The organism is Enterobacter sp. Ap-867, assembly GCF_011752855.1.
Classification (GTDB): domain Bacteria; phylum Pseudomonadota; class Gammaproteobacteria; order Enterobacterales; family Enterobacteriaceae; genus Cedecea.
Map to the genome: position 1 here is coordinate 170,618 of NZ_VWWS01000007.1, position 112,092 is coordinate 282,709.

Annotated in this window: 115 protein-coding genes, 1 tRNA gene and 1 riboswitch (2 of these 117 only partly in view); of the genes, 72 read left to right on the top strand and 44 right to left on the bottom strand. The window is 53.4% G+C overall.

Translation table 11 applies throughout. From position 1 onward, the window contains the following. On the top strand, positions 1-762 hold the 3' portion of the coding sequence (locus F3J26_RS17540; protein WP_166995120.1) for a hypothetical protein. 24 nt of this gene lie to the left of the window's left edge; only the last 762 of its 786 coding nucleotides appear in the window; its start codon lies off the left edge, out of view; its stop codon occupies positions 760-762. A 218-nt stretch (positions 763-980) separates the two neighbouring features. Here F3J26_RS17540 and F3J26_RS17545 read toward each other — a convergent pair whose 3' ends face one another. After that, positions 981-1,199: a helix-turn-helix transcriptional regulator gene (locus F3J26_RS17545; RefSeq protein WP_160623722.1), complete on the bottom strand. Its 219-nt coding sequence runs from the start codon at positions 1,197-1,199 to the stop codon at positions 981-983. Positions 1,200-1,323: 124 nt separating this feature from the next. Next, on the bottom strand, positions 1,324-1,938 hold the full coding sequence (locus F3J26_RS17550; RefSeq protein ID WP_166995122.1) for an inovirus Gp2 family protein: 615 nt from the start codon (positions 1,936-1,938) through the stop codon (positions 1,324-1,326). A 606-nt stretch (positions 1,939-2,544) separates the two neighbouring features. Here F3J26_RS17550 and F3J26_RS17555 point away from each other — a divergent pair. The 6 genes from F3J26_RS17555 (at position 2,545) to F3J26_RS17580 (ending at position 6,744) form a co-directional block, all read left to right on the top strand. After that, positions 2,545-3,492, top strand: coding sequence for a hypothetical protein (locus tag F3J26_RS17555; protein ID WP_166995124.1), 948 nt, complete (start codon positions 2,545-2,547; stop codon positions 3,490-3,492). A 248-nt stretch (positions 3,493-3,740) separates the two neighbouring features. Then, positions 3,741-4,559, top strand: coding sequence for a DUF932 domain-containing protein (locus tag F3J26_RS17560; RefSeq protein ID WP_205246552.1), 819 nt, complete (start codon positions 3,741-3,743; stop codon positions 4,557-4,559). 70 nt (positions 4,560-4,629) lie between these two features. Next, a complete protein-coding gene (radC, locus tag F3J26_RS17565; RefSeq protein ID WP_029989648.1) occupies positions 4,630-5,100 on the top strand; it encodes a RadC family protein in 471 nt (156 codons plus the stop codon). Between the two features lie 54 nt (positions 5,101-5,154). Then, on the top strand, positions 5,155-5,436 hold the full coding sequence (locus tag F3J26_RS17570) for a type IV toxin-antitoxin system YeeU family antitoxin (protein ID WP_353621176.1): 282 nt from the start codon (positions 5,155-5,157) through the stop codon (positions 5,434-5,436). Between the two features lie 36 nt (positions 5,437-5,472). After that, a complete protein-coding gene (locus F3J26_RS17575; protein ID WP_166995126.1) occupies positions 5,473-5,793 on the top strand; it encodes a TA system toxin CbtA family protein in 321 nt (106 codons plus the stop codon). A gap of 114 nt (positions 5,794-5,907) precedes the next feature. Then, positions 5,908-6,744: a DUF4942 domain-containing protein gene (locus F3J26_RS17580; protein ID WP_166995128.1), complete on the top strand. Its 837-nt coding sequence runs from the start codon at positions 5,908-5,910 to the stop codon at positions 6,742-6,744. A gap of 240 nt (positions 6,745-6,984) precedes the next feature. Here F3J26_RS17580 and F3J26_RS17585 read toward each other — a convergent pair whose 3' ends face one another. Continuing rightward, positions 6,985-7,260 (bottom strand): helix-turn-helix domain-containing protein, encoded by a 276-nt coding sequence (locus F3J26_RS17585; protein WP_166995130.1) that lies wholly within the window; start codon positions 7,258-7,260, stop codon positions 6,985-6,987. 584 nt (positions 7,261-7,844) lie between these two features. On the opposite strand from F3J26_RS17585, the gene F3J26_RS17590 reads away from it, so the two are divergent. Together F3J26_RS17590 and F3J26_RS22705 are read left to right on the top strand one after the other, a co-directional pair. Next, entirely contained in the window at positions 7,845-8,192 is a 348-nt protein-coding gene (locus F3J26_RS17590) for a putative T6SS immunity periplasmic lipoprotein (RefSeq protein ID WP_166995132.1), read from the top strand. A 167-nt stretch (positions 8,193-8,359) separates the two neighbouring features. Beyond that, positions 8,360-8,554: a hypothetical protein gene (locus F3J26_RS22705; protein WP_286180323.1), complete on the top strand. Its 195-nt coding sequence runs from the start codon at positions 8,360-8,362 to the stop codon at positions 8,552-8,554. Between the two features lie 233 nt (positions 8,555-8,787). Here F3J26_RS22705 and F3J26_RS17600 read toward each other — a convergent pair whose 3' ends face one another. Next, positions 8,788-9,240, bottom strand: coding sequence for an acyltransferase (locus F3J26_RS17600; RefSeq protein WP_166995134.1), 453 nt, complete (start codon positions 9,238-9,240; stop codon positions 8,788-8,790). 244 nt (positions 9,241-9,484) lie between these two features. On the opposite strand from F3J26_RS17600, the gene F3J26_RS17605 reads away from it, so the two are divergent. From F3J26_RS17605 to F3J26_RS17615, 3 genes are read left to right on the top strand one after another with little or no spacing between them, the layout of a single operon-like run. Then, positions 9,485-10,342, top strand: coding sequence for a YPO3983 family protein (locus F3J26_RS17605; protein WP_166995136.1), 858 nt, complete (start codon positions 9,485-9,487; stop codon positions 10,340-10,342). After that, on the top strand, positions 10,326-10,784 hold the full coding sequence (locus F3J26_RS17610) for a DUF943 family protein (protein ID WP_166995138.1): 459 nt from the start codon (positions 10,326-10,328) through the stop codon (positions 10,782-10,784). The genes F3J26_RS17605 and F3J26_RS17610 overlap by 17 nt, the downstream gene beginning before the upstream one ends. A 59-nt stretch (positions 10,785-10,843) precedes the next feature. Next, a complete protein-coding gene (locus tag F3J26_RS17615) occupies positions 10,844-11,311 on the top strand; it encodes a DUF943 family protein (RefSeq protein WP_166995140.1) in 468 nt (155 codons plus the stop codon). Positions 11,312-11,381: 70 nt separating this feature from the next. Here F3J26_RS17615 and F3J26_RS17620 read toward each other — a convergent pair whose 3' ends face one another. Together F3J26_RS17620 and F3J26_RS22710 are read right to left on the bottom strand one after the other, a co-directional pair. Then, positions 11,382-11,615 (bottom strand): DUF3455 domain-containing protein, encoded by a 234-nt coding sequence (locus F3J26_RS17620; RefSeq protein WP_336710368.1) that lies wholly within the window; start codon positions 11,613-11,615, stop codon positions 11,382-11,384. Between the two features lie 18 nt (positions 11,616-11,633). Continuing rightward, positions 11,634-11,765: a hypothetical protein gene (locus tag F3J26_RS22710; protein ID WP_286180324.1), complete on the bottom strand. Its 132-nt coding sequence runs from the start codon at positions 11,763-11,765 to the stop codon at positions 11,634-11,636. Between the two features lie 210 nt (positions 11,766-11,975). On the opposite strand from F3J26_RS22710, the gene F3J26_RS17630 reads away from it, so the two are divergent. Together F3J26_RS17630 and F3J26_RS17635 are read left to right on the top strand one after the other, a co-directional pair. Continuing rightward, entirely contained in the window at positions 11,976-12,527 is a 552-nt protein-coding gene (locus F3J26_RS17630; protein ID WP_166995142.1) for a type IV secretion protein Rhs, read from the top strand. Continuing rightward, positions 12,524-12,913: a putative T6SS immunity periplasmic lipoprotein gene (locus F3J26_RS17635; RefSeq protein ID WP_166995144.1), complete on the top strand. Its 390-nt coding sequence runs from the start codon at positions 12,524-12,526 to the stop codon at positions 12,911-12,913. Before F3J26_RS17630 ends, F3J26_RS17635 begins: the two co-directional genes overlap by 4 nt. 65 nt (positions 12,914-12,978) lie before the next feature. Here the strand turns inward: F3J26_RS17635 and F3J26_RS17640 are convergent, their stop codons facing one another. Continuing rightward, the gene (locus F3J26_RS17640) at positions 12,979-13,227 is read right to left on the bottom strand and encodes a DUF3455 domain-containing protein (protein ID WP_286180325.1); all 249 of its coding nucleotides are present in this window, start codon (positions 13,225-13,227) and stop codon (positions 12,979-12,981) included. A 209-nt stretch (positions 13,228-13,436) separates the two neighbouring features. Between F3J26_RS17640 and F3J26_RS17645 the strand changes: the two genes are divergently transcribed. From F3J26_RS17645 to F3J26_RS17655, 3 genes are all read left to right on the top strand, one after another. Beyond that, a complete protein-coding gene (locus F3J26_RS17645) occupies positions 13,437-14,288 on the top strand; it encodes a YPO3983 family protein (RefSeq protein ID WP_166995146.1) in 852 nt (283 codons plus the stop codon). Beyond that, positions 14,272-14,733 carry a DUF943 family protein gene (locus F3J26_RS17650; RefSeq protein ID WP_166995148.1) on the top strand — a complete coding sequence of 154 codons (462 nt, stop codon included), beginning with the start codon at positions 14,272-14,274 and terminating at the stop codon, positions 14,731-14,733. The genes F3J26_RS17645 and F3J26_RS17650 overlap by 17 nt, the downstream gene beginning before the upstream one ends. 65 nt (positions 14,734-14,798) lie before the next feature. Then, entirely contained in the window at positions 14,799-15,257 is a 459-nt protein-coding gene (locus F3J26_RS17655) for a DUF943 family protein (RefSeq protein WP_166995297.1), read from the top strand. 70 nt (positions 15,258-15,327) lie between these two features. Here the strand turns inward: F3J26_RS17655 and F3J26_RS17660 are convergent, their stop codons facing one another. The 5 genes from F3J26_RS17660 to F3J26_RS17680 form a co-directional block, all read right to left on the bottom strand. Beyond that, on the bottom strand, positions 15,328-15,852 hold the full coding sequence (locus tag F3J26_RS17660) for a DUF3455 domain-containing protein (RefSeq protein ID WP_166995150.1): 525 nt from the start codon (positions 15,850-15,852) through the stop codon (positions 15,328-15,330). Continuing rightward, positions 15,849-16,376, bottom strand: coding sequence for a superoxide dismutase family protein (sodC, locus tag F3J26_RS17665; RefSeq protein ID WP_008460845.1), 528 nt, complete (start codon positions 16,374-16,376; stop codon positions 15,849-15,851). The genes F3J26_RS17660 and sodC overlap by 4 nt, the downstream gene beginning before the upstream one ends. A gap of 471 nt (positions 16,377-16,847) precedes the next feature. Further along, a complete protein-coding gene (pnuC, locus tag F3J26_RS17670) occupies positions 16,848-17,564 on the bottom strand; it encodes a nicotinamide riboside transporter PnuC (RefSeq protein WP_166995152.1) in 717 nt (238 codons plus the stop codon). A 2-nt stretch (positions 17,565-17,566) separates the two neighbouring features. Next, the gene (locus F3J26_RS17675) at positions 17,567-18,313 is read right to left on the bottom strand and encodes a nucleoside phosphorylase (RefSeq protein ID WP_039287910.1); all 747 of its coding nucleotides are present in this window, start codon (positions 18,311-18,313) and stop codon (positions 17,567-17,569) included. A 58-nt stretch (positions 18,314-18,371) separates the two neighbouring features. Beyond that, the gene (locus F3J26_RS17680) at positions 18,372-19,070 is read right to left on the bottom strand and encodes a Crp/Fnr family transcriptional regulator (protein WP_502706587.1); all 699 of its coding nucleotides are present in this window, start codon (positions 19,068-19,070) and stop codon (positions 18,372-18,374) included. A gap of 217 nt (positions 19,071-19,287) precedes the next feature. On the opposite strand from F3J26_RS17680, the gene F3J26_RS17685 reads away from it, so the two are divergent. The 3 genes from F3J26_RS17685 (at position 19,288) to F3J26_RS17695 (ending at position 21,276) form a co-directional block, all read left to right on the top strand. Then, complete coding sequence (locus tag F3J26_RS17685) at positions 19,288-19,620, top strand: YegP family protein (protein ID WP_008460852.1); 333 nt, start codon at positions 19,288-19,290, stop codon at positions 19,618-19,620. A gap of 133 nt (positions 19,621-19,753) precedes the next feature. Beyond that, a complete protein-coding gene (locus F3J26_RS17690; RefSeq protein WP_286180326.1) occupies positions 19,754-20,947 on the top strand; it encodes an anthrax toxin-like adenylyl cyclase domain-containing protein in 1,194 nt (397 codons plus the stop codon). A gap of 128 nt (positions 20,948-21,075) precedes the next feature. Further along, the gene (locus F3J26_RS17695; RefSeq protein WP_071530516.1) at positions 21,076-21,276 is read left to right on the top strand and encodes a glycogen synthesis protein GlgS; all 201 of its coding nucleotides are present in this window, start codon (positions 21,076-21,078) and stop codon (positions 21,274-21,276) included. Between the two features lie 231 nt (positions 21,277-21,507). On the opposite strand, the gene F3J26_RS17700 is transcribed toward F3J26_RS17695, so the two are convergent. Further along, complete coding sequence (locus tag F3J26_RS17700) at positions 21,508-21,765, bottom strand: YjhX family toxin (RefSeq protein WP_085542047.1); 258 nt, start codon at positions 21,763-21,765, stop codon at positions 21,508-21,510. A gap of 207 nt (positions 21,766-21,972) precedes the next feature. Beyond that, positions 21,973-22,896 carry a LysR family transcriptional regulator gene (locus tag F3J26_RS17705; protein ID WP_008460859.1) on the bottom strand — a complete coding sequence of 308 codons (924 nt, stop codon included), beginning with the start codon at positions 22,894-22,896 and terminating at the stop codon, positions 21,973-21,975. A 225-nt stretch (positions 22,897-23,121) separates the two neighbouring features. Between F3J26_RS17705 and F3J26_RS17710 the strand changes: the two genes are divergently transcribed. The 10 genes from F3J26_RS17710 to F3J26_RS17755 all read left to right on the top strand — a co-directional run bounded on the left by F3J26_RS17710 (position 23,122) and on the right by F3J26_RS17755 (position 32,428). After that, a complete protein-coding gene (locus F3J26_RS17710) occupies positions 23,122-24,366 on the top strand; it encodes a cation:dicarboxylate symporter family transporter (RefSeq protein WP_166995153.1) in 1,245 nt (414 codons plus the stop codon). A 42-nt stretch (positions 24,367-24,408) separates the two neighbouring features. Continuing rightward, entirely contained in the window at positions 24,409-25,599 is a 1,191-nt protein-coding gene (metC, locus tag F3J26_RS17715) for a cystathionine beta-lyase (protein WP_166995154.1), read from the top strand. Positions 25,600-25,752: 153 nt separating this feature from the next. After that, entirely contained in the window at positions 25,753-26,661 is a 909-nt protein-coding gene (murQ, locus tag F3J26_RS17720) for an N-acetylmuramic acid 6-phosphate etherase (protein WP_166995156.1), read from the top strand. A gap of 2 nt (positions 26,662-26,663) precedes the next feature. Beyond that, entirely contained in the window at positions 26,664-28,115 is a 1,452-nt protein-coding gene (gene murP, locus F3J26_RS17725) for a PTS N-acetylmuramic acid transporter subunit IIBC (RefSeq protein WP_166995157.1), read from the top strand. A 174-nt stretch (positions 28,116-28,289) separates the two neighbouring features. Further along, entirely contained in the window at positions 28,290-29,264 is a 975-nt protein-coding gene (tauA, locus tag F3J26_RS17730) for a taurine ABC transporter substrate-binding protein (protein WP_166995159.1), read from the top strand. Positions 29,265-29,279: 15 nt separating this feature from the next. After that, positions 29,280-30,047, top strand: coding sequence for a taurine ABC transporter ATP-binding subunit (gene tauB, locus F3J26_RS17735; protein WP_166995161.1), 768 nt, complete (start codon positions 29,280-29,282; stop codon positions 30,045-30,047). Beyond that, positions 30,044-30,871, top strand: coding sequence for a taurine ABC transporter permease TauC (tauC, locus tag F3J26_RS17740; RefSeq protein WP_166995162.1), 828 nt, complete (start codon positions 30,044-30,046; stop codon positions 30,869-30,871). Before tauB ends, tauC begins: the two co-directional genes overlap by 4 nt. Further along, positions 30,868-31,716: a taurine dioxygenase gene (tauD, locus tag F3J26_RS17745; protein WP_166995164.1), complete on the top strand. Its 849-nt coding sequence runs from the start codon at positions 30,868-30,870 to the stop codon at positions 31,714-31,716. Before tauC ends, tauD begins: the two co-directional genes overlap by 4 nt. Before the next feature lie 76 nt (positions 31,717-31,792). Beyond that, on the top strand, positions 31,793-31,975 hold the full coding sequence (locus F3J26_RS17750) for a type II toxin-antitoxin system HicA family toxin (protein WP_034810082.1): 183 nt from the start codon (positions 31,793-31,795) through the stop codon (positions 31,973-31,975). A 45-nt stretch (positions 31,976-32,020) separates the two neighbouring features. Then, entirely contained in the window at positions 32,021-32,428 is a 408-nt protein-coding gene (locus tag F3J26_RS17755; RefSeq protein ID WP_008460879.1) for a type II toxin-antitoxin system HicB family antitoxin, read from the top strand. A gap of 52 nt (positions 32,429-32,480) precedes the next feature. Here F3J26_RS17755 and nepI read toward each other — a convergent pair whose 3' ends face one another. Then, a complete protein-coding gene (nepI, locus tag F3J26_RS17760) occupies positions 32,481-33,662 on the bottom strand; it encodes a purine ribonucleoside efflux pump NepI (RefSeq protein ID WP_166995166.1) in 1,182 nt (393 codons plus the stop codon). A gap of 588 nt (positions 33,663-34,250) precedes the next feature. Here nepI and fimA point away from each other — a divergent pair. From fimA to sfmF, 6 genes are all read left to right on the top strand, one after another. Beyond that, the gene (gene fimA / locus F3J26_RS17765) at positions 34,251-34,805 is read left to right on the top strand and encodes a type 1 fimbrial major subunit FimA (protein WP_008460883.1); all 555 of its coding nucleotides are present in this window, start codon (positions 34,251-34,253) and stop codon (positions 34,803-34,805) included. A 78-nt stretch (positions 34,806-34,883) separates the two neighbouring features. Then, positions 34,884-35,429: a type 1 fimbrial protein subunit FimI gene (gene fimI, locus F3J26_RS17770; protein WP_008460884.1), complete on the top strand. Its 546-nt coding sequence runs from the start codon at positions 34,884-34,886 to the stop codon at positions 35,427-35,429. A 44-nt stretch (positions 35,430-35,473) separates the two neighbouring features. Next, entirely contained in the window at positions 35,474-36,169 is a 696-nt protein-coding gene (fimC, locus tag F3J26_RS17775; RefSeq protein WP_008460886.1) for a type 1 fimbria chaperone FimC, read from the top strand. A 31-nt stretch (positions 36,170-36,200) separates the two neighbouring features. After that, positions 36,201-38,795, top strand: coding sequence for a fimbrial biogenesis usher protein (locus F3J26_RS17780; protein ID WP_166995168.1), 2,595 nt, complete (start codon positions 36,201-36,203; stop codon positions 38,793-38,795). A 27-nt stretch (positions 38,796-38,822) separates the two neighbouring features. Further along, positions 38,823-39,827, top strand: coding sequence for a type 1 fimbria D-mannose specific adhesin FimH (fimH, locus tag F3J26_RS17785; RefSeq protein ID WP_166995169.1), 1,005 nt, complete (start codon positions 38,823-38,825; stop codon positions 39,825-39,827). 9 nt (positions 39,828-39,836) lie between these two features. Beyond that, on the top strand, positions 39,837-40,358 hold the full coding sequence (sfmF, locus tag F3J26_RS17790) for a fimbria assembly protein (protein ID WP_008460892.1): 522 nt from the start codon (positions 39,837-39,839) through the stop codon (positions 40,356-40,358). 75 nt (positions 40,359-40,433) lie between these two features. On the opposite strand, the gene fimZ is transcribed toward sfmF, so the two are convergent. The 4 genes from fimZ to fimW all read right to left on the bottom strand — a co-directional run bounded on the left by fimZ (position 40,434) and on the right by fimW (position 43,945). After that, the gene (fimZ, locus tag F3J26_RS17795) at positions 40,434-41,066 is read right to left on the bottom strand and encodes a fimbria biosynthesis transcriptional regulator FimZ (RefSeq protein WP_008460895.1); all 633 of its coding nucleotides are present in this window, start codon (positions 41,064-41,066) and stop codon (positions 40,434-40,436) included. A gap of 564 nt (positions 41,067-41,630) precedes the next feature. Continuing rightward, complete coding sequence (locus F3J26_RS17800; RefSeq protein WP_166995171.1) at positions 41,631-42,371, bottom strand: response regulator transcription factor; 741 nt, start codon at positions 42,369-42,371, stop codon at positions 41,631-41,633. A gap of 8 nt (positions 42,372-42,379) precedes the next feature. After that, positions 42,380-43,090, bottom strand: a complete 711-nt coding sequence (locus F3J26_RS17805; RefSeq protein WP_166878006.1) for an EAL domain-containing protein — start codon at positions 43,088-43,090, stop codon at positions 42,380-42,382. A 252-nt stretch (positions 43,091-43,342) separates the two neighbouring features. Continuing rightward, positions 43,343-43,945, bottom strand: a complete 603-nt coding sequence (fimW, locus tag F3J26_RS17810; protein ID WP_008460898.1) for a fimbria biosynthesis transcriptional regulator FimW — start codon at positions 43,943-43,945, stop codon at positions 43,343-43,345. Positions 43,946-44,158: 213 nt separating this feature from the next. On the opposite strand from fimW, the gene tsr reads away from it, so the two are divergent. After that, entirely contained in the window at positions 44,159-45,823 is a 1,665-nt protein-coding gene (gene tsr / locus F3J26_RS17815) for a methyl-accepting chemotaxis protein (RefSeq protein WP_166995173.1), read from the top strand. Positions 45,824-45,875: 52 nt separating this feature from the next. Here the strand turns inward: tsr and F3J26_RS17820 are convergent, their stop codons facing one another. Beyond that, entirely contained in the window at positions 45,876-46,811 is a 936-nt protein-coding gene (locus tag F3J26_RS17820) for a LysR family transcriptional regulator (RefSeq protein ID WP_166995174.1), read from the bottom strand. Positions 46,812-46,989: 178 nt separating this feature from the next. On the opposite strand from F3J26_RS17820, the gene F3J26_RS17825 reads away from it, so the two are divergent. Beyond that, the gene (locus F3J26_RS17825) at positions 46,990-48,324 is read left to right on the top strand and encodes an MFS transporter (protein ID WP_166995176.1); all 1,335 of its coding nucleotides are present in this window, start codon (positions 46,990-46,992) and stop codon (positions 48,322-48,324) included. Between the two features lie 15 nt (positions 48,325-48,339). Then, on the top strand, positions 48,340-49,506 hold the full coding sequence (locus F3J26_RS17830; protein WP_166995178.1) for an amidohydrolase: 1,167 nt from the start codon (positions 48,340-48,342) through the stop codon (positions 49,504-49,506). 49 nt (positions 49,507-49,555) lie between these two features. On the opposite strand, the gene ubiK is transcribed toward F3J26_RS17830, so the two are convergent. Beyond that, complete coding sequence (gene ubiK / locus F3J26_RS17835) at positions 49,556-49,816, bottom strand: ubiquinone biosynthesis accessory factor UbiK (protein WP_008460905.1); 261 nt, start codon at positions 49,814-49,816, stop codon at positions 49,556-49,558. 122 nt (positions 49,817-49,938) lie between these two features. Beyond that, positions 49,939-50,087, top strand: a riboswitch (FMN riboswitch). 94 nt (positions 50,088-50,181) lie between these two features. On the opposite strand from ubiK, the gene ribB reads away from it, so the two are divergent. After that, a complete protein-coding gene (gene ribB, locus F3J26_RS17840) occupies positions 50,182-50,835 on the top strand; it encodes a 3,4-dihydroxy-2-butanone-4-phosphate synthase (protein WP_008460907.1) in 654 nt (217 codons plus the stop codon). Between the two features lie 178 nt (positions 50,836-51,013). Then, positions 51,014-51,802, top strand: a complete 789-nt coding sequence (ygiD, locus tag F3J26_RS17845) for a 4,5-DOPA-extradiol-dioxygenase (protein ID WP_166995180.1) — start codon at positions 51,014-51,016, stop codon at positions 51,800-51,802. A 34-nt stretch (positions 51,803-51,836) separates the two neighbouring features. On the opposite strand, the gene F3J26_RS17850 is transcribed toward ygiD, so the two are convergent. The 3 genes from F3J26_RS17850 to tolC form a co-directional block, all read right to left on the bottom strand. Beyond that, complete coding sequence (locus F3J26_RS17850) at positions 51,837-52,997, bottom strand: glutathionylspermidine synthase family protein (protein WP_008460911.1); 1,161 nt, start codon at positions 52,995-52,997, stop codon at positions 51,837-51,839. A gap of 6 nt (positions 52,998-53,003) precedes the next feature. After that, positions 53,004-53,681 (bottom strand): DUF1190 family protein, encoded by a 678-nt coding sequence (locus tag F3J26_RS17855; protein ID WP_008460913.1) that lies wholly within the window; start codon positions 53,679-53,681, stop codon positions 53,004-53,006. Between the two features lie 169 nt (positions 53,682-53,850). Then, positions 53,851-55,335: an outer membrane channel protein TolC gene (gene tolC, locus F3J26_RS17860; protein ID WP_166995182.1), complete on the bottom strand. Its 1,485-nt coding sequence runs from the start codon at positions 55,333-55,335 to the stop codon at positions 53,851-53,853. 212 nt (positions 55,336-55,547) lie between these two features. Here tolC and nudF point away from each other — a divergent pair, with 212 nt between their 5' ends. The 5 genes from nudF to parE all read left to right on the top strand — a co-directional run bounded on the left by nudF (position 55,548) and on the right by parE (position 60,092). Further along, complete coding sequence (gene nudF, locus F3J26_RS17865; protein WP_166995184.1) at positions 55,548-56,180, top strand: ADP-ribose diphosphatase; 633 nt, start codon at positions 55,548-55,550, stop codon at positions 56,178-56,180. Positions 56,181-56,182: 2 nt separating this feature from the next. Beyond that, positions 56,183-56,608, top strand: coding sequence for a DUF1249 family protein (locus F3J26_RS17870; protein ID WP_008460921.1), 426 nt, complete (start codon positions 56,183-56,185; stop codon positions 56,606-56,608). Positions 56,609-56,751: 143 nt separating this feature from the next. Further along, positions 56,752-57,579 carry a 3',5'-cyclic-AMP phosphodiesterase gene (gene cpdA, locus F3J26_RS17875; RefSeq protein ID WP_166878031.1) on the top strand — a complete coding sequence of 276 codons (828 nt, stop codon included), beginning with the start codon at positions 56,752-56,754 and terminating at the stop codon, positions 57,577-57,579. Continuing rightward, positions 57,579-58,154 carry an esterase YqiA gene (yqiA, locus tag F3J26_RS17880; protein WP_008460923.1) on the top strand — a complete coding sequence of 192 codons (576 nt, stop codon included), beginning with the start codon at positions 57,579-57,581 and terminating at the stop codon, positions 58,152-58,154. The genes cpdA and yqiA overlap by 1 nt, the downstream gene beginning before the upstream one ends. A 45-nt stretch (positions 58,155-58,199) precedes the next feature. Continuing rightward, positions 58,200-60,092, top strand: coding sequence for a DNA topoisomerase IV subunit B (parE, locus tag F3J26_RS17885; protein WP_008460924.1), 1,893 nt, complete (start codon positions 58,200-58,202; stop codon positions 60,090-60,092). Between the two features lie 65 nt (positions 60,093-60,157). On the opposite strand, the gene F3J26_RS17890 is transcribed toward parE, so the two are convergent. The 4 genes from F3J26_RS17890 to qseB all read right to left on the bottom strand — a co-directional run bounded on the left by F3J26_RS17890 (position 60,158) and on the right by qseB (position 63,221). Beyond that, complete coding sequence (locus tag F3J26_RS17890) at positions 60,158-60,475, bottom strand: putative quinol monooxygenase (RefSeq protein ID WP_008460925.1); 318 nt, start codon at positions 60,473-60,475, stop codon at positions 60,158-60,160. Positions 60,476-60,505: 30 nt separating this feature from the next. Then, positions 60,506-61,087, bottom strand: coding sequence for an NAD(P)H-dependent oxidoreductase (locus F3J26_RS17895; protein WP_039297985.1), 582 nt, complete (start codon positions 61,085-61,087; stop codon positions 60,506-60,508). Positions 61,088-61,203: 116 nt separating this feature from the next. Continuing rightward, positions 61,204-62,565 carry a quorum sensing histidine kinase QseC gene (gene qseC / locus F3J26_RS17900; protein ID WP_166995186.1) on the bottom strand — a complete coding sequence of 454 codons (1,362 nt, stop codon included), beginning with the start codon at positions 62,563-62,565 and terminating at the stop codon, positions 61,204-61,206. Then, positions 62,559-63,221 carry a quorum sensing response regulator transcription factor QseB gene (gene qseB / locus F3J26_RS17905; protein ID WP_166995188.1) on the bottom strand — a complete coding sequence of 221 codons (663 nt, stop codon included), beginning with the start codon at positions 63,219-63,221 and terminating at the stop codon, positions 62,559-62,561. Before qseB ends, qseC begins: the two co-directional genes overlap by 7 nt. Before the next feature lie 191 nt (positions 63,222-63,412). On the opposite strand from qseB, the gene F3J26_RS17910 reads away from it, so the two are divergent. From F3J26_RS17910 to F3J26_RS17935, 6 genes are all read left to right on the top strand, one after another. Next, the gene (locus F3J26_RS17910) at positions 63,413-63,814 is read left to right on the top strand and encodes a YgiW/YdeI family stress tolerance OB fold protein (RefSeq protein ID WP_166995190.1); all 402 of its coding nucleotides are present in this window, start codon (positions 63,413-63,415) and stop codon (positions 63,812-63,814) included. A 147-nt stretch (positions 63,815-63,961) separates the two neighbouring features. Further along, entirely contained in the window at positions 63,962-66,232 is a 2,271-nt protein-coding gene (gene parC, locus F3J26_RS17915; RefSeq protein ID WP_166995192.1) for a DNA topoisomerase IV subunit A, read from the top strand. A gap of 90 nt (positions 66,233-66,322) precedes the next feature. Continuing rightward, a complete protein-coding gene (locus F3J26_RS17920; protein ID WP_008460931.1) occupies positions 66,323-67,078 on the top strand; it encodes a 1-acylglycerol-3-phosphate O-acyltransferase in 756 nt (251 codons plus the stop codon). A gap of 62 nt (positions 67,079-67,140) precedes the next feature. Further along, positions 67,141-68,553 carry a cell division protein FtsP gene (ftsP, locus tag F3J26_RS17925; RefSeq protein WP_166995194.1) on the top strand — a complete coding sequence of 471 codons (1,413 nt, stop codon included), beginning with the start codon at positions 67,141-67,143 and terminating at the stop codon, positions 68,551-68,553. A 202-nt stretch (positions 68,554-68,755) separates the two neighbouring features. Then, positions 68,756-70,924 (top strand): YgiQ family radical SAM protein, encoded by a 2,169-nt coding sequence (locus F3J26_RS17930; RefSeq protein ID WP_166995196.1) that lies wholly within the window; start codon positions 68,756-68,758, stop codon positions 70,922-70,924. Positions 70,925-71,040: 116 nt separating this feature from the next. Further along, on the top strand, positions 71,041-71,703 hold the full coding sequence (locus tag F3J26_RS17935) for an HAD family hydrolase (protein WP_166878055.1): 663 nt from the start codon (positions 71,041-71,043) through the stop codon (positions 71,701-71,703). A gap of 40 nt (positions 71,704-71,743) precedes the next feature. Here F3J26_RS17935 and phnE (F3J26_RS17940) read toward each other — a convergent pair whose 3' ends face one another. The 6 genes from phnE (F3J26_RS17940) to yqhD form a co-directional block, all read right to left on the bottom strand. Beyond that, positions 71,744-72,625 carry a phosphonate ABC transporter, permease protein PhnE gene (gene phnE / locus F3J26_RS17940; RefSeq protein ID WP_166995198.1) on the bottom strand — a complete coding sequence of 294 codons (882 nt, stop codon included), beginning with the start codon at positions 72,623-72,625 and terminating at the stop codon, positions 71,744-71,746. Continuing rightward, the gene (gene phnE / locus F3J26_RS17945; RefSeq protein WP_034810028.1) at positions 72,622-73,491 is read right to left on the bottom strand and encodes a phosphonate ABC transporter, permease protein PhnE; all 870 of its coding nucleotides are present in this window, start codon (positions 73,489-73,491) and stop codon (positions 72,622-72,624) included. The genes phnE (F3J26_RS17940) and phnE (F3J26_RS17945) overlap by 4 nt, the downstream gene beginning before the upstream one ends. Positions 73,492-73,592: 101 nt before the next feature. Next, the gene (phnD, locus tag F3J26_RS17950; RefSeq protein ID WP_008460942.1) at positions 73,593-74,534 is read right to left on the bottom strand and encodes a phosphonate ABC transporter substrate-binding protein; all 942 of its coding nucleotides are present in this window, start codon (positions 74,532-74,534) and stop codon (positions 73,593-73,595) included. Positions 74,535-74,569: 35 nt separating this feature from the next. After that, positions 74,570-75,412, bottom strand: a complete 843-nt coding sequence (gene phnC, locus F3J26_RS17955) for a phosphonate ABC transporter ATP-binding protein (RefSeq protein ID WP_039287781.1) — start codon at positions 75,410-75,412, stop codon at positions 74,570-74,572. Between the two features lie 225 nt (positions 75,413-75,637). After that, the gene (gene dkgA, locus F3J26_RS17960) at positions 75,638-76,465 is read right to left on the bottom strand and encodes a 2,5-didehydrogluconate reductase DkgA (protein WP_008460946.1); all 828 of its coding nucleotides are present in this window, start codon (positions 76,463-76,465) and stop codon (positions 75,638-75,640) included. Between the two features lie 103 nt (positions 76,466-76,568). Further along, positions 76,569-77,732, bottom strand: a complete 1,164-nt coding sequence (yqhD, locus tag F3J26_RS17965) for an alcohol dehydrogenase (RefSeq protein ID WP_166995200.1) — start codon at positions 77,730-77,732, stop codon at positions 76,569-76,571. 187 nt (positions 77,733-77,919) lie between these two features. On the opposite strand from yqhD, the gene F3J26_RS17970 reads away from it, so the two are divergent. Then, entirely contained in the window at positions 77,920-78,807 is an 888-nt protein-coding gene (locus F3J26_RS17970) for an AraC family transcriptional regulator (RefSeq protein ID WP_008460951.1), read from the top strand. Between the two features lie 60 nt (positions 78,808-78,867). Here the strand turns inward: F3J26_RS17970 and yghB are convergent, their stop codons facing one another. Next, the gene (gene yghB, locus F3J26_RS17975; protein WP_008460953.1) at positions 78,868-79,527 is read right to left on the bottom strand and encodes a DedA family general envelope maintenance protein YghB; all 660 of its coding nucleotides are present in this window, start codon (positions 79,525-79,527) and stop codon (positions 78,868-78,870) included. A 176-nt stretch (positions 79,528-79,703) separates the two neighbouring features. Beyond that, a complete protein-coding gene (gene metC / locus F3J26_RS17980) occupies positions 79,704-80,891 on the bottom strand; it encodes a cystathionine beta-lyase (protein ID WP_166995202.1) in 1,188 nt (395 codons plus the stop codon). A gap of 256 nt (positions 80,892-81,147) precedes the next feature. Between metC (F3J26_RS17980) and exbB the strand changes: the two genes are divergently transcribed. Together exbB and exbD are read left to right on the top strand one after the other, a co-directional pair. Continuing rightward, positions 81,148-81,882, top strand: coding sequence for a tol-pal system-associated acyl-CoA thioesterase (exbB, locus tag F3J26_RS17985; protein ID WP_166995204.1), 735 nt, complete (start codon positions 81,148-81,150; stop codon positions 81,880-81,882). Positions 81,883-81,888: 6 nt separating this feature from the next. Beyond that, on the top strand, positions 81,889-82,314 hold the full coding sequence (exbD, locus tag F3J26_RS17990; protein ID WP_008460960.1) for a TonB system transport protein ExbD: 426 nt from the start codon (positions 81,889-81,891) through the stop codon (positions 82,312-82,314). A 780-nt stretch (positions 82,315-83,094) separates the two neighbouring features. On the opposite strand, the gene F3J26_RS17995 is transcribed toward exbD, so the two are convergent. Both F3J26_RS17995 and F3J26_RS18000 read right to left on the bottom strand, forming a co-directional pair. Further along, positions 83,095-83,478: a hypothetical protein gene (locus F3J26_RS17995; protein WP_008457003.1), complete on the bottom strand. Its 384-nt coding sequence runs from the start codon at positions 83,476-83,478 to the stop codon at positions 83,095-83,097. 4 nt (positions 83,479-83,482) lie between these two features. Continuing rightward, positions 83,483-83,884, bottom strand: a complete 402-nt coding sequence (locus F3J26_RS18000; protein ID WP_166995206.1) for a hypothetical protein — start codon at positions 83,882-83,884, stop codon at positions 83,483-83,485. 93 nt (positions 83,885-83,977) lie between these two features. Here F3J26_RS18000 and F3J26_RS18005 point away from each other — a divergent pair, with 93 nt between their 5' ends. Further along, positions 83,978-84,481, top strand: coding sequence for an ESA_00282 family adhesion-associated protein (locus F3J26_RS18005; RefSeq protein WP_008457007.1), 504 nt, complete (start codon positions 83,978-83,980; stop codon positions 84,479-84,481). Between the two features lie 86 nt (positions 84,482-84,567). Beyond that, positions 84,568-85,065: a TIGR00645 family protein gene (locus tag F3J26_RS18010; RefSeq protein WP_008457009.1), complete on the top strand. Its 498-nt coding sequence runs from the start codon at positions 84,568-84,570 to the stop codon at positions 85,063-85,065. A 33-nt stretch (positions 85,066-85,098) separates the two neighbouring features. On the opposite strand, the gene mgrA is transcribed toward F3J26_RS18010, so the two are convergent. Both mgrA and F3J26_RS18020 read right to left on the bottom strand, forming a co-directional pair. Further along, positions 85,099-86,139 (bottom strand): L-glyceraldehyde 3-phosphate reductase, encoded by a 1,041-nt coding sequence (gene mgrA / locus F3J26_RS18015; RefSeq protein ID WP_166995208.1) that lies wholly within the window; start codon positions 86,137-86,139, stop codon positions 85,099-85,101. A 79-nt stretch (positions 86,140-86,218) separates the two neighbouring features. Beyond that, positions 86,219-87,070, bottom strand: a complete 852-nt coding sequence (locus F3J26_RS18020; RefSeq protein ID WP_166995210.1) for a MurR/RpiR family transcriptional regulator — start codon at positions 87,068-87,070, stop codon at positions 86,219-86,221. A gap of 249 nt (positions 87,071-87,319) precedes the next feature. Here F3J26_RS18020 and F3J26_RS18025 point away from each other — a divergent pair, with 249 nt between their 5' ends. The 14 genes from F3J26_RS18025 (at position 87,320) to F3J26_RS18090 (ending at position 106,155) form a co-directional block, all read left to right on the top strand. After that, positions 87,320-88,825 (top strand): CoA-acylating methylmalonate-semialdehyde dehydrogenase, encoded by a 1,506-nt coding sequence (locus F3J26_RS18025; protein WP_166995212.1) that lies wholly within the window; start codon positions 87,320-87,322, stop codon positions 88,823-88,825. An 11-nt stretch (positions 88,826-88,836) separates the two neighbouring features. Next, the gene (gene iolD / locus F3J26_RS18030) at positions 88,837-90,765 is read left to right on the top strand and encodes a 3D-(3,5/4)-trihydroxycyclohexane-1,2-dione acylhydrolase (decyclizing) (RefSeq protein WP_166995214.1); all 1,929 of its coding nucleotides are present in this window, start codon (positions 88,837-88,839) and stop codon (positions 90,763-90,765) included. 318 nt (positions 90,766-91,083) lie between these two features. Beyond that, on the top strand, positions 91,084-92,070 hold the full coding sequence (iolG, locus tag F3J26_RS18035; protein ID WP_166995216.1) for an inositol 2-dehydrogenase: 987 nt from the start codon (positions 91,084-91,086) through the stop codon (positions 92,068-92,070). A 35-nt stretch (positions 92,071-92,105) separates the two neighbouring features. Beyond that, positions 92,106-93,035, top strand: coding sequence for a substrate-binding domain-containing protein (locus F3J26_RS18040; protein ID WP_166995218.1), 930 nt, complete (start codon positions 92,106-92,108; stop codon positions 93,033-93,035). A gap of 51 nt (positions 93,036-93,086) precedes the next feature. After that, complete coding sequence (locus F3J26_RS18045) at positions 93,087-94,634, top strand: sugar ABC transporter ATP-binding protein (protein ID WP_166995220.1); 1,548 nt, start codon at positions 93,087-93,089, stop codon at positions 94,632-94,634. Between the two features lie 11 nt (positions 94,635-94,645). Next, positions 94,646-95,674: an ABC transporter permease subunit gene (locus F3J26_RS18050; protein WP_166878096.1), complete on the top strand. Its 1,029-nt coding sequence runs from the start codon at positions 94,646-94,648 to the stop codon at positions 95,672-95,674. A gap of 87 nt (positions 95,675-95,761) precedes the next feature. Then, a complete protein-coding gene (locus tag F3J26_RS18055; RefSeq protein ID WP_166995222.1) occupies positions 95,762-96,895 on the top strand; it encodes a Gfo/Idh/MocA family protein in 1,134 nt (377 codons plus the stop codon). A gap of 9 nt (positions 96,896-96,904) precedes the next feature. Further along, entirely contained in the window at positions 96,905-98,818 is a 1,914-nt protein-coding gene (locus tag F3J26_RS18060) for a bifunctional 5-dehydro-2-deoxygluconokinase/5-dehydro-2-deoxyphosphogluconate aldolase (protein ID WP_166995224.1), read from the top strand. A gap of 10 nt (positions 98,819-98,828) precedes the next feature. After that, positions 98,829-99,719, top strand: a complete 891-nt coding sequence (gene iolE / locus F3J26_RS18065; protein ID WP_008457033.1) for a myo-inosose-2 dehydratase — start codon at positions 98,829-98,831, stop codon at positions 99,717-99,719. 9 nt (positions 99,720-99,728) lie between these two features. Beyond that, positions 99,729-100,547, top strand: a complete 819-nt coding sequence (gene iolB / locus F3J26_RS18070; protein ID WP_166995226.1) for a 5-deoxy-glucuronate isomerase — start codon at positions 99,729-99,731, stop codon at positions 100,545-100,547. 211 nt (positions 100,548-100,758) lie between these two features. Beyond that, positions 100,759-102,621: a bifunctional glutathionylspermidine amidase/synthase gene (gss, locus tag F3J26_RS18075; protein WP_166995228.1), complete on the top strand. Its 1,863-nt coding sequence runs from the start codon at positions 100,759-100,761 to the stop codon at positions 102,619-102,621. Positions 102,622-103,106: 485 nt separating this feature from the next. Then, positions 103,107-104,357, top strand: coding sequence for a phosphoadenosine phosphosulfate reductase (locus F3J26_RS18080; RefSeq protein ID WP_166995229.1), 1,251 nt, complete (start codon positions 103,107-103,109; stop codon positions 104,355-104,357). After that, entirely contained in the window at positions 104,357-104,983 is a 627-nt protein-coding gene (locus tag F3J26_RS18085; protein WP_166995230.1) for a ParB N-terminal domain-containing protein, read from the top strand. The genes F3J26_RS18080 and F3J26_RS18085 overlap by 1 nt, the downstream gene beginning before the upstream one ends. 227 nt (positions 104,984-105,210) lie before the next feature. Continuing rightward, positions 105,211-106,155 (top strand): hypothetical protein, encoded by a 945-nt coding sequence (locus F3J26_RS18090; protein ID WP_166995231.1) that lies wholly within the window; start codon positions 105,211-105,213, stop codon positions 106,153-106,155. A gap of 717 nt (positions 106,156-106,872) precedes the next feature. Here F3J26_RS18090 and F3J26_RS18095 read toward each other — a convergent pair. Further along, a tRNA-Phe gene (locus F3J26_RS18095) sits at positions 106,873-106,948 on the bottom strand. A gap of 432 nt (positions 106,949-107,380) precedes the next feature. Here F3J26_RS18095 and F3J26_RS18100 point away from each other — a divergent pair. Continuing rightward, a complete protein-coding gene (locus tag F3J26_RS18100) occupies positions 107,381-109,516 on the top strand; it encodes an ornithine decarboxylase (RefSeq protein ID WP_166995233.1) in 2,136 nt (711 codons plus the stop codon). Between the two features lie 122 nt (positions 109,517-109,638). Here the strand turns inward: F3J26_RS18100 and mltC are convergent, their stop codons facing one another. The 3 genes in view from mltC to mutY are tightly spaced (at most 43 nt apart) and all read right to left on the bottom strand, a layout consistent with a single transcriptional unit that may run on beyond the window. Then, positions 109,639-110,718: a membrane-bound lytic murein transglycosylase MltC gene (mltC, locus tag F3J26_RS18105; RefSeq protein ID WP_008461527.1), complete on the bottom strand. Its 1,080-nt coding sequence runs from the start codon at positions 110,716-110,718 to the stop codon at positions 109,639-109,641. 43 nt (positions 110,719-110,761) lie between these two features. Next, positions 110,762-111,037, bottom strand: a complete 276-nt coding sequence (locus F3J26_RS18110; protein ID WP_008461529.1) for an oxidative damage protection protein — start codon at positions 111,035-111,037, stop codon at positions 110,762-110,764. A 2-nt stretch (positions 111,038-111,039) separates the two neighbouring features. After that, a protein-coding gene (mutY, locus tag F3J26_RS18115; RefSeq protein ID WP_205246554.1) for an A/G-specific adenine glycosylase crosses the window boundary here: on the bottom strand, positions 111,040-112,092 show its 3' portion. 30 nt of this gene lie beyond the right edge of the window; only the last 1,053 of its 1,083 coding nucleotides appear in the window; the start codon falls outside the window, past its right edge — the gene reads right to left on this strand; it ends in the stop codon at positions 111,040-111,042.

The window sequence follows — 112,092 nt, forward strand, 5'->3', positions numbered from 1 at the left end:
TTGTTAATATCGTTATTTGCTGCCCAGTCTGCTCATGCAGATGGAGGCTACGACTTGCAATGCATGCTTGAAAACGGCGAGCAAATGACGCTCAGTCATGCCAGTCATACTGTATATATCAGTGTTGAAAAGCCCGGTGGTGATTCCGAAGAGGGAGGTTCAGTTATTAAACTGGACATTCCTTCCGGTGAGGCGAAGCAAAAAGTAATCCCTAAATCAGATGCGGGACTCGCTTCTTTCACGTTGCGCGGAGAAAGTGACGATATTGAAGGCGCTATCGCACTTAATTATTCGGAATATGACGGTGCAGGTGATGCTTATTACACGGTCATGAATTCAATGGGTCAGGAAACCAGCACCGTATCCTGCAAGCCGGGTATCATTAAAGTTTCCAGGAGCCTCCTCCAGAATGGTATTAATGGCGTTGGTAGTCAGCAGACTAATAAACCAACCCCCTCTCAACAACAGCAGGTACAGCAATCGACTACACCACCATTTAAAGTACAGTTTGGCAGCTCAGTTAGCAATGAAGGCTGGAATACTAAATATGGCGTTATTCAGCTCACAATCACTGATGACAACGTGGTACTGAAATCCATTAGAGTTAACAGAGGGAACTGTAAAATGGAGAGCGCCGGTAACAGAACCCTGCCTACCAAATATCAATTCGGTGATGTGGCCACGTTCAAATATATGAAATGTGACCGTATTATCGAAGCCAGTATTGTGACCGATTCCGGTAGCTGGACCTTCAATAATTAAATTTAACTATGGTGAGTCCGGGGAGTAAGTGTCAGTCAATTATCCGACACTTCCCCCTTTTAATTATGTTTAACCCCGCTGGGATGTCATTCATTTCATCCCTACAGCGTCCCTTGACAAATAACGCGCAGCAACAGCCCTGCCAGACGTTTACTGACATAGCGCTTGTGTCGGGTTGCTGTTTACGGATAAGGCGTGTGGAAGTGGCCTCAAGGGCATTATTTGCGGGATTCTTCTATGCGTTCCATCAGCCAGCGCCTGACATCACTTTCCCGCCAGCGGGAACTGCGGCCAAACTTGATGGGTCTCGGGAACAGACCGTCCTTAATCAGCTTGTAGAACCACTTATCGGTTAGACCCGTGAAGGTGGTGATGAAGACCATATCCACCAGCTTATCGTTCATCAGGTCGGTATCGGGAGTCGGAAGATTGTTCATGACGATTGTCCTTCTGTCTTTGAGTGGGTAAAAGACAGGAGCCGCAGAACTAACCTGTTGATTTAAGGTCATGTTGCGTGCTCCGTCATTACAATCACTTCTCCGGTAATAAATTACTTTTTACCTATCCCTGACTACAACCAAAGTTACGTTCGCCGTCATCGTGGTTTTTGGTGTACTCCTTAGCCAGATAGCTGATGTGATAAATGTAGCTACGGTAAAAGTCTGTATTCGTGCCATTCCTGCGATTCAGCTCATAAGACACGCCCGGTAAATGGAATGGCACTTTATCTGCCATATCTCCGGTACGCTTAAGAGCTACAGCCCATGCGCGCGCAACCATCCCCACCAACAGTCCCCGATATTGTGCTGACCTATCCATAGTGAGCGCGGTATTTCTGAATATCTCACGATTTACCAGAAGGAGCATATGATAGTGCTTGTTGCCTTTCTCTTCGCCAAATTCCCTTACCCAGACATATCTCAGTTTACAGGGATAAATACGCTTACCCTCTCTCCTGCGCTTATTTAGATACGCTGCTATCTGTGCTTTAAGTGATGCAATAAAACGGGTAATGACCGTTGAATCATATCCCTTATGCTGATTATCAGATGGCAGCCGTAAATCCACCCGAAATGCCAGAACTCTTGCGTAGTCCTCCATTGCATAGTGGGTAATCTCTTCCAGACGTTTCATATAGTGTGCATTGGTCTTGCCATAGCGTTCATTCAGTTTCATGGTTCAGCTCCTTGTGGTTGATTACATAGCCATAAGTGCTGTAGTGACTTTTTACTGAACTATATCGATCTCAGAAAAGTGGTATCACTTATCTTAATAACTGCTTTTATGCCTTATACATGCAGAATTTAATGATTGGAAGATAAATATAATATTAATACCGGCAGTATTTAATAATAGAAAGAGGGGAGTGGCAGAGTGCAAAACCATTATTCACAGGTGAAAGAAGTTAAGTAACCCTGTCCAGTAATAAATATTTAAACTCTTAAGTTATGACTGGTTATATTCATTTCTGTATGAACAACTACGGTGAAAAGTTCTTCAAGGTGGCACACCTTTGTCTTTGTTTTGAAGGCTTCAGTCTGTGAAGCTACTTTGGCTACAGAGGGGCCAAATTTAACACTAACCAGCCTTTTTCTTGGAGAAAATTGAGGGTTTTAACTTTAATTTAAAAACTACGTGAACCATACAAAATTACTATGAAAAAACGCGTAATTACTACATTTTTTTCTACTTTTTTGATTTATTGCTACGTTTTTTCTTCCAAAAAACTTCATAATAGCACTAATGATTTTGACTGGTTTTACATAGTTTAAAGGTGGAAAAATGGCCGTTAATGTACGCTCATCAATAGTAGTGAAGGACATACGAACCAGCAGATTCCTCTTCTGGTACATCAGAAACAACATTCAGGGAATGAAACAGTTTGCTTTTGACGGGAACAATCCAGATACAGCCCTCTCAGAGCGAATTATTAATACTGCACTTGAAGTTGGATGTCCCGATCCAATTCAGAGGAGCAACTTCATTTCCACGCTTGAGCTTGCAATTAATACAACGCTACTCCCAGAGAAGTATTTTAGCTGGCTAAAAGAAAATGAAAGGGCAACCTTTTGGCTATGGGGCTTGATGTGTCTTGATTCCCGCTGCATGGAATCAATCAATAAAAAATTGGGAACAAACTCAAACTGGTACCAGAAAGCTGGATTAACAGATTCTCCCGTGAGCCATAGCGAAAGATACTCAATCATTGTTGCACTACTGGACTTTATCAATATTGAAACTAATCAGGCACCGTTGATGAGGCAATGGTTATATGACCGCCTTGTATTCTGGAGAGCAAATGATCACCAGCAGGTAAAATTACGCTGGCTTACTCAGGATCATACCGATATATGTACATGGGCTTATAATTACATCAAAAAATTCCAGAAAGAACACGCTAGTGGTGAAGGCAACAAATTAGACCCAGTGCATATCCCGGAACCACTTAATAGTGTAGAAACTTTCCACTCCATTTTTGCCATGTTAGATTTATGGGTGGCTAGTGATGAAATACAACAGAAAGCTATAAGAAAAATAAACAAAGCATTCTATCAAAAAAACTTCAGACGGAAGCAGTCGGAAAAACGGGAGCGAGAATCTATCAGCGATGCCCATGAAGAACGTTTGAATTTCTTGGCTGAATTTTACAAGTCAGATAAAATGTCAGTTATCGAAAGACTAATTGACGAAAGGGTTCAAGGTATAGAGGTAAGATTATCACACGGCTGATATATTATTATTGCGCTTAATTCATACCTCCCTTTGTTATTATAACAGGGGGAGTTCAGATATGTTTTATTTCAGAGCTATATTATTTATATATATGCAATGAAGGTATACGACTCAATACCGACACACCATCAATCATTGTTACCCTCCCCAAACAACCTCCACCATTTTTAATTACTAATTTCCCAGCCCACAATCTTTTCAGTCTATCTGGACTGTTTTTTATACTTATTATTAAGGAAGTTATTATGAAATTAGCAAGCCGCTTTGGTAGCGTAAATCAAATCCGACGCGACCGCCCATTAACACATGATGAACTGATGCACTACGTCCCAAGCGTATTTGGAGAAAATAAACACGAATCCCGCAGCGATCGCTACACATACATTCCGACTATAACCCTGCTTGATAACCTGCAACGTGAAGGCTTTCAGCCATTCTTTGCGTGCCAGACTAGAGTCCGAGACCAGAGCAAACGCGAACATACTAAGCACATGCTACGTCTGCGTCGCGAAGGCCAGATCACTGGCAAGCAGGTGCCTGAAATCATACTGCTTAATAGCCACGACGGCTCCAGCTCATACCAGATGCTGCCGGGGTTATTCAGATCGGTTTGCCAGAATGGACTAATTTGCGGTGAGAGTTTTGGAGAGGTACGTGTGCCACATAAAGGCAACGTGGTGGAGAAAGTCATTGAAGGAGCTTACGAAGTGCTGGGGATTTTTGATCGCGTAGAAGAGAAACGCGATGCCATGCAGTCGCTGATGTTACCGCCACCTGCTCAGCAGGCGATGGCAAAAGCGGCATTAACTTATCGCTTTGGTGAAGAGCATCAACCGGTGACGGAATCGCAAATCCTATCCCCGCGCCGCTGGCAGGATGAGAGTAACGACCTGTGGACCACTTATCAGCGCATTCAGGAAAATCTGATTAAAGGCGGTCTGTCTGGACGAACCACCAAAGGTAAACGCGCCCATACACGCGCTGTTAAAGGTATCGACGGTGATGTAAAGCTCAACCGTGCTCTGTGGGTGATGGCTGAGAATATGCTGCAGCTTGCCTCATGAACCTTTTTATTATCCCTTCCCTCAGGCCTTGCCAATAAACCGGCGAGGCTTTTTGTTTTAAGGAACAAATATGTCTGTATTTAATTTATCCCCGGTATTTCCTGCAAACGAGCAACGCGTCATTCGTCGGGCATTACGCCTGCTGGAGAAATATCAGCGTCAACCGAGTGAGCCATTTACCTCCACCAGCTTCACTAAGACCTGGCTGCAATTACAGATGGCTCATCAGGAGCGTGAAGTTTTTATCGTGATGTATCTCGACAATCAGCACTGCCTACTGGGATGCGAAACGCTATTTACCGGCACACTCAGCCATACCGAAGTTCATCCCCGTGAAGTGGTTAAATTGGCTCTGAAACACAATGCCGCTGCGGTAATTCTGGCGCATAACCATCCGTCAGGTACGACAGAAATCAGTCAGCAGGACAAACACATCACTCAGCGGATAGTAAAAGCGCTAGCACTGGTAGAAGTGCGAGTGCTGGATCATTTGGTTGTTGGGAATGAAGTGGTTTCTTTTGCTGAGCAGGGTTTGCTTTAAACGGAGGTTTTCATGTCAATCACACCACCTCATGAATGGGGTCTATAAAGCGATATCACCCCTCGATTTGGCGCAAGATTAGTTCAGGAAGGCAACCGGCTGTATTACCTGGCTGACAGGGCTGGATTGACGGGGAGTTTTAGCCCAATTCACCTGCAGAAATTAGATCTGGCTTTCCCGCTGATTGTAGAACAACTGGAAGATATGCTGCGTGCTGGCGAACTAAATCCACATCAGCAACATCAGGTGAACATTCATCTTACGGGTTTAATCTGCATAGCTGACACCCGTGGTAGCTGCGGTTACGTTTACATCTCTATTTATCCAACCCCGTAACACCTTCTCTCTTCTTCTTTTCTCAGGATTCTACCCATGCACATTTCATCTGTACCGGCCACGGTGCCGGTTTCGTCACGTCTGTCGCCCGTGCAGGTCTGGCAACAACTTTTAACGTATCTGTTGGAGCACCATTACGGCCTCACGCTTAACGACACACCATTTCATGACGACGCAGCCATTGAGGAGCATATCGACGCAGGAATCACGCTCGCCGATGCTGTTAATTTTCTGGTGGAACGTTATGAACTGGTACGCATCGACCGCAAAGGATTTACATGGCAGGAGCAGACGCCATTCTTGACCGCCACCGATATTCTCAGAGCCAGGCGAGCTGCAGGATTAATAAATACCTGAATTCTTCGAGCCTCATTCCTGGTTTTTTACCTCTGAACTTCCAACCTTTTTTATTCATCGCATAATGCGCCTGCCACTCCTGGCAGGCGTGTTTGCTTTTATGGACGATTAACTATGCAAACAGAACCCGACGTGTTAACAGATCACAACGAACTTATCCTTTCGACCAATATCGAACGTGTGGTCACTGGCCGCGATGCCGCACTGAAACAGATAGAACAACTTATTCAGCAGCTTGATGCCATTTCACGACTAACCTCAGAAATTGGCGGTGGCACAGCTCAAGATTGGGCAATGAAGTCCGGGCACCGCTTCGATAGCTGGCTGACTGAGAAGGCTGATAAAGCGATACCTGCCGTCACCCGCAATATTGACCGTAGTATCTGGCGTGATTTGATGTTGAAGTCTGGCATGATGGCATTGATGGATGCTCAGGCGCGCGACCAGTGGCATAAGAACCTGGAGGAGGGCGATCTGCCTGCCATCAGCGAGGCGAATATACTCAGTACTTTTGAGCAGTTACATCTGAATAAAATGGATGTCTTTGAACGTGGGATCATCAATGTGTTCAAAGGTCTGTCATGGGATTATAAGATCAATAGTCCTTGTAGCTTTGGTAAGAAGATCATCATTAACAATCTGGTGACGCATAACCGCTGGGGATTCAGTCTTAACTGGGGCTGGCGGCGGGATCAGTTGGCTGATCTGGAGCGGATGCTGTTTTTACTTGATGGCAAACCCATACCCGACAACCGTGGTGATATCTCTACCCGATTGATGGAACATATTCGGGATAGCCCGGCTAAGGATGTTTACGAGGATGAGTTCTTCAGTATTCGTTACTTTCAAAAGGGAACAGCCCATCTGACGTTCAAGCGCTTGGAGTTGATAGAAAGGATGAATGACATTATTGCGAAACACTATCCGGGGATGTTAGCTAAGCCTCGTTGAAGCGGAGAGTTTCAGTTGCTTCCTGCTGGTAAAAATGGCTCAAAACTGAGATTATACGCATTGATCTAACTCATTGATTTATAATGATGGCAAACTAAAATCAATTGAGTATACAAGTGAGTATATAACGAAGGTTTAAATGATTTAATATTTATGTAATTCAGATTGTTATATTGATTTGGCGAGTCCGGCCTTCGCCACATATAAGCGGTTTGTCCCAAAACTTTTACGACCAGGCAATCACTGAGACGAAGGCATTAACTCCCGATTCCCGCGAAGAGATCTCTCACGATCAACAATCTCCCCATCAGCCCCAACATACCGTTCAGGCCATATCTCAGAAGGATGAAGCCCAAGCGCCTTAGCTATCAAAAACTCACCTTTCGGCCATGGGCGCGTTAACGCATTTGCCAGCGTTGAAGAAGCCAGGCCACATTCTCGTGAAAGTGCTGCCAACGATATTCCTTTCTTGCATAAACCGGCGATGATGTCCGCCGGATTCCAACCTTTAGCCATGATTTCCTCCAACTATTGATTTAACGGTTATTTCTTAGTTTGATAGCTAACTTAAAAGAAAAAGAAATCGCTGGATACTACGCAAAACGTAGTTTTATCCTCATGAGTAGTAGTATGAGATAACGTTATCTTTCGATATTGATTTAATAATTCACATGCATGACTTGTTAATTGGTGAAGATATTTGATGGGTTTTGTTTAAATAATAAAGTACGTTCTATTAGAAATTATTTTAATATTTCATTTCCTTCTTTAGCGAAGGCTAACTTGTGACCACTATCTAATTTTTCACGATTTAAGAATAATCTCCCAACTGGTTATTATCTTTAATTATCACAGGGTAGTACGATGGACAGTTAATCATAATACGAAAAGGGATTTTTAATTGTAGTTGGTGAAAGGACAAAACCTACATCGGACACACTTATAACTCCCGGGGGAGTCAGGCAGTTAACATTAGGTGAGGTGACACTGCTAGAACCCTTTACAGTTACAGCAGCGTTTGGATTCCTTAATAAAGTTTCCTTCATTTCAACCGGCAGTTAAATATACAAATGCAGTACCTATTTCAAGAAGCATCTATTATGAAGAAAATAGCGTCTATATTTACGGTTGTCATTATGCTTACAGGTTGCCCAGGGGGTAAACCTGCGCCACAGGCAAGATATACGTACATCAATGACGAAAAGCTCTGTTTCAGCGTTGATAAAAATGATGTGTTGAATTATTACCGAATAGAATCAATTCAGGAAACAGGATACACCGTAATAAAAAATGATGAAGGGTTATATCTAAAATATCCTGATAATTGCATTGATGTGAAATGGAAGGACGGTTATAGCTATGTCATTTCTTATGGCCTAAATGATAAGCGCTATATACACCGATTTTTTATTGACAACAATGGGCAGCTCACCAATACGGATTATTAATAATGTCTTTGCCTGCTTATTTCTTTATGGCAAAAATGAAATGTAAATTGTAGGTGATTATATACTGCCTGCCGGGGGCTACAAAGCTATAAGCAGAATCTAAAAGTCAGTGAATTTTCTTGGGTATGAACCACACGATCGGTGCTGGATTAAACAGGGAATGGATTATGCCAAACAACTCGGTTATTAATAGCCTGCATTGTACGTTAACGGCTGTGCTGTTATTACTTGTGGGCGGCTATGCGGTATATCAGTATTACTTCAATGGCTCGCCGAATGAGGTGTTTTTCGCCCGCCAAAAAGTCACCGATGCTACGTTCTTATATATTACCCGCTACAACGGCGGAGGCGCTACGGTTTAGGATGTCTATCGCTATTATCTGGACGGCAATCTATCTGGCGATCCAGTGGAGCATCTGAAGAATCGTGCCCCGTTTTTGATATCAGCAGTAAGCAATGCGCAGGTTACGGGTTATGGCAGCCACGTTAACGTCACGCTCACCGGTCGTGTGTATTCGTTTACCAACTCTGACTTGTTCTATTCCGATGGCGTCGCGATTATGCCGGTTATCAGCTTTACGGCTAACGGCAGTCGTTATAATTCCCGCACCAATCGCGCCGGGCTCCCAACATAAACCCCAGCCACCAGAATATCTTTCGTCACCACGCTGCCTGCGCCAATCACCGCGCCGCTGCAAATATGCTCCGTCAGGATAGTGCTGCCGCTGCCTATGGTAACGTTATCGCCGAGGGTAATGGCTATCCAGTTCTCCGGGTTGGGGTCTGGCCTGCCGCTGCGAAACAGGTCGTTGGCGAAGGTGACGCCGTGGCCGATAAAGCAGTTTTTGCCGGTGGTGACATTTTCGCACAGGAACGAGTGGGACTGGACGCGGGTACCAGAGCCGATCATGCAGTGGCGCTGGATCTCAACAAAAGGCCCGACGAATACGCCGCTCTGCAGCGTGCATTCGTAGAGGTTGACCGGCTCCACAATGGTGACGTCGTCGCTGCCAATTACGTCGCGGATACCGCTTTTTAGTATTTTCATAGTGGTCTGCCCCGGTGAATAGAATGAATTTTATTGAGCATAACTCATGGGCTTTTATGATCCCAATTTATCGTAGAGCCATTGGTGGCGATATAAATCAACATTTCTGATATGAACAAAATCGCAATTAAGAAATCTGAATTCAGACTCTTAATAATGTACAACATTTACACAGTGGCAAGCGACTGTTTATCATGCCTGGCTACCGGGATGGAAGAGACAACAATATACAAGGACGTGATTTATGTCGGCCTTACAATTTCCCTGCAAGATATTTGAAACCCAGAAAAAGATGGATGATAAAAACGCCAAAGATATGAAGTCCGGCGATCTGTCCGAAATCGATCTGAAGGCAAAATTCCACCTGACAGATATTTCTACAAGTGTAAATCCTTACACGTTGACGGAGATCCCTTCATATGAGCATCCGATGGTGCAGTTCTTTCGCCCTAAGAAGGAGGTAAAAAAACTGACAAAATGGGAGTGTGCTCGCATCCTCTTTGATGAGTTCCGGTATTTATCACGTCCTTTTTCGAGGGACGGTCCTTACACCTCTTTGATCGAACTAATGATCACGCACATGCAAAAGTGTGGCGGGAAGTCTTTCTGTCATCCATTACTGAACAGTGCGCTGAAGGAGCAAATATTGAGCGATCGCTCGGAGGAAAACAGTACGCGGCTCCGCCTAAAGGAAGTTTTTGATACTAATATTGACTGGGATAGAAAATGCTATCCAGCAGAACAAAAAAAGGATCTGAGTGATGCTATTATGAACGGCAGGCTGCCAAAATTCGATCGTCTTCGAGATCGGGTGAATGGCATGGGGATTACCGTGCATGATACCTGGGCAACGCATATCACAATTAAGTCCCTAGCGATTGATAACGAAAAATATCACGCTGAAATTCACTATAAAGTTCAGGATCATTTTGGATTGGATGATGATGATGATGATATTTTAAAAATAAAATTTAAAAGTATTCGATTATTTCGTATATGGTTTGTCCTGCAACGCTACAGCGAGTTTGCCTTCAAACCATTTATTACCAATATGGAAGCCATCATTGAAATTATTGGGCGGTGTAATGGAATTAAAAAATAAAATAATAATTAGCCTGTTATTATCTGGTGGTGTTTTTTTAGTGTGTTATTTATGGTTGTTATTTCGTCCGGTAGAAATTATTGCCGTACACCAGAGAAATAGCTATAGCGATGTCTTAGTAAGTAATTTTCCTTTTGCTAACAAAGGTAAAATAGACTGGTGGTTGAAAAATAAAGAAATGCTAAGGACGAAGTATGATATTCCTAAGCCTTCATCCTACGGTAGTTCTAGTGTTGTTTTTTGGCTGTTTAATGATGGTTATAAAGAAGAGGGGAAATATGATCGGCTTTGTTTCAATGATATGGCAACAAAAGTAAACTGCATTGATAAAAACACAGTGCTTACTGTCGGTAATAGCAAGAGGTATGGAACCAGATTTACTCTCTCCGATGGGATTTATCGAATTGATGAAAATGGCAGGGTTATAAAAATCAATAAATAATGGTTGGTTGTACGGCAGAGATATTGATAAGAAATTTTAATTATAAAGGTTGAATAAGCATGACAGTACCCGAATTGTTGAGACGTAGTATAAAGGGACTAAAATTTCTAGCTGGCGGTCTATTGGCTGGATACTGCTTATGGTTAGCATTTCGACCGGTAGAAATTGTTGCTGTTCATCAGAGAAATAGTTACAGCGATGTATTAGTGGAAGGTTTTCCTTTTACAAAAAAAGGGAAAGTACACTGGTGGTTGAAAAACAAAGCCATGCTCAAAGAAAAATATGGTGCTCCAGGGCCAGAGAAGGATGGTTTTTATGTAATTACATTTTGGTATTTTGGGGACGGTTATGTAGAAACGGATGGTTACGATCGGCTATGTTTTGACGATCTGGATCCACCGTTAAATTGCATCGATAAAGATAAAGCTTTTACGGTGTGGCAGGATAGATATAAAAATACAGTAGTTATTTTTCGTGATGGTCAATATCGATTAAGCGAAAAAGGGGATCTGATAAAATATCAGTGAACGCCCGTTCCCCTGAAGACAACTCCGTCAGCACAAAGCCCCGGCCTTTCAGACAGGACTTTGCATGCCGCTACTTCGTATAAAACTTATAAGTCGCCGTATAAGGCACTTTCAGCGTCGCGCCAAAGGTCGCCGGGTCGCAAACCGTGGGGCCGGTTACGCCGCCACGAGTTTCCACGCGCTGGATGTTGCTCACGTTGGCAAACAGGCCTGGCTGCGTTTCGGAAGCGCCGGTCAGCAGCAGCCATGGAATCGAGCCTTTATCTTTCGACGGGCGAGTGGCGCTTAGCGCTCCGGCCACCACGCTGCCGTCCGTCCCCTGTCAGTGTGGGCCGTCGAAGTGTTTGCCGACGAGGTGCTTCAGGCCTTTGTCGCTGAACATAACCGGCTCAACCACGGTAACGTCTTCGCTGGCAATCACGTCGCGGATGCCGCTTTTCAGGATTTTCATCATGGTTTTTCCTGGCGAATAAAGTGGTCTCCATTAGACAGAGGTCACTGCCCAACGGCCACAACTTTTTGGAACCATCTGCTACATAACATTTTTTTTATCCCATAAATTTCTAAGCGCCAAATTCTGACTATCGAAAAATAAGAAATCGGGACATAGATTATATTGAGCGTTGGTTTTATGCTGTGGAAAAGCAAACCTTAAGGAAAAGGAATGAGCGCACAGGCGGAAGAGGGCAGCCTCAGAAGAATGACATTGGGCGAAATTGCAATGGCTCGCCGGGTTTTCGGCGATTCAATTTCTTACAGCCGAGTATGGATTCATTGCGACAGCTATCTCCCGTTCGGCCTGCAGAAACAAAACTACGCGATGACGCCAAACGGAGAATTGTGGTACCGCAAGAGGATGTATAAAGATGATTTCTCATCTGGCAGCGTCTTTCTTGAAGATAAATATGTTTTTATCCATGAGCTGGGCCATGTGTGGCAACATCAACACGGGCAATGGGTAAGGCTAAGGGGGGCTTTTAGCTGGGCGGCTGAATATACCTATAAATTAGATAAAGAGGCGCTAACAGATTATTCCCTGGAGCAGCAGGCCTCCATTTTAGCGGATTACTGGCTGTTATTGGTTTATGGTATAGACGTGTGGTCCTACTACCAAAGGCCCGGGCGAATGGGGAAATACAGAGGTACAGACAGTAGCCGTGAAGTTCCGGTGCTGTATCGCAAAATAGTCACAGGGAAGGTGAGAACAACTCTATGAGAAAATGTTTGTTAGCCGCTGCCGTGCTCTTGCTGGCCGGGTGTCCTGGTCCGGGCGACAGAATGGTGCCGCGTCAGCCTGCAGAAGTCGTGGCCAAAGGTAATATTGTTTGCGTGGTGTCTCCGCTTGGCAGCGACGAGCGCATAACGGCCGTGCAAATTAACGAAGGGCATGGGAACGTGCAGTACAAGACTTTCGATGATGCTCCAGTTTATGTCGCGAAGGGAGACTGTCTGCCAGCCTTTGGTTTTACCTTCTCTCCCGGCAAAAAATACTCAGTCGCTTACGATGTAAAATCTGATAATTCTTCCTCTCATCTGGTCACCGCAGAGTTTTCTGTCACGGAGAACGCTTCCGGCGGAATAAGTATTCAGCACCCGAATTAGTGCTGACTCTCTGAATTTATCCCAGCAGCATAAATCCCTGGCAGTAAGGCCAGGGCTTTATGCTGCTACTTCGTATAGAACTTGTAGGTTGCCGTGTAAGGCACTTTCAGCGTCGCGCCAAAGGTTGCCGGGTCGCAAACCGTGGGGCCGGTTACGCCGCCGTGGATGTCCACGCGCTGGATGCTGCTCACGTTGGCGAACAGGCCCGGCTGTGCGTCTGAAGTGCCGATCAGCAGCAGCCACGGAATCGAGCCTTTATCTTTCGACGGGCGAGTGGCGCTTAGCGCGCCGGCCACCATTTTGCCGTCCTGCATGCCTGGCCCGCAGTTCGGACTAGTGTGTACGTGGAAGCCGTGGCGCCGGGGAACGACGTAAATCAACATCTCTGATATGAATAAAATCCCAATTAAGAAATCTGAATTCAGACTCTTAATAAGGTACAACACTTACACAGTGGCTAAAGGCTGCTTATCATGCCTGGCTACCGGGATGATAGAGACAACAATATACAAGGACGTGATTTATGCCGGCATTGCAATTTCCCTGCAAGATATTTGAAACCCAGAAAAAGATGAATGACAAAAACGCCAAAGATATGAAGTCCGGCGATCTGTCCGAAATCGATCTGAAGGCAAAATTCCACCTGACAGATATTTCTACAAGTGTAAATCCTTACACGTTGACGGAGATCCCTTCATATGAGCATCCGATGGTGCAGTTCTTTCGCCCTAAGAAGGAGGTAAAAAAACTGACAGAATGGGAGTGCGCTCGCATCCTCTTTGATGAGTTCCGGTATTTATCACGTCCTTTTTCGTGGGACGGTCCTTACACATCTTTGATCGAACTAATGATCACGCACATGCAAAAGTGTGGCGGGAAGCCTTTCAGTCATCCATTACTGAATAGTGCGCTGGAGGAGCAAATATTGAGCGATCGCTCGGAGGAAAACAGTACGCGGCTCCGTCTGAAGAAAGTTTTTGATATCCAAATTGATTGGGAGCGTAGATGTTATCCTGCAAAATATAAAAATGAGCTAACAGAAACAATTATGAACGGAATACTACCAAAATTCGATCGTCTTCGGGATCGGGTGAATGGTATGGGAATTACCGTGCATGATACCTGGGCAACGCATATCACAATTAAGTCCCTAACGATTGATAACGAACAATATCACGCTAAGGTTCACTATAAAGTTCAGGATCATTTTGGATTGGATGATGATGATATTTTAAAAATAAAATTTAAAAGTATTCGATTATTTCGTATATGGTTTGTCCTGCAACGCTACAGCGAGTTTGCCTTCAAACCATTTATTACCAATATGGAAGCCACTATTCATATTATTGGGCGGCGAAATGCAGTTAAAAAATAAAATGATGGTGGGTTTTTTCTGTCTGGCTGGATGTATAGTGGCGGTATACTGCTTATGGCTGTTCTTTCGATCCGTTAAAATCGTCGCTGTTCATCAGAGAAATAACTATAGCAGTATTTTGGTCAAGAACTTCCCGTTCACAGACAAAGGTAAGATTGACTGGTGGTTAGAAAATAAGGATGCACTTAAAGCAAAGTATGATATTCCAAAGCCTGCATCTTATGGGGGTTTTACTATCACTATTGGGCTTTTTAAGGATGGCTATAAAGAAGAGGGTAAGTATGACAGGCTATGTTTTGATGATATGAATACCAAAATAAACTGCATTGATAAAAACTCTGTTTTTACTATAAGGAATAGTAAAAACAGAGGAATTACATTTACTGTGGATGATGCTATTTATCGAGAGGAAGAGAACGGTAAGATTGTCAGGCTTGAATATTAGAATATAATTTCTGCAGTTTTGAATAGACAGAAAATGCTTTATATTTTAGTCAGTTTTTTGGAGTGATTAAATTGAAAGGTAACATAATAAGGGGACTGAAATTTCTAGCTGGCGGTCTATTGGCAGGATATTGCTTATGGTTAGCATTTCGACCGGTAGAAATTGTTGCAGTTCATAAGAGAAATAGTTATAGCCACATTTTAGTGAAAAACTTCCCCTTAACAAATAAAGGTAAAGTACACTGGTGGTTGAAAAATAAAGATATGCTCAAAGAAAAATATGATGTTCCAGGTACAGGGAAAGATGATTTTTTTGAAATTATATTTTGGTATTTTGGGGACGGTTATGTAGAAACGGATGGTTACGATCGGCTATGTTTTGACGATCTGGAACCACCGTTAAATTGTATCGATAAAGATAAAGCTTTTACGGTGTGGCAGGATAGATATAAAAATACAGTAGTTATTTTTCGTGATGGTCAATATCGATTAGGCGAAAAAGGGGAGCTGATAAAATATCTGTAAACGCCCGTTCCCCTGAAGACAGCTCCATCAGCACAAAGCCCCGGCCTTTCAGCCAGGACTTTGCATGCCGCTACTTCGTATAAAACTTATAAGTCGCCGTGTAAGGTACTTTCAGCGTCGTGCCAAAGGTTGCCGGGTCGCAAACCGCGGGGCCGGTTACGCCGCCACGGGTGTCCACACGCTGGATGCTGCTCACGTTGACGAACAGGCCTGGCTGGGCCTCTGAGGTGCCGGTTAGCAGCAGCCATGGAATCGAGCCTTTATCTTTCGACGGGCGAGTGGCGCTTAGCGCGCCGGCCACCACGCTGCCGTCCGTGGCCTGCCAGTGTGGGCCGTCGAAGTGTTTGCCGACGAGGTGCTTCAGGCCTTTGTCGCTGAACAGGTCGGCTTCCGGGGCCTGGAATACCCAGCTCCCGGTTTTGGCTTCGGCGTCCGCCGCCGCGCAGCGGTAGATCTGCACGCCTCGGGCATAAAGCTCGGTTTGCAGGTGCTCACTTTTGGGCGCGTCGATGGAGGTATCAGCCGCGTTCGCCAGGGTCGGAAGTCCGCCCATCATCAGCGTGAAGCACGCCGTCGTTAAGAAGCGCTTGCTCATGACGTCACTCCGCAAACCATACGCGCACCGCCGCCGCCGAGCATTGCCGGATGGTCAGAGTGGTTGTCGCCGCCGGCGTGGATCATCAGCGAGTGGCCTTTTAAGTCTGACATGCGCAGGCGAGGAGCCAGCACCGGATAGGTCGCGGTACCGTCGCTGTCGACGTACAGCGCAGGCAGATCGCCGAGGTGGCCGTTGCCCCACGGGCCTTCATGTTTGCCGGTGTGGGCCGGATCAAGGTGGCCGCCCGCCGCCAGGCCAGCCACCATTTTGCCGTCCTGCATGGCGGGGCCGCAGTTCGGATTAGTGTGAACGTGGAAGCCGTGAATGCCCGGCGGCAGGCCTTTCAGGTTAGGGGTAAAGACCACGCCGTACTGGGTGGCGTGGTATTCAATGGTGCCCGCCGGGGTGGACGTGCCGCTGGCGTCCACGGTGTTCATGGCGACAGTGGCGGCCTGCGCCAGCCCGGTGCAGGCGAGGGCGGTAATACTCAGCGCCAGTTTTAATGTTTTTAACTTATTCATCGTTTAACCCCGTACTTTTATTAGAAGGTGCAAAAAACAGATGTCGCAAAATTTTGTGCTGCGGGCTTATGCGCGGCAGTCAGCTGGTTATAACAAACTGTTTTGCGAGTTGTTTGATTGCTCTGATAGGTAAAATTGTGGGTTGAAATTCAGCGTGAAGATTTTTAAAAACAATATTTTCATGAGGTTATCCTGTGGTCTTGAGCGATTAAAGGGAGCGGCCTGAATGAAAATAAAAACGGATAAGGCAGTAAAAAGAGAGAGTGAAAAAGACCTGCTAACGATCGTTAAAAATTATCTCGCTGCTGTGCCTGAAATAAAGTGTAGATGAATACGCTGAGGGAGTTGAAAGCGGTCGCTGAAAATCGCGAGATTTTTAAAAAGCTTTTTATTTTCATCCGGCTTGATAAATGAGATATATCTGAACGGGAAAAAGGGCCGCTAAGCGGCCCTTGATGTGAATAAAACGATTCAAGCCAGAGGCCGGGAGCCGATCGAGCGGGCGCTCTTGATCCACGCCATAGATCCCATCACCGCAATGGCCGTCAGCAGGATGTATTCCAGCGACATGGCATACACGCCCTGAATGGCGTAAATCACCACGCTAATCACGTCTATAACCACCCAAAGCAGCCAGTTTTCGACGTATTTACGCGTCATCAGCACCATCGCGGCAATCGACAGGATCAGCATCGCGGAATCCCACAGCGGGAAGGCATCCGGCTGCAGCTGCGGCATCTCAACCGCAACGCCGACACTCTGCATAATGCCCACCGCAATATGGGTCAGCACGGCGAAGACCGGGTCGATGAAGAAAGTCATCAGCGCGATGGCGACCAGGCAAACTGCCGCCAGCGTGAACGCCTTGCTGCGCGGCAGCCAGCGGATTTTCAGCGCGGCCTCGTTGGCCTCGTTCTGGCGGCTCCACGCGTACCAGCCGTAAATGTTGGCGGCGAAGAAGAACACCTGCAGCAGCAGGCTGGCGTAAAGCTGGATCTGGAAAAAGATCGCCGCAAACAGCGTGACGTTAATCAGGCCGAACAGGTAGTTGATGATCTTCTCTTTGCTGGCGAACCAGATGCAGAGCAGGCCGAAGACGGTGCCGATGGCCTCGATCCACGAGAGCGCGTAGCCGCCCTCGCCGAGCGGAATGGTGACCATCACATTCTTAATGCTGAAGAAATCCATGATTACTGCTCCTGGCTGTCAAGGTAGAGCGCTTCGAGGGCGAGTAAAATCTCGCGGGATTCACCCTGCAGGCAGGAGTGTTCCTGCTGCTGGTAGTTGTTAATGCCTTCTTCCAGATTGCCGCTGTGCTCAACCACCACGTTAAGCACGGAGGCGATGCGCAAACCGCGCAATGCGCCAACTACCATCAACGGTGCTGTTTCCATATCCGCAGCGAGAATGCCCTTGCCGGACCAGAACTGGTTAATCTCGTCTTCGCGTTCGGTGTAGAAGCTGTCGTGGCTGCGCACATAGCCGCAGTGGCTGGCGTAGCCCAGGCGTTTGGCCTGCTGAGTCAGGTGGTGCACCAGGCCGATGTCCGCGCAGGCCGGGTAGCCTTTGTCGATGTACATCTGGCTGGTGCCTTCGTCCCGCACGGCGGCGGTGGCGATCACCAGGTCGCCGAGGCGGATGTGGTTTTGCATCGCTCCGCAGCTGCCGATGCGGATGAGATTGGTGACGCCAATCTGGCGCAGCTCTTCCACGGCGATGGCGGTAGAAGGCCCGCCCATGCCGGTGGACATCACCAGCACTTCCACGCCGCGGAACCAGCCGCGCAGGGCGCGATATTCCCGGTTGCTGCCGAAGTCTTCCACGTTGTCCAGAAACTGCGCGACGTGTTCCACGCGTTTCGGATCGCCCGGCAGGAGCGCATAACGGGCGTGCGTCATCTCCCGGCTGAGCCGGATATGGGGCTGGAGTTGGGTCATGATAGTTACCTGGCGTTAAACGAGCCATTTGGGATGGCTCAGGATTGGCTGCTGTTATTTAATGTTCGGCGTGCTGGCGCAGGCGCTGAGGGTCGAGAACCTGAATCTGCTCGCCGTGAATCGCAATGATATTGTCTTCCCGCAGTTCGGATAAAATGCGGTTAATGCTGCGCGGAGCCACCGCAAACTGCTCGCTTAATTGCTGCTTATTAAGCGGAATACTGCCCTGTATTTGCTGGTATTTCTGCCACAGCACCAGGCAAAGACGCTGATGTAACGAATAAAGAATGTCTTCCCCGGCCTTTTTGGAGAGCTGATAATATTGATCGCTCACGGCCTGTAATATTTTTTGATTAAAGTAATTGTCTAACCCCAGCCAGCGAATAAACTCTTCCCGCGCCAGCACTAAAAGCGCCGCGTCGCTAACCGTTTCTACCGAGCAGATGTATTGCCGTCGCTCGAAGATTTCCAGCTCCCCCAGAATGTCGCCTTTTTTATAGCGCGCCTGGGAATATTTTCGCCCGTCGTCGGCGGTGGTGAAAACGTCGATTTCCCCTTTAACAATCAGGTGGAATTCATCGCAAATTTCCCCCTGGCGAAAAATCAGCGAGCCGCGTGGGTAATGTTTTAGCTGCCAGCTGCGCAGAATATCCAGCGGGCAATACTTCAGCAGCTCATACAGCACCGGGTCGCCGGTCACGCGTTCAATGACGTTCAGCCAGTCGCCGGGTCTGTTCTCGTTTTTCATGCTGTTCACTATAAAATTTCCCGTCAAATAAGGACAGGACGCCCGTCCCGCGTTGCCCACAGATTAGCGTGAAAACTGCCAGCGGGATCTTAAATCCGCATCGTGGCCGGGACATTTGTCCCGCCAGGGCGCAGGTGGGGTGGGCGATTTGTTTGTTTTTCGTACATACTGTTTTTGACGTTCACCCAATCTATTAACTGTTTATGATTTTAATCAAGGAGTTAACATGTCTGGTTGGTTCGAATTAAGCAAAAGCAGCGACGGGCAGTTTAAGTTCGTGCTCAAGGCGGGCAATGGCGAAGTGGTCCTCACCAGCGAGCTGTATAAAACCCGCGCCTCGGCGGACAACGGTATCGCCTCCGTGCGAACCAACAGCCCGCTGGAGGAGCGCTACGACAAGAAGGTTGCCAGCAACGGGAAGTTCTACTTCAACCTCAAGGCCGGCAATCATCAGGTGATTGGTACCAGCCAGATGTACGCCACGGAGCAATCCCGGGATAAAGGCATTGCCTCGGTGAAAAATAACGGTGGAACCGAAACGGTGAAAGACAAGACTTAACCGGAACCAGGGCGGCGGGGCAATCCGCGAGCATTCACCTGGGTGATGTTTTCGCGTGATGCTGCCCCGGCCGCCTTTTCCCGGTCGCAGCCTCAATGGCTTGTTGTTTATCGCCGGGAGCCTGGCCGTAAAAATGAAAGTTGAATCCTCCCCTGCGGCGTATCGCCCGTTAGAACTTCACCTGTCCATAGCGAGTCAAACGCCCGGCACGGATCTCCCGCAGCTTGTCTCACACATCAAAGGCAAAACCGGCATCGTGCCTGAGCACCTTATCCCGCTTCAAAAAGTCGCCTCGGAACACAATTGCATCATTGGCGTTCGCCCGGTGGACAAGCTGGCAACGGCGCTGATTGATGCCGGGTATCCGACCAAAGGATTTCACATCAAGGGGAAAAGCGCCTCGTGGGGGCCGCAGGCGGGGTTTATCTGCGTGGAGCAGCGGTTCAGCAAGCTGGAGAACGCCTCGCCCGAGCGAATCGCGAAGTTTAACCTGCAAACGCAGGCCTGCATTGTTGACGGGCATGCCGCAGCCGTGCCGCTGGAAGTTTCCCAGAGCCGCCTGCACGACCTGTTTGAGCAGGGGCTTATCGACAAGCTGTCGCCTGAGAGCGCCGGCGGCGTGAGTCATCTCAGGGCCAGCGGGCCAGGCGGGGAGCCTTATGCGTTTGAGGCCCGGCGCCTGCCGGGCAGCGGAGAAGCGTGGTATCAAATTTCCCATCACGGTGCACCCCTGCAGGTGCTTGCCCCACACGCTGAAGCCCGGCCCTTCACCGCGGATTATGATCTGCTGGTCATCGCCCCGCACGTCAGCGAGTTAGGGCCTGAGGATAATTTGCAGGTGCCGGATGTGTCGCATCAGGTATTTCGCCAGCGGCTGGAAAATTACCGCACGCTGCCTGAGCACCAGGCGCTGCGCGGGGACTATGACAGCCCGGCGAGTTTCTACCGCAAGAGCGACGAGGAAACGGGCAACACGAGCGAGCGCGCCCGCAGGATGATTGGCGTGCTAAACCAGGCGCTGGTGGGGGACGGGGAAAAAGTGGTGCATCACGCAACGGACAGCGCCAACCCGGTTACCGATCCTGAGAGCAACTACCCGGCCACGTTCGCGCTGCCCCATAAAATCGGGCGCTTTGCACCTTTGTGCATTATTGAAAACAAAGACGATCTTGTGGAGCTGGTGCTTCAGGCCAAGAACGCGGGCTACCACGTGCCGCTGAATCCGCTGTGGGAAAAGGAGGTCCTTGGCGTGCGCAGCGACAGGTTTACTGCCGCAAAGTTAACGCTGGAGGCGGCGCAGTTCACAAGGCCGATTCGGCAGCGCTAAAGTCGCGTTTCGATATATCGCAGGGAGAAATCCCAAAAGCGCATTCATTGTTCAAAAAATAATCGTCGGCGGGTCGATACTGAAACCAGAAGCATATGACTTACCCAAAAGTTAACTCACAGAGGGATATGCTGATGAACAGAGATCTACAGGCAGTAAAGAATTTTGATTTTCTGGCGCGTAGCTTCGCGCATATGCAGGCTTCGGGGCAGCAGGTGAATCTCCAGGCCGTGACAGGCAACATGAGTCGTGAGCAGAAAACGTGGTTCTGCGAACGCTTCAACCAGTATTGCGAAGAAGAATTCCGGGCCGCCGAGCTCGAACATTGAAATAACGGGCCATGCGGCCCGTTAAAGTTGCAGACAAAGAAGGGAAAAGCGTGGTTTTTCCTTCTTTGTGGCTAGCAGCCGAAAATCAATGGATTGATTTTCCAGTTTATTTTCAGGTAACAGATTGCAGAACTTTATCCGCATGAGCTTTGTCATCAGTCTCGACGGGCCAGATGGCCCGTTATCTGTTTTAGCCCTTCAAAACGCCTGTTTCATCCAGACTCTCGTCAATTACCTGTTATCCGGCTGGGCGCGAACGTTGTTCAACCCGGTGGTGTTGATCCGGTATGGCTGCCCGTTGCTGGATTTAATCAGCTTCTTGGTTCTGAGCTTTTTGAACACGGCCAGCGTGCAGTCGCTAAGCAGCAACCCTTCGCGGGAATAACATTCAACGGCGGTGACGCGACCTGACGAGTCGCGAGTGTGAACGATGCGTCCCCCTTTCGCTAAAACGTGAAGGGTACGCTGTTCCTGACGGGATAAATTCATGCTGAAAAACCTTTTCATCATCATGTGCAAAACGTGCCAACACAACGCGTGTGTTCGCATAAGAGTTAAGCGCAGTGATAATCAGTCCGGCCTGTGACAGGCGGGGCACTGATTATCAGATGATGACATTCTCCAGCATCAAGCCTCTGAGTAAGTTCGGTAGAAATAACGGGCGGATAATAACACAGAAAAACTAAAGGGAAATAATTAAGGGATCCAGTTGTCCCACGCTGGCTGCGGCGAAAGCTCCCCCACGAGGAAATCAATAAACGACCTGACCTTAGGATTGCTGTATTTGCTCGGAAAATAGAGGGCGTACAGCGCATGGGTTTCGTAAGTGATGATGCCGTCCAGCAGCAGCGGGGTTAGTTCATCCTTTTGAATATGGTCGCCAATCAGATAGGTGGGCAGGTAGGCGACGCCCTGATTTTCCAGTACGGATTTAAGCAGTACCAGGCTGCTGTTGGCCTGGATTGGCGTACGCATTTTTAGCAGGTGCTGCCGTTCGTGCTCGTCGGTAGTTTTAATCTGCGGTGTCAGCCCTGGGTAAACCAGGCAGTCGTGCGTGACCAGATCCGTGCGTTTGCCCGGCATCCCTTTCTTGCTGAGGTAGTCTGCGGTGGCACAGTAAGCCCAGCGAACTGGAGCCAGTTTGCGCATGGCGTAATTTTGCGGCGGAGAGGTGGATATTCGCAGGGCGATATCGAAGTCGGATTCATTAAGATTAATAAAGTTATCGTTGAGGTCAATATAAAGATTCACATCGGGGAAGTTCGCCCGGTATTTATCAACAAGGTTGACCAGCCTGGCGTAGCCAAACGCAATAGAACAGGTGATGCGCAATTCACCCTGCGGATTGTTGTAATAGCTTGATGTGGTATTTAGCGTATCGTCGAATTCTTTAATTAACTTATTAGCGCGGTTAAACAGATATTGCCCCGCATCGGTTAGCGTGATGCTGCGGGTCGTTCTTTTGATAAGCGTTGTGCCCAGTAAATCCTCCAGCGCCGCCAGGCTCTTGCTCACCGCCGAAGGCGACACGCTGAGCTGTGCCGCCGCTTCAGACAGCCCGCCGCAATCGATAATTTTGACGAATACCTCGAGATGCTTGAGTGAAATTGGCGCGCTCATTTTTTCCTTTTATTCACAAGTGATTTGAGGAAACGGTATTAATTCCCCATACCAATCCAATTTCAAAAGTGTAACTATTGCGCTGTAGTAAATAAAGAAGTTGGAAAATGAATTTTATACATTATTAGTGATTTTCATCACAAAAGTCCGGGGATTTAATTACAGCAGTTGGTAATTGTGATTTTCGTCCCAGTTATTATTACTTTTATTGAGAAGGTATCCTTTATGTGGACACGCCTCGAACCCTACAAATCATCTTTTGTTCTTTTATTTGCGCTTATTGTCGGCGGCTTGTTGGGTATTTATGCCCCAACTTACGCCATTAAATTACAACCTGTCGGGCAAATATTCCTCAACCTGTTGTTTGTGATTATTGTGCCGCTGGTTGGCGTCAGCGTGATGTCATCTATTGCCGGCATGACCGACCTTAAACGGTTAGGCCGCATCATGGTGGTTATTTTTATTGTTTCCATCGCCATGGCGCTTATTCCCGCCGCAGGCATTGTGCTGCTGGCGCTTTGGTACAACCCGGCCCAGGGCGTGACCATCGATCTTTCCCATTCGGTGAAAGGCGGCTCAGGGGAGATGGATTTTGTCAGCATGGTGACCACCAGCGACTTTGTCGGGTTGTTCTCCAAGTCGAACATCCTGGCGCTGATCGTGATTGCGATTATCGCCGGTGTAGCGATTGGTCAGTCGGCGGATGCGGGTAAACGCATCGCCGCTCTGCTGCAGGACGCCAACACCGTTATCATGAAAATTGTCTCTATTATCATGAAGGTGGCACCTGTCGGCCTGGGCTGCTACTTCGCTGCAACCATGGCGAGCCAGGATGCTTCGCTGCTGATGACCTTCGCTCGCGCCATCGGGTTATTTATGGCGGCAACGCTTATCTATTACGTGCTTGGCTCCATTTTCTATTCGTGGATTGGCGGCGGGCTTCCGGCAGTAAAAGCGTTCTGGAAACACGCGATTGAACCTTCCGCGACCGCGCTGGGCACCTGCTCTTCGCTCGGTACTCTGCCGGTTACGCTGCGTGCGGGCAAGGCTATGGGCATCAACCCTGAAATCGTCGATGTCTCGATTCCGCTGCTGGTGAACCTCAATAAAGGCGGCGTGGCGATGATTGCCGCGTTGAAAATCGTCTTTATCTATTCGGTTCTTGGCCTGCCATTTACCAGCGAAACCTTCTTCCTCGCGATGCTGATTGCCGTGCTGTCGGCCATTATCGTTGGCGGCGTGCCGGGCGGCGCGTTCCTCGGGGAGATCTTTATTGTCACGACGCTGGGGCTGCCGATGGAAGCCATCCCGCTGCTGGTGGTGCTTGGCACCATTACCGATGCACCGGCCACGCTTATCAACGTGATCCACGATCTTAATGCGGCACAAATCGTGGAACGCTTCGCCGGAAAGAAGCGTGGTGAACCGGAAACCAGCGCTCCGCTGGCCGCAAACAGCCTCGCTGGCTAAGCCCTCTGAATGGAATGAATCAGGAAATAACGGGAGAATTTTATGAAACAGAAAAGTCATCTTGAAACTCAGCTGATCGTCGCCGGGCGTGAAAAACGCTACACCCAGGGGGCGGTAAATGCGGTTATCCAGCGCGCGTCCTCGCTGGTATTTGACAGCGTGAAAGCCAAAAAATTTGCCACTGCCAACCGGGCAAACGGCGAACTGTTCTATGGCCGCAGAGGCACGCTGACGCATTTTTCCTTCCAGAAGGCGATGACGGAGTTAGAAGGCGGTGCCGGGTGCTCGCTTTATCCGTGCGGCGCGGCGGCGGTCACCAATGCGATTCTGGCTTTTGTCAGCGGCGGAGATCATATCCTGATGACCGGCGCGGCCTATGAGCCAACGCAGGATTTCTGCAACAAGATCCTGAGCAAATTCAACGTCTCAACAACGTATTACGATCCGCTGATTGGCGCCGGGATCGCTGAGCTCATCCAGCCGAATACCCGCGTTGTTTTCCTTGAGTCTCCGAGCTCAATTACCATGGAGGTTCAGGACGTGCCCGGCATGATTAAGTCTATTCGCGCCGTTAACCCGGAAATTGTTGTCATGCTGGACAATACCTGGGCCGCCGGGGTGCTATTCCGTGCGCTGGATTATGGTGTAGATATCTCGATTCAGGCCGGGACCAAATACACCATCGGCCATTCGGACGGCATGTTGGGGACGGCGGTTGCAAACGAACGCTGTTGGGATCGCCTGCGTGAAAACTCGTACCTGATGGGCCAGACGCTGGATGCCGATACGGCGTATATGGCTGCCCGTGGCCTGCGCACGCTGGGGGTGAGGTTGAAGCAACATGAGGAAAGCAGCCTCGCGATTGCCCGCTGGCTGTCGGCTCATCCACTGGTGGAACGGGTTAACCATCCCGCGCTGGCTGAATGTCCGGGACATGCGTTCTTCGAACGCGACTTTTCCGGCAGCTCCGGCCTGTTCTCCTTTGTGCTAAAACAGCGCCTGACGGACGAGCAGCTTGCGGGTTACCTGGATAATTTTACGCTGTTCCATATGGCGTATTCCTGGGGCGGGTTTGAGTCACTGATCCTGGCCAACCAGCCGGAAGAGCTGAACGACATTCGTCCGGCAGGCAAAGTTGACTTCAGCGGCACGCTGGTGCGAGTCCATATTGGCCTGGAAAACGTTGAAGAACTGATTGCTGACCTGGAAGCCGGTTTTACCCGCATCGCCTGATTCCCTCTTTTGCCGCCCGCAAGGGCGGCTTTCTCGCCCGAGTTATTCTGCTATTCCCTTTGTGGTGGAATAAAATATTCGTGATTGTGTTCACGCACATGGAATAAAATATTCCATACTATGCACAACAGAACACACATAACGGATGTCCCGATGAAAATTAACTTAACCAAACTGGTCACCGAAGGCCGCAATCCGGCCAGCGCGGAAATCGACACTCTGCCCACCTTAGAGATGCTTAAAGTTATTAATAATGAAGACAAGCAGGTGCCGCTGGCGGTGGAAGCCACGCTGCCGCAGGTCGCTCAGGTTGTCGATAAAGTGGTGGAGGCTTTCGCCCTGGGCGGCAGGCTGATTTACAGCGGCGCAGGAACGTCCGGCCGTCTGGGGATCCTGGATGCAAGTGAGTGCCCGCCAACCTTTGGCACGCCGCGTGAGCAGGTCGTCGGGCTGATTGCCGGTGGGCACCCGGCCATTTTGCAGGCGGTAGAAAACGCCGAAGACAACCGTGAAATGGGTGAGCAGGATCTGCGTAACCTGAACTTCAGCGCGCGTGACGTGCTGGTAGGGATTGCCGCCAGCGGGCGCACGCCTTACGTACTGGGCGCTATGGCCTATGCAAAAAGCGTGGGGGCCACCGTCGCCGCAGTCTCCTGTAATCCGGGCAGCGAAATGAGCCTGGCGGCGGATATCGCCATTGAACCGGTCGTCGGCCCGGAAATCGTCACCGGCTCTTCACGCATGAAGGCCGGGACGGCGCAAAAGCTGATCCTGAATATGATCACTACCGGGTCGATGATTCGCAGCGGCAAAGTCTACGGCAACCTGATGGTGGATGTGGAAGCCACCAACGCCAAGCTGATCCAGCGCCAGGTCAATATTGTGGTGGCGGCGACCGAATGCAGCCCGGAGCAGGCCGAAGCGGCGCTTAGCGCCTGCCGCCGCCACTGCAAAACGGCGATCTTCATGCTGCTGAGCGGCCTGTCAGCCGAAGAGGCAAGCGATCTGCTGGCGAAAAAACAAGGCTTTATACGTGAAGCATTACGGGGGTTAAACGGGTAGCTATGGCGAAAATCACCGGCTCGATGATGGCAGACATCCTGCGCCTGACGGGCGGCAGCGGCAATATCCTTGTCTGCGGCAACTGCATGACGCGCCTCAGGCTGACGCTCAAAAACAGAGATCTCGTTCAGCACGACGACCTGAAGAAAATCCCCGGCGTGATGGGCGTGGTCAACGGCGACGACCAGCTGCAAATTATTCTCGGCCCCGGCAAAGCGCAAACCGCCAGCGAGCTGATGAATGGCCTGTTAAAGCAGGAGGGCTTAAGCGAGCCGGAGCGTGGCGAAAGCGCGGACCTGGCCGCGCTCGCCAGCCAGAACAAACAGCAGATGAAGGCGAAGCAGAACAGCGCGGTGCATAACTTCCTCACCAAGTTTGCCACCATCTTCACGCCGCTGATCCCGGGCTTTATCGCCGCCGGGCTGCTGCTGGGTATTGCCACGCTGCTGCAGCAAACGCTGATCGTTGAAGGCACAGCGCCTGCGGCCTGGCTGACCCAGCTTATCGCCTATATGAAGGTATTCAGCATCGGGCTGTTTACCTTCCTGAGCATTCTGATTGGCTTCAACACCCAGAAAGCTTTCGGCGGCACCGGCGTGAACGGGGCAATCATCGCCTCGTTGTTTATTCTGCGCTACGTGCCGGAAGGCAAAGTGGGCTACTACGCCGGGATGGATACCTTCTTCGGGCTGGCTATCGACCCGCGCGGCAACATTATTGGCGTGCTGCTGGCCTGTATGCTCGGAGCGTGGATCGAACGCCAGGTTCGACGGATGATCCCGGACAACCTGGATATGATCCTCACCTCGACGATCACCTTATTGATCACCGGGGCGATCACTTTTGTGGCGATCATGCCCATCGGCGGCGAGCTGTTCAAAGGCATGTCCTGGCTGTTTATGCACCTGAACGGCAACCCGTTCGGCACGGCGATTCTGGCCGGGCTGTTCCTGATTGCCGTGGTGTTTGGTATTCACCAGGGATTTGTCCCGGTCTACTTCGCGCTGATGGATGCCGAGGGCTTTAACTCGCTGTTCCCGATTCTGGCGATGGCCGGTGCGGGGCAGGTGGGCGCGGCGCTGGCTCTGTTTGCCCGCTCGCCGAAAGGCTCGGTCCTGCGTACGCAAATCAAAGGGGCGATTATTCCCGGCCTGCTGGGCATTGGTGAGCCGCTGATTTACGGCGTGACGCTGCCGCGCCTGAAGCCGTTTATTACCGCCTGTATCGGTGGCGGCATCGGCGGGTTCTTTATCGGGCTGGTGGCCTGGCTGGGGCTGCCCGTCGGACTGAATACGGTGTTTGGGCCGTCAGGTTTGGTGTCGATTCCGCTGATGACTTCCCATCAGGGGATCTTCGCCGGGATGGCGGTTTACGTTGCCGGGATTGTTATCGCCTATGTGGCCGGGTTTATCATGACCTGGTGTTTTGGCAGTAAGAACGTTGATTTGACTTAAGTTAATATGACTCTTGCCCGCCCGCCTTCTGCGGGCGGCGTTATTCCCGCTCAGCAGCTAACCTTGCCCACTTTTTTTCTAAGGACGGAAAGGCATTAGCGATAATTTTTTATTCTTTTATGGAATCGTTGCCGTTGGAAATACTGCTCTCTCCCCCGAGACAGGAGCAGAATCATGGCAGCAAAACGACACTCACTCTGGCTGGTTGCACTGGCCCTAATTGCGGCTCAGGCCCACGCGGTGGACGTTACCGTGGCGTACCAAACCTCCGCCGAACCCGCCAAAGTTGCGCAAGCCGACGACGCTTTTGCCAAAGATAGCGGGGCGAAAGTGGAATGGCGTAAGTTCGACAGCGGCGCGAGCGTGGTGCGTGCGCTCGCCTCGGGCGATGTGCAAATCGGCAATATCGGCTCCAGCCCGCTGGCCGTTGCCGCCAGCCAAAACGTACCGATTGAAGTCTTCCTCCTGGCCTCCCAGCTCGGTAACTCTGAAGCGCTGGTGGTCAAAAAAGGCATCAAAACGCCGCAGGACCTGATCGGCAAACGCATCGCCGTGCCGTTTATTTCTACTACCCATTACAGCCTGCTGGCTTCCCTCAAGCATTGGGGCATCAAGCCGGATCAGGTTCAAATTCTAAATCTTCAGCCTCCGGCAATTATTGCCGCGTGGCAGCGCGGGGATATCGATGCCGCTTACGTCTGGGCTCCGGCGGTGAACGAGCTGGAAAAAGACGGCAACGTGCTCACGGACTCGGCGCAGGTGGGCAAATGGGGCTCCCCGACGCTTGACGTCTGGGTCGTACGTAAAGACTTTGCTGAAAAACATCCTGATGTGGTCACCGCTTTTGCCCGCAGCGCCGTTGCGGTTCAGAAAGGCTACCTCGACAATCCTGACGGCTGGCTTCAGCAGCCGGACAACCTGAGCAAGCTTTCGCGCCTGAGCGGCGTACCGGAAAACGACGTCCCGGGGCTGGTGAAGGGCAATACCTACCTGACGGCGAAGCAGCAGGTTGAGCAGCTTAGCGGCCCGGTGAATAAAGCCATCGTGGACACCGCGCACTTCCTGAAAGAGCAGGGCAAAGTGCCGGCGGTCGCCACCGATTATAGCCAGTTTGTGACCGACCGCTTCGTGAAGCCGCTGGCGCAGTAAACAGGAGACACGGCGATGCTACAGGTTTCGCATCTCAGCGCGGAGTACGGCGGCAAGCCGGTACTCGACGACATTAATCTGACGGTGGACGAGGGCGAGCTGCTGGTGGTGCTCGGCCCTTCCGGCTGCGGTAAGACCACGCTGCTTAACCTGATCGCCGGTTTCGTTCCCTATCATTCCGGCAGCATTACGCTTCAGGGCAAAACGGTTGCAGGCCCTGACGCCGAGCGCGGGGTTGTTTTTCAGAACGAAGGGCTGCTGCCCTGGCGATCGGTACTGCATAACGTGGCCTTCGGACTGCAGCTTGCCGGGCAGGCTAAGCCCGAGCGGGAAGAGATTGCGCTCGACATGCTGCGCAAGGTTGGACTGGAAGATAAGGCGAAAAACGCCATCTGGCAGCTTTCGGGCGGGCAGCGGCAGCGGGTGGGCATTGCCCGGGCGCTGGCGACGAAGCCCCAGCTTTTGTTGCTGGACGAGCCGTTTGGTGCGCTGGATGCCTTTACCCGCGAGCAGATGCAAACTCTACTGCTGAAGCTGTGGCACGAAAGCCGTCGGCAGGTGCTGCTGATCACCCACGACATTGAAGAGGCGGTCTTTCTGGCGACGGAACTGGTCTTGCTCTCGCCAGGCCCTGGCCGCGTACTGGAGCGGCTTCAGCTTGATTTTGGCCGTCGCTTTGCCGCCGGAGAGCCGTGCCGAAGCATCAAATCCGATCCAGAATTTATCGCCAAACGTGAATACGTGCTGAGCCGCGTGTTCGATCAGCGGGAGGGCTTCTTATGAGCATAGTGATTCCGGACAAACCCGTGCGCCGCAGGCTTGCCTTGCGCTGGCCGTTTTCGCGTCAGCTTACCCTGAGCGCAACCACGCTGGTGGCGTTGGTGCTGCTGTGGTGGTGGGTGGCGGCGCAGCATTGGATAAGCCCGCTGTTTCTGCCGCCACCGGGGCAGGTGCTGGCGAAGCTTATCACCATCGCCGGGCCGCAGGGCTTTATGGACGCCACGCTTTGGCAGCATCTGGCCGCGAGCCTGGGGCGCATTCTTACCGCGCTTGCCGCTGCGGTGTTGATAGGCATCCCGGTGGGCATTGCAATGGGGCTGAGTCCCACCGTGCGCGGCATTCTTGATCCGCTGATCGAGCTTTACCGCCCGGTGCCGCCGCTGGCCTATTTACCGCTGATGGTGATTTGGTTTGGCATCGGCGAGACATCCAAAATCCTGCTGATTTACCTGGCGATTTTTGCGCCGGTGGCCATGTCCACCATGGCGGGCGTGCGCAGCGCGAAGCAGGTACGCATTCGTGCGGCTCAGGCGCTCGGGGCATCTCGCTGGCAGGTTATCTGGCATGTGATTTTGCCGGGCGCGCTGCCGGAAATTCTGACCGGATTTCGCATTGGGCTGGGCGTGGGCTGGTCCACGCTGGTGGCCGCAGAGCTTATCGCCGCCACGCGCGGGCTGGGCTTTATGGTGCAGTCCGCCGGTGAGTTTCTGGCGACCGACGTGGTGCTGGCCGGGATCGGCGTCATTGCCGTCATCGCATTTTGTTTAGAACTGGGGCTACGGGCGCTACAGCGCCGCCTGACCCCGTGGCATGGAGAAGGGCAATGAGTGAAAAAGTGAACATTAAGCCGTTGGGGCCGTATATCGGGGCGCAGGTTGACGGCGTGGATTTAACGCGCGGCCTGAGCGACAACCAGTTCGAGCAGATTTACCACGCGCTGATCCGCCATCAGGTGCTGTTCTTCCGCGAGCAGGAAATTACGCCCGAGCAGCAGCGCGCGCTGGCTCTGCGTTTCGGCGATCTGCATATTCACCCGGTTTACCCGCATGCCGAAGGCGTGGAAGAAATTATCGTGCTGGATACCCACAACGATAATCCGCCGGATAACGACAACTGGCACACCGACGTGACCTTTATTGAAACGCCGCCTGCCGGAGCGATTCTGGCGGCGAAGCAGCTGCCGGAAACCGGCGGCGATACGCTGTGGACCAGCGGGATTGCCGCTTATGAGGCGCTGTCCGAGCCGTTTAAAAAGCTGTTGTCCGGGCTCGAGGCCGAGCACGATTTCCGTAAATCGTTCCAGGAGTATAAGTACGCCCACAGCGAAGTCGAACACCAGCGCTGGCGCGAAGCCGTGGCGAAGAACCCGCCGCTGCGCCATCCTGTGATTCGCACGCATCCGGTCAGCGGCAAGCAGGCGCTTTTCGTCAACGAAGGCTTTACCACGCGCATTGTTAACCTGACAGAAAAAGAGAGCGAGACGCTGCTGGGCTTCCTGTTTGCCCACATCACCAAACCAGAGTTCCAAGTACGCTGGCGCTGGCAGCAAAACGATATTGCCATCTGGGACAACCGCGTGACGCAGCATTACGCCAACGCCGATTATCTCCCGGCTCGCCGTATCATGCACCGCGCGACAATCCTCGGGGATAAGCCTTTCTGGCGCGGCTGAGCATCCGAAGGTGTGATTGATATTTGCTCTTTTGGTGGTTATTATAACCACCAAATTTCACTTCATGGATGAAGGAATGACAAGCGCAGAGCTGATAAGGATGTTGAAAAAGTTGGGATGGCTACACGTGCGTACCAGAGGCAGCCACCACATTTTTGAAAAAGAAGGTGAGGCAAACCCTGTCGTGGTACCCCACCCAACCAAGGATTTGGCCCCGGGAACGTTGCATAAAATTCTTAAGCAACTGGGTGAGAAATGAATAAGTGGCGTGCCAACGAGTAGCGCTTTCAGGAGAGAGGAACGTATGAAATATCCTGTGTATTTGCACCAGGCCGAAAGTGGAAGCTGGTCAGGGTTTGTGCCGGATATTGAAGGCTGCTATTTCGCCGGAGACACCATCGATGAGGCTATCGATGACGCCCATGGCGCGATTAATGCTCATCTGGAATATCAAAGCGAGAAAGGCAGAGCGGTGCCTGTTGCTCTGACGATTAACGATCATAAAAATGATGAGAGTTGCCAGGGGGGCGTTTGGGGATTTGTTGATATCGATATTACCCGGTACGAAGGTAAATCGGTAAAATTGAATATTACGTTGCCACAATCCTTGCTGGCGAGAATCGATAGCTATGTCAGTGGTAATAGGGAGTACGCCAGCCGAAGTGGTTTTTTAGCAGAGCTGGCTCGCCGTGAATTAACTAAACGCCTGTAGCTTCTCATCACGAATATGGCCCGCCAGGTGCGGGCCTTGTTGTTTTTACAACTTAAGCCCGCACCTTCACCGTAACCAGCACCGCTGTCAGCAGCATCAGGCTGCCGGACAAGATAAGCGGGGCCAGCAGGCCGAGGTTATCCAGCGCGAGGCCGCCTATTGCCGCCCCGCAGGTGTTGGCCAGTTGAATTACGGCCACCTGAATTGACCCGGCTTTTTCCGCCTGATCTGCCAGCGAGCGGGTGATCCACGTTGACCAGCCGACCGGTACGAGGGCAAAGGCCAGCCCCCAGACAATAGCAATCACCGATGCCACGGCTTTGTTCGTCCCCCACAGCACCAGTATCGCCGCGCTGATAGCGAGAATTAATGGCGCGCAGGCCAGGGCCAGCTTGAGCGATCGTTTCAGGATCGGGGCGGAAAGAGAGGTGCCGACGAAGCTGGCAATACCGAAGCTCAGCAGCACCAGCGTCAGGCCGTCCACGTCAAAGCCCGCCAGGGTCATATAAACCGGGCGAATATAGGTAAAGAACGAGAACTGCCCGGCGAACGCCATGAAAATTGCCAGCATACCCGCCAGCACGCCCGGGCGTTTGAGCAGGCCAAACATGTTTTGCTTCTGGTGCGCCGCTTCCCCTGGCAGAGAAGGCAGCGCTTTCCAGACCCAGATAATACAGGCGACGCCCATCAGGGCGGCGGCGTTAAAGACGTTGCGCCAGCCGATGATCCCCCCGAGGAAGCTGCCCAGCGGGGCGGCAATCACTAGCGCAATCGAGACGGCTCCGAAGATAACGGACAGCGCCTTAGGCACCGTGCGCGCGGGCACAAGGCGCATGGTCAGCGAGGCCGACATTGCCCAGAACCCGCCCAATGCCAGCCCAAGACAGGCGCGACCAAGCAGCAGCAGAGAGAAGTTGCCCGCGAACGAAACCAGCAGGCAGGAGGCGGTGAGCAGCACGGCAAAAAGCAGCACCACGCGGCGGCGATCGGTCGATCCAATCAGGTTGGTGACAAACAGGCTGGCAAACATCGCCACAAAGGCGGTGACCGTGACCGACTGCCCGGCAAGGCCTTCGGAGATATTCAGTTCCTGCGCCATCGGCGTCAGCAGGCTAACCGGCAAAAACTCAACGGTAATCAGGCAGGCCACGCAAAACGCGATGGCAAAGACTGCCGACCAGTTGGGGCGTGTTACTGAGGTTGCCGGAATGGTATGGGGGGCGGTTTCATTCATCCTGAAGTCCTGGGTCAAAGTTTGGGGCAAGCCTTCCAGTGTATCACCGCTTGCGCAACGTCTTTAACCTTTTGGCAACTTCACTCAGTATTGCGCGGCAGGCGTTCAAGATCCCTTTATCTGAATCAAACAAAAAATAAACAAATTTAACAAAAAACGAACAATTTTCTGGGGCTAAGAGAATAATATAACCCCCTAAATTAACGAGGCTTTTATCTCTCCAGAATCATTTTCCCGAAAGGTTTACCTGGTCATTTCTTAGGCGTTATTAAGACTGAGCTTATGCAACATAAAGAATTGGTATCTATTACTTAAATAAAATTTAGCTTAATTTAGCCATACTTCGTAGCCCATCACGAATATATAAAAATTTCATCTTGAATTATTAAAGATAACTTTATACGGCACATTAAATAATGTGCTGGGGAAACGTTTGTCTTTAATTCTAATGAAACCACTGAGCATTCTAAGGAATTCCCACAGGATGTGGGGAATGCGTTATGCGGTCATTTAAGACCGATGATGATTCAAACGGAGTCATGAAGGATGCCTGACTCCGATGTGCGTTTTATATATGAAGGAATACCCATGAAATTAAGCAAAATCGCCTCTTCTCTGATCGCAACCGTTGCTCTGGTGAGCAGCGCCGCTAACGCAGCAGATCCTGTTACCGTTAATGGCGGGACCGTGCACTTCCAGGGCGAGCTGGTTAACGCCGCTTGTGCGGTAAGCACTCAGTCCGACGGCCAGATCGTTAAACTGGGCCAGTACCGTACCGCCGCTTTCACCAAAGTGGGCGATACCTCTTCCCAGATCCCATTCAACATCGTTCTGACCGATTGCGATAGCACCGTGGCGGCCACCGCTTCTGTGGCATTCACCGGCCAGACTGATGCGACCGACCCAACGCTGCTGGCGGTAAACTCCAGCGGGAACGCAACCACCGCGAAAGGCGTGGGTATCGAGATCCTGGATCGTACCTCTAAGACCCTGTCTCCGAACGGTTCTACCTTCTCTACCGCTCAGACTCTGAACGACGGTGAGAACACCATTCCGTTCACCGCTCGCTATAAAGCAACCGCTGCCACCGCGACTGCCGGTGCTGCGAACGCGGACGCAACTTTCGTTATGAAATACGAATAATCAGCCACGGCTGAGAGCACAGGGATGATTCAGCCTCACGGATGAGGCTTGTCCGACGCGAGTCCAGAGAGGACGATGATGATAAGGAAAATCCTGCTCCTGGCGATGCTGGCTGCGGTGAATCCCGTTCAGGCAAAGCGCATTGTGGTTATCCACGGTGGGGAAGTGCATATGCAGGGTGAGCTGGTTAACGGCGCCTGCGCCGTCGCACCTGAAAGTCAGGAAATGACGGTGCAAATGGGCCAGTACCCGAGCAACGTATTTAAAGATGTTGGCAGCTACGCGCCGCCCAGCATCCCTTTTACCCTTCGGCTGACGGACTGTCGCCCGGAGGTTTATGACCATGTGGGCATCGCGTTTCAGGGATCTACTCCTGCGGAAGATCCTCTGGTCTTTCTGGCCACGTCCAGCGTAAGTGGCAATGACGCCAGCAGCGGCATTGGCCTCGCATTATTCGACCAACAGCAGCAGCTGATTATTCCCAATAGCGAACCGGCGTCTTATTCGGAAATAACTACGCAGGAAATGAGTTTTCATTTTACTGCCCGTTATCGCGCGGTTTCTAAGCATATGTCGCCCGGAAATATTCGCTCTGACGTCTGGTTCACGCTGGTTTATCCCTGAACCTCTGCTTTTCCATTCTGGCTATTTTGATGGTACCTGTCGTGATGAACAAATTATATAAAGCCGCTTCGGCACTGATGCTCTCTTTAATGATGATGACTTTTAATGCGCAGGCTGCGGGCGGTATTGCCCTGGGCGCTACGCGCGTTATTTATCCGGCCGACGCGAAACAAACTTCGCTGGCCATCACCAACAGCGATCCGAAAGAGCGCTTCCTGGTGAACTCATGGATCGAGAACGATCTCGGCCAGAAAGAGAAAAGTTTTGTGGTTACGCCGCCGCTGTTTGTCAGTGAGCCAAAAAGCGAAAACACGCTGCGTATTATCTATGCCGGGCCTGCGTTACCGACGGATCGCGAGTCTATTTTCTGGATGAACGTGAAGGCCATTCCTTCCGTGGATAAAAACAGCGTTGAGGGAAAAAACGTCCTTCAACTGGCGGTGCTTTCCCGCATCAAACTGTTTGTACGCCCTAAAAATCTGCAGATGCAGCCGGAAGATGCGCTGAAAGAGATTCGCTTCGCGCGCAACGGTCAGTACCTGAAGATCAGTAACCCGTCGCCTTACTACGTTTCACTGGTCAACCTGAAAATGGGGAGTGAAAAACTGCCTAACACCATGGTGGCACCGAAAAATAGCGTGCAGGTTGCCGTACCGTCCGGCGTTCAGGGGGCGGTGAGCTTCCAGACTGTGAACGACTACGGCGCGGTGACTAAAGCACAAGCGGGTGTCATGCAGTAACGCCAGGCGGGCAAAGGGAAGCCGATAAATCATGAAGAGATCAGTCTCGCGTAAGGTGTTTACGCTAGCGCCGCTGGCGGCGACCATTGTGGCCTCATTTTGGCCCGCGTTCGCTGCCGCTGAGAGCTATTTCAACCCGGCATTTTTGTCGGACGATACCGCGGCGGTGGCGGATCTGTCTCGCTTCGAAAAAGGCAGCAGCCAGCCGCCGGGCGTTTATCGCGTGGACATCTGGCGCAACGATGAATTTGTTGCCACCGAAGACGTACATTTTACGGCGACGGAATCGAAAGTCCCTGCTTCTGAAGCCGTGAAGTCCGGCGGGCTGACGGCCTGCCTCGACGTCGACTGGCTCAAGCGGCTCGGGCTGAATATGCTGGCGTATCCTGAGCTGGCGAAATATAAGTCCGGGGAGTGCGTCCCCGTGACTACGGCCGTGCCAGGCGCTGAAGTGAGCTATGACTTTTCGCGTCTGCGACTGGATATTAGCCTGCCACAGGCCTCTTTAATCAACAGCGCCCGCGGTTACATTCCCCCGGATCAGTGGGATGAAGGGATCCCGGCGGCGCTGCTGAACTACACCTTCACCGGCAACCGCGGCACTTACAACGACAGCTACTATCTGAACCTGCAAAGCGGCCTGAATCTGGGCCCGTGGCGCCTGCGCAATAACGGGGCCTGGAACTACACCAGCGGCGATGGCCACCACCAGAATCAATGGCAGAATATCAGTACCACGCTGCAGCGCACGATTATCCCGCTCAAGGGCGAGCTGGTCATGGGCGACAGCAACACCGGCAGCGATGTGTTCGACAGCCTCGGGTTTCGTGGGGCGCGCCTCTATTCTTCCGACAGCATGTACCCGGACAGCCTGCAGGGCTACGCGCCAACCGTGCGCGGGATTGCCCGCACCAACGCCAAGATTGTTGTCCGCCAGAACGGCTACGTGATTTATCAGAGCTATGTCTCTCCGGGCGCGTTTGCCATCAGCGACCTTAACCCGACCTCTTCAAGCGGTGACTTAGAGGTTACGGTAGAGGAGAAAGACGGCTCTGTACAGAAGTACACCGTGCCTTATTCCACCGTGCCGATGCTGCAGCGTGAAGGCCGGTTTAAATATGATGTGGTGATGGGGGATTTCCGCAGCGGGAATAACCAGCAGGATAAGCCGTTCTTTACTCAGGGTACGTTGATTGCCGGTCTGCCGAACGGCTACACCGCCTATGGTGGGACACAGCTGGCAGAACGCTATACCGCCGTTGCGTTAGGTGCCGGGAAAAACCTCGGTGACTGGGGGGCGATTTCGCTCGATCTTACCCATGCGCGCAGCAAGCTGGCGGATGACAGCGATCATCAGGGGCAGTCGCTGCGCTTCCTGTACGCCAAATCCCTGAGCGGCTACGGAACAAACTTCCAGCTGCTGGGCTATCGCTACTCCACGCGCGGTTTTTACACTCTGGATGATGTGGCCTACCGGAATATGGAAGGCTACCAGTACGAGTGGCAAAACAATGACAGCAACCGGCAGGAGCTGGTGGCGACCAGCTATCACAACCTGCGCTACAACAAAAAGGGCCGATTTCAGGTCAATATCTCCCAGTCTCTGGGGGATTACGGCTCGGTCTATGTTTCCGGCAGCCAGCAAACTTACTGGGGAACCGATCAGGACAACACCTGGTACCAGCTGGGGTACTCCAGCGGCTGGCGCGGGATCAGCTACTCGCTTTCCTGGTCGTGGAGTAAGTCGCTCGGCCTGGCAGACACCAACCGGATTGTCGCCTTCAACCTTTCGATTCCGTTTAGCACGCTGCTTGGGCACGGTTATTCGCGCGATACGGCGCTGGATCGTGCCTACGCCACGATGGCCACAAGCCGCAGCTCTGACGGCAAAAATAGCTGGCAATCCGGGGTCGGCGGCACGCTGCTGGAAGGTCGCAACCTGAACTACAGCGTGAGTCAGGGGCATACCAGCAATAACGGCTATTCCGGCAGCGCCACTGCCAACTGGCAGGCCACGTACGGCACGCTTGGCCTGGGCTACAACTATGACCGCAACCAGCATGACTTCAACTGGCAGGCTTCCGGCGGCGTGGTCGGCCATGCGGACGGGGTGACCTTCAGCCAGCCGCTGGGCGACACCAACGTGTTGATTAAAGCGCCGGGCGCTTCCGGCGTCAGCATTGAAAACCAGACCGGGGTGAAAACCGACTGGCGTGGCTATGCCGTTATGCCGTATGCCACGGTTTACCGCTACAACCGCGTAGCGCTCGACACCAACACAATGGACAACCACACCGACATTGAAAACAACGTCAGCAGCGTAGTGCCGACGGAGGGTGCCCTGGTCCGCGCCACCTTCGATGCCCGAATTGGCGTACGCGCTATCCTCACCGTTAAACGCGGCGACCGCCCGGTGCCGTTTGGTTCCGTGGTGCGGGAAGAGCAAAGCGGTGTGACCAGCATGGCCGGTGACGACGGGCAGATTTACCTCAGCGGCCTGCCGCTGAAAGGCAAATTGCTGATCCAGTGGGGCGACGGGAAGGGTTCCCAGTGCCGCGCCAACTATTCCCTGCCGGAAGAGAGCCTGAAACAGGCTATCGTCATGGCAACCGCCACCTGTTCATAGCGTGCGGAGAGATTCAGGAAGATGAAAATGAAACTGAGCAATGTTATCGCGGGTGGCTTGCTGCTGGCCTGCGCAGGTCCTGCTGCCGCAACGGTGTGCTACAACTCCAGCGGCACCGTCACCGATGTCTCTTATGACCTGTCGGACAAATTTAACAGCAGCAATAACAACGTTGGGCAAGTCGTTACCCTGGCGGAAAAAACGCAGTGGGTCGGGGTGAATGCCAAATGCCCGGCCGGCACGATCGGGAACACGACGATGCGAAGCTACAAGACGGAGCTGCCGGTTCAGGAAGTGGTGGGCAGTTATCAGTACCTGAAGATTAATGATTATCTTAACGGGGCGATGCAGATCACCGACAGCTATGCTGGTACGTTCTACCCGCCGCGCAATTATATTCAAATGGGGAGCCACCCGAACGTCTCTAAGCAGCAGCCTTTTGGCGTACAGGATTCGAAGCTGGTGTTTCGCCTTAAAGTCACCCGCCGTTTTATTAACATGGTGCCGATTCCACGCCAGACGATGTTCCGGGTCTACGTAACGACGACCTCTGCGGACCCGTTAGATACCGTCGTTTACACCATCAGCTACAGCGGCAAAGTTGAAGTCCCGCAGACCTGCGAAATCAACGCCGGGCAGGTGGTGGAGTTTGATTTTGGCAGCATCGGGGCATCGTTATTCAGCCAGGCCGGGGCCGGTAACCGCCCGCAAAGCGTGACGCCGCAAAGTAAAACGGTCGGCATCAAATGCACTAATATCGATGCCCAGGCTTACCTCACGCTGCGCCTTGAGGCTGAGAAAAGCAGCGGCAATATGATGATATCCGATAACAGCGATCTGGGCTTTATCGTGGCGAACGCCAGCGGTACGCCGCTGACGCCAAACAACCTTGGCAGCAAGATTAATTTCCAGCTTGATGATGCCGCTGCGGCCCGGGTGGGAATTCGCGCCTGGCCGGTCAGCGTGACGGGCGTTAAGCCGAAGGAAGGGCCGTTCACGGCTCGTGGCTATCTGCGCGTTGATTTCGACTAAGGGGACCTGATGAACAAGTTTATCCTGAGCGCGCTGGCGCTGGTCCCGATACTCTGCGTGCCCTCAGTGAAAGCGGCCTCGCCGCTGGGGGAAATCAACGTTGAGCTGCATGGAACAATCGTGGATTACACCTGTGTCGTGGAGACGGGCGGGGACAATAAGACGGTGAAGCTTGGCTCGTGGCCGACCAAACAGCTGCGCACCGCCGGGAGCACAACTCAGGCAATGCCGTTTAACCTGAAGCTAACCGGCTGCCCGCCGAGCGGTACCGCCTCTATCACCTTTAATGGCAAGAGTACCGGCACGGGACTGCTGGCGCTAAACGCTGCCAGTACGGCGAAAAATGTGGCCATTGAGCTACTGAATGAGGATAAGTCCCGATTGTTGTTGAATGATGCCAGTAAAACGATGCCGGTTGATGCCAACGGCGATGTGACGCTCAAGTTTTGGGCAAACTATATTGCCACGGCGGACAACGCGGATGCCGGGCTGGCCAATGCGGATGCGACGTTTCTGATTAACTACAATTAAAGCATCGTTAATGGTTCCAGAAAATAACCGGGAGGAGTCTTCCCGGTATTTCCGCTTCCGGTGCGTAATGGTCCTTTATAGCAGTTCATGCACCTTGGCATAGTCAATCAGCTCGACAATGGAAGTGAGTCCGAGTTTAGAGAATATATTAGCTTTATGTGCGCTAATGGTCTTGTTACTCAGTAATAGCTGTTCGGCAATCTCTTTATTCGACAGGCCGTTTGCCAAATAACGCAAGACTGTGATTTCGCGGTTGGATAACGGCATATCGTCCATCGTTCCCCGGCGTGATTTATGGCTGCTGATAAAATGCAGCGTTTCCGAAGGGAAAAAGGAGTAGCCAGAAAGCAACATTTCAACCGCGTTAAATATATCTTCCTGTTCCTTACGTTTGCTCACAAATCCGTTGGCGCCGGCCTGAATAGCGCGCCCTGCGTAAAACGACTCTGATTTTGACGACAGGAAAAGGATTTTGGTTTTTTCCTGTAATCCTTTGATTCTTTTAAGTAATGTAAAGCCATCTGTGTTGGGGAGTTCAACGTCAAGAATCACCAGATCGACTGGATTCGCGCGCATATAGTCGATAACTTCCCGACCATCATCTGTTTTTAAAACAACATTAATATCTTTATTTTTCTGGAGGAGAACTTCTATCGACATTCTGACAATAGGATGCTCGTCCATAATGATTACGGATGCCGGTTTCATTTTTTTTTGCCTCGATTGTTTGATAAAAACATCGCTTTGACACAGCGTCAATGGCAGCGAAAGTGATAAACAGTGAGTTGGCGGTTGCCGGTCTTTATGCGGGAACCTCCTTGTTTTTTTTAACTCTCTTCCTTTTTAAATTCGTTATTGTCGGCGGGAGAATGACTGCCTAAATAACTTCACATGTAATCCTTATAGATGCCATGGCAAATATAAATATGTGATGAGGTGATTATACAGCGCAGTTTTTGTGGGAAAAGTCTGATGTTCCTGGAATAAGTCTAAGTCAATACGAAATGCTGTGTAGTTAATTGACCTTTTTCTAAATTGAATTAACGAACCTAATTTTTTAGTTAAGGTGGGTTAAAAGACTTTTTATTGGAGAAAAAATGACATTTAGTTCTGAATGTTGTTATTTTGTTTTGGATCAAAAAGTGCTGAATGGCGTCATAGCGGAATAATTGCTTCCAGGAATAGTTGTAATTGTTAATTTTTTGTTTGTTTTTAACTCAATTTGAACATTGAAATTAAGTAAATTCTTAAAATATCTTATGCCTCAGTAGGTTAGTTCGATAGCCAATGTGCGCTATTTGCAACAGAAATTTCATGTAGAAGGTGCAGCAATTTACTGCGGTTATCGAGCGCCAGTCGGGTCAGCAAAACGTTGAAGCGATAAACGACGTAATGATAGGGTTTCTCAAGTAAAAGGGCGATTGATTTCAATGACTCTCCGCGGCTCAGCGCCAGTAAAATCGCCCACTCTCTGAGGGAAAAAACCTGCGTGTCGTAACTCGCCGCCAAATCTGGGGCGCCGAGGCTTAAAGCCTGTTTCAGTTTGTCCGGGGGCAGACGACGCTCGACAATCTTGCAGCCAACGGCCTGCTGAATAAATCGTGTGATTTCGGGCTTTCGCTGCGCGCTAAGCAGCATGATTTGGTGTTGCGGCGTGGTGATAATTTGTTGGCGAATGGCCTTCAAAACGTCAAGTGTGGGGATCTCCAGGCTGTCGAGGTCGACGATCAGTCGCGGTACGGGAGAGTGCACCTGATGCGCGATAACGTCATCCAGCGAAGAGAGCACGGGAATGTTAAGGCGATGGAAAAGAGTGCCGGTGATTGCGCTGCTGAGGAAATTGTCGGCAGAAACGAGGATGGCATCGGGCTTCTTTGGTTTTTGCCCCCCAATCAATTGCTGTTGAATATATTCGAGTCGATCAAAAAAAAGTGGCGCGGTGGAGTTGGCGGGGTTTAGAAGATAATCAGTCCTGGTACGACGGTGTTTATTTCGCCTCATAGCTGCGCACATAAGCCTGCTCACAATGACAAGGTATCAGAGAGCAGCCAGCGTTTATGCGGCCATAAATAGCCTTGCCCGAAGCTGGCACCTGACTGGCGAGCAAGCTCGAGATGATGTGTGTCTTCGATACCTTCAATGATAATGTGAGGTGAAATGTCCGCGCACCGTGCGACCAGGCGTTGAAGTGCCCTGGGATTTTTACCGAGCGTCCAGAATGCTTGCTTATCAATTTTTACTCCGCCGACATCAATGGCGTAGCGGTGGAAGCTTTCAATACAGCCCTCGGTAAGGTCATCCAGCCATACCGATATCCTTTGTTGCTGTAACAGCTTAATTCGCTCCCGCAGGCAAAGCTGATGCCGCCTGGAGCACGTATCAAAAAGTGGAGCATCCTGTATCTCAATTGTTATCCATGATTCACAAACATCAAGCAGCCGGGCGAATAGCCGCTCGTCAATCAGCGCCATAATGGGAAGGTTAAGGAAGAAGCTACCGGATGCCTGTCGGGACTTCAGCAGGTTGGCCTGACGGCAAAAAAGCGCCACGCTGTCGGCTGCCGACAGGTTTGCAAAAAAAACCTCGGAATCGCGTGATGGCGCGGCGAGCTGGCTGAGTACTTCGTGGCTAATAACGTGTCCGCTAAATAAATTAACAATCGGTTCCAGACGGAAACCGGAAATATGCTGGTCAACAGATAATAAATTGTTATCTCTAGAAATATTTATCATTATTTTGTCGCTAATTGTGACAGCTATTACTGAATTGCTGAGCAATCAATGCCCTGAGAGGAAGAGGTGGTGTGCTTTCAGCAAATTTGGAGATTTTTCTGAGCGTATTCTCTCAGCGCCTCGAATGAGTGAATACCGGGGATGGCTTATTCCAGGTTGCGAAAATTCGCAACCCTGAAGAGTGAGGGGCGCGTTTTTTTTATAATTAAGAGTAATTCCCTGGCATAATAAGAAAATACTTAATTAAATAATTCAATCCAGCAAGAACGGCAGATTGAGTTTGATATAATTCATGAGTTTATATTGGCTCTTGATATTAAGTTTTTTCATAATCGACAGTCGTTTATCCCGCGCAGTATTTTCATCAATATGCATAATAAAAGCCGCGTCAATCAGCGAGTAACCACAGGCCATTAGCTTCAGTAATTCACGCTCCTGCATGTTGAAATGCCGCGTTGTGCAGTAGTGGCAAATAGACGTAGGCACGGGCAGGGTGTTTTTTTTGCGCCGTTCTGGATCTATCCAGGGGGCCAGTTTGAGCCTGACATCTTCAACCTCATCCTCACGGTAGATAGACGGCAGCATATACAGGCAGGGACGAAACATCAGGTTCTCCTGATCCTGCTTTTTGCAGATGAGGATCACCCGCTGATGGCGCGTCGTCTGCGGTATTTTGTAGCAGTTGGCGGTTGACCAGTTGTCGTCTAGCGCGAAAAAAACCAGATCGGCGACGTCCTGGTGCGCCAACGGTAGGAAATGATAAGTCTCGCTAAACTGACGGCAGAGCTGCTGGATAATAATTTTAATGCCATTGGCAAAATGGCTATTTCTTTCACAGATAGCAACGGTAAGCATGCCTTCCTCCGGGCTGGTTGACTATTAAAAAAATGATAGTGAAAAAAACTCGGATTATGAATGTGTTACGACTTAACCCCGCAGGTGTGGAGGATGAATTATTGCCAGGCCATTTCCTGGGAGTAGCAGAAAAAACGGCAAAAAAACGCTTTGGGTAAAGTTTTCTGCTGTTACGCCGATGATTAAGACTTGTCTTACAGGGAATGAGAAGCAATGTTAAACCGTATCAAAATCGTTACAAGCTTACTGGTCGTCCTGGGGCTGTTTGGCATTTTGCAGATAGCTTCCGGCGGATTGTTCTTCAATGCGCTGAAGCAGGACAAAGAAAATTTCACCGTTCTACAAACCATTCGTCAGCAGCAGTCAACGCTGAACGGCAGCTGGGTCGCGCTGTTGCAGACCCGTAACACCCTGAACCGCGCCGGTATTCGCTACATGATGGATGCCAATAAAATTGGCAGCGGTGCAACCGTTGAAGAACTGATGGCGATTGCCAGCACTTCGCTGAAACAGGCTGAGGTTGAGTGGGCGGCTTATGAGGCTTTACCGCGCGATCCACGCCAAAGCGACGCGGCCGCACAAGAAATTAAGCGCAACTACGATATTTATCACGGTGCGCTGGCAGAGCTGATTCAACTGCTTGGCGCGGGGAAAATTAATGAATTCTTCGATCAGCCAACCCAGGGATATCAGGATGGCTTTGAGAAGCAATACGTTAACTATCTGCAGCAAAATGACCACCTTTATCAGGAAGCGGTCGACAGCAGCAACAGCTCCTACAGCATGGCGATTTGGATCCTGATTGGCGTCCTGATTGTGGTGCTGGTGGTGATCCTTGTGGTCTGGCAGGGGATCCGCACCACGCTTATCTCTCCGCTGAATCGCCTGATCGAAAGCATTCGCCACATCGCCAGCGGCGATCTGGTGCGCAAAATCGACGTGGAAGGCACCAACGAAATGGGGCAGCTGGCCGAGAACCTGCGCCATATGCAAAACGAGCTGGTGATTACCGTGGGTGAGGTCCGCAACGGCGCGAATGCCATTTATAGCGGCGCCAGCGAGATTTCCATCGGCAATAACGATCTCTCTTCTCGTACCGAACAACAGGCGGCTTCGCTTGAGGAAACGGCCGCGAGTATGGAGCAGCTGACTGCCACGGTTAAACAGAATGCTGAAAACGCCCGTCAGGCTAGCCAGCTGGCGCTAAGCGCCTCTGAAACCGCGCAGCGCGGCGGTAAAGTCGTGGACAATGTGGTGCATACCATGAGCGAAATTGCCGGCAGTTCGCAGAAAATTGCTGACATTATTAGCGTCATTGACGGCATCGCCTTCCAGACCAACATCCTGGCTCTTAACGCCGCCGTTGAAGCTGCCCGTGCGGGTGAGCAGGGACGTGGTTTTGCCGTGGTAGCCGGGGAAGTGCGTAATCTGGCGCAGCGTAGCGCGCAGGCCGCGAAAGAGATCAAAACCCTGATTGAGGATTCGGTTAGCAAGGTGGATACCGGCTCAACGCTGGTTGAAAGCGCCGGGGAAACCATGGGGGAAATCGTTAATGCGGTGACCCGCGTGACCGATATCATGGGCGAGATTGCCTCTGCTTCTGACGAGCAAAGCCGCGGGATCGATCAGGTTGGATTAGCGGTTGCAGAAATGGACCGTGTGACCCAGCAGAACGCCGCGCTGGTGGAAGAGTCTGCCGCCGCCGCCGCTGCGCTGGAAGAACAGGCCAGCAGGCTCACGCAGTCCGTTTCCGTATTCCGTATCGCTCAGGAACGCCAGGCCAAAGCCCAGGCCGCTGCGCCAAAGGCTGTCGCGACGACGGCTGCCCCGTGTAAAGCCGTGGCTGCTACGTCTGACGATAACTGGGAAACCTTCTGATTCGAGCTGTATAGGAACAACAAGGCGGGTAGCTCAATGCTGTCCGCCTTTTTTATATCCTCGCTACCATTTCCAGCGCGTCGCTGTCCTGAAGCCAGTCGCGCGAATTGATCCTCAGCATTTCCATAAAGGTCGTCCCTGCGGTGGACAGCCGCCCTATACTGGGGCAAACGATGCTCACGCTGGTTGCCGGCAGCACTTCTTTAAGCGTCAGTGGCCGAAGGTTTTTTTCATAGCCAGGAAAGCGAAGCCTGACCGAAGTCCACATGCTGACAATGGGCGCCTGTTCCATCATGCGCGCCATAATCCACGGCGAGGAGCAGTGCACAATCGTCGGCGGTAGCGGCAGGTTATAGCGGCGGAAGACCTGGCCCAGAATAGAGTGCTCTCCCGGCTCATCCCAGTCCAGCCAGGGAAATTGCATCAGGCTTTTCAGCGTGGTGGTGTGGGTGACGGGATGATGCTCGCCGGCAATAATGGTGTTGCTGAGGGCGTAGAGCGTTTCCTGGTAAAACGTGCCGATGGGCGTTCCGCTGGCACTGGTCATCACCGCCATATCCAGCCGCTGATTAGCGAGCGCATCCAGAATCTGGAGCGGCCTGCCTTCCATGGCGATTAACTTCACGCCGGGAAAGCGGCTCTGGTACTGGCTCATTGTGGTGCTAAAGGGACCGTAAGAGGCGGCGGAGGTAAATCCAATGCGCAGCTGACGCATGGCTTTTCCGAGCAGATTATCGATTTCATCCCGCGCCTGATGTAACGAGCGATCGATATCCCTGGCATGGCGCAACAGCACTTGCCCGTACTCATTTAGCGTCACCCCCCGTGATGAGCGTTGCAAAATTGGCATGCCGATTTCCGTCTCCAGCTCCTGAATGGTTTTGGAAATAGCGGGTTGAGTGAGATGCAGCGCCCGGGCAGCCTTGCCTATGCTGCCCTGTGCGGCAACTTCTAGTAATACATCTAATTGATTTATTTTGATTTTCATTTGTCACTCCGCCATCGGCTTTCGCCATAGTGCAAAAAATGCACTTTCAGGATACGAAGAATATAACCAAAGCCATAACTAATTTTTATGTTTGCGATGTTCTTTTTTTATGCAGATAGTCGAATCACCCTCAGAAGTCACAGCCCGACATGCAAAAAATAATGAGAAGGAAGTGAGCATGAAATCATCTGCAAGTATTGCCTCAGCGGCTAGCGGGTTGATCGCCGCGATGCCGCCTCAAAGCCGTCCTCTGGAAGAGCGAACCAGCGCTAAGTCTCTGGTGGCGGTAACATTGGGTAACGGATTAGAAATCTATGATTTTGCGGTTTATAGCTTCTTTTCAGTGATCATTGGCCACCTTTTTTTTCCCTCCAGTAATGACTATGTTTCGCTGCTGCTGGCGGTAGCGACCTTTGGCGTCGGTTTTGTGATGCGCCCATTGGGCAGCCTGGTGCTGGGTAACTATGCGGATAAGCATGGCCGCCGTTCCGGGATGACGTTGATCCTCGGACTGATGGCCCTTGGCGTGATGCTGGTGGCGTTTGCGCCGACTTACAGCCAGGTCGGAATACTGGGGCCCATCGTGTTGATTGCTGGCCGCCTGCTGCAAGGTTTTTCCGCCGGGGGCGAAATCGGCGCGGCAACCAGCTGGCTGATGGAGGCCGGAGATAAATCCCGGCGCGGGCAGCGCGTGAGCTGGCAGATGACCAGCCAGGGCGGCGCGGCACTTTTTGGGGCGGCAATGGGAGCAGGATTGAGCCACTACCTCAGCGAAGAGGCCCTGTACGATTGGGGCTGGCGCGTGCCCTTTATTCTGGGTCTGGCGATCATGCCCATTGGGATGTACATCCGGCGCCATTTGCCGGAAACGCATCATACTGAAGCGACTCCCCAAAAGGAGAACTCGGCCAAAATCCTCTGGCGGGAGCATCGTCGGGCTCTGCTGTTGGGCATTTTGCTGATAATGAAAGGCACGACAACGTTCTACATCATCATTTATTACATGCCTGCATACATGGTGAACACGCTGCACATGCCGGCGGCGACCTCCTATTGGATAAGCCTGACGGCGGCGCTGATGACGCTCCTGATCCCTTTTTTCGCAGGAAAGTTGGCGGACAGGCTGCCCAGACGTAAGCCGATCATGACGTTCTGCTTTGCCGTTTCACTCTTGTTGGTTTGGCCAATCTTCGCGTCGATTTTGAACGGTATGCCGCTGTGGATCACTATTGCGTTAATCGCTGTCGATCAGGTGCTGGCGAATGTGTGCACGGTGGTGCTGTTCCTGCTGCTGCTCGAAGCATTTCCGAAAACGGTTCGGGCCTCGGGCATCAGCATTGTGTATGCCGTTGGCGTCACCCTATTTGGCGGCTTTGCGCAATTTAACGTGACCTGGTTGCTTAAAGCGACGGGTCAGCCGATGACGCCGGCCTGGTATCTGATTTTTTGCTCTTTCGTTTCGCTGGCGGCGCTGCTTGTCTGGCGGGAACGGAAAACGCAACCTGACGCTTAATACAAGGAGCTACCTATGTTGATTAAAGAGATTCTGGATCGTGAAGAAGAGATGATCGCCCTTCGGCGTGATTTCCACCAAAACCCGGAACTGGGGTTTGAAGAGTTCCGCACCAGCGATCGTATTGCTGAACTGCTGACCGGCTGGGGTTATGAAGTACATCGCGGGTTAGGCGGCACCGGGGTGGTTGGGACACTAAAAGTGGGAAGCGGCAGTAAAAGATTGGGGATCCGCGCCGATATGGACGCGCTGCCGATGCAAGAGCAAACCGGGCTGCCCTGGGCAAGCCAGGTGGAAGGTAAGATGCATGCCTGCGGGCATGACGGCCACTGCGCCATTCTGCTTTCTGCGGCTCGCTACCTGGCGGAGAAGAAGCCTTTTAACGGGACGCTGCATCTGATCTTTCAGCCGTCGGAAGAAAAGATCGGCGGTGCTAAGCGGATGATCGACGACGGTCTGTTCAGGCTGTTCCCGTGCGACGCGGTGTTTGGGCTGCATAATTTCCCCCTGATCCCCGCCGGTCAGTGGGTGACGAAGCCGGGGGCGCTAATGGCCTCTTCTGACAGCCTGACCATCACGCTGGAAGGTAAAGGTGGGCATGGCTCGATGCCGGAGCACTGTATCGATCCTACGATTGCCGGAGCCTCTATTGTGATGGCGCTGCAAACTATTGTCTCTCGCAATATCGATCCGCAGGATGCGGCGGTGGTGACCGTGGGCAGCCTGCAGAGCGGCACAACACACAACATTATTCCGCACACAGCCGTGCTGAAGCTGAACATGCGTGCCTTTAAAAAAGAGGTTCGTGAGGCGCTCAAACAACGGGTTGAAACCCTCGTCCACGCTCAGGCGGAAAGTTTTGGCCTGAAGGCCTGTATAGAGGTGGATTTTGGCTATCCGGTGACGATAAATAACGAAGCACAGACGGCATTCGCGCTTCAGGTTGCCCGGGATACGTTCGGCGCGGATAACGTCGCGGATCCTCAGCACGTGAAGAGCATGATGGGCAGCGAGGATTTCTCTTTTATGCTGGAAGAGGTGCCGGGGTGTTATCTCTGGCTGGGTACGGCGACGGGGAAAGACGACTATTCAGTGCATCATCCTCTGTATCAGTTTAACGATGCCTGTATTTCGGTGGGGGCTACATATTGGGTTCGGTTGAGTGAGGCATTTTTACGCTGAGAATTTCCCCCTGACGCTTTCCTTTGCGGGAGCGTCAGGGGGCGGAGCGTTACTCGGCGTCTTTCGGGGCTTCGCGGTTTTCCAGTTCGGTCAGTCGCTGCTCCAGCAGAGCCAGTTTCTCGCGGGTGCGCAGCAGGACCTGAGTTTGCACGTCAAACTCCTCGCGGCTCACAAGGTCAAGGCGGGTTAACTGAGACTGCAGGATCTGGCGTACTTTCTTCTCCACATCATCCCCGAACTCACGAATCCCTTTCGGCATTGACTCATGGACCTGGCGGGCGATTTGTTCAATTTTTTTCGGGTCAATCATAGCGGCTTCCATTATCTGGCGAGTAATAGGGCTAATTGTAATGCCTGATTGCCAGGGGATAAACTGGAAATGTTGCCTGTGTAATCGTTGCCCACAAAAATGATTAGCGCTATAGTGAACCTGCTTATTCTCAGGGCGGGGCGAAACTCCCCACCGGCGGTAAATCAGCGAACGCTGAAAGCCCGCGAGCGCTTCAGGCTTTGCCTGAAGGTCAGCAGATCCGGTGTAATTCCGGGGCCGACGGTTAAAGTCCGGATGGGAGAGAGTAACGATCACGTCAGGCCCTGGCCTGCCCGCGTTATTTTTTTAGCTCCTAAGACTGCCCTGATTCTGGTAACCATAATATTAATGAGGTTTTTATTACCATGAATCAGACGCTACTTTCTGCATTTGGCACCCCGACTGAGCGCGTTGAGCGTGCTCTTGATGCGCTTCGCGAAGGCCGTGGCGCCATGGTTCTCGACGATGAAAATCGTGAGAACGAAGGCGATATGATCTTCCCGGCTGAAACCATGACCGTGGAGCAAATGGCGCTGACCATTCGCCACGGGAGCGGCATTGTTTGCCTGTGCCTGACCGACGAACGTCGTAAACAGCTCGATCTGCCGATGATGGTCGAAAACAACACCAGCGCTTTCGGCACCGGGTTTACCGTGACCATCGAAGCCGCTCACGGCGTGACAACCGGCGTTTCCGCAGCCGACCGTCTGACCACCGTTCGTGCAGCTATTGCCGACGGCGCTAAGCCGAGCGACCTGCACCGCCCTGGTCACGTTTTCCCGCTGCGTGCGCAGCCGGGCGGCGTGTTAACTCGCGGCGGCCACACCGAAGCCACTATCGACCTCGTTTCCCTGGCCGGTTTCAAACCTGCGGGTGTGCTGTGTGAACTGACCAACGACGACGGCACCATGGCGCGTGCGCCGGAGTGCATCGAGTTTGCCCGCAAACATAATATGGCGGTTGTGACCATCGAAGATTTGGTGGAATATCGCCAGGCGCAAGCGCGTAAAGCCAGCTAAAAAAGTAAAGCCCGGTCAGCGCGATCGGGCTTTTGTTCTTCACTCCCGCCTCGCTGTTTTCGTTTTTTCAGACCTGTTCAAAATTTCTGATGATCATCATCATGCTTATCTGAGTTCTTCCCACAAAAATTGGGCGTAATCTGTGCGTATTGAATCTTAGCTATTTAAGGACACCATCATGACAAGCCCACGTATGCCCGCGCTGTTCCTTGGCCACGGTAGCCCGATGAACGTGCTGGAAGATAACCGCTATACCCGCGTCTGGGCTCAGCTCGGCGAAACGCTGCCGCGGCCAAAAGCGATTGTGGTGGTGTCGGCCCACTGGTTCACCCGTGGAACGGGCGTGACCGCGATGGAAGCGCCGAAGACGATTCACGACTTTGGTGGTTTTCCTCAGGCGCTGTATGACACGCATTACCCGGCACCCGGCTCGCCTGAGCTGGCGCAGCAGCTGGTTGAATTATTGGCACCAACGCCGGTGGCGTTAGATAAAGAGGCATGGGGCTTTGACCACGGCTCGTGGGGAGTGCTGATCAAGATGTACCCTAACGCGGATATCCCGATGGTGCAGCTGAGCATTGACAGCACGAAGCCGGCAGCCTGGCATCTGGAGACTGGCCGCAAACTGGCCACGCTACGTGACCAGGGCATTATGCTGGTGGCTAGCGGTAACGTGGTGCATAACCTGAGAACTGCGCGCTGGCACGGTGAAAATACACCTTACCCCTGGGCTGAGTCGTTTAACGACTATGTTAAAGCCAACCTGACCTGGAAGGGGCCTGCGGAGGAGCATCCGCTGGTGAACTATCTCAGTCATGAAGGCGGTTCACTGTCTAACCCGACGGCGGAGCATTTCCTGCCGCTGCTTTATGTTCTGGGCGCGTGGGACGGCAAAGAGCCGGTGACGATTCCGGTCGACGGCATAGAGATGGGATCGCTGAGTATGCTGTCGGTTGTGGTAGGATAAACAGAAAAGCGCCCAAGGGCGCTTTTTTAATGCTCTATTCCACAAAGATATGTGGATAGAAACGGGAAAGATCCTGCGTAATAAGCTCGCGATCCTCACGAATCCCGATCCCTGCAGGCTGATCGTTAATAAGCCAGCTGCCAATCAGCGTATAGCTGTCGCCGAATTTTGGTAGCGGATAGAACTGCTGGACGATCATGCCTTCTTCGCCGTACGGCCCGTCAACGCGCGCGATCTCCTGGCCATTCTCGATGATCTTCACGTTGGCGCCTTCGCGGGAAAAAATTGGCTTCACGACGTATTTTTCCATCGGCGGGAAGTTGTCTTCGGCGAAATAAGCGGGCAGCAGGTTAGGGTGGCCCGGGAACATCTCCCACAGCATCGGCAGCAGGGCTTTGTTGGAGATAATGCTTTTCCAGGCTGGCTCCAGCCAGCGCACGCCGGCATCTTCCAGCTTGGTGGAGAACATCTCGCGGAGCATGAATTCCCACGGGTAGAGCTTGAACAGGTTACTTATAACCTGATCCTGCAGGTCGGTAAACTGACCTTTCTCGCCGAGGCCAATTTCCTCGATAAACAGGAACTCACTGGCGACGTCAGATTCGGCGGCGCAGTCCTGCAGATACTGCACGGTGCCGCGATCTTCTACCGTGTCCTGACAGCAGGCAAAGTGCAGCAGATTGAAACCATGCTGCTGCTTGAGTTCGGCGAAACGTTCGATCAGCTTTTCCTGCAGGCTGTTGAACTGGTCTGCGCCTTCGGGCAGATTGCCCGCAGCCACCTGATCTTCAAGCCAGATCCACTGGAAGAAAGCCGCTTCATACAGCGACGTTGGCGTATCGGCATTGTTTTCCAGCAGCTTGGGTTCACCCACGCCATCCCACGCCAGATCCAGGCGGGAATAAAGGGAGGGCTGCTGGCTGCGCCATGATTGGCGAACAAATTCCCAGGTGTGTTTCGGAATGCGGAAACGGGCCATTAGCTCGTCGCTGGCCACCACTTTTTCCACAACCTGCAGACACATTTGATGCAGCTCGGCGGTGACCTCTTCCAGGCGTTCAACCTGAGCCAGCGTGAGCTTGTAATAGGCGTCTTCACACCAGTACGGCTCCCCGTACATGGTGTGAAAATTGAAGCCGTATTCCGTGGCTTTTTCGCGCCAGTCCGGGCGTTCAACGAGAGAAACTCTTTCCATGATTTATCAGCCGCCCATCGAACGGCTGCTGCCGGAGGTGGCGCTGCTGCGCTGCATGGTGGATTGCTTGGCCACTGACTCACCAAAGCCGCCGCGAGTCACCGTTGAGGTGGTCGCAGGTTTTGGTGCCATCGCACTTTTCGGGACGGTTGTCGTCCGGCCTGGGGTGGCCGCGCCGTAGCTTTTACCGCTGGCATCGGCGTACTTGCCGTAAGCCGGGCTGGCCGGGTTTTTTGAGGTAAACAGCGGCTGCTGCGCAAAGCCCGCGCCGCCGCCCATCAGACGGCCCATCATGTAGCCCGCCATCAGCGGCATCCAGAAGCTGCCGCTTTGCTGCGGTTGAGCCTGAGCCTGGCTTTCGCCGGCAAGGCTTGCCTGAGCCGGGGCTGGCTGGCACTGGCCTTCGCCAAACTCGGCCACGCAGGCTTCACGGGAAGCGTACTTCGGTGCCGTGCGCTCGGCTTCTTTCAGAGCGTTATTATAGGCGGTGGTACATTCCGCGCTTTTGCTCGGGTTTGCCTGCGAGCAGTCGTCCGCGTTTTGGTACATTGAGACGGTTTCGTCGCTTTGTTCACAGCCGGCCAGCATAAAGACGGCGGTGACCGCCAACGCCACCGGCGTTAAATGGCGTGCGTTCCAGCTTTTGCGGAACGATGAATGATTTATATTTTTTGTCCGTTTCATTTAATCAGTCCTGAGCCCAGTAGGTTTGGTGCTAAGGATAGGGGATGAGCGGTTGAAATTGAAGCGATGTTGGCCTGTTGGCAGGAGATCTTTACGTTGCCTTACGTTCAAACGCGAGACAGAAAAAAAGGGGCGTAAAAATACGCCCCTTTCGTTGGCATTCCGGCGATTAATTAGCGAATGGGTTCGCTTTTTTCCCGCTGGTGGCCGCAGCCGGAGTGGCATGAGTTGCCTTAGTGGAAGCCGTCGCTGGCGCGGTGTTGTAACCGTCAGCGCGGGCATCCTGCTCTGGGGTTTCCGGCGCAACGCTGTCCGCAGAGGTTGAAACCGGTTTGCCCAGCGTATTGTTCAGCGCAATCAGATCTTGCTCGTTCAACGTACCCAACGCTGATTTAATATTCAGCTGGTTAATCAGGTAGTTATAACGAGCGCTGGAGAGTTGCTGTTTGGCGTTATACAGCGTGGTGGTCGCATCCAGCACGTCAACGATAGTACGGGTACCCACCGAGTAACCGGCTTCCATCGCATCCAGGGAGCTTTGCGCAGACACCACGGCCTGTTTATAAGCGTTGATGGTGCTGATAGAGGCATTCACGTTGTTGAAGGAGGAACGCACGGTCTGTACCACGCTGCGGTGCGCGCTTTCCAGCTGCTCGCTGGCACCCACAAAGTTGTACTGAGCCTGTTTAACCTGAGAGTTAACCTGGCCACCCTGGTACAGCGGCAGGGAGAAGCTCAGGCCAACCTGGTTCTGCCCTTTATAGCTGTTGTCATACTGCGAATTGCCGGAAGTTTTAGAACCATTGTAGCTGCTGTTAGTGACGCCGCTGGATGCGTTCAGGCTCAGCGTAGGCAGATGACCATCTTCAGCCAGGCGAATTTGTTCGCGCGCCAGATCCTGGCTCAGACGAGCCTGAAGCAGGCTAAGGTTGCGTTTTTCAGCGTCTTTCAGCAGATTGTTGACCGCATCTGGCTTGGTGGTTTTGAAACCGTCTACGTTCAGAGAAGCCAGGCTCAGATAGTCGTTCCCGGTGACCTGACGCAGTGATTCCACCGCGTTGTCCAGGTTATTACGGGCGGTGACTTCGTTCGCCAGCACGGTGTCGTACTGTGCGCGGGCGTTCTGCACGTCAGTGATGGCGACCAGGCCTACGTTAAAGCGCTGAGTGGTTTGATCCAACTGGCGGTAAATGGCCTGTTTCTGCGCTTCAGTATAGGAAAGCGCGTCAATGGCGCTCAGCACGTTGAAATAGGCTGTGGCCGTGTTCAGGATCAGAGACTGCTGATCGGTCTGGAAGCTGACGTCCTGAATCCCTGCGGTTTTTTCCTGCAGGCTCAGTGCGCGCCATTTCGACATATCAAAAATGGTTTGCGTCAGCTGTAACGTTGCGCTGGTCGTGTTGGAGTTAATACCGTTAGAGTCGCGGAAACCGTTACCGTAGGTGTAATCTGCACCCAGGCCCAGCTGTGGCAGTAATGGGCTGCGTGCTTCATTAATTTTTTCGAATGCGGCGTCACGGTCAGCAGCGGATTTACGCAGGTCCGGGTTGCTGGTGCGCGCCTGTTGATAAACCTGCAGCAGGTTTTCTGCCTGGCTCATGGCGCTGAAACCCGTTAGGCTCAGACCGATAAGAATGGGGAGCAGTTTCTTCATTTGCATTCCTTGTTGTGAAGCAGAATTATTTTGTTTAACGCCGACAGGAGTCAAAGATGATCGCCGATTCTACAGATTCCGTCAGCCGGGCAGGTTGGCGTAAAGTGCCATCTACCTTAATTTTCACCAATCTACCACATCAAAATTGAAAGGGCAGTTACGCAGGGTTGAAATCGCCCGCCCAGCGCCCATTTGTCATCAGGACATCATCTATGAACAAGTCAGAAAAGCTAGCGGCTACTTTCGCCAAAAAGGATGTAGAAATTATTGCACGGGAAACGCTTTATCGTGGCTTTTTTTCACTCGATCTTTATCGTTTTCGTCATCGTTTATTCAACGGCGAAATGAGTGGCGAAGTCAGGCGCGAAATTTTTGAACGCGGTCACGCTGCGGTGCTGCTACCCTATGACCCTGTGCGTGATGAAGTCGTGCTGATAGAGCAGATTCGTATCGCGGCCTGGGACACCAGCGAAACCCCATGGCTGTTAGAAATGATCGCCGGCATGATTGAAGAGGGCGAAAGCGTAGAAGATGTTGCGCGTCGTGAAGCCGTAGAAGAAGCTGGCCTTGCTGTGGGCCGAACCAAACCGGTTCTGAGCTATTTAGCCAGCCCCGGTGGCACCAGCGAAAGGTTGTCTATTTTAGTCGGCGAAGTGGATGCCACTCAGGCCAAAGGTATTCATGGCCTGGTGGAAGAAAACGAAGATATTCGTGTTCATGTGGTGAGCCGGGAGCAGGCTTACCAGTGTGTCGAAGAGGGGAGCATCGACAACGCGGCAACGGTCATCGCTTTGCAATGGCTGCAGCTGCATTATGAGCAACTAAGAAAAGAGTGGAATCACTGATTATGAAGCGCTATACCCCTGACTTCCCCGAAATGATGCGTTTGTGCGAAACCAACTTCGCGCAGCTGCGCCGCCTGCTGCCGAAAAATGATGCAGCGGGCGAAACGGTAACCTATCAGGTTAATAGCGCCAGATATCGATTAACTATTTCAGAATCAACACGTTATACCACCCTGGTGGAAATAGAACAAACGCACCCCTCGGTGAGTTACTGGAGCCTGCCGTCAATGTCGGTCAGGCTGTATCACGACGCGATGGTCGCGGAAGTGTGTTCAAGCCAGCAGATCTTTCGCTTCAAAGCGCGATATGATTATCCGAATAAAAAGTTGCATCAACGCGACGAAAAGCATCAAATTAACCAGTTTCTTGCTGATTGGCTGCGCTACTGTTTAGCGCATGGAGCAATGGCCGTGCCTGTGTATACCTAGTTTTTTTAGGGTTGAGGACGGTTAACGGCACAACGCCCTGAATAAATGGATGATATTGATACCCTGAATGAATCGAGCTGCCGCCTGGATATCAGCAGCTTAAGTGTGGTGGGTAGTGAGTGCGTGAAACCTAAGGACACCATTTGGAAAGCCTGTTAACCCTTCCTGTGGCCGATGGAGGCCGAATCAGGATATTGCAAATAACCGATACCCATTTGTTCGCTGGAAAGAACGAAACGCTGCTCGGGATTAATACCTGGAAGAGCTATCAGGCGGTCTTGACCGCTATTCTGGCCGAACAGCGTGCCTGCGACTTACTGGTGGCAACCGGGGATTTGGCCCAGGATCACAGCGTGGAGGCTTATCAGCATTTTGCTGAAGGAGTCTCCCGCATTTCTGCGCCTTGCGTTTGGCTGCCGGGTAACCACGATTTTCAACCTGCAATGTTTAACGCTCTGCAGGAAGCGGGTATTTCTCCGGCCAAGCGCGTTTATATCGGCGATCGCTGGCAAATCTTGCTGCTGGACAGCCAGGTCTTTGGCGTTCCCCACGGTGAACTGAGCGACTATCAGCTGGAATGGCTTGAGCGTCAGCTGGCTGCGGCTCCAGAGCGTCACACCCTACTTTTGCTGCATCATCATCCACTTCCTGCCGGCTGCAGCTGGCTGGATCAGCACAGCCTGCGCAATGCTGCCGCACTGGATGCCGTGCTTAAGCCCTGGCCGCAGGTGAAAACGCTGCTTTGTGGGCACATTCATCAGGAACTGGATCTCGACTGGAACGGTCGCAGAATGCTGGCCACGCCTTCGACATGCGTCCAGTTCAAACCTCACTGCGCCAATTTCACGCTCGACACCATTGAGCCGGGATGGCGCTGGCTCGATCTTTATCCTGACGGCAGCCTGACGACGGAAGTTTGCCGTTTGCAAAGCGGTAAATTTAGTCCTGACACGGCTTCTGAGGGTTATTAATGCCTGCGTTACTGTATCTGCACGGGTTTAATAGCTCTCCGGCCTCCGCAAAAGCGACCCGTTTTAAGGCGTGGCTGGCTCAGCATCATCCTGAAATTGAGATGATTGTGCCTCAGTTACCGCCTTATCCGGCAGAGGCTTCCGAGCTGCTAGAGTCGCTGGTGCTCAAACGTGGAGGAGAGCCACTGGGCATTGTGGGGTCTTCCCTCGGCGGATATTACGCGACCTGGCTTTCGCAGTGCTTTACGCTGCCTGCGGTGGTGGTTAACCCGGCGGTTCGCCCTTTTGAGCTGCTTGTGGGTTACCTTGGTAAAAACGAGAACCCCTACACCGGGCAGCAATATGTGCTAGAGTCACGCCATATTTACGATCTGAAAGTCATGCAGATTGACCCGTTGGAAGCGCCAGACCTGATTTGGCTGCTGCAACAAACGGGCGATGAGGTGCTTGATTACCGCCAGGCCGTAGCCTACTACGCGCTCTGCCGCCAGACGGTGAAACCCGGTGGCAATCATGCCTTCACGGGCTTCGAAGATTATTTCACACAGATTGTCGACTTCCTCGGCTTGCGCTGAGGCCTGACGGCCGATTTCCTGTTTCGCTATCTGAATGAATAAACCATGACGCAATCCTATAATGCCGATGATATAGAGGTACTCACCGGGCTTGAGCCTGTTCGCCGCCGCCCGGGGATGTACACTGACACCACTCGTCCTAACCATTTGGGACAGGAAGTCATTGATAACAGCGTGGATGAGGCGCTGGCAGGTCACGCTAAGCGCGTGGATGTCATCCTGCACGCCGACCAGTCGCTGGAAGTCATTGATGACGGGCGCGGGATGCCTGTTGATATCCATTCCGAAGAGAAGGTCCCGGCCATTGAGCTGATCCTTTGCCGTCTGCATGCGGGCGGTAAATTCTCGAATAAAAACTACCAATTTTCCGGCGGCCTCCACGGCGTAGGGATCTCTGTGGTTAACGCCCTTTCCAAACGCGTTGAAGTGACCGTCCGCCGCGACGCTCAGGTATACAGCATCGCTTTTGAAAACGGCGAGAAGGTGCAGGATCTGGAGGTGATTGGCACCTGTGGGAAGCGCAATACCGGGACCAGCGTGCATTTTTGGCCGGATGAAAGCTTCTTCGACAGCCCGCGTTTTTCCGTTTCACGCCTCAGCCATCTGCTGAAAGCGAAAGCGGTACTGTGCCCGGGGGTTGAGATTACCTTTACCGATAAGGTGAATAATACCGAGCAGCGCTGGTGCTACCAGGACGGCCTGAACGACTATCTGTGCGAAGCCGTAAATGGCCTGATTACCCTCCCGGAAGCGCCGTTTATCGGCAATTTTTCGGGCGACACCGAAGCCGTTGACTGGGCGCTGCTCTGGTTACCGGAAGGCGGTGAGCTGCTGACGGAAAGCTACGTAAACCTGATCCCAACCATGCAGGGCGGTACTCATGTTAACGGCCTGCGTCAGGGGCTGCTCGATGCCATGCGTGAGTTCTGCGAATACCGCAATATTCTGCCGCGTGGCGTGAAGCTCTCTGCGGAAGATATTTGGGAACGCTGCGCCTATGTGCTGTCGGTCAAAATGCAGGATCCTCAGTTTGCTGGCCAGACGAAAGAACGTCTCTCCTCACGCCAGTGTGCGGCCTTTGTCTCCGGCGTAGTGAAGGATGCTTTCAGCCTGTGGCTGAACCAGAACGTACAGGCGGCAGAACAGCTGGCAGAGCTGGCTATTTCCAGCGCTCAGCGCCGGATGCGCGCCGCGAAGAAGGTTGTGCGTAAAAAGCTGACCAGCGGGCCAGCGCTGCCGGGTAAGCTGGCAGACTGTACTGCGCAGGATTTAAGCCGGACCGAACTATTCCTGGTGGAAGGGGACTCGGCAGGCGGCTCCGCGAAGCAGGCTCGCGATCGCGAATATCAGGCGATCATGCCGCTGAAAGGGAAGATCCTGAACACATGGGAAGTTTCTTCTGACGAAGTACTGGCCTCGCAGGAAGTGCACGATATTTCTGTGGCGATCGGTATTGATCCAGACAGTGAAGATCTGAGCCAGTTGCGCTATGGCAAGGTCTGTATCCTTGCGGATGCGGACTCCGATGGTCTGCACATTGCCACGCTGCTGTGCGCGCTCTTTGTGCGCCACTTCCGGGCACTGGTGAAAGGTGGTCACGTTTACGTGGCGATGCCGCCGCTCTACCGCATCGATCTGGGTAAAGAGGTTTATTACGCGTTGGATGAAGAAGAAAAAGCCGGCGTGCTGGAACAGCTTAAGCGCAAGAAAGGCAAGCCAAACGTGCAGCGCTTTAAAGGGCTGGGCGAGATGAACCCGCTTCAGCTTCGCGAGACCACGCTTGATCCGAATACGCGCCGTCTGGTTCAACTGACCATCAGCGATGAAGACGACCAGCGCACGCTGGCGACTATGGATATGCTGTTGGCCAAAAAGCGTTCGGAAGATCGCCGCAACTGGCTGCAGGAAAAAGGCGACATGGCCGATATCGAGGGCTAAACGTTTTTCTCCAAAACGTAAAAGGGATGGCTCAGGTCATCCCTTTTTGCATTCTCAGACGCCAGTTACTTCACGGCTTCTTCGAGAATGCGGATATGCACTTCCAGCACGTCGTCTTTCACGCGGGCGCTATGTTCTTTCATGTGGGCCGTCTCAAGATGGGCTTCCAGATGCGCAACGCTTTCCCATTTTTCCAGCATGAAGATGGAGTCCGGGGCGGTAGTCTGGAACGCGACCTGGGCGTTATGATCGACCAGCGGCGCGTAGCCGTGGCAGCCTTCTTCCTTCAGCACGGTTGGAATAATTTTCTCAAACGCTGCAATTACCGCCTGGCGATGGTGTGACCCAGGACGTGTACGAATTTCTGCAATCACTGTCAGCATGACTAACTCCTTATGTTATCCGGCAAACAGTTAAGCAAAAATACCAGCCAGATGCTTGCGATATTCTGCTACATAATGTGGCACGTCAGGTGCCTTGATGACGTCATTAGCGATAAAGGTTGGCAGCCCTTCCATGCCCAGAAACTGGTTAGCCTTGTGGAATGGAAGATAAACGCCGTCTACGCCAACGCCATGGAAAAACTGATCTTTTTCGGTGAAAGCTTCTAAAGGTGCGTTCCAGGTCAGGGACATCATGTAGGTTTTGCCCTGAATCAGGCCGCCGGAACCATATTTTTTAGAGGCGTCTGAACGGGTACGACCATCACTGGCATACAGCGAACCGTGGCCTTCGGTGAACACATCGTCAATGTACTTTTTGACCGTCCACGGGGCGCCCATCCACCAGCCCGGCATCTGCCAGATGATGCTGTCTGCCCAAAGGAATTTCTCAACTTCCGCTTTAACGTCATATTCGCTGTCTGCGCGGGTGACCTGGACATCATGCCCGAGGTCGCGCAAATAGCTTTCCGCGACTTCGGTCATGGTGTCATTAAGCTGGCCGTTGGAATGGCCGAATTTTTTACCGCCGTTGATAATCAGGATGTTGCTCATTGTTAGCCCTTAAATAATTACGTTTGCCAATCATTATAATGAGAACCTTACTGTGAAAAAATGACCAGGATGTGCAAAGACTTTTGCTGCACGAGCAATAATCCGGCTGAAATTTCTCAGTTCCAACGGATGCAAACCCTAAAACCGCCGCTTTCTGCGTTGCCGAAAGTTGCCCGCATACCGTGCAACGCCGCAATTCGACTAACGATTGACAACCCCAGCCCGCTGCCGGTTTTTAGCTGCCCTGGTGGGCGAAAGAAGCGTTCCCCCAAAGAGGCAAGATATTCAGGGTTCACGCCCGGTCCATTGTCGATAACCTCAAGCTCATTCTCCTTAAGTACGACGTTCACAACGCTGCCTGCAGGGCTGTAGCGGACGGCGTTATCAATGATATTGCGCAACATCAACCCAAGCAGAAGTGGCTGAACGAGCTGGGTTACTGGTTTTTCCGGCATCTGCAGGTGGATATCAATATGCTCTCGCTGGGCCGCGTGCCAGGCTTCCATCACGCTTTCCTGAAGCAGAGTCTGCAGTGACACGTCCTGGACATCATTCAGTTCAGCCAGAGAGTCCAGCCGGGAAAGCGTCAGCAGCTGTTCAACAAGACGGGAGGCTCGGTCAATGCCCTGATGAAGCTGGTTCAGCGCTTGCTCTCTGACTTGGGCATCATCTTCCGCCAGTTGAGCCACCTCTGCCTGTACCTTCAGGGCCGCAAGCGGGGTTCGGAGTTCGTGGGCGGCATCGGACGTAAAGCGCCTTTCACGCTGCATAAATGCTTCTGTACGCTCAAAGAGCTGATTTAAGGCATCCACAAGGGGCCTGACTTCCAGCGGGAGAGGCTGAGTTTCGAGTCTGCTGTTGTCGCCGGGGGGGCGACGCTGTAGTTTTTGCGTCAGTTTTCGCAGCGGTGCCAGCTCTCTGCTGACTAACCCAATCAGCAGGACCAGCATCAGCGGCAGTGCTATTAACCAGGGCGTGAGCTGAGCGGACACGATATCCAGAGCCATATCGTTCCTGTAGTCCCACTCCTGACCGACCACGATACGATAACGACCATCAGGCGTTGTCAGCCAGACCAGACGCCAGAGATCGTCATCATCATCGAGTTGCCCATCAGTAAATCCGTCCCTATGCCATGAATAGATCAGTCCTTTACCGCTGTCGCCGTCATTGAGCACAAGCCTGCCCTCAGCGGTAAAAATGGCGAAGGCTAATGTGTCATCATCGAGCTTACCGCGATGTTTTTTCAGAATGTTTTTACTGCGAGGAAGCTGTGGCTCGGCGCTGTTTGCACCATCGAAATCCAGCACGCTTAGCCGCTTAGCAAAAAGCAGTTGTTGGGTATCGAAGAGCTTGTTGAGCGATTTACGGGCTTCATACCAAGCGGCGGCACTGGCAAAGGCTGCTGCTGCAAGGGTCAGCACTATAAAGCCTACGGTCAGGCGTGTGCGTAAGCTTTTGGTCAACGTTCTTAGCATGCATCACCTAACGTATAGCCGATGCCGTGTACGGTGCGAATAAAACCGCTGCCCAGCTTTTTACGGAGATGATGGATGTGAACTTCAAGGGCGTTGCGCGAGACTTCATCGTCCCAGCTATAGATTTTTTCCTCGATCAGTGTGCGTGGCAGAACACGCCCGACATTACGCATAAGCAACTCGAGTAAAGCGAATTCCTTAGGCTTTAGCTGTAGGGGCTCGCCGTTGAGAGATACCGTATGGTTTGCCGGAGAAAGCACGACATTTCCGTGGGTAATCTCTGGCTGCGCGTGGCCGTGCGCCCGGCGGATGAGTACCTGCAACCGCACTGCCACTTCTGTCAGGGCGAATGGTTTGCAAAGGTAGTCGTCCGCACCCAGCTGCAATCCTTCAATGCGCTCTTCCAGCGAGTCTCTGGCAGTCAGGATTAGTACGGGCTGACTGTGCCCCTCTTTACGCCAGGCGCGCAGAATATCCAGGCCATCCATGCCCGGGAGACTGAGATCCAACACTACGGCGTCGTAGGGGGCCAGGCCAAGTGCGGCTTGTCCCTTTGGCCCATCGCTAAACCAGTCAACCGCAAACCCCATTTTGATTAATCCGGCTTTAATGCCGTCACCAATTAGTGGGTCATCCTCAATAAGTAACAGGCGCATGGCGCACTCCTTGTTGCTGCCGTTAAGACGAGCAGTAAATACCTGTCGTCTTTGTGTGTACAGAAGAAAAGCCTGCTCCTTCGGCAAAGACCGCAAATTTGTAATAAAAAACACTTCCTGCCGAGGGATTAAGATCTCGTTAAGATTTGGGCGCTTTACTAGGGGCTAAGAAACGAAAGGAGAATTACATTATGAAAAAGACAGCCGCTTTATTTGCCATTATCGCTTTAACTTCAGCCCCTCTATTTGCTGCTCAGACCGGCGGGTTTGTTGACCCTAATGCCTCGGTACAAACTCAGCCTATACAGCAGGGCGGCTTTGTGGGCCCAACGGGGAGTAAAACCACGGTAAAACAGGCCAAAACGTTATCTGATGACACTTGGGTGACGCTGACCGGTAAAATTGAGCAGCGCATTGGTGGTGAAGATTATATTTTCCGCGATGCAACCGACAGTATCAACGTAGACATTGACCATAAGCGTTGGAACGGCCAAACGGTCACTCCTCAGGACACCGTGGAAATTCAGGGTAAAGTGGATAAAGACTGGAACTCGATAGAAATCGACGTAAAGCAAATTAACAAACTGAAGTAACGCTGAAAATGCGGCTTGCCCATATGGGCTGCCGCTTCGTATAAAGCTATTCATCGCTATGACTCAACAGGCCAGATAAGGTACTATCGGCGGCAATTACGCCGATTGTGGCCACAATCGGTTCGTCAGTTTGAGGATGAATGAGCAATGAGTGATTTGACTCATGATGGTGCTGAGCGTCTTGCGCTGCACGAATTCACGGAAAATGCGTATCTCAACTATTCCATGTACGTCATCATGGACCGTGCCCTGCCGTTTATTGGCGACGGGCTCAAGCCGGTTCAGCGTCGAATCGTATATGCGATGTCTGAGCTGGGGCTAAACGCCAGCGCAAAATTCAAAAAGTCAGCCCGTACCGTGGGTGATGTGCTGGGTAAATACCATCCCCACGGCGACAGCGCCTGTTATGAAGCGATGGTGCTGATGGCGCAGCCGTTCTCTTACCGCTATCCGCTGGTGGACGGGCAGGGGAACTGGGGCGCGCCGGACGATCCTAAGTCCTTTGCTGCCATGCGTTATACCGAATCTCGCCTGTCGAAGTACGCGGAGCTGCTGCTCAGTGAGCTCGGGCAGGGAACGGTAGACTACATCCCGAACTTTGACGGAACGCTGCTGGAGCCAAAAATGCTGCCTGCGCGTTTACCGAACATCCTGCTTAACGGGACAACCGGCATTGCGGTAGGCATGGCAACAGACATTCCTCCGCATAACCTGCGTGAAGTCGCCCAGGCCGCCATAACGCTGATTGACCAGCCAAAAACGACGCTGGACAGCTTGCTGGATATCGTCCACGGTCCGGATTATCCGACCGAAGCGGAAATCATCACGCCGCGCGAAGATATTCGCAAAATCTACCAGAACGGGCGCGGCTCCATCCGCATGCGTGCGGTGTGGCGCAAAGAAGACGGCGACGTTGTGATTACCGCGCTGCCTCATCAGGTATCAGGCGCTCGCGTGCTGGAGCAGATTGCCAGCCAGATGCGTGCGAAAAAGCTGCCAATGGTTGAAGACCTGCGCGACGAGTCGGATCATGAAAACCCGACCCGGCTGGTGATTGTGCCTCGTTCCAATCGCGTAGACGTTGAGCAGGTAATGAACCATCTGTTCGCGACCACCGATTTGGAAAAAAGCTATCGCGTTAACCTGAATATGATTGGCCTGGACGGTCGCCCGGCGGTGAAAAACCTGCTGGAGATCCTCAGCGAATGGCTGGTCTACCGTCGTGACACGGTGCGCCGCCGCCTGAACTACCGTCTGGAGAAAGTCCTTAAACGCCTGCATATCCTCGAAGGTTTGCTGGTAGCGTTCCTCAATATCGACGAAGTGATTCATATCATTCGTACCGAGGATGAGCCGAAGCCGGTGCTGATGTCTCGTTTTGATATCAGCGAAACGCAGGCCGAAGCGATCCTTGAGCTGAAGCTGCGTCACCTCGCCAAACTGGAAGAGATGAAGATCCGCGGCGAGCAGAACGAGCTGGAAAAAGAACGCGATCAGCTGCAGGGTATTCTCGCTTCAGAGCGCAAAATGAACACGCTGCTGAAAAAAGAGCTGCAGTCGGATGCCGATACCTACGGGGACGACCGTCGCTCTCCGCTGCATGAGCGCGGTGAAGCGAAGGCGATGAGCGAGCATGACATGGTGCCGTCTGAACCGGTGACGATTGTGCTGTCGCAAATGGGCTGGGTGCGCAGCGCCAAAGGCCACGATATTGACGCGCCGGGCCTGAGCTATAAAGCCGGTGACAGCTACCTTGGCTCAGCCAAAGGTAAGAGCAATCAACCGGTGGCGTTCATTGACTCCACCGGGCGAAGCTACGCGCTGGATCCTATCACGCTGCCGTCAGCACGTGGTCAGGGTGAGCCTCTGACCGGTAAGCTGACGCCACCGCCGGGTGCGACGGTTGACTATGTGCTGATGGCCGCAGACGATCAGAAGCTGCTGATGGCTTCGGACGCAGGCTATGGCTTCGTCTGTACCTTTAACGACGTTGTTTCACGCAACCGCGCAGGTAAAACGCTGATTTCCCTTCCGGATAACGCCCGCGTCCTCCCTCCGCTGGAAATTCACAGCGCAGACGACATGCTGTTGGCGATCACCGCCGCCGGGCGCATGCTGATGTTCCCGGTGAGTGACCTGCCGGAACTGTCGAAAGGCAAGGGTAATAAAATTATCTCTATCCCGGCAGCCGAAGCGGCGAAAGGTGAAGATAAGCTGGCACATCTGTTTATCCTGCCGCCGCAGAGTACGCTGACGCTGCACGTCGGGAAGCGTAAAATTAAGCTGCGCCCTGAAGAGCTGCAGAAAATTACCGGTGAGCGAGGCCGCCGCGGGACGCTGATGCGTGGCCTGCAGCGTATCGACCGCGTGGACGTCGATTCCCCAATGCGGGCTGGAGCTGGAGACAGCGAAGAATAATCCGGGGTACGGCGGCAGCGTTGCCGCCGTCCGGTGTGTTTTACGCTAAAGCCGATATACTTATCAACGGCTTCGGCTCATGAGGTAGTTATGCTAGCGATTGTACGTTTTATTATTGTCGTTATTTACTGCATCCTGGTATGCATCTTTGGTTCAATTTATTGTCTGTTTAGCCCGCGTAATCCGCGCCATGTGGCAACTTTTGGGCACCTTTTCGGGCGTCTGGCGCCAGTATTCGGTCTCAAGGTTGAAACCCGCTTACCTGCCGGGGCAGAAAACCATCCCACCGCGATTTACATCGGTAACCATCAAAACAACTACGATATGGTGACGGCTTCGAGTATCGTGCAGCCGCCGACGGTAACGGTTGGGAAAAAAAGCCTGGTGTGGATCCCGTTTTTTGGCCAGCTTTACTGGCTGACTGGCAACCTGTTGATTGACCGGGATAACCGGGCAAAAGCCCACGGTACTATCTCCCAAGTTGTCGAGCAGATTCGCAAACGTAATGTTTCTATCTGGATGTTCCCGGAAGGGACCCGCAGCCGTGGTCGAGGCCTGCTGCCGTTTAAAACCGGGGCGTTTCATGCCGCGATTGCCGCGGGCGTGCCGATTATTCCGGTGTGCGTTTCCAATACCAGTAATAAAATTAAGCTAAACCGTTGGAACAACGGGTTGGTCATCGTCGAAATGCTGCCGCCAATTGATACCAGCGCTTATGGGAAAGATCAGGTCCGTAAGCTGGCCACTGACTGTCGTGAACTGATGATGGCCAAAATCGACGAACTCAATCAAGAAGTTGCCGCGCGTGAAGCCGCCGGCAAAGTTGAAAAGAATCAGGCGAGTTAAATGCCGCCTTTGGCGGTACGGTTTGTATCGCCTTTCGTTATTCAGTTTTACATGGAGCAATTATGTCACTCAGTCGGCGTCAGTTTATTCAGGCATCCGGAGTTGCGCTATGTGCCGGCTCGGTGCCGCTGAGGGCAAACGCGGCAGGGCAGCAGCAGCCTTTACCTGTTCCCCCTCTGCTTGAATCTCGTCGCGGCCAGCCCTTATTCCTGACGCTGCAGCGCGCTCACTGGTCATTTACCGGCGGCGCTAAGGCGCCCGTTTGGGGCTTTAACGGGCGCTATATGGGGCCAACCATTCGCGTCTGGAGCGGGGATGACGTGAAGATGATCTACAGCAACCGTCTGCAGGAAAATGTTGCGATGACGATTGCTGGCCTGCAGGTGCCGGGGCCGCTGATTGGCGGGGCCGCACGTATGATGTCGCCGAACGTAGACTGGGCGCCCGTTTTACCCATTCGCCAGCGAGCCGCTACGCTGTGGTATCACGCCAACACGCCGAATCGCACCGCAAGGCAGGTTTACAACGGCCTCGCGGGGATGTGGTTAATTGAGGATGAAGTCAGCAAATCTCTGCCAATCCCTAACCATTACGGCGTGGATGACTTCCCGATTATCATCCAGGACAAGCGACTCGACAACTTCGGTGCGCCAGAGTATCAGGAGCCAGGCAGCGGCGGTTTTGTTGGCGATACGCTGCTGGTGAACGGGGTGCAAAGCCCGTACGTGGAAGTGTCCCGTGGTTGGGTGCGTCTGCGTTTGTTGAACGCCTCAAACTCGCGTCGCTACCAGCTGCAAATGAGCGATGGTCGCTCCATCGCGGTGATTTCCAGCGATCAGGGGTTCCTGCCGGCACCCGTTTCGGTCAAGCAGCTGTCGCTGGCGCCGGGAGAGCGGCGAGAAATTCTTATCGACATGACCGAAGGCAAAGAGGTCTCGATTACCGCCGGTGAAGCGGCGGGGATCATGGATCGCATTCGTGGTTTCTTTGAGCCCTCGAGCATTTTGATTTCCACGCTGGTGTTAACGCTGCGTCCTACCGGGCTGTTGCCGCTGGTGACCGACACGCTGCCAATGCGCCTTCTGCCGGAAGAGATTATCGGCGGTAACCCAACGCGCAGCCGTGAAATCACCCTCGGTGACGATCCTGGCATTAACGGCCAGCTGTGGGATATGAAGCGGATTGATATTCAGACTCAGCAGGGCACCTGGGAACGCTGGACGGTGCGCGCTGATACGCCGCAGTCTTTCCACATTGAGGGCGTTAGTTTCCTGGTGCGCGACGTCAACGGGGCTTCGCCGTTCGGGGAAGATCGCGGCTGGAAGGATACCGTGTGGATAGACGGGCAGGTTGAGCTGCTGGTCTACTTTGGGCAACCTTCCTGGGAGCATTTCCCGTTCCTCTACTCCAGCCAGACGCTGGAGCTTGCCGATCGCGGCTCCATCGGTCAGCTATTGGTTCAGCCCGCACCCTAGTTTTTACCCTCACCCTAACCCTCTCCCTACAAGGGAGAAGGGATAGCATGGGACTCTACGCAGAGTCTTTTTCCCCTCGCCCCTTTGGTGAGAGGGCCGGGTGAGGGGCGTAAAACACCGAATAACCCTTCAAAGATTACTGCTAATAGGCGTATAATCGCCGCCCTTTTGTTCATTTCTACATCATCTCTTCGGAAATATTATGAGCGTCAAAAGCCTGATCCAGCCGGAACGCGAACTCTTTTCATGGCCTCAATACTGGGCCGCCTGTTTTGGTCCGGCACCGTTTTTACCCATGTCTCGCGCGGAGATGGACGAACTCGGCTGGGACAGCTGCGACATCATTCTGGTCACCGGCGATGCCTACGTGGATCACCCCAGCTTTGGGATGGCCATCTGTGGCCGTATGTTAGAGGCGCAGGGTTTCCGTGTCGGTATCATTGCTCAGCCGGACTGGTCTTCTAAACAGGACTTTATGCGCCTCGGCAAGCCGAACCTGTTCTTTGGCGTGACCGCCGGGAACATGGATTCGATGATTAACCGCTACACGGCGGACCGCAAGCTGCGCCACGACGATGCCTACACGCCGGATAACGTGGCAGGCAAGCGCCCAGATCGTGCTTCTCTGGTTTACACCCAGCGCTGCAAAGAAGCGTGGCGTGATGTGCCGGTGATCCTCGGCGGCATCGAGGCCAGCCTGCGCCGTACCGCGCATTATGATTACTGGTCTGATACCGTGCGCCGCTCGATTTTGGTTGATGCCAAAGCCGATATGCTGATCTTCGGCAATGGTGAACGTCCGCTGGTGGAAGTGGCGCATCGTCTGGCTAACGGAGAAGGGATCGCTGACATTTGCGACGTGCGTAATACCGCCATCATGCGCAAAGAAGCGATGCCCGGCTGGGCAGGCGTCGATTCCACCCGGCTTGATACGCCAGGAAAAATCGACCCCATTCCGCATCCTTACGGGGACGATCTCCCCTGTGCCGACGGCAATAAACCGAAGGACAAGAAGGCGGATGAAACCAAAGCTGTAACCGTGCAGCCCCCGCGACCAAAGCCGTGGGAAAAGACCTATGTTCTGCTGCCGTCCTTTGAGAAGGTGAAGGCCGATAAGGTGATGTATGCCCACGCTTCGCGGATCCTGCATCATGAAACTAACCCCGGTTGCGCCCGAGCGCTGATGCAAAAGCACGGCGATCGCTATATCTGGATCAACCCTCCGGCAATCCCGCTTTCTACCGAAGAGATGGATAGCGTGTTCGCGCTCCCCTACCAGCGTGTGCCTCATCCTTCCTACGGCAAGGCCCGCATTCCGGCCTATGAGATGATCCGCTTCTCGGTGAACATTATGCGCGGCTGCTTCGGCGGCTGCTCTTTCTGCTCCATCACCGAGCATGAAGGCCGCATTATTCAGAGCCGATCCGAAGATTCCATCATCAGCGAAATCGAAGCGATGCGCGACAGCGTGCCGGGCTTTACCGGCGTGGTGTCCGATCTCGGTGGCCCAACGGCCAATATGTATATGCTGCGCTGCAAGTCGCCGCGCGCGGAGCAAACCTGCCGTCGCCTGTCGTGCGTTTACCCGGAAATTTGCCAGCATATGGACACCAACCATCAGCCGACCATCGATCTCTACCGCCGTGCCCGCGATCTGCAGGGCGTGAAGAAGATCTTGATTGCCTCCGGCGTGCGTTACGATCTGGCGGTTGCCGATCCGCGTTACATCAAAGAGCTGGCCACTTACCACGTGGGCGGTTATCTCAAAATTGCCCCGGAGCATACCGAAGAAGGGCCGTTGTCGAAGATGATGAAGCCGGGGATGGGCAGCTATCATCGCTTTAAAGAGCTGTTCGATACCTATTCGAAGCAGGCTGGCAAAGAGCAGTATCTGATCCCATACTTTATCTCCGCGCACCCTGGGACGCGTGATGAGGACATGGTGAACCTGGCGCTGTGGCTGAAGCAGCATCGGTTCCGCCTCGATCAGGTTCAGAACTTTTATCCGTCGCCGCTGGCTAACTCCACCACCATGTATTACACGGGTAAAAATCCGCTGAGTAAGGTGAACTACAAAAGCGAGGATATCGTTGTGCCTCGCGGTGACCGCCAGCGCCGCCTTCATAAAGCTCTGCTGCGCTATCACGACCCGGCTAACTGGACGCTGATCCGTGAGGCGCTGGAGGCGATGGGGAAAAAGCACCTGATTGGCGGCAGACGTGAATGCCTGGTGCCTGCCCCGACCCTGGAAGAGATACGTGAGGCCCGCAGGCATGCTCGTCACGCCCGCCCGGCGCTGACGAAACATACCCCGCTTGCGCACCAGCGCCGTCCGGCAGCAGCAGGAAAGAGGAAGCCGCATGTGAAGTAACCCGTGCTTTCATGCCGCTGTCATTTTTTTCTGCGACAAAGAGAAGTGGGAATCCCTGCCCGTCGGGTCTGGTGCTAAGCTGCCCGGCGGCCTCTTTGCTGAAATGAGAAATGAACATGTCTAACCCGCTGTACGTTTTTGACCTCGACCACACCCTGATTGACGCCGATTGCAGCACTCTCTGGAGCCGCTTCCTTTCTCGCGAAGGGCTGATCAAAGACCCTGATTATCTGGCCAAAGAGCACAAGCTGATGCTCGACTACCAGCGTGGCGAAATGAACATTCACGAATACGTTGGCGTCACGCTGGCCCCGCTGGCCGGCATGACAGTTGCCGATGTCGATACGCTGGTGGCTCGCTGCGTAGAAAATGATGTACTGCCGCTGGTTTACCCGGAGGCGAAGCGCCTGATTGAGCAATTACACGCTCAGGGCCAGCAGATGATGATCATCTCTGCGTCGGTCAGCCTGCTGGTGAAGGCCATTGCGCCGCGGCTGGGCATTGAACACGCCATCGGTATCGACCTGGTGACCGGCAATAACGCCTACACCAGCGTGATAAGCGGCGTGCCGAGCTATCAGGCAGGTAAAATTACCCGTCTGAAGGAGTGGCTGACGGTGAACCCCGAATACAGCGGAGAACTGACGTTTTATACCGACTCTATTAACGACCTACCGCTCTGCCTTGAGGCCGATAAAGTGCTGATGGTAAATCCTTGCCAGAAGCTTGCGGCGCAGGGCGCTCGCTACGGCTGGCAAACGCTGAGCTGGTCTTTATAGCGAAACCGGGGCATGGTGAAAACCGTGCCCCGTTTAGGCGTTATTGCGGAGAATACAGCGGCACCGGCTTCCCGGTGATATAGCGGCGGCGCAGCCAGGCAGAAATAGCATCCATCGCCATTACCACGCAGACCAGAATCAGGGTGATAAACATCACCACGTCCCAGTTCCACAGCCGCATGTTCTCGGCATAAACCAGGCCGACACCGCCCGCGCCGACAAAACCCAGCACCGCCGCTGAACGGGTGTTGGACTCAATCTGATACAGGCTGAGGGAGAGAAACGCCGGGAACGACTGGGTGAAGATCCCGAAGCGGTGCTTCTGAATGCCTGCCGCGCCCACGGCGGTTAATCCCCGGCTCGGAGAGCGTTCTACCGCTTCGTGCCCCTCGGCATACAGCCTGCCCAGTAAGCCGGTATCCTGCATGATAATTGCCAGTACGCCAGCCAGCGGGCCAAGCCCCACGGCGCGCACAAATATTAGCCCCCAGATTGCCATATCCACGCCGCGCAGCAGGTCGAACAGGCGGCGCACCAGCAGCGCAATGACCCTTGCCACCGAGCTCTGCATGATATTGCGGGCGGCAAAGAACGACAGCAGCAGCGCCAGCACAGTGGCGGTTAGCGTCCCGGCAAAGACAATGGCGAGCGTAATAGCGATTTGCGAGAAGTAATAGGCGAACGGCCAGTTAACAAAGTCATGCCAGACAAACATGCGCAGGAAATAGCGCCCGAGCTGAGCGATGCCGGTCAGGATTTGCCCGGAGTCGATGCCGAAAGTGAAGAAAAACCAGACGTAGTAGCCGAGGATGGCGGCGGCCAGCAGGCCGATGTGACGCAGATATCGTCCCTGCATCCGGTAAAGTTCGCGGTGCTGCTCGCGGCTTTTAGCGATATCCGGTGTTGCCTGTGAAATGCTCATTTTTTCCCCTCCAGAACCCAGCGGCGCAGCCTGCCGGACAGGACATCGAGGATGGAAACCACCACGATAATCAGCAGCAGCGTGATGCTGACCTGGTCGTAGCGGTCGAGTTTAATGTTGGTCATCAGCTCCTGGCCGATCCCGCCCGCGCCAACGAGGCCGAGAATGGTGGAGGAACGGAAGTTAATTTCAAAGCGCATAAAGCTGTAGGACAGGAAGATCGGTTTCACCTGCGGCCACAGAGCGAAGCGCACGCGCTGAAGTGGCGTGGCACCGCAGGCCACCAGGCCGCGCACAGGTTTGTCGGACGCGCTTTCGATGGCTTCGTAAAACAGCTTGGTCAGGCTGCCAATGGTGTGCAGGGCCAGCGCCAGAAATCCCGGAATAGCGCCGATACCAAAGGCCATCACGAACATCACCGCCCATGCCAGCTCCGGCATGGTTCTCAGGAAGGCAACTGAAGCACGAACGCCGAAGCGCACGGCGGGCGGTGTCCAGGTATTACCGGCGGCCAAAAATGCCAGCACAGCGGCAATGCAGGTCGAAATCAGCGTCGACGCCAGCGCCAGCTGCAGCGTTTCCCAAATCAGCGGCAGCTGAATCGGCAGGCGGTATCCCCAGTAGGCCAGCGAGCCTTTGGTGTGGACGTCGGCCAGCAGAACCGGGAGGTGCAGCGTCGGCAGGGTTTCGAACATGTAGTCGAGGAAGTTTGGCAGCGATTGCCAGATGGTGGTCAGGCTGAACTCTGCGATATGACCGGCGGTAAGATACAGGCCTACCAGCAGCAGGGACCAAATCAGGGTGTCGCGCTTCTGGCGCATTCTGACCTGGTGATAGTAACGCTCAAATTCCGTATTCAACATCATCACTTATTATCCGGTTTGTTTCCGGTGACGGGTTGCCCCGTCCTGATAAAAAAGCACCCAGGCAGGCTGCCGGGGTGCGATTTTTATGCGGTGGGCATCAATTAGCGGGCGCTAACCAGCTCACGCTTCATGTCGATGATCTGCTGGAAGTCAGCCACAGATGCCGGGCCAATGTGCTGGGTGCCGCCCATTGCCTTCACGAAGCAACCGTGATCTTCTTTATCAAGCTTCTTCACTGCATCCACCACTTTGGCCTTGAAGTCAGCTGGCAGCTTGTTGCTGACCAGGATTGGGCCGTTAGGGATCAGCGGGGAAGTCCAGATGATGCGGATCTGCTTCATCAGGTCAGGGTGATCCATACGGATCAGGCGGTTAAACGCCCCGGCGGTGTAGCCGTCGTTATAGTCGCCAACCATGGAAGCCCAGGTCACCGCGCCAGCAAACTGGCCGTTCAGCACGCCCAGGATGTCCTGTTCGTGGCCGCCGGAGAAGGTGACGCTGGAGAAGAAGTTGTTGTATTTGTTGTCCGCGGTGCCGCCGAGTTTCTGTTTGAACTCGTGGTTCGGGATCAGATAGCCAGAGGTGGAGTCCGGATCCGCGAAGCCGAAGGATTTGCCTTTCAGATCTTCGATGGTTTTGTACGGACTGTCGGCTTTCACGATCACTACGGAGTGGTAGCCGCGGGACTGATCTTTATCGTCAACCGCGATGCCGACGATATCCACCGCTTTCGGGTCGTTCATGTACACCGAAGCGTAGGAAGAAGGAGACATGCTCAGCACCAGGTCGACTTTACCGCCGATCAGGCCCTGAATAACACCAGAGTAGTCAGAAGAGTTACGCAGTTTAGTGTCGACATTCAGTTCTTTATCCATGAACTGCTTCACACACTGGTTATCACCAATTTGCTGGGTCGCATTCTGCCCGCCGAGGATCCCGAGGTTCAGTTCGCGCGGCTGGTCAGCAGCCATAGCGTGGCCTGCAATCACAAGGCCAGTAATCACTGCGGATAAACGTAATGCGCCAGTCAGTTGCTTTTTCATTATCATTGCCTGTGTTGTATCAATTGGAGAGAGAATTAATGCACTTGATTGATTTCATCGCCGTACAAGAGATGCAGCACGTCGTCCGTTAACATCGACGGATGACCGTCAAACACGATATTTCCTTTTGCAACCCCGATAACGCGGGTGCAGTACTCTTTCACCAGCTCGATGGAATGCAGGTTCACCATCACGCTGATGCCTTGCTCACACACTTCACGCAGCACTTTCATGATGCGTTGGGTATTTTTCGGGTCGAGTGAAGCCACTGGCTCATCGGCCAGCAGAATGCTTGGGTTTTGCATCAGCGCGCGGCAAATAGCGACGCGCTGCATCTGGCCGCCGGAAAGGTTCTCGGCGCGCTGCAGGGCGTGGGGCAGCATGTTCATCCACTCCAGAAGCGAAATAGCGCGGGCGCGGTCTGCTTCAGGGAAAACCTTAAACAGGGATTTCAGCGTGGAGGTCTGGCTCAGGCGACCCAGCAGGACGTTAGTCAGCACGTCCAGTCTTGGCACCAGGCAGAAGTCCTGGAATATCATGCCGCATTCGGTGCGCCACTGGTTCAGGGCGCGACCGCTGAGTTTAGACACATCGTGCGGCATCCCGACTTCCGGAAAGCTGAGGATCTCGCCCGACGTGGCAGAATGCGTACCGTTAAGAATATGCAGCAGCGTAGATTTACCTGCGCCTGAACGGCCAATCACGCCCACCAGTTCACCGGCATGCAGGTCGAAGTTAATGTCGTGCAGCACGGTCTGGTGTGCGTTATAGGCCTTACTCAGACTCTTAACGCTCAGGACTTTACGCCCCGGCGCGGGCGCAAACTGCGGCAGCGACTCCAGGTCAGAGTTGGTAACTACGGCAAGGGATCTGTTCATAACCATTCCAAATGAGTTAGCGAAGCTGGCCCTATTTATCGTGGTGTTGTGTGACTTTTTGATTACGGCTAAAAGAACAAATAATGAACGCCGTGAAAATTCACGCGACGATCAAACAGATGTGTTACACGTAGAAAGCGCTGGAGCAGGGGGTGTGCGGGAAATAAAAAACCACCCTGCGGGTGAAGGCGAAGGTGGTTTTGGGGACGAAAAGAGAAGCCGGATTTAGCCGACAAACACGTCCGGGTCTGGCCCAAGGCGTTTGCCGCTGTCGAGCTTCGCAATTTCAGCCAGTTCTTCTTTGTCCAGGCGGAAGTCGAACACGTCAAAGTTTTCAGCAATACGGGCAGGCGTGACCGATTTAGGGATAACCACCAGCCCGCTATCGAGGTGCCAGCGAATCACCACCTGAGCCGGGGTTTTACCGTATTTGTCCGCTAAATCACGAATGATTTTCTGATCAAACACGCCTTCACCGCCCTGGGCCAGCGGGCTCCAGGACTCGGTCTGGATTTTGTGGGTCGCGTTCCAGGCGTGGAGCTGGCGCTGTTGCAGCAGAGGGTGCAGCTCAATCTGGTTGATCACCGGGCTAACGCCGGTTTCGTCGATCAGCCGCTGGAGATGATTAAGATTGAAGTTACACACCCCAATACTCTTCGCCAGTCCCTCTTTTTGCAGCTCAATCAGCCCTTTCCAGGCTTCGAGATAATGATCTTTACTCGGCACCGGCCAGTGCAGCAGGTAGAGATCGACATAATCAAGCTGCAGTTTTTCAAGGCTGTCTTCCAGCGCCTGGCGGGGCCGCTGCTGGTCGCTGTTCCAGAGCTTGGTGGTAATAAACAGATCGTCACGCGCAATGCCTGCGCTTTTCAGCGCGGCACCTACGCCGTCCTCGTTTTTGTAGGCGGCGGCGGTATCAATGGAGCGGTATCCCACTTCCAGGGCTTTCTCAATGGCCGTTCTGACCTGGTCGTTGCTGGCCTGCCAGACACCGAGCCCAAGCTGCGGCATTACGTTGCCATCCTGGAGCTTGATTAAGGTTGGATGAGTCATGCGTACCTCCTTAATAGTGCGAAAAACACCGGGCAAGCCCGGTGTAAGTTTTGTATTAAGTCTAGTCGAAACTCAGGCGATCAAATCGCTAACCTGGATTCTCTTAGCGCGCGGCTTCGTAAATGCGGCGGCTAACGTCCAGCGTAATGTCCTGATGTTCGCCCAGCTTAGTCATGCCTTTTTCTTCCAGTTTCACCAGCAGAGCAGGGATGGAGCTGCCGTCCAGGCCGTAGGCGGACAGGCGAGTCGCGGTGCCCATTTTCTCGAAGAAATTGCGGGTTGCTTCGATGGCCGCATCAATACGCTCTTCTTCGCTGCCGGAGGTGATGTTCCAGACGCGTTCTGCGTATTGCAGCAGTTTGGCGTGCTTCTCGTTACGCTTTTCATTCATCAGCGAAGGCAGAACCACCGCCAGCGTTTGAGCGTGATCCAGGCCGTGCATCGCGGTCAGTTCGTGGCCCAGCATGTGGGTCGCCCAGTCCTGCGGCACGCCAGCCCCGATCAGGCCGTTCAGCGCCATTGTTGCAGCCCACATCACGTTCGCACGCACGTCATAGTTTTCAGGATCTTTCAGCGCTTTCGGGCCGTCTTCGATCAGCGTCAGCAGAATGCCTTCCGCAAAACGATCCTGCACTTTGGCGTTGACCGGGTAGGTCAGGTACTGCTCGATGGTGTGAACAAAGGCATCCACCACGCCGTTAGCAACCTGTTTAGGCGGCAGGGTGTAGGTGTAAACCGGATCCAGAACCGCAAAGACAGGCTGCACGAAGTCAGACATGAACGCCTGTTTGTCGCCGGTAGAGCGGCGGGAAACCACTGCGCCTTTGTTAGATTCGGAGCCGGTGGCCGGCAGCGTCAGCACGGAACCCATTGGGATCGCACTTTTCACGTCGCTACCGCGGGTCAGCAGAATGTTCCACGGATCGATATCCTGCGGATAGTGCGCCGCAGCGGCGATAAATTTAGTGCCGTCGAGCACGGAGCCACCGCCGACTGCCAGCAGGAAAGTCACGTTTTCTTTACGCGCAATCTCTACGGCTTTCATCAGCGTTTCGTAAGACGGGTTAGGTTCGATGCCGCCAAACTCCAGCACGTCGAGGCCTTTCAGCGCGTCTTTAACCTGGTCCAGTACGCCAGTTTTAATCACGCTGCCGCCGCCGTAGGTAATCAGTACGCGAGCGTCGGCTGGGATCTGGTCACGCAGTTCTGCCAGGGAGCCTTTACCAAACAGGATGCGGGTTGGGGTATGAAGATTGAAGTTATTCATGATGGGTTTCCCGTTCGTTAGATGAGTCACATTGCTAAATCTGATGGCGCTTATTGTGGTCCGCCACGCTGCCTCTCTCAATGCATATTCCTGCCTTTATCTTGCCTGTTTCTCCAAATGACTGGAGAAATCGCAGAATCCATCGCACACTGTAAGCCGGATAAAAAGCGCCGTGGAGACGTAGGAAATGAACCGCCAGGCTATCTGCCAGCAGCTGACGGATAAAATCAATCAGCTGATTTTAAAAGAAAAGAGTGATGTATTTTTTGATGGCGTACGGCTGATGTACGGCACCAAACCGATGGCGCGTACCCCGGTCATGTACGAGCCGGGCATTGTTTTTCTCTTTTCGGGTCATAAAACAGGTTATCTTAATGACCGCGTATTCCGCTATGACGCCAATGAATACCTGCTGCTGACGGTGCCTTTACCCTTCGAGTGCGAAACTTTTGCGACGGCAGACGTACCGCTCGCCGGAATGCGTGTGAAAGTGGATATCCAGCAACTGCAGGATTTGCTGATGGACATCGGAGAAGACGATCTCTTCCGTCCGCAGTCCTGTACCGACGGGATAAATTCTGCCGAACTGTCGGAAGAAATTCTTTGCGCTGCAGAGCGGTTGCTGGATGTATTAGAGAGGCCTCTCGATGCCCGAGTCCTGGGCAAGCAGATTATCCGTGAGATCCTTTATCACGTTTTGACGGGCCCAAGCGGTGGGGCGCTACTGGCGCTGGTAAGCCGCCAGACGCATTTTAGCCTGATCAGCCGCGTGCTGCGCCGGATTGAAAACCAGTACACCGAAAACTTGTCGGTGGACCAGCTGGCAGCCGAGGCTAACATGAGCGTTTCTGCGTTTCATCACAACTTCAAGTCGGTGACCAGCACGTCGCCGCTGCAATACCTGAAAACTTACCGTCTGCATAAGGCAAGAATGTTAATGCTGCATGACGGTATGAAGGCAAGCGCGGCGGCTATCCGCGTGGGCTACGAGAGCGCGTCTCAGTTTAGCCGGGAGTTTAAACGCTATTTTGGCGTGACGCCGGGGGAAGATATGGCGCGGATGCGGGTTATTTAATGAGGCAAAAGCGAAGAGCGAATAAGTCGGGCTTATCCGCTCTTTCTTCATCAAGCAGGGTTACGCGGCGCTAACCTTTTTTTTCAGCACCACAAACACCGTGCCGACCAGGCCCACAATCAGCAGAGCAACCGGCAAAATCATCAGGAAGGTCATCACCTGATCTTCATGGCGCTTAACAAAGGGGATCATGCTGAGCGCGTAGCCCAGGCTAATCACAACGCCGACCCACAGCAGGCCGCTTAGCCAGTTAAAGAACTGAAAACGGCGGTTGCTGAGGCCGGAAATCCCCGCCATGGTAGGCAGCAGAGTACGAACAAAGGCCAGGAAGCGGCCCGCGAGCAGCGCCAGTAAACCGTGGCGGTCAAACATTTGCGTGGCGCGCTGGTGGTACTGGGTTGGCAGCTGTTTCAGCCAGCCTTTAACCGTGCGGGTATTGCCGAGCCAGCGCCCTTGTAAATAGCTAAGCCAACAGCCCAGGCTGGCTGCGATGGTTAAAATCACCAGCGTCGGTACAAAGCCCATCACGCCTTTGGCGATCAGCGCTCCCGCGAGCAGCAACAGGCTATCGCCCGGTAAAAATGAAGCAGGAAGTAGCCCATTTTCCAGGAACAGCGTCGCAAACATAACGCAATAGACAATGCCAATCACATGGGGGTCGGCCAGCGCAGCAAAATCGTGATGCCAAAGCGCCTCGACAATATTTTGTATAACAGCCATAGGTATTCCTGTGGAACCGCTTATTGAGTTCGCCCCGAGTATTACACCCGCAACTTAGGCTCACCTTAATTTCTACACATTGTACTGCTAAAATCTTCTCGACACCTTGATCCCAGGCTCAACAAAATCCCGATAATGGCAAAAAACTGTTCCACGATTACCGATAAACGGATTTTTTAGGCAATACGCTGGAAACCCGCTTCCAGATCCGCCATCAGATCGTCCACGTTTTCCAGGCCAATATGAAGGCGAACCAGGGTGCCGCTAAAGTCGACGCCGCCTGCCGGGCGGATCTCCGCCAGCTCATCGGGCTGATTAGCGAGAATAAGCGATTCATAGCCGCCCCAGGAATAGGCCATGCTGAAATACTCGAAATGATTGAGGTACTGTTCATACTCTTCATCACTCAGCCGCTTTTTCAGCACAAATGAGAACAGCCCGCTGCTGCCCGTAAAGTCACGTTTCCAGTATTCATGCCCCTTGCTGCCGGGCAGCGCTGGATGATTCACGCGCTCAACCTGCGGATGCTGTGCCAGCCATTCGGCGACTTTTAAGCTGCTTTCTTGATGCTGACGCAGGCGAACACCCAGGGTCCGAATACCGCGGCTGGTCATATACGCGGTGTCTGCATCCAGCATTTGCCCCATCAGATAGGCATTCTCGCGCAGCTGATCCCAGCATCGGGCATTGGATACCGCGGTGCCAACCATCGCATCCGAATGGCCAATTAAATATTTGGTTCCCGCCTGAATGGAGATGTCGATGCCGAACTCCAGCGCTTTAAACAGCACGCCAGCCGCCCAGGTATTGTCGATCATGATGATAGCGTCGGGGGCAACGCGCCTTACCGCTGCGACAATCGCCGGAATATCGTGGACTTCCATCGTAATGGAACCGGGGGATTCCAGAAAAACGACTTTGGTATTCGGCTGAATCAGGCTGGCAATATCGGCACCAATCTCCGGCGCGAACCAGCCAGTGCTAACCCCAAGCTTTGAGAGAATTTTGGTACAGAAATCCTGCGTTGGTTCATAGGCCGTTTCGGTCACCAGAACGTGATCGCCCTGTTCAACAAAGGCCAGAATTGTATTAGCCACCGCGGCGGCGCCGCAGGGAAAGAGGGCACAGCCCGCGCCGCCCTCAAGTTCACACATCGCTTCCTGCAACGAGAAATGGGTCAGCGTGCCGCGACGGCCATAGAACAGCTCGCCCTTAGCGCGGTTAGCGGTGGCCTGCTTTTTGGCCTCAACGCTTTCAAAGACGAGGGAGGAGGCGCGCTGAATCACGCTGTTAACCGAACCCTGAGTAAACTTCTTGCTGCGCCCGGCGTTGACCAGCGCCGTTTCGATGTGTTTTTCCGCCATTTCCGCTTCCCCGTCTAACCATCTGGATGTCTGGACGTAAATTAACACAGAATGGGCAAAGGGCATCATGGCGTTTTCTCAGGTTGGCGAAAAAAGTCATCATTTCGCCAGGTGGGCGCTTTTCCTGCGTAAGCGCAAGGAATGCTTCAACAATTTCCGGCAGTCTGCAAATACTAATGAGAACGACTATCAATTCGATAGTTTTTTGATATATTAGTCTCAGTTTTGACATTTATTTCTCGCTGGAGCGTAAGACGTGACGAGTAATCTGATGCAGACGGATCTGTCCGTTTGGGGCATGTATCAACATGCTGACATCGTAGTGAAGATCGTGATGATTGGCCTGATTCTGGCCTCTGTTGTCACCTGGGCCATCTTTTTCAGTAAGAGCGTGGAGCTGATCACCCAGAAACGTCGCCTCAAGCGAGAGCAGCAGCAGCTGGCTAACGTGCGCTCCCTGAACGAAGCGAGCAGCGTGGCAGAAGCCTTTGACAGTAAAAGCCTGAGCACGCTGTTAATCAACGAAGCCCAGAACGAACTGGAACTTTCAGCCGGCGTGGAAGATAACGAAGGCATTAAAGATCGTACCGGCTTCCGCCTTGAGCGCCGCGTGGCCGCCGTTGGGCGTCACATGGGGCGCGGTAACGGCTTCCTGGCCACCATCGGTGCGATTTCACCGTTCGTCGGCCTATTCGGTACCGTTTGGGGCATCATGAACAGCTTCATCGGTATCGCTCAATCCCAGACCACTAACCTGGCGGTCGTTGCCCCGGGCATCGCAGAAGCGCTGCTGGCGACGGCAATCGGCCTGGTTGCCGCCATCCCGGCGGTGGTTATCTATAACATCTTCGCGCGTATGATCGGCAGCTACAAAGCCAGCCTCAGCGACGTTGCCGCGCAGGTTCTGCTGCTGCAAAGCCGCGATCTGGACCTGGATGGTACCGCTCAGCCGCGTCCGGTGCGTAATACCCAGCAACTGCGAGTAGGTTAATGCCCCATGGCAATGCGTCTGAACGAAAACCTCGATGACAATGGTGAAATGCACGAAATCAACGTTACGCCGTTTATCGACGTGATGTTGGTGCTGCTGATCATCTTCATGGTGGCGGCGCCGCTGGCAACGGTGGACGTGAAGGTTAACCTTCCGGCCTCCAGCAGTGAACCACAGCCACGCCCTGAGAAGCCGGTTTATCTGTCGGTAAAAGCCGATCATTCGATGTTTATCGGTAATGACCCGGTAACCAAAGAGTCGATGGTCAATGCGCTGATTGCCGCAACCGAAGGGAAAAAAGACACCACCATTTTCTTCCGCGCGGACAAAACGGTGGACTACGAAACGCTGATGGACGTGATGGATACGCTGCACCAGGCAGGGTATTTGAAGATTGGCCTGGTCGGCCAGGAAGTCACGAAAGCGAAGTAAGTGGGGATGACCCTCATCACGGCCCTATTCCTCTTGGGAGAGGATGAAAACAACTCAAGTTTATTCTCTCCGTAGTTGTTACGTTCACCCGTAAATCTGTTTCCCCTGCACGTTCAGAGCACGGTGAACGTGTCCGGGGGATAACGCCATCCCCCGAACAGCCCCGGCGCCCGGCGAGCTCATCGCCGCTGAAGCGGTAAACCCACCGGCTATCACCCAAACATTCGGGGTCGTTCGCGATTTGTTCCTGACGATCGCTCTCTTTCGCTGTTCCCGACAGCTCAACCCCGCCTGAGTTGGGTCATCACCGGGGGCGATGAGAGCCGGGGACAAGGGCGTGGCGGTGTGACTTGCAGCGACTGTTGCGTTCAGCGTTGCTTTGAGCTTAAAGCGAGGCTCGGTTCCGGCTTAAATCGCCTCCGTTTTCTCTCCGACTGGCCAAGGTCCGGACGCCGGGAGCGGCCGGAGGCTGAGAGCGTCGGGAGCGCATCTCAGCCGACCCAGGACTGGGAGATAAAACGGAGGTCTGCCGCTTCAGCGGTCGATTTATTTGGCCGGGAGTCCGGGGTCTCGGGGGAGTGACGGTGACTCCACCGAGTCGTTCACAAGTTTGGGGGCTGCATATAAAGCTGTGCTTGAGGTGAACGGAACCTTAGCTGAACCTTCATATAGCTTATTTGTGACTAACAGACAGCCAAAGAGAGAAATCGTTAAATTTTATTACTCTTTATATTCCCTCGCCCCACTGGGGAGAGGGCCTGGGAAAGGGGCAAACCCCACTCACAGCGTAGAACTTTTCCACGTCTTCTCTGCAAGACCACGGGTCATCGACAGCGTCTGGGCTTCCTGCTCCTTCAGGCGCTGATAATGCCCTTCCAGCCGCTTAAGAATCTGCTCTTTAAGCTTCGGATGATGGCTGAGGATCTCTTCCAGCACCGCCCCATACACCTCTTCTTTGGCGCGCCACGGGAAGATTTCACGGCGGTTCATCCACTTCAGATCGATAAGCGCCGAAGTAATATCCGTAACTTCCTGCGTATTACGGGTGATATTTTCATTCTTAAGGCGAACCAGAATCGCTATATTTTTACTTAACGTAAATTCATGGTCTTTATTTTCATCAGCGCTAATTAACAAGGGCTGTTTTTTTAGAGGTTCTGCCATAGCACTACTCCTCAATTGAATAGCATAATGGCCAGGGTTTTTCTTGGGTCATTTGATTAACCCAAATTTCCTGCTCCTTGCTACTCACCCAGGCGGTTTTGTCTTCGATAAGCATCTGCAAATCGGCGGTACTAATAAGTTCTTTTTCAACCAGTTCGCCTATCAGGGCATGTAACGCCTCTATCCTAACCGCGCACAGCAGCCGCTCTTTAATATGACGGTCGGTTTCTTCAAGCAGGCGGTTCTTGGCCTGCCCGGCATAATGACTGCCGCTCAGGATGTTTTTTTCCAGCGTTAAAATCTTGTCCTGAACGACTTCCGACGTGGTACTATTTTCAGCTTCTGCAGGGAGCGTTGACGGTGCAACAACGGGATAGCGCCGTGGTAAGAAGTGTTCAGGCAGCATCGAATGTGATCCTTTGGAATCGGTTCAATATTCAGGTTCAGAGATTCGCGATATGATGCCTCAATTCAAAAATAAAAAAAACAGGAGTTTCTTATGCACAGCATATTTTATTCTATTGTCACCATTTTGATTTTGTTGTGTGCTGTATTGGTTATGCTCAAGGAGTTTAGCGCTTCAAATAATAAGAAAAATCGTGCGGCGGGTGAAATACAACCCATCACCACCAGCGAAGAGCGTGAAGATTATTTTGGCATGCTGATGTCTAAAATTACGCCCAGCTATTATTGGCGTATTAACAGTGAGTATATTGATTTTACTCACGCCACAATTAAAAAAATGCGTATCGATGAACTGACTTCCCAGCCGGTTTTATTTAGCGCCCAGCGCCGCTGCAGTGATTTAAATTCGGCGGTGTATAAATATTATGACAATATTAAAAAACGCTGTGCCGAAGGTGAGCAGGTGCCATTGTCAGATATTGAAGTGCTGAACCTGCGCCAGTGTTTTAACGAGTTTAGCCGAGACGCTTATCCTGCACTGGTTGCGTTGGTATGGCCACAGTATCAGCGCCCGGAGATCGACCTGAACAGCGTGTGAGCCCTGTAATCCTGCGTCCGGGGCTCACGCTTAAACGCCGGAATTCGCTATAATGACGCCCTTTTGCTATTTCCAGACAGGACATTATGGAACGTTTTATTGAGAATGCGATGTACGCCTCGCGCTGGCTTCTGGCCCCGGTTTACTTCGGGTTATCTCTGGCCCTGCTTGCGCTGACGGTGAAGTTTTTCCAGGAGATCATTCACGTTCTCCCGAATATCTTCTCGATTGCGGAGGCTGACTTAATTTTGACCCTGCTCTCGCTGGTGGATATGGCGCTGGTCGGCGGCCTGCTGGTGATGGTGATGTTTTCCGGCTATGAGAACTTTGTCTCGACGCTGGATATTTATGAAGGCAAAGAGAAACTAAGCTGGCTGGGGAAAATGGACTCTGGCTCGCTGAAGAATAAAGTCGCGGCATCCATCGTGGCCATCTCTTCTATCCATCTGCTGCGTATTTTTATGGACGCTAAAAACGTGCCGGACAACAAGCTGATGTGGTACGTGATCATCCACCTGACGTTTGTGCTGTCGGCGTTTGTGATGGGCTATCTCGACAAGCTTTCCCGCAGCGGGAAATATTAAAAACTAAGCCCCTGTTTACAGGGGCTTTGGCTTTTATTTGTCGGAGGATGCCTGCCACAGATTTAGCTCGCCATCGGCGACGTGGCGGTCAATTCGCTCCAGCTCTTCTGCGGTAAAGTGTAGATTATCCAGCGCTTTCACATTCTCTTTCAGCTGTTCTGCCCGGCTGGCACCGATCAACACTGAGGTGACGCGCTCATCTTTCAGCAGCCAGCTCAGCGCCATCTGTGCCATTGTCTGGCCACGCTCCAGCGCCATCTCGTTGAGTAAGCGCAGGCTACTGAGATTCGCCTCGGTCAGCATCTTTTCATTCAGCCCGCGAATTTTATTGCCTTCCACCTGCATCCTTGAGCCTTCCGGGATGCCGTTCAGGTATTTGCCGGTCAGCAGGCCCTGGGCGAGCGGGGTAAAGGCGATACAGCCGCTGCCGTTGTGCTGCAGCGTGTCCAGCAGGCCGCTTTTATCGACCCAGCGGTTTAACAGGTTGTAGGAGGGCTGGTGAATAAGCAGCGGAATTTTCCATTCTCGCAGCAGATCGGCCATTTTCTCTGTTCTTTCGGCGGAGTAAGAGGAGATCCCGACGTAAAGCGCTTTGCCGCTTTGCACCGCATGTGCCAGGGCGCTGGCCGTTTCTTCCATCGGCGTTCTCTCATCCACGCGATGGGAATAGAAGATATCGACATACTCCAGCCCCATGCGCTTCAGGCTCTGATCCAAACTTGCCAGCAGGTACTTACGTGAGCCGCCGGAACCATAAGGGCCTGGCCACATGTCATACCCCGCTTTGGTGGCAATAATCAGCTCGTCGCGGTAGCTGCCAAAATCCTGCTTCAGCAGGCGGCCAAAGTTTTCTTCCGCCGAGCCCGGAGGCGGCCCGTAGTTATTCGCCAGATCGAAATGCGTAATACCCAGATCGAACGCGGTGCGCAGCAGATCGCGCTGGGACTCCAGCGGACTCACGCCGCCAAAACTGTGCCACAAGCCGAGAGAAAGCGCGGGCAGCTGCAGGCCGCTCTGGCCGCAGAAGCGATACTGCATGGATTGATAACGCGACGGGCTGGCTTCGTAGGGCATGGTGTCTCCTTAGGGTAAGAGTTATTTTTGAAACGTTGTTTCCATCTTAACCCTGCGGAGACATTCGGCAATCCGAAAATCAGGCCTCCGGCGAGAGCGCGCTGTGGGGAGTGCCCTGATAATACGCGAGCGCCACCATCAGCGACTGCACCAGGCAAAGCGTTGCTGACTGCGAGCGGAAGGCGTCTACCTGCGCCTCTTTCACCACAAAACAGAGATCGCTAAACGTGGCGAATGGGCTAATTTGGCTGTCCGTGATCACTATCTGGCGAGCGCCCGCCTGGGCGGCAATTTCACTCACCATCAGCGTCTCTTCGGCATACGGGGAGAAGCTTATCGACACCACAATATCTTTCGCTTTCACCCGGTTGACTTGCTCACGCAGCATGCCGCCAAGCCCGTCCAGCAGCACGGCGCGGCAATCCAGATGGCTCAGAGCGTAGGTCAGATAAGCCGCCACGCTAAAGGAGCGGCGCAGGCCGACAACGTAGATCGTGTCTGCTTCGGCCAGCAATTCCACGGCACGCTGCAGCATTTCCGGTTCGGTACGGGCGGCCAGCTGCTGCAGGGCCTGAGCATTTGAGCGGGCAAACTCCTGCAAAATATCCAGCGGGGTTTCCGGCACGGCTTCGCTGCCCAGCTCACGGAACAGCCTCGCCCGATCGGTATAGCTGGCCGTCTCTTCCACCAGATTCATGCGAAACAGCTGTTTCATTTCGTTGAACCCGCTGAAATCAAAGGCATTGGCAAAGCGGATAAGCGTTGAGGGCGGCACCTCCGCCCGTTCGGCAATGGCGGCCACGGTATCAAATGCCACGCTATTGGTGTTATCCAGCACGTAGCGGGAAACCTGCTGCAGCCTTTTGCTCAGGCTGTCGTAGCGGTCGCGGATCTGCTGCTGGAGTTCGTTCAGGGTTGTCGCGGTGGTCAATTTGCCATCCTCAAAAGTATTCGCTGAAACGTATTTAAGCGTAGTACTGGCAAAAATGAAACAGATGCACCAAAACTGGCGGGGGCTGAAACGACACTGATGTCTCAGTCTTTGCACCTCATTCTGCGGGTTAACATAAAAACGAAGTGTTGATCACAATAATCAACATTTATTTTATTTGAACTTAAAATGGAATGTTTGTTTCATATACAGTGTTCGGGAGACAACCCTAACAGCAAGAGGCCAGAGATGGAGACGGTAGCGAATTTTATCCACGGTGAATGCGTCGCGGGCGAAGGCCAGCGGGTACAGGCGATCTTTAACCCGGCGACCGGCGCGCAGATCCGCCAGGTCGCCATGAGCACGGCCAGGCAGACGGAGCAGGCCATTGCCGCTGCCCAGCAGGCGTTTCCAGGCTGGGCTCGCCAGTCTCCGCTTAAGCGCGCCCGCGTGATGTTCCGCTTTAAAAGCCTGCTTGAGGAACACATGGACGGCCTGGCGAAGCTCATCAGCGAAGAGCACGGCAAGGTTTATTCTGACGCGGTGGGCGAACTGACCCGCGGCCTTGAAGTGGTGGAATTCGCCTGCGGCATCCCGCATCTGCAAAAAGGTGAGCATTCGGCCAACGTGGGTACGGGCGTGGACAGCCATTCTCTGATGCAGCCGCTTGGCGTCTGTGCGGGGATCACGCCGTTTAATTTCCCGGCAATGGTGCCGATGTGGATGTTCCCTATCGCGCTGGCAACCGGGAATACCTTTGTGCTCAAACCGTCGGAAAAAGATCCGTCTCTGTCGCTGCGTCTGGCTCAGTTGCTGAAGGAAGCCGGGCTGCCGGACGGCGTGTTTAACGTGGTGCAGGGCGATAAAGAAGCCGTGGACGTATTGCTGACCGACCCAAGGATTCAGGCCGTTAGCTTTGTCGGCTCTACGCCGATTGCCGAATACATTTACCAGACCGCTTCTGCCCACGGCAAGCGCTGTCAGGCGCTGGGCGGGGCGAAAAACCACTGTATTTTGATGCCGGATGCCGATCTGGATATGGCAACTAACGCCATTATGGGGGCGGCTTTTGGTGCCGCGGGGGAACGCTGCATGGCGCTTTCGGTGGTGGTTGCCGTGGGGGATGAAACCGCAGATGCGCTGTGCGCGGGGCTGGAAAAACAGCTTGCTACGCTGCGTGTGGGGCCGGGCCTTGGGCAGGAGCCGGAAAACGAAATGGGGCCGCTCATTTCTGCACCGCACCGGGCCAAAGTGCTGGGCTATATTGATAGCGGAGAGCAGCAGGGCGCGACGCTGCGCGTGGACGGTCGGGGCCTGAGGCTCGCAGGCCATGAAGGCGGCTATTTTGTTGGCCCAACGCTGTTTGATCATGTCACGCCTGAAATGACCATTTATAAAGAAGAGATTTTTGGCCCGGTACTGAGCGTGGTGCGCGTGCTGGATTACGCCAGCGCGCTGGAACTGATCAACAAGCACGAATACGGCAACGGCACGGCGATTTTTACCCGTGACGGTGGTACTGCAAGGCGATTCACCGAAGAAGTTCTGGTGGGCATGGTCGGCGTGAACGTGCCTATCCCGGTGCCGATGGCTTTCCACAGCTTTGGCGGCTGGAAGCGTTCTATCTTCGGGCCGCTGAACGTGCACGGCAGCGACGGCGTGCGTTTCTATACGCGGATGAAAACCGTCACCGCTCGCTGGCCGGAAACCAGCCATCAGCAAGGATCTGCATTCTCAATGCCGACGCTGGGCTAAGGGGAGGAAAGATGACCACACACCGCATGACCATGGCGCAGGCGCTGGTCAGGTTTTTAAACCAGCAGTACGTTGAAATCGATGGGCAGGAAGCGCCCTTTGTGGAAGGCGTAATGACCATTTTCGGGCACGGCAACGTGCTCGGGCTTGGGCAGGCGCTGGAGGAGGACCCCGGCCACCTGAAGGTGCATCAGGGCTGTAACGAACAGGGCATGGCGCATATCGCCACCGGCTTCGCCAAGCAACACCGGCGGCAGCGTATTTACGCCGTGACCTCCTCCGTGGGGCCGGGGGCAGCCAATATGGTGACTGCCGCCGCAACGGCCACCGCCAACCGTATTCCGCTTCTGCTCTTGCCCGGCGATATTTACGCCAGCCGCCAGCCGGACCCGGTGCTCCAGCAAATCGAGCAGTTTCATGACCTGAGCATTAGCACCAACGACTGCTTCCGGCCGGTGTCCCGTTACTGGGACAGAATCAACCGCCCGGAGCAGCTGATGAGCGCCATGATTAGCGCCATGCGAGTGCTTACTAACCCTGCGGATACCGGCGCGGTAACGATTTGCCTGCCGCAGGATGTGCAGGGTGAAGCCTGGGATTATCCGCAAAGCTTCTTTGCCCGGCGAGTGCACCATATCGAGCGGCGTCCGCCGGATGAAAACCGGCTACATGCCGCGCTAAAGCTCATTGCCAGCAAGCGTCGTCCGCTGGTTATTTGCGGCGGTGGGGTTCGCTATTCCGGCGCGCATCAGGTTTTCCAGGATTTTGTGGAACGCTTCGGGCTACCGTTTGCCGAAACCCAGGCCGGAAAAGGTGCGCTTGTAAGCGAGCACTCACTTAATCTGGGGGGCCTCGGCGTGACGGGCGGCCTGGCGGCTAACCTACTGGCCCCGCAGGCGGATTTAATCATCGGCGTCGGCACCCGGCTGACCGACTTTACCACCGGCTCTAAATCGCTGTTTTCACCCGAGGCTGAGTACCTGCTGCTAAACGTAGCCGAATTCGACGCCCTGAAGCTGGACGCCACGCCGCTGGTGGCCGATGCCCGGATTGGGCTAGAGCAGTTGACTGCCGGGCTGCATCAGGCTGGCTATCACGCCGCCTGGCAGAACGAAGCTGCTAACGCTCAAGCAGCCTGGTGCGAGGAGTGCCAGCGGCTGTGGACTCGGCAATGGCAGGCGGGAGAAGCCCCTGAAGTGGCGGGCCATCTGGACGAAACGTTGCAGGAATACAGCCGTGAGCTAGGTACGTCATTGACTCAAACCCGCGTGCTGGGCCTGGTGAATCAGCATATTGAAGATGACGCTATCGTGGTGGGCGCGGCGGGTTCGCTGCCGGGGGATTTACAGCGCCTGTGGCAGGTAAAAACGCCGGACAGCTATCACCTCGAATACGGCTATTCGTGTATGGGCTACGAGATTGCCGCGGCGGTGGGGGCAAAGCTCGCGAAGCCGCAGCAGCCAGTGTATGCGATGGTGGGGGACGGTTCTTACCTGATGCTGCATTCCGAGCTGCAAACCGCCGTGCAGGAAGGGATAAAAATCACCATTCTGCTGTTCGATAATGCCGGGTTCGGCTGCATCAATAACCTGCAGATGGGCCACGGCATGGGCAGTTTTGGTACCGAAAACCGCCATCGAAATCCACACAGCGGCAGGCTGGATGGCCCGCTGGTGAAGGTCGATTTTGCCCAAAATGCCGAAAGCTACGGCTGCAAAGCCTGGCGGGTCAATAGCGAGGCGGAGCTGCTTGCCGCGCTGGAGGCATCCCGGCTTGAGCCTGGGCCAACGCTGTTGGATATCAAAGTGCTGCCTAAAACTATGACCCACGACTACCAAGCCTGGTGGCGTACCGGAGACGCTCAGGTTGCTCGCTCGAGCACGGTGGCCGATGCCGCTGAACAAACCGCCGCTAAGCTCAAAAACGCCCGTCAGTACTAACCCTTCAGCATTCCGCTGGACTGTCTGGCGGAATGTTTATTTCATTTTTACTTTATTCTCTTCTCGTACTGGAGCATGGGCGCGCTCTCCCTCTCAAATCCCTTCTCTGTACAGGTTTTAATTCATTCGGCGTTGTGATTTTGCTAACAAAATACAGCCGATAAATTATCAAAATGTTAACCTCTGCGCAAAAATGAAACTTTCACTCTGCATTAAAATGAAATAAATGTTTTATTTAAGGCGTCGTTATTCAGTTGCATGTGAAAGCCGGAAGATCCGGCTCATGACCCTACTGCAACACCACTTTCGGGAGCCGCCATGTTTAACATTGCTTTACTGGGCGCGGGCCGTATCGGCCAAATCCACGCCGCCAATATTGCCGCCCATCCCCATTCCACCCTCTGGTCCGTTGTCGATCCTAATGCAGAAAACGCCGCGCGCATTGCCGAAAAATACCAGGCGCGCCAGCAGAGCGTTGCCGAGTCGATGAGCGACCCGGAGGTTCATGCGGTGCTGATCGCCTCGGCGACCGACACTCACGCTGACCTGATTGAGCTTGCCGCCAAACACGGCAAAGCGATCTTCTGTGAAAAGCCGGTGCATTTGGATCTGGCCCGCGTGCGCGACTGCCTGAAAGTGGTGAAAGCTCATAATGTGCCGCTGTTTATCGGCTTTAACCGCCGCTTTGACCCTCAGTTCCGCAAGCTGAAAAACGAAGCGCTACAGGGGCGCATCGGCACGCCGGAATCGCTGGTGATTATCTCCCGCGACCCGTCGCCGCCGCCCGCTGAATATGTGCGTGTCTCCGGCGGCATGTTCCGCGACATGACCATTCACGACTTTGATATGGCTCGCTTCATCATGGGCGAAGAGCCGGTGGCCGTGTATGCCCAGGGCAGCAATCTGGTAGATCCGGCGATTGGTGAGGCAGGCGACATCGACACTGCTTTTATCGTCCTGAAATATGCCTCCGGGGCGCTGGCGACCATTGTGAACAGCCGCCGCTCGGCCTATGGCTACGACCAGCGTCTGGAGCTGCACGGCGCTAAGGGCCTGCTGACAGCGGGCAATATCCTGGAAAACCAGGTTCAATTCTTTGGCGACGGCGGGAACACCAGTGCGTTGCCAGAACACTTCTTCCTCCAGCGCTACAAAGATGCCTACGCCGCCGAATGGCAGCACTTTGTTGCCGTCCTGCGCGGCGAGGCCAAACCCGAGTGCAGCGGCGATGACGGTGAACGCGCCCTGTACCTGGCCGACAAGGCGCTGGAGTCACTGCGTAGCCAGCGCGAAGTTGCTTTGTAACCTCCGAAGACCCTACACATAGAAGAGAGATAACAATGAAAAAGCTGATCCTCGCCGCCCTCATCGCCCTGACCACGGCTCCGGCGCTGGCCGAAAACGAACAGATTGTTTTTAGCACCCCCAACCTTGCGATGCCGTTTGAAGTGCATATGCAGCGCACCGCCGTGCAGGCCGCCAAAGAGATGGGCGTCAAGCTGCAGGTTCTCGACAGCCAGGGCAGCTCTCCTAAGCAGGTCGCGGACCTGGAAAACGCCATCACCCGTGGCGCTCAGGGCTTTATCGTTTCGCCAAACGACGTTAACGCCGTGTCGAGCGCGGTAGGGGAAATTCAGGATGCCAAGCTGCCGGTGGTGACACTCGACCGCTCGGTTGTTAGCGATAAGCCGGTGCCGCACTTTGGTGCCAACAACTATAAAGGCGGCCAGGCGGTGGCGGACTTTGTGAAAGCCAAATTCCCTGACGGCGCGGACATCGTGCTGCTGACCGGGCAGCCTGGCTCCTCCTCCAATATCGAACGTACTAAAGGGATCCGCGATGGTCTAAAAGCCGGGGGCGATAAATACAGGATCGTCGCCGATCAGACCGGGAACTGGATGCGTTCCGAAGGCATGCGCATCGTTGAAAGCGTTCTGCCGTCTCTGCCGAAAAAGCCTCAGGTGATCCTCTCCGCCAACGACGATATGGCGCTCGGCGCGATTGAAGCGCTGCAGGGCCAGGGCATGAAACCGGGTGAAGTGCTGGTGACCGGCTTTGACGCAGTGCCGGAAGCGCTGGCCCGCGTACGCGATGGCTGGATGGCGGCAACCGCCGATCAGCGCCCTGGTTTTGCGGTGAAAACGGCGATGAGCCAGCTGGTGGCCAACATCCGCGAGAAGAAGGCGATTACCGGGGCAGATTACGCGCCCACGATGATCACCAAAGATAACCTCGATCAAGCAGAGCGTATCGGCGAAGCCGGCAAATAAATCTGAACGTGCCCGTCCGCCTGCGGGCGGGCGCAACAGAGGAGCAGTCTGATGTCGCAACCTTTACTGAAAGTGACCGACCTGGCGAAGAGTTTCTCCGGCGTTTGGGCGTTAAGCAGCGCACAGCTCAGCGTCGGGCAGGGGGAAATCCATGCCCTGCTGGGGGAAAACGGCGCGGGAAAATCCACGCTGCTGAAGGCGCTGGCCGGGGCGCAGCCGCAAACGCGCGGTGAGATCTGGTTCAACGGTGAAACGCTTTCTGCGGATGACTCGCCGGTAGCGCGCCAGAACAAAGGCATTATCACGATTTATCAAGAATTTAACCTGCTGCCCAATATGACGGTGGCGGAAAACATGTTTCTTGGCCGCGAGCCGCGCCGCCGCAACCTGATCGTCGACAGCAAAGCGGTGAACCAGGAAGCGCAGGTCATTCTGGATTATTTGCAGCTCAACGTTGCGCCGACGACCGCCGTGGCCCGCCTGAGCGTTGCCCAGCAGCAAATGGTGGAGATTGCCAGGGCGCTGACGCTGAACGCCCGGCTGATCATTATGGATGAGCCATCCGCTGCCCTGAGCGACAGCGAAGTTGAGAGCCTGCACCGCGTGGTGCGCGAGCTGAAAGGCCGTGGCGTCAGCATTATTTATGTGACTCATCGCCTGCATGAAGTCTTCCAGCTTTGTGACCGTTTCACCGTATTTCAGGATGGCCGCTATACCGGCTCCGGCGACGTGGCGGGCACCAACGTGGAGCAAATTATTCGCCTGATGGTCGGCCGAGACGTGGTGTTTAACCGCCGCGATGCCAGCCTCACACACCATGCAGACAAGCCCATCCGTCTGGCGGTGAAGGGGCTGAGCCGTGAAAAGCCGCCGCTTGATCCACACGGCATTGCGTTGAAAGACATCAGTTTCCACGTGCACGCCGGAGAAGTGTTGGGCATCGCCGGACTGGTAGGTGCCGGGCGGACCGAGGTTGCTCGCTGCCTGTTTGGCGCAGACAAATTCACCACCGGCAGCTTCGAGCTGGACGGCAAACCTTACCGGCCTCAAAACCCGATGCACGCGCTGGACCAGGGCATCGCGCTGGTGCCGGAAGATCGTAAAAAAGAAGGGGCGGTGCTGGGCCTGTCGATCCGCGACAACCTGTCGCTCTCCAGCCTTTCGTCCCTGCTGACCTGGCGCTATTTCGTTAGCCTGCGTAAAGAAGATGCGCTGATTGAGTCCTACCGGCAGGCGCTGCAAATCAAAATGGTTAACGCCGAACAGGAGGTGCGCAAGCTCTCCGGCGGGAACCAGCAAAAAGTGATCCTGGCGCGCTGTATGGCGCTGAATCCAAGGGTGTTGATCGTCGACGAGCCGACTCGCGGCATTGACGTAGGTACCAAATCTGAAGTGCATCAGGTGCTGTTTGATATGGCTAAGCGAGGCGTGGCGGTGATCGTGATCTCTTCCGACCTGCCGGAAATTCTCGCGGTGTCGGATCGGATCATCACCCTCAGTGAAGGGCGAGTGACCGGCGAACTGCACGGCGACGAAGCCAACGAAGAACGGCTGATGACCCTGATGGCCATCAACCATAGCGCCTTAAGCGCCGCATAACGGGGGAGCCCATGACGCAGATGATTACCAAAACCCAGACGCCGGCAAAAAGTGCCTCACGCTTCGATCCGATCGCTTTCTTCGAGCGCTTCGGGGTGCTGATCTTCATGTTCCTGCTGCTGATCTTCTTCCAGTCGCAGAACAGCAACTTCCTGTCCGAACGTAATATTTTCAACATCCTGACCGAGGTTTCTATCTATGGGATCATCGCGGTGGGCATGACCTTTGTCATTCTCACGGCGGGTATCGATCTGTCGGTGGGTTCGATCCTGGCCGTGTGCGCGATGACCGCAGCCTACGTGATCAAGGGGGATAACTTTACCACTGTCGATCCGAACGCCTGGGGCGGCTTTAGCTGGCTGCTGGGGTTGGGGATTTGCCTGGCGCTCGGCACGCTGATTGGGTTCCTGCACGGTCTGGGCGTCACTCGCCTGCGTCTGCCGCCGTTCATTGTCACGCTGGGCGGGATGACTATCTGGCGCGGCCTGACGCTGGTGATCAACGACGGCGCGCCAATTGCCGGGTTTGATGCCGGCTACCGCTGGTGGGGACGCGGCGAAATGCTCGGCATCTCGATACCTATCTGGATCTTCGCCATCGTCTCGATTCTGGGCTATCTGGCGCTGCACAAAACTCGCTGGGGACGCTTTGTGTATGCCATCGGCGGCAACCCGGAAGCGGCTCGCCTCGCCGGGGTTAACGTGAGGCGCGTGCTGGTTAGCGTGTATGTGGTGATTGGCTGTCTTGCCGGGCTGGCGGGCTTTGTGCTCAGCGCCCGATTGGGCAGCGCTGAAGCGGTCGCGGGGATCTCCTTCGAGCTGCGCGTTATCGCCTCGGTGGTGATCGGCGGGACATCGCTGATGGGCGGCTACGGGCGGATCAGCGGCACGATCATCGGCGCCATCATCATGGGGATCCTGATTAATGGCCTGGTGCTGATGAACGTGTCGGCCTACTACCAGCAGATCATTACCGGGCTGATTATCGTACTGGCGGTGGCGTTTGATACTTACGCCAAGAACCGGCGCGGCGCGCTGTAGGGATTGCCCCTCATCCTAACCCTCTCCCATTCAGGGAGAGGGCTGGGGTGAGGGTACAAAGGCTGGTCACGACTTCAGGAACAACACATGAAAAAGGTCAGAATTGGTTTAATCGGCACCGGCTACATCGGCAAAGCCCACGCCATCGCCTACGCCCAGGCGCCGACGGTCTTTGACCTGCAGGGCGAACTGGTGCGTGAAATGGTAGCGGAAATCACGCCGGAGCTGGCGGCAAAACGCGCCGCGGCGTTTGGGTTTAATCGCTCCACCGGCGACTGGCGCGAACTGGTAGCGGACCCGAACATTGACGTGGTGGACATTTGTTCCCCAAACCACCTGCATAAAGAGATGGCGCTGGAAGCGATTCGCCACGGCAAGCACGTCTATTCAGAAAAGCCGCTGGCGCTTAATGCTCGCGAAGCACGCCTGATGGTGGATGCTGCAGATTTGGCTGGAGTGAAGACATTGGTCGGCTTCAACTACATGAAGAACCCGACGGCGCAGCTGGCAAAGCAGATCATTGCACGCGGTGAGATCGGGGAAGTGATCCACTTCTACGGCACCCACAATGAAGACTATATGGCCGATCCGCTTTCGCCGATCCACTGGCACTGTTTCAAAGAAACCGCCGGGCTTGGTGCGCTGGGGGATCTGGCGGCGCACATCGTCAATATGGCGCAGTACCTGGTGGGCGATATCCACGAAGTCTGCGGTGACCTGAAAATCGTGGTGCCGGAGCGCCCGGCTTCCGCTGGCAGCAGCGAGATGATCGCCGTGGAAAACGAAGATCAGGCCCACGCGATGGTGCGTTTTGAAGGCGGCGCCCAGGGCGTGATCGAAACGTCACGTGTCGCCAGCGGTAGAAAAATGGGGCTGACCTGGACAATCACCGGCACGAAAGGGGCGTTGAGCTTTACCCAGGAACGCATGGCGGAGCTGAAACTTTATCTGCAAAGCGATCCCGAAGGACGCCAGGGTTTCCGCACGCTGCTGGTTGGTCCGGCTCACCCGGATTACGGCTCGTTCTGTATGGGGGCGGGGCACGGCATTGGCTTTAACGATCAAAAAACGGTGGAAGTACGCGATCTGATCGACGGCATTGCCACTGATAAGCCGATGTGGCCGGACTTTGAAGAGGGCTGGAAGGTGTCGCGCATTCTCGACGCTATCGCCCTGTCACACCAGCAGGGGCGCTGGGTCAACGTATCTGACATTGTCTGAGGACGAAGCATGAAAGAAAAGCAGTTGGATCTGATTTGCATGGGGCGGGTCGCGGTAGATCTCTACAGCCAGCAGATTGGTGCGCGGCTGGAAGATGCCAGTAGCTTCGCCCGTTATCTTGGCGGCTCCTCCGGCAATGTGGCCTACGGTACCGCTCGCCAGGGGCTGAAATCTTCCATGCTGGCGCGCGTTGGCGACGAGCACATGGGGCGCTTTCTGCGCGAAGAACTTAGCCAGGTCGGCTGCGACACCAGCCATTTAATTACCGACAAAGAGCGGCTGACGGCGCTGGTGCTGCTGGGCATCAAAGATCGCGACACTTTCCCGCTGATTTTTTTTCGCGACAACTGCGCGGATATGGCGATTACGGCGGACGATTTCAGCGAAGAGTACATTGCCTCTGCCCGCTGCCTGGCGATTACCGGCACGCACCTCTCAAACCCGCGTACCCGTGAGGCGGTGCTGACTGCGCTGAGCTATGCCCGCCGGAACGATGTTCGCACCGTGCTGGATATTGATTATCGCCCGGTGCTGTGGGGGCTGACCTCCCTCGGCGACGGCGAGACGCGCTTTGTTGAAGCCGAACAGGTCACAACCCAGCTGCAAACGGTTCTGCATCTTTTTGATGTGATTGTCGGCACCGAAGAAGAATTCCACATTGCCGGCGGGTCAATCGACACGCTCGCGGCACTGAAAAAAGTGCGGCAGAACACCGAGGCGACGTTGGTCTGTAAGCGAGGCGCGCAAGGTTGTTCCGTGTTCCTCGGGCTGATCCCTGACTCGCTGGATGGCGGGATAAACGTCAGCGGCGTGCGCGTGGAAGTGCTCAACGTGCTGGGCGCGGGGGACGCGTTCATGTCCGGCCTGCTGCGCGGCTACCTCAATGACGAAGGCTGGGAGCAGGCCTGCCGCTATGCCAATGCCTGCGGTGCACTGGTGGTTTCACGCCATGGCTGCGCCCCGGCGATGCCGAGCAAAATTGAGCTGGATGATTACCTTTCGCGTGAACATCAGGTGCCTCGCCCGGATCTCGACGAACGCCTGAATCACCTGCACCGCGTCACCACGCGTCGACGCCAGTGGCCGGAACTCTGCGTGATGGCGTTCGATCACCGCAGCCAACTGGAAGAGATGGCGCTGAAAAGCGGCGCGGATTTACGCCGAATTCCGGTGCTTAAACAATTGATTTTACAGGCTAGCCGCGAAGCCGCTCAGCGTGCCGAGCTGGAGGGCAAAGCCGGGCTGTTGTGCGATGGCACCTTCGGCCAGGACGCGCTGAATTCCATCACCGGTGAAGGCTGGTGGATCGGTCGCCCGATTGAGCTGCCAGGGTCACGCCCGTTGGAAATGGAACATGGCAACATCGGCTCGCAGCTGATTAGCTGGCCGCAGGAACACATTGTTAAGTGCCTGGTCTTTTTCCACCCGGAAGATGCCCACGCTCTGCGTCTGGAGCAGGAGCAGAAGATTGCCGAAGTGTACCGCGCCTGCTGCCAGTCGGGCCACGAGCTGCTGCTGGAAGTTATCCTCCCGGCGAATATGCCGCGCAGCGATGAGCTTTATCTCAGAGCCGTTTCCCGCTTCTACAACCTTGGCATCTACCCGGACTGGTGGAAGCTGCCGCCGCTGAGCAGCGCTGGCTGGGCGGCCCTGAGCGAGCTGGTGGATAAACGCGATCCCCACTGCCGCGGCGTGGTGATCCTCGGCCTGGATGCCCCGGTAGAGGTGCTGCGTGATGGCTTCAATGCCGCCGCTAATTACCCGATTGTGAAAGGCTTTGCGGTAGGGCGCACGCTGTTTGGCGAAGCCTCGCAGGCCTGGTTAAAACGCGATATCGACGATGCGCAGCTGGTGGCGCGCATCCGTGACAATTACCTGCGGCTGATCGCCCTGTGGCGCGAGCGCGCCCAGCATAAACAATAAGGAGAGCATTATGACCGTGCATTTAGGCATTAACCCGCTGACCTGGACCAATGACGATCTGCCTTCTTTGGGCGCCGACACGCCGCTGGACACCTGCCTGAGCGAAGGAAAAGAGGCCGGATTTGAAGGTTTTGAACTGGGGAATAAATTCCCGCGAGAGGCCGGCGTGCTGGGGCCGATTCTCGATAAGCATGATTTGAAGCTGGTCTCCGGCTGGTATTCTGGCCGTTTGCTTGAGCGCTCCGTTGAGCAGGAAATTGAGGCCGTGCAGCCGCACCTGACGCTGCTGCGCGAACTGGGGGCGAAGGTGTTGGTATTTGCCGAAGTCACCCACTGCATTCACGGTGAGCAGCAAACTCCGGTGCATTTACGGCCCCGTTTCCCTGCCGAACGCTGGCAGGAGTACGGCGAAAAGCTTACCGCGTTCGCCCGTTATACCCAGCAGCAGGGCGTGCAAATTGCCTATCACCACCATATGGGAACGGTGATTGAGAGCGCGGATGACGTGAATAATTTGATGGTTCACACAGGGCCGGAAGTCGGGCTGCTGCTGGACACCGGGCATCTGACTTTTGCAGGGGCCGATCCGCTGGCGGTGGCCGAGCGCTGGATCTCGCGCATTAACCACGTGCATTGCAAAGATGTGCGCGCTGGCGTGCTGGCGGACGTGAAAAACCGCAAAACCAGCTTCCTGGATGCGGTCCTGAGCGGCGTATTTACCGTGCCGGGCGATGGCTGCGTGAACTACCCGCCGATCATGGCGCTGCTGAAAAAGCATGGCTATCAGGGCTGGCTGGTAGTTGAGGCCGAGCAGGATCCGGCGGTGGCACACCCGATGACCTACGCGCGGCTGGGCTACGCTAATTTGAGCCGTTTTGCTCGCGAAGCCGGGCTGATTTAAGGAGGGAGCATGGCCGAATTACTTTCCCGCTGGCAGCAGCCGGACGCGCAGGGGCAGACGCAGTGCGTCACGCCGGAAAACGCGGGCTGGGGCTACGTGGGATTTGCCGCTTATCAGCTTCAGGAAGGGCAGGTTCTGGAACTGCCCGCCGTGGAGGAAGAGCGCTGCCTGGTGCTGGTCGCAGGACGTGCGACGGTGGACACGCCGCTCGCTCGCTTCCCTGAAATAGGCGACCGCATGAGCCCGTTTGAGCGCCGTAAACCCTGGGCCGTGTACGTGACGTCCGGCGAGGGGGTTAAGGTTCTGGCGCTCACCGCGCTCGAACTGGCCGTTTGCTCCGCGCCGGGTAAAGGGACTTATGCCACGCGGCTCATTGCCCCGCAGGATATTGATGCCGAGGCGCGCGGTAAAGGCCACAACCAGCGCTATGTCCACAATATTCTGCCGGAGGATAAGCCCGCCGACAGCCTGCTGGTGGTGGAGGTGTATACCAACGAGGGCTGCACCAGCTCGTACCCGAGCCACAAGCACGACACCGATAATCCGCCCAACGAAACCTATCTCGAAGAGACTTATTATCACCGCCTCAACCCGCCGCAGGGGTTCTGTCTGCAGCGTGTGTATACCGATGACCGCTCGTTGGATGAGTGCATGGCGGTGTACGACAAAGACGTGGTGAAAGTGCCGAAAGGCTACCACCCGGTGGCGACGATGGCCGGATACGACAGCTATTACCTGAACGTGATGGCGGGGCCGGTACGCAAGTGGATGTTTACCTGGGAGAAAGATCACGCCTGGGTTAACGGCAGCGAGTACGGGAACAAATAAACTGGCTGAGTCACTTTTAAACAAAGGCTGCCCGCTGAGGCAGCCTTTTTCTTTGGGCCCCGACCTGCCGGAATATGTCTGTTTAAACGAAGCGCGACTGCACAAAACCGTTGGCAGAGGTGTATGATAACGGCTTCTCTGTCAGGTTAATTTTAACGTGCAGACGACAATCCGCGTGACCTTTGCCGCCTGCCTGATTTAGGTTGGACACATGCATACAGGAACACCAGACAACGATTCGCCCTTTGGTACACTTCTGGGCTATGCGCCGGGTGGCGTAGCGATTTACTCCTCTAATTACGGCAGCCTCGACCCGAAAAATTACCCCGAAGACGCGGAGTTTCGCAGCTACATCGGCAACGAATACATGGGCCACAAATGGCAGTGCGTAGAGTTTGCCCGCCGCTTTCTCTTCTTAAACTACGGCTTTGTCTTCACTGACGTTCACATGGCGTGGGAAATTTTCTCGCTGCGATTTTTACGTCAGGTGGTGAACGACAATATTCTGCCGCTGCAGGCCTTTGCGAATGGCTCAAAACGAGCGCCGGAGGCGGGCGCGTTACTTATCTGGCAGAAGGGCGGCGAATTTCATGAAACTGGCCATGTCGCGGTGATCACTCAGCTTATCGGCAATAAAGTGCGCATTGCCGAGCAGAACGTGATTCATGCGCCGTTACCCGTCGGGCAGCAGTGGACGCGCGAGCTAATCCTGGTTGAACGCGACGGTCACTATACGCTGCAGGATACGTTTGCTGACACGTCGATTCTTGGCTGGATGATTCAAACTGAAGAGACGACCAACAGCGAGCCACAGCCGGAAATCGGCGGTGAAGCGCTAAAAATTGGTGGGGCTCGCCTGGCCAATAAGCGCCAGTTCGACGGCAAATGGCTGAATGAAAAAGATGAACTCCAGCTGGCCTATATACAGGCCAATGGCCACATTATTAATAAAGATCCTTGCCAGTATTTCACTATTACCGAAAGCGCCGAGCAGGAACTGATCAAGGCCACCAACGAGCTACACCTGATGTACCTGCACGCCACGGATAAAGTGCTGAAAGACGACAGTCTTCTGGCACTCTTTGATATTCCCAAAATTCTCTGGCCGCGTCTGAGGCTTTCCTGGCAATGGCGCCGCCACCAGATGGTCAGCGGCCGCATGGATTTTTGCATGGATGAGCGCGGGCTGAAGGTGTACGAATACAACGCCGATTCAGCCTCCTGCCACACCGAAAGCGGGCTTATCCTTGAGGAGTGGGTTAAGACGGGATACCGGGGCACCGGGCATAATCCGGCGGAAGGGTTGCTGGAAGAGCTTACCGGGGCCTGGAAGCACAGCAGCGCCCGGCCGTTTGTCCATATTATGCAGGACAATGACGCCGAGGAGGATTACCACGCGTTGTTTATGCAGCGTTCGCTGTTGCAGGCCGGGTTTGACACCAAAATATTGCACGGCCTGGGCGAGTTGAACTGGGACAGCGCCGGGCAGCTTATTGATAATGATGGCCGGGCGGTGAACTGTGTCTGGAAAACCTGGGCGTGGGAAACCGCGATTGAGCAAATTCGTGAGGTTAGCGAAACCGAATATGCCGCCGTGCCGATCCGTACCGGCCATCCACAGGGAGAAGTGCGCCTGATTGACGTCTTGCTTCGCCCGGAAGTGCTGGTGTTTGAACCGCTGTGGACGGTGATCCCCGGTAATAAAGCCATTCTGCCGGTGCTCTGGCAGCTGTTCCCGAACCACCGTTACCTGCTGGATACGGATTTCGAGGTGAACAACCTGCTGTCAAAAACCGGCTACGCGGTGAAGCCAATTGCCGGGCGCTGCGGCAGCAATATCGATCTGGTCAGCCACCATGATGAACTGCTGGATAAAACCAGCGGCAAGTTCGTGGATCGCAAGAATATCTATCAGCAGCTGTGGTGCCTGCCGAAGGTGGATGGCAAATACATCCAGGTCTGCACTTTTACCGTGGGTGGCAGCTACGGCGGCACTTGCCTGCGTGGCGATGATTCGCTGGTGATTAAAAAAGAGAGCGATATCGAGCCGCTGATTGTGGTCAAAAACAGGTAGCGGTTGATCGTCCCTAAGGATGAGTTGATGGCCCGGATGCTGCTTCGATCCGGGCAAGTCGCCCGCTTATACCACGGTAGTTCATCTATTCTGTTTCAGCATGGCCTGCGCTATTTTTTATTTCTATCGTGGTTATCCATTTTATTAATCTGCGATTATTTTAATAAAATTAACGCCAGGCTGTAGATAGGGCTTCTTTGATTTTTTTGTTGATGTATTTTTTTGTTTACATTTTAAATATAGGTAATTCAATTAATTGCGATTTTTTCTTGATGATTTTAAATTTTTATTGTCTGGGGTTGAGGCTGGATATAACATAACCGCACTGCGGTATTGATGGTGTTTATATAAAATATGCGAATCATAATTTATGTAAATGCTTTATCCGGAGAGCGTGGTTTTCCTGGCGGAGGATATTACCAGGCTGGTGCGCTAAGATATCCTGGGTGGATTGAACGAAATGCAGGGATTTTGCTGTCGTAGTAATGTTGAGACAGCAGTTAAAGGGAGTTTTTGTGAGAAAAGATAAAAAAATCATTCTTGGTGATAATGTTCTTAATGCTTCTAAAAAGAGAATCGATTGGGTATTCGATACCTTTGATCAGGTCTGCGTCTCTTTTTCCGGTGGAAAGGATTCCAGCGTGCTTTTTCACCTTGTGGCTGAAATCGCTCGCCGCCGGGAGCGTCAGTTTGACGTGCTGTTTATCGACTGGGAAGTTCAGTTCCAGTATACCATCGACCATGTATTGCGACTCAGGCAGCAATATGACGATATCGTTGGGCATTTTTACTGGGTCGCTTTGCCGCTAACCACGGTGAACGGGGTTTCGCAGGCTCAGCCGGAATGGATTTGCTGGGAGGAGGGCGTGGAATGGGTTCGCCAGCCGCCGGAAGACGCCATTACCGATCCAAACTTCTTCCCCTTCTATCGCTATGGCATGACCTTTGAAGAATTTATGCCAGCGTTCTCACGCTGGCTTTCCGGCGATAAAGGTCTGGCCACGTTAACCGGCATCCGGGCCGACGAATCCCTCAACCGTTTTTTAGCGCTGGCTTCACAAAGCAAAACCCGCTATGCCGATGATAAGCCCTGGACTACGGCCAGCCGGGAGGGCAATTTTTGTGTCGCTTATCCTTTGTACGACTGGAAGGTACAGGATATCTGGATTTTTAACGGCAAATATAAAGCTGCCGGGAATCCGCTTTATGACCTGATGTATCGCGCCGGTGTCCCTATGAAAGCGATGAGGGTGTGTGAACCTTTTGGCCCGGAGGCGCGCCGTGGGCTTTGGCTCTACCATGTTCTGGAGCCTGAAACCTGGTCCCGGGTATGCATGCGCGTGGCTGGCGCCAACAGCGGCGCTATTTATGCGCATCAGAGCGGTTCTTTCTATGCCCGCAATACTAGCATCACAAAACCGAGCCATTTAACCTGGCAAGAGTACGCCATGTTTTTACTGGCATCGATGCCGGAAAAAACAGCGGAGCATTACAAGAATAAAATTGCCATTTATTTAAAATGGTATAGAGAACGAGAGTTTCCAGAAAATATTCCTGATGAGCAGGATAAAGATTCCGGCTCGAGAGATATACCCTCGTGGCGAAGGATATGTAAGACGCTATTGAAGAATGACTTTTGGTGTCGGACGCTATCATTTAGCCCTAATAAGCCACAGCACTACAACCGGTACCTTGAAAGGATACAAAAGAAACGACAAATGTGGGGGATCCTCTGATGCTTAATACGCTATTAAAACAACTGGATAATTATCTTTCTTCCGTCGAATCGGATGAGTCAAAAGTGGACGCAATCAATGAAGTCAAAAAAGTCATGCATCAGCACAGCCCTTTTAAAAAAGAGCCGGTTGATTGTGTCCTTTGGGTTCGTGAGGGCGATATTGTGGCCAATGATTATAACCCTAACGTTATGGCACCCGTTGAACGAAGCTTGTTACAGCTTTCAATTGAGACAGATGGATTCACTCAGCCTATTGTGGTGACGCCGCTGAAAGATAAGTTTCAGGTCGTGGATGGGTTTCACCGGCATTTGGTAGGAAAAACATCGCCTGTGGCAAAAAAGAGGATCAACGGTTTTCTTCCTATTACGGTGGTAAACCTGGAATCCAGTGGTGAAGCCGAATGTATTGCCGCGACGGTGCGCCATAACCGGGCGCGTGGAAAACATCAGGTAACGGCGATGTCCGATATTGTCCGCGATCTTTCCCGTCTGGGCTGGGATGATTTGAAAATCGGATCAGAATTGGGGATGGACGCTGATGAAGTGCTGCGCCTGAAGCAGATTAGCGGCCTGTCTGAGCTGTTCAGTAGCGAACAGTTTAGTGATGCGTGGACGATAAAATAGCGCGTTTTAAATAGTAAAAAAAACGCTTTTGGGGGGCTTTAAGTTGTGTGTCTGGACGATAAATATTGTAGGTGAAAATAATTAATGGCGTTACAAGAGTCTTAATTAATGTATGTTAATGTTTTAATGAACGTATTTGGAAGTAGTTAAGCCAATTTTTGTTGAATTTATATTTGATGGTGTTTAATGTGTTTTCAATGTTCACCATTTGTTAATGTAAGGTTTTTATGTTAAATATTAACTTGAAAAAGTTTGGCGAGAAACTTGATAAGAATAAAATTGCAAGGTTTAGAGATGAATATCTAAATAAAAGATATAGTGAGCTAGAGACCAAGAGAATACTCGATGGTTGGCGGCGGCGAATCGATATAAATGGAGATCTTAAAATTATTCATACTATCAGTGGCATCTGTAGTATGAGTCGAGCTGGTCGAAATGTTATATCTCCATTCGAGCAACGTTCTGCTGAGTCGATCTTAAATAGTTGGGATGTTATTTCATGCTGCTGCGTTGTAAAAAAAATACCGGCTCGTTTAGCGGGATGTGGTATAGCACCGCTCCCTATTGCATTGGATTTAAATGTACCTGTGCAAAATATTCTGGGCACTCACCTACAGGATGTGGCATTCCCTAATTTTGCGGGTAGAGAGGGAGCTGTTCCTTCAGGAGCACTGGTCGATAGTTACGCTTTGGCAGACGCTATATTTCAAGGGAAAAATAGGCCTACTAAAGGTAACTTTAGAATGAATAAACCTTATAATACTTTGTTATCCGTTGAGGAAATTCATCGTCAAATTAGGCGTCAACAAACTACGGCCGAGTACAATGAGATTTTAGTTGTTGGGCGAACTGGCCTGAATATATATTCTGGACTTCCTGCAACAGATAGAATCAGATTAAATGGAATATCTTACCGTCCTTTTTATGCAGGGATAAAAGGTCTTCTCTCCAGTGGACGGGTCGGTCCTCAACTGATAGAGATGGTTCTTAAAGATTTAGAATTTATTAAAAAATTACTGCGAGTAAATAATCTTAATGAATTTACTTGCTGTTGGTCGAAGGGAGGGTTGTTGCGCATAAATCCATTGAACCAGGTTATTATCAATGCTGGATTTGAGCAAAGCTCTTATTCTCCTGAAGTTTTTAAATTATCAAATTATAGTTTTGCCTAATATGCATTCTCAATATTAGCCCTGAAAATTTGTATCGTGTAAAACGGGAGCGTTTTTGAACAGCGCTTGCATTGGACCCTTATGGGGTGAGTCTCAGGGATGAAACGAATACTAAAACGTCGGGAACGTTTTTGAACAGCGCCTGCGCTGGTCCCGAAGGGGTGAGTCTCAGGGATGAGACGAATACTAAAACGTCGGGAGCGTTTTTGAACAGCGCTTGCGTTGGACCCTTATGGGGTGAGTCTCAGGGATGAAACGAATACTAAAACGTCGGGAACGTTTTTGAACAGCGCCTGCGCTGGTCCCTTATGGGGTGAGTCTCGGGGATGAGACGAATACTAAAACGTCGGGAACGTTTTTGAACAGCGCTTGCGCTGGTCCCTTATGGGGTGAGTCTCGGGGATGAGACGAATACTAAAACGTCGGGAACGTTTTTGAACAGCGCTTGCGCTGGCCCCTCATGGGGTGAGTCTCAGGGATGAGACGAATACTAAAACGTCGGGAACGTTTTTGAACAGCGCTTGCGCTGGCCCCTCATGGGGTGAGTCTCAGGGATGAGACGAATACTAAAACGTCGGGAACGTTTTTGAACAGCGCTTGCGCTGGCCCCTCATGGGGTGAGTCTCAGGGATGAGACGAATAATCGACTTTCAGTTCGATGCAGAGTCCGTTTCGCCAAAAGCAAAAAACCCGCCATAGGCGGGTTCTTCTAAATAGTGGTGCCCGGACTCGGAATCGAACCAAGGACACGGGGATTTTCAATCCCCTGCTCTACCGACTGAGCTATCCGGGCAACGGGGCGCATTAAACCGTAAACCCCATTCCGCGTCAATGGCTTTGTTGCACGGCACGGTGCGTTTGCCTGATTTATGTGCGGGCTGTTACAGACTTCATGTTGAACCCCCTGGCAGAAGGTGCCATGATTGCGCCAGTTTTCTTATCCACTACGGGGCGCCTTGATGTTCACTCTCAATTCCCATGCATCTTTCGGGATGGCGCTCGTCCGTGCTGCTATAACCTTCCGAAGTCCCTTGCTCACCATGCGGTGAGGGCAATGCTTGCTCGCTGCAGGACATCAGTAAAATCAGGAATCGCCTGGTTTTACTGATGTCTGGCGGTCGAAGTGGATTCACACCTAAGACCTTCAGAACGCCTTCGTTGGGGAATTTTCCCTTTGCCGTGCCGGATGGCACTCACTCATCCTTGCAGACGGGGATTTGTGCTTATGAAATCACTGAAAATTGCCGCCAGTCACGACGTGGCTGCATTACTCTCAACGCATCGTGAAGTGGTCACGCTCGACGAGACCGACTTCACCGATGTGGCGGCAGTTGTCATCTCCGTTGCGGACAGCCGCAGCGGCATTCTGGCCTTGCTTAAACGCTCGGGTTTTAATTTGCCGGTGTTTATTTTTAGCGAAACCGCCGTTGACGGTTTGCCTGCGGTAACCGGCGTGATTGCCGGGAAAGCGCAGGATTATCTGGAGCTGGAAACCGCGGCCAGCGGCTACGAAGAAGATCTGTTGCCACCGTTCTTCAACACGCTGACCAAATACGTGGCGATGGACAACAGCACTTTTGCCTGCCCTGGGCACCAGCACGGGAAATTCTTTAAAAAACACCCGGCGGGACGGCAGTTTTATGATTTCTTTGGTGAGAACGTATTTCGTGCAGACATGTGCAACGCGGACGTTAAGCTGGGTGACCTGCTGATCCACGAAGGCTCAGCTAAGCACGCGCAGAAGTTTGCCGCGAAAGTTTTCCACGCCGACAAAACTTATTTCGTGCTTAACGGTACCTCTGCGGCGAACAAAGTGGTGACCAATGCTCTGCTGACACGCGGCGATCTGGTGCTGTTTGACCGCAACAACCATAAATCAAACCACCACGGCGCACTCATCCAGGCCGGTGCTACGCCGGTTTATCTGGAAGCTTCCCGCAATCCCTTTGGCTTTATCGGCGGCATTGATGCGCACTGTTTTGATGAGAAATACCTGCGGGAGCTGATTTCGGAAGTGGCACCTGAACGAGCTCAGGAGGCAAGGCCTTTCCGCCTGGCGGTGATCCAGCTCGGCACCTATGACGGCACAATTTATAACGCTCGCCAGGTGGTAGATAACATCGGCCATCTGTGCGATTACATCCTCTTTGATTCGGCCTGGGTCGGCTACGAGCAGTTTATTCCGATGATGGCGGACTGTTCGCCGCTGTTACTGGAGCTGAATGAAAACGATCCGGGGATCTTTGTCACTCAGTCGGTTCACAAGCAGCAGGCCGGATTCTCCCAGACTTCGCAGATCCATAAGAAAGATAACCATCTTCGCGGTCAGGCCCGTTTTTGCCCGCACAAGCGGCTTAACAATGCTTTCATGCTGCATGCTTCAACCAGCCCGTTTTACCCGCTGTTTGCCGCGCTGGATGTAAATGCCAAGATCCACGAGGGCGAAAGTGGTCGTCGCCTGTGGGCGGAATGTGTGGCACTGGGCATTGAAGCGCGCAAGGCGATTATCGCCAACTGTAAGATGATCAAGCCGTTTATTCCGCCGGAAGTGGCCGGGCGGCCGTGGCAGGATCACCCCACGGAGAAGATTGCTCAGGAGCGCCGCTTCTTCAGCTTTGAACCCGGTGAGCGCTGGCACGGTTTTGAAGGTTATGCGAAGGACGAATATTTTGTCGATCCCTGCAAGCTGCTTCTAACCACGCCGGGCATCGATCCCGAAACCGGGCGCTACACCGAGTTCGGTGTGCCAGCGGCAATCCTCGCTAACTATCTGCGTGAAAACGGAATTGTGCCGGAAAAGTCGGATCTTAACTCGATCTTGTTCCTGCTTACCCCGGCGGAGAGCCACGAGAAGCTGGCTCAACTGGTGGCCATGCTGGCGCAGTTTGAACAGCATATTGAGGACGACACGCCGCTGGCGGATGTGCTGCCCACGATTTATCAGAAATACCCGGTGCGCTACAAGGGTTACACCCTGCGCCAGCTTTGCCAGGAGATGCACGATCTGTACGTGAGTTTTGAGGTTAAAGAGCTGCAGAAAGCGATGTTCCGCAAGGAGAGCCTGCCTGCCGTGGTGGTGAACCCGCAGGACGCAAACATCGAGTTTATTCGCGGCAACGTGGAGCTGGTGCGCCTGAGCGAATCTGAAGGACGTATCGCGGCGGAAGGCGCGTTGCCTTATCCTCCGGGCGTGCTTTGCGTGGTGCCGGGTGAAGTTTGGGGCGGGGCGGCACTGCGTTACTTCCTGGCGCTGGAAGAGGGCGTGAATATGCTGCCAGGCTTCTCCCCTGAGCTGCAGGGCGTGTACAGCGAGACGGATTCGGACGGCATTAAGCGGCTGTACGGCTACATGCTGAAGTAAGAGGGAATAGCCCCTCACCCCAGCCCTCTCCCCAAGGGGGCGAGGGAGGAAAGAAGGGTGAAGAAGTGTATTCCCGGAAAGTCCCCTCTCCCTTTTAGGGAGAGGGTTAGGGTGAGGGTAAATTACCGCCGGCGATAGCTCTTCTGGGCGTTATTCACTTTGTACAGGTAACGACGAGACTCTGCGGACGGATGTCGCGTGGTCAACGTTTGATAGACATCGCCCGGCGCCATGCTGTTAATCAGGCTAAACGCCTGCATCTTATCGTTAGAGAACACCCGCAGCACGCTGCCCGCGCCGCCGTTATAGGCCGTAATCACCGCATAGCGACGTGACGTTGGGTTATCAATCTGCCCCAGATAGCTGTTCTGCAAAATCGCCAGATAGGCCGTGCCGGTATCAATGTTGCTTTCCGGGTCGAACAGGAAGCTGCGGCTTGGTTTGCCCCATTTACCCTGCGCCTTAAACACGTCAACCCCGGCGCTGTGCTGAACAACCTGCATCAGGCCCAGTGCATCCGCGTGGCTTACCGCATACGGGTTGAAGCTGGATTCCGTCTGCATGATGGCCAGAATCAGCGACTCGTCCACGCCGTATTTCTTCGACGCTTTACGCACCATACCGATGTATTTATGTGCTCGTTTGTCGAGGTGGTTAGGCACAAGATTGATGGTCACGCTATAGACGATTTTCAGCCCGGTACTGCGCTTTTGCAGGCGCGTTTGCAGCAGATAGTCGGCAAACTTCGTCGCACGGCCTTCCCAGCGAATGGGCTGGCCAGTGTTATCCACGACCTGGCCGTAAAGGAACGGCTCTTTGGAGATCTGGACGTCGTTGGCATCGGAATAGAGATCTATTGAGCCAGGATCGTCCCCCATCAGCAGGGTGGTAATGATGGCCTGGCGCAGGTGCGCGGCAGGATCGGTGCCCGCGATGGTCTCAACGGTGATGGTACCTTCATCAAAGTTGATATGGCTACGCGTCAGATATTGGTCGGTGTATTTGACGTAATCTTTCGGGCCTGCGATCAGGACCTCTTTCATACCCCAGATATTTTCAATGTTGTTGGCAAACTGCCCCATCAAAATATCAAACCCGTTGGTGTCCTTTACGTAGGCTTCGTTAAAAGCGTCATCGCCTTTTTTACTGGAGCAGGAGATCAGCAACGGGGCCACGAGAGCCAGCGCGAGAAGTTTTTTCATCATTCCGTGTATGCGTGTTGTGTTTGCAAAAAGGTGCCGACGATTACTGTTTTTCTGGCGGGGTGAAGCCTTCGATATGGACTTCTTTCCCTTCAAACAGGAAATTGACCATCTCGTTTTCCAGCTCTTTGCGGTGTTCCGGGTTCATCATGCTCATCTTTCTTTCATTGATCAGCATGGTCTGCTTGGACTGCCACTGCGCCCAGGCTTCTTTGGAGATTTCGTTGTAGATCCGCTTGCCCAGTTCGCCCGGGTACAGCTGGAAATCCTGGCCTTCAGCATCGCGCTGCAGGTAAGTACAAAAAATCGTTCTGCTCATGATTATTCCTCTTCTTCGGCACGAACGGGCGCTAAGACAACCGGTTCGGCTCGTAATTGTTGTAGCAGGCGTTCCACGGGAGCCGCCAGCCCGACAGACGGTGGCTGGCCTAAGTTATACCAGAGAGCGGGGCCTTCATCCATGCAGGCGTCCATGGACGACACCGGAAGCCACATCGGCACAATGTCTAAATGGAAATGGCTAAAGGTGTGGCGGAAAGCCGTTAACTGCGTGAGATTATCTGCCGGAATACCTCTCTGCTCCAGCCAGCGATGTAATTCCTGTTCTTCAGCGAACTGTGGGAAGCAGAATAGGCCTCCCCATAGCCCGACCGCCGGGCGCTGCGCCAGGAAGACTTCATCGCCATGCTGCATCATCAGCATATAACCGGTGCGTTCAGGCAGCGTCACTTTAGGCTTCTTGCCGGGATAGTTCGCCCAGCTGTGGTTGGCATAGGCCACGCAGCCGTTGTTCAGCGGGCAAAGCTCGCATTTTGGCTTTGAGCGGGTGCAGACCATGGCCCCGAGGTCCATCATCGCCTGATTAAACTGGCTAACGCCCTGTGCAGGGGTTACGCGTTCGCTGATTTCCCAGAGGCGGTTTTCAACCTCTTTTTTGCCCGGCCAGCCGGAAACGGCATAGCAACGGGCGAGCACGCGCTTTACGTTGCCATCGAGAATCGGGAAGTGTTTACCCAACGAAAGAGACAGAATCGCGCCTGCGGTTGAGCGCCCGACGCCAGGCAGGTCGGCCACTTCGTCATACGTTTCAGGGAAAACGCCACCGTGTTTATCGGCAACGTGTTTAGCGGCTTTATGCAGATTGCGCGCACGAGCGTAATAGCCCAGCCCCGTCCACAGGTGCAGCACTTCGTCCAGCGGGGCGTTCGCCAGGTCGGTCACGGTGGGGAAACGCGCCATAAAGCGCTCAAAATAAGGGATGACCGTCGCGACCTGGGTTTGTTGCAACATTACCTCAGAGAGCCATACTTTATAAGGCGTTTTCTCCTGCTGCCACGGCAGGGTTTTGCGCCCATACTTGTGGTACCAGTCGAG

Bases quoted from the DNA above. Each gene is read 5' to 3' on its own strand.
- F3J26_RS17545 (WP_160623722.1), bottom strand. From the start codon at position 1,199: ATGAACAATCTTCCGACTCCCGATACCGACCTGATGAACGATAAGCTG.
- F3J26_RS17550 (WP_166995122.1), bottom strand. From the start codon at position 1,938: ATGAAACTGAATGAACGCTATGGCAAGACCAATGCACACTATATGAAA.
- F3J26_RS17555 (WP_166995124.1), top strand. From the start codon at position 2,545: ATGGCCGTTAATGTACGCTCATCAATAGTAGTGAAGGACATACGAACC.
- F3J26_RS17560 (WP_205246552.1), top strand. From the start codon at position 3,741: ATGAAATTAGCAAGCCGCTTTGGTAGCGTAAATCAAATCCGACGCGAC.
- radC (WP_029989648.1), top strand. From the start codon at position 4,630: ATGTCTGTATTTAATTTATCCCCGGTATTTCCTGCAAACGAGCAACGC.
- F3J26_RS17575 (WP_166995126.1), top strand. From the start codon at position 5,473: ATGCACATTTCATCTGTACCGGCCACGGTGCCGGTTTCGTCACGTCTG.
- F3J26_RS17580 (WP_166995128.1), top strand. From the start codon at position 5,908: ATGCAAACAGAACCCGACGTGTTAACAGATCACAACGAACTTATCCTT.
- F3J26_RS17585 (WP_166995130.1), bottom strand. From the start codon at position 7,260: ATGGCTAAAGGTTGGAATCCGGCGGACATCATCGCCGGTTTATGCAAG.
- F3J26_RS17590 (WP_166995132.1), top strand. From the start codon at position 7,845: ATGAAGAAAATAGCGTCTATATTTACGGTTGTCATTATGCTTACAGGT.
- F3J26_RS22705 (WP_286180323.1), top strand. From the start codon at position 8,360: ATGCCAAACAACTCGGTTATTAATAGCCTGCATTGTACGTTAACGGCT.
- F3J26_RS17600 (WP_166995134.1), bottom strand. From the start codon at position 9,240: ATGAAAATACTAAAAAGCGGTATCCGCGACGTAATTGGCAGCGACGAC.
- F3J26_RS17605 (WP_166995136.1), top strand. From the start codon at position 9,485: ATGTCGGCCTTACAATTTCCCTGCAAGATATTTGAAACCCAGAAAAAG.
- F3J26_RS17610 (WP_166995138.1), top strand. From the start codon at position 10,326: ATGGAATTAAAAAATAAAATAATAATTAGCCTGTTATTATCTGGTGGT.
- F3J26_RS17615 (WP_166995140.1), top strand. From the start codon at position 10,844: ATGACAGTACCCGAATTGTTGAGACGTAGTATAAAGGGACTAAAATTT.
- F3J26_RS22710 (WP_286180324.1), bottom strand. From the start codon at position 11,765: ATGATGAAAATCCTGAAAAGCGGCATCCGCGACGTGATTGCCAGCGAA.
- F3J26_RS17630 (WP_166995142.1), top strand. From the start codon at position 11,976: ATGAGCGCACAGGCGGAAGAGGGCAGCCTCAGAAGAATGACATTGGGC.
- F3J26_RS17635 (WP_166995144.1), top strand. From the start codon at position 12,524: ATGAGAAAATGTTTGTTAGCCGCTGCCGTGCTCTTGCTGGCCGGGTGT.
- F3J26_RS17640 (WP_286180325.1), bottom strand. From the start codon at position 13,227: ATGCAGGACGGCAAAATGGTGGCCGGCGCGCTAAGCGCCACTCGCCCG.
- F3J26_RS17645 (WP_166995146.1), top strand. From the start codon at position 13,437: ATGCCGGCATTGCAATTTCCCTGCAAGATATTTGAAACCCAGAAAAAG.
- F3J26_RS17650 (WP_166995148.1), top strand. From the start codon at position 14,272: ATGCAGTTAAAAAATAAAATGATGGTGGGTTTTTTCTGTCTGGCTGGA.
- F3J26_RS17660 (WP_166995150.1), bottom strand. From the start codon at position 15,852: ATGAGCAAGCGCTTCTTAACGACGGCGTGCTTCACGCTGATGATGGGC.
- sodC (WP_008460845.1), bottom strand. From the start codon at position 16,376: ATGAATAAGTTAAAAACATTAAAACTGGCGCTGAGTATTACCGCCCTC.
- pnuC (WP_166995152.1), bottom strand. From the start codon at position 17,564: ATGGATTTCTTCAGCATTAAGAATGTGATGGTCACCATTCCGCTCGGC.
- F3J26_RS17675 (WP_039287910.1), bottom strand. From the start codon at position 18,313: ATGACCCAACTCCAGCCCCATATCCGGCTCAGCCGGGAGATGACGCAC.
- F3J26_RS17685 (WP_008460852.1), top strand. From the start codon at position 19,288: ATGTCTGGTTGGTTCGAATTAAGCAAAAGCAGCGACGGGCAGTTTAAG.
- F3J26_RS17690 (WP_286180326.1), top strand. From the start codon at position 19,754: ATGAAAGTTGAATCCTCCCCTGCGGCGTATCGCCCGTTAGAACTTCAC.
- F3J26_RS17695 (WP_071530516.1), top strand. From the start codon at position 21,076: ATGCTGATGAACAGAGATCTACAGGCAGTAAAGAATTTTGATTTTCTG.
- F3J26_RS17700 (WP_085542047.1), bottom strand. From the start codon at position 21,765: ATGAATTTATCCCGTCAGGAACAGCGTACCCTTCACGTTTTAGCGAAA.
- F3J26_RS17705 (WP_008460859.1), bottom strand. From the start codon at position 22,896: ATGAGCGCGCCAATTTCACTCAAGCATCTCGAGGTATTCGTCAAAATT.
- F3J26_RS17710 (WP_166995153.1), top strand. From the start codon at position 23,122: ATGTGGACACGCCTCGAACCCTACAAATCATCTTTTGTTCTTTTATTT.
- metC (WP_166995154.1), top strand. From the start codon at position 24,409: ATGAAACAGAAAAGTCATCTTGAAACTCAGCTGATCGTCGCCGGGCGT.
- murQ (WP_166995156.1), top strand. From the start codon at position 25,753: ATGAAAATTAACTTAACCAAACTGGTCACCGAAGGCCGCAATCCGGCC.
- murP (WP_166995157.1), top strand. From the start codon at position 26,664: ATGGCGAAAATCACCGGCTCGATGATGGCAGACATCCTGCGCCTGACG.
- tauA (WP_166995159.1), top strand. From the start codon at position 28,290: ATGGCAGCAAAACGACACTCACTCTGGCTGGTTGCACTGGCCCTAATT.
- tauB (WP_166995161.1), top strand. From the start codon at position 29,280: ATGCTACAGGTTTCGCATCTCAGCGCGGAGTACGGCGGCAAGCCGGTA.
- tauC (WP_166995162.1), top strand. From the start codon at position 30,044: ATGAGCATAGTGATTCCGGACAAACCCGTGCGCCGCAGGCTTGCCTTG.
- tauD (WP_166995164.1), top strand. From the start codon at position 30,868: ATGAGTGAAAAAGTGAACATTAAGCCGTTGGGGCCGTATATCGGGGCG.
- F3J26_RS17750 (WP_034810082.1), top strand. From the start codon at position 31,793: ATGACAAGCGCAGAGCTGATAAGGATGTTGAAAAAGTTGGGATGGCTA.
- F3J26_RS17755 (WP_008460879.1), top strand. From the start codon at position 32,021: ATGAAATATCCTGTGTATTTGCACCAGGCCGAAAGTGGAAGCTGGTCA.
- nepI (WP_166995166.1), bottom strand. From the start codon at position 33,662: ATGAATGAAACCGCCCCCCATACCATTCCGGCAACCTCAGTAACACGC.
- fimA (WP_008460883.1), top strand. From the start codon at position 34,251: ATGAAATTAAGCAAAATCGCCTCTTCTCTGATCGCAACCGTTGCTCTG.
- fimI (WP_008460884.1), top strand. From the start codon at position 34,884: ATGATAAGGAAAATCCTGCTCCTGGCGATGCTGGCTGCGGTGAATCCC.
- fimC (WP_008460886.1), top strand. From the start codon at position 35,474: ATGAACAAATTATATAAAGCCGCTTCGGCACTGATGCTCTCTTTAATG.
- F3J26_RS17780 (WP_166995168.1), top strand. From the start codon at position 36,201: ATGAAGAGATCAGTCTCGCGTAAGGTGTTTACGCTAGCGCCGCTGGCG.
- fimH (WP_166995169.1), top strand. From the start codon at position 38,823: ATGAAACTGAGCAATGTTATCGCGGGTGGCTTGCTGCTGGCCTGCGCA.
- sfmF (WP_008460892.1), top strand. From the start codon at position 39,837: ATGAACAAGTTTATCCTGAGCGCGCTGGCGCTGGTCCCGATACTCTGC.
- fimZ (WP_008460895.1), bottom strand. From the start codon at position 41,066: ATGAAACCGGCATCCGTAATCATTATGGACGAGCATCCTATTGTCAGA.
- F3J26_RS17800 (WP_166995171.1), bottom strand. From the start codon at position 42,371: ATGTGCGCAGCTATGAGGCGAAATAAACACCGTCGTACCAGGACTGAT.
- F3J26_RS17805 (WP_166878006.1), bottom strand. From the start codon at position 43,090: ATGATAAATATTTCTAGAGATAACAATTTATTATCTGTTGACCAGCAT.
- fimW (WP_008460898.1), bottom strand. From the start codon at position 43,945: ATGCTTACCGTTGCTATCTGTGAAAGAAATAGCCATTTTGCCAATGGC.
- tsr (WP_166995173.1), top strand. From the start codon at position 44,159: ATGTTAAACCGTATCAAAATCGTTACAAGCTTACTGGTCGTCCTGGGG.
- F3J26_RS17820 (WP_166995174.1), bottom strand. From the start codon at position 46,811: ATGAAAATCAAAATAAATCAATTAGATGTATTACTAGAAGTTGCCGCA.
- F3J26_RS17825 (WP_166995176.1), top strand. From the start codon at position 46,990: ATGAAATCATCTGCAAGTATTGCCTCAGCGGCTAGCGGGTTGATCGCC.
- F3J26_RS17830 (WP_166995178.1), top strand. From the start codon at position 48,340: ATGTTGATTAAAGAGATTCTGGATCGTGAAGAAGAGATGATCGCCCTT.
- ubiK (WP_008460905.1), bottom strand. From the start codon at position 49,816: ATGATTGACCCGAAAAAAATTGAACAAATCGCCCGCCAGGTCCATGAG.
- ribB (WP_008460907.1), top strand. From the start codon at position 50,182: ATGAATCAGACGCTACTTTCTGCATTTGGCACCCCGACTGAGCGCGTT.
- ygiD (WP_166995180.1), top strand. From the start codon at position 51,014: ATGACAAGCCCACGTATGCCCGCGCTGTTCCTTGGCCACGGTAGCCCG.
- F3J26_RS17850 (WP_008460911.1), bottom strand. From the start codon at position 52,997: ATGGAAAGAGTTTCTCTCGTTGAACGCCCGGACTGGCGCGAAAAAGCC.
- F3J26_RS17855 (WP_008460913.1), bottom strand. From the start codon at position 53,681: ATGAAACGGACAAAAAATATAAATCATTCATCGTTCCGCAAAAGCTGG.
- tolC (WP_166995182.1), bottom strand. From the start codon at position 55,335: ATGAAGAAACTGCTCCCCATTCTTATCGGTCTGAGCCTAACGGGTTTC.
- nudF (WP_166995184.1), top strand. From the start codon at position 55,548: ATGAACAAGTCAGAAAAGCTAGCGGCTACTTTCGCCAAAAAGGATGTA.
- F3J26_RS17870 (WP_008460921.1), top strand. From the start codon at position 56,183: ATGAAGCGCTATACCCCTGACTTCCCCGAAATGATGCGTTTGTGCGAA.
- yqiA (WP_008460923.1), top strand. From the start codon at position 57,579: ATGCCTGCGTTACTGTATCTGCACGGGTTTAATAGCTCTCCGGCCTCC.
- parE (WP_008460924.1), top strand. From the start codon at position 58,200: ATGACGCAATCCTATAATGCCGATGATATAGAGGTACTCACCGGGCTT.
- F3J26_RS17890 (WP_008460925.1), bottom strand. From the start codon at position 60,475: ATGCTGACAGTGATTGCAGAAATTCGTACACGTCCTGGGTCACACCAT.
- F3J26_RS17895 (WP_039297985.1), bottom strand. From the start codon at position 61,087: ATGAGCAACATCCTGATTATCAACGGCGGTAAAAAATTCGGCCATTCC.
- qseC (WP_166995186.1), bottom strand. From the start codon at position 62,565: ATGCTAAGAACGTTGACCAAAAGCTTACGCACACGCCTGACCGTAGGC.
- qseB (WP_166995188.1), bottom strand. From the start codon at position 63,221: ATGCGCCTGTTACTTATTGAGGATGACCCACTAATTGGTGACGGCATT.
- F3J26_RS17910 (WP_166995190.1), top strand. From the start codon at position 63,413: ATGAAAAAGACAGCCGCTTTATTTGCCATTATCGCTTTAACTTCAGCC.
- parC (WP_166995192.1), top strand. From the start codon at position 63,962: ATGAGTGATTTGACTCATGATGGTGCTGAGCGTCTTGCGCTGCACGAA.
- F3J26_RS17920 (WP_008460931.1), top strand. From the start codon at position 66,323: ATGCTAGCGATTGTACGTTTTATTATTGTCGTTATTTACTGCATCCTG.
- ftsP (WP_166995194.1), top strand. From the start codon at position 67,141: ATGTCACTCAGTCGGCGTCAGTTTATTCAGGCATCCGGAGTTGCGCTA.
- F3J26_RS17930 (WP_166995196.1), top strand. From the start codon at position 68,756: ATGAGCGTCAAAAGCCTGATCCAGCCGGAACGCGAACTCTTTTCATGG.
- F3J26_RS17935 (WP_166878055.1), top strand. From the start codon at position 71,041: ATGTCTAACCCGCTGTACGTTTTTGACCTCGACCACACCCTGATTGAC.
- phnE (WP_166995198.1), bottom strand. From the start codon at position 72,625: ATGAGCATTTCACAGGCAACACCGGATATCGCTAAAAGCCGCGAGCAG.
- phnE (WP_034810028.1), bottom strand. From the start codon at position 73,491: ATGATGTTGAATACGGAATTTGAGCGTTACTATCACCAGGTCAGAATG.
- phnD (WP_008460942.1), bottom strand. From the start codon at position 74,534: ATGAAAAAGCAACTGACTGGCGCATTACGTTTATCCGCAGTGATTACT.
- phnC (WP_039287781.1), bottom strand. From the start codon at position 75,412: ATGAACAGATCCCTTGCCGTAGTTACCAACTCTGACCTGGAGTCGCTG.
- dkgA (WP_008460946.1), bottom strand. From the start codon at position 76,465: ATGACTCATCCAACCTTAATCAAGCTCCAGGATGGCAACGTAATGCCG.
- yqhD (WP_166995200.1), bottom strand. From the start codon at position 77,732: ATGAATAACTTCAATCTTCATACCCCAACCCGCATCCTGTTTGGTAAA.
- F3J26_RS17970 (WP_008460951.1), top strand. From the start codon at position 77,920: ATGAACCGCCAGGCTATCTGCCAGCAGCTGACGGATAAAATCAATCAG.
- yghB (WP_008460953.1), bottom strand. From the start codon at position 79,527: ATGGCTGTTATACAAAATATTGTCGAGGCGCTTTGGCATCACGATTTT.
- metC (WP_166995202.1), bottom strand. From the start codon at position 80,891: ATGGCGGAAAAACACATCGAAACGGCGCTGGTCAACGCCGGGCGCAGC.
- exbD (WP_008460960.1), top strand. From the start codon at position 81,889: ATGGCAATGCGTCTGAACGAAAACCTCGATGACAATGGTGAAATGCAC.
- F3J26_RS17995 (WP_008457003.1), bottom strand. From the start codon at position 83,478: ATGGCAGAACCTCTAAAAAAACAGCCCTTGTTAATTAGCGCTGATGAA.
- F3J26_RS18000 (WP_166995206.1), bottom strand. From the start codon at position 83,884: ATGCTGCCTGAACACTTCTTACCACGGCGCTATCCCGTTGTTGCACCG.
- F3J26_RS18005 (WP_008457007.1), top strand. From the start codon at position 83,978: ATGCACAGCATATTTTATTCTATTGTCACCATTTTGATTTTGTTGTGT.
- F3J26_RS18010 (WP_008457009.1), top strand. From the start codon at position 84,568: ATGGAACGTTTTATTGAGAATGCGATGTACGCCTCGCGCTGGCTTCTG.
- mgrA (WP_166995208.1), bottom strand. From the start codon at position 86,139: ATGCCCTACGAAGCCAGCCCGTCGCGTTATCAATCCATGCAGTATCGC.
- F3J26_RS18025 (WP_166995212.1), top strand. From the start codon at position 87,320: ATGGAGACGGTAGCGAATTTTATCCACGGTGAATGCGTCGCGGGCGAA.
- iolD (WP_166995214.1), top strand. From the start codon at position 88,837: ATGACCACACACCGCATGACCATGGCGCAGGCGCTGGTCAGGTTTTTA.
- iolG (WP_166995216.1), top strand. From the start codon at position 91,084: ATGTTTAACATTGCTTTACTGGGCGCGGGCCGTATCGGCCAAATCCAC.
- F3J26_RS18040 (WP_166995218.1), top strand. From the start codon at position 92,106: ATGAAAAAGCTGATCCTCGCCGCCCTCATCGCCCTGACCACGGCTCCG.
- F3J26_RS18045 (WP_166995220.1), top strand. From the start codon at position 93,087: ATGTCGCAACCTTTACTGAAAGTGACCGACCTGGCGAAGAGTTTCTCC.
- F3J26_RS18050 (WP_166878096.1), top strand. From the start codon at position 94,646: ATGACGCAGATGATTACCAAAACCCAGACGCCGGCAAAAAGTGCCTCA.
- F3J26_RS18055 (WP_166995222.1), top strand. From the start codon at position 95,762: ATGAAAAAGGTCAGAATTGGTTTAATCGGCACCGGCTACATCGGCAAA.
- F3J26_RS18060 (WP_166995224.1), top strand. From the start codon at position 96,905: ATGAAAGAAAAGCAGTTGGATCTGATTTGCATGGGGCGGGTCGCGGTA.
- iolE (WP_008457033.1), top strand. From the start codon at position 98,829: ATGACCGTGCATTTAGGCATTAACCCGCTGACCTGGACCAATGACGAT.
- iolB (WP_166995226.1), top strand. From the start codon at position 99,729: ATGGCCGAATTACTTTCCCGCTGGCAGCAGCCGGACGCGCAGGGGCAG.
- gss (WP_166995228.1), top strand. From the start codon at position 100,759: ATGCATACAGGAACACCAGACAACGATTCGCCCTTTGGTACACTTCTG.
- F3J26_RS18080 (WP_166995229.1), top strand. From the start codon at position 103,107: ATGTTGAGACAGCAGTTAAAGGGAGTTTTTGTGAGAAAAGATAAAAAA.
- F3J26_RS18085 (WP_166995230.1), top strand. From the start codon at position 104,357: ATGCTTAATACGCTATTAAAACAACTGGATAATTATCTTTCTTCCGTC.
- F3J26_RS18090 (WP_166995231.1), top strand. From the start codon at position 105,211: ATGTTAAATATTAACTTGAAAAAGTTTGGCGAGAAACTTGATAAGAAT.
- F3J26_RS18100 (WP_166995233.1), top strand. From the start codon at position 107,381: ATGAAATCACTGAAAATTGCCGCCAGTCACGACGTGGCTGCATTACTC.
- mltC (WP_008461527.1), bottom strand. From the start codon at position 110,718: ATGAAAAAACTTCTCGCGCTGGCTCTCGTGGCCCCGTTGCTGATCTCC.
- F3J26_RS18110 (WP_008461529.1), bottom strand. From the start codon at position 111,037: ATGAGCAGAACGATTTTTTGTACTTACCTGCAGCGCGATGCTGAAGGC.